Source organism: Candidatus Obscuribacterales bacterium (assembly GCA_019744775.1).
GTDB lineage: Bacteria > Cyanobacteriota > Vampirovibrionia > Obscuribacterales > Obscuribacteraceae > SBAT01.
In genome coordinates, this window is the sequence record JAIETZ010000003.1 from 402,656 (window position 1) to 517,998 (window position 115,343).

Below are 115,343 nucleotides of genomic sequence, written 5' to 3' on the forward strand. Positions count from 1 at the left end.
GGACTGCAACTAAGTGGGAATATGTAGATTGGAAGGTCACTGAATGAAGCAGTTCAGTTTATCGAGATCTATGAGAGCGCGCATGACCCTGGTCATGTCGGCTTCGGGCATCTTGCCGATTATTATTTGCCATCTGTTGGTTGCCGGCATGACAGGCTTTCGTTTCATTGAGCTTGCCTGGTATTTGCCCCTGCTGCCTGTTTTAGTGGCGGTAAATTGGTTTCTGGCAGGATTTGTACTTATCCCCATCAAGGAACTGTTGGATTCAACAACCAAACTGGCACATGCCGATATAAGGCAACGACTTGATATCAGTCCCAATGAGTTGAATGAAACATCTGAAGTTCGCAAAGCATTCAACAGATTGCTTAACAGACTGGAAGAATCGCTCAATATCCAGTGTCAATTCGTAGCTGATGCCAGCCACGAGTTGCGTACACCGCTAACCTCCATTCAGGGTTATACAAAACTTCTGCAGCGCAGAGGAACAGGAATTGATCCGCAATTGCTTTCAGAAGCCTTGCAGACTATTTCTGATGAGTCCGGACGTTTGATTCGTTTGGTCTCTGACTTATTGCAATTGGCTCGAGCTGACGCCGGACAGCAAGTATTGGCGCAAATTGAAGTCGTCGATATGCGTACTGTTGTAGCCTCTGTGGAGGACACAGTGTCGGTAATTGCCCCTGAGCAGATTGAAACAAGATTTGTGATACCGCAACAACCAATTTGGGTTTATGCCGATGCGGATAGATTGAAACAGGTGTTGTTGAATTTGACTAATAATGCTATTAAGGCGACGCAAGCCGGTGGCAAGGTAACCGTCACTTTGCGGTCTAGCAGCACAGACGCAATAATTCGTGTGATGGATACGGGCATTGGTATTGCGCCTGCGGATCAACAAAGAATATTTGATCGTTTCTTCCGTATTGAACGTTCGCGTACACGCAGTAGACTTTACGGCGGTGGTACCGGTCTGGGACTGGCTATCGCTCTTACGATTATTAAGGCTCACCGTGGTGGCATTGACCTCGAGAGCGAGTTAAACAAAGGCTCCACATTCACCGTGAAGATTCCGTTGGCGACATCTGATCAAATTGCGAAGAAGCTTGAGGCGATGCAACAGGCTGAGGAGATCAACAAGATTTCCATCGGCGCATTGAATGATATGAAAGAGGCAGACGGCAATATCCGCTCAAGAGAAGTTACGGCGAATAGCGAGAGCTAGTTTGTTGTTCTGCGCTACTTCGTAGGCGCTGCAGCTGAGGCGTTTAGAATGTCGCTGATGTCTCTTACACCCATGATGAATGGGTGCATGACAGAGAAGTTCTTCTGCATCTGTTCCAGCGTGCGCACAGTGACATTGTCGGGTACTATTGCGCCGATGATTGTGTACTTATTGTCCAAGTGTGGTGCCTCTCCAAGCATTATGGAGAACGATGTTACGGCAGTATTCGGATTATCGTAGTGTGCCATACTAAGCGAGCCTTTCTTGTGAATAGTGCCCGTTGGTGTTTCAAGCGGGAGTCTTCTGAGCATAGATTCAACAGAATGAGAGAGCTGTCCGCTACCATCGACTTTTTTTTGGGCTTCGCTTATTTGCAGTACGAAATTAGGTTCGTATCTATCTATTGGTGTACCGTCAAAAGCACCGGCTGTTAACAACTTGTAGATCTGTGTGACATTTTGAGGAGCCAATTGAGGATTGAGAGCGATATGTAATTTTCCGGCAGAAGTATAAAGTTCAAGCATCTTTAGTGAGTTGAGAACCGGTCCGTCAGTCTTAGGATCGAACAATGGATACGGTGGCATGACATCGTAGATGCTTTTTGTTTTACTGCAGATTTGCTCGCTGTCTGTATTGGCGGAATTCCTTACCCCGCAGAAAGGCGCTTCATTTTTTGAGTCGGATGCTGTGTGAATGCCAGCGGCAGCCGAGGCAATTTGTGAGTCTTTCCAGTCCGGCTTAGTGAATCCCTCGTCTCCCACATAAAGCCCGTGTGAGACCATAGAGTCTTGTTTTTCATTGGTTGAATTTTCGTAAGTCGCTTCCAATTGATAGTGTTCGTTGCCCTTAATTGGAATCCCTGTTTTGGAATAGATGTTGTCTATATTGAGAATTTCCAAGCCGCCTTTTGTCTTGGTGGTAACAGTTGATGTAAAAATCGGCTTTTTCGTATCGCCACTGCATTGAACGAGCGAAGCTTTGGTGCAGAGGGGATGAATGTGTGTCCACGCGGCATAAAGCAGCACATCCCTACTGCCAAACCCAGGATCTCTTTGATCGCTAATTGGTGTCGACCAAGTGCTGGTTCCCGGAGGAATAATCCAGTGTCCCGTAAGGTTTCTGCCGAAGCGGTCTTTGAATACAGCTGCTTTCACTGAATTGGGAGCATTGTCACCCGATGATGTGACCATGCAGTTTGGACCGCCTGAGTGTTCTGCTGCCATTGCTTCCGGCGAGGAGCCGTCGGTAACGACTGCAATGTAAGGAACATACCAAGCTAGTGCCTTCATCTGTCCTTGAGCTTGAGAGTCTTTGATGAACTCTAGTGTCATGCGATGCTTAACTCGACGATGTGTTTCACTCGTGCGATTGGCTGCTTGGAAAGTAAATCTCCACAACTCGTCGCTTGCGCAAGGTACGGCTGTTCCTTCTGGAAAATGAAAACTTGTTTGTCCCTGTGTGAGCGTCATTACGCGCGTGTTGCCACTTGTAAGTGCTCCGGGGAATAAGCTCTTGCGCATTGCCGGATCAACGTCCATGTTGAAGTGGCAGATGAATTCAGCAGTGGGCAAAACCTTTCCATTTTCGTCTATGACCTCCAACTTTACGCCTTTGAACCAGAGGAGTTCTCGCTTGGTTGAGCTGGCATCAACCAGACCGGTAACGTTTTTGGATGAGGAAATCGCGCCGCCTGCGCCATTCATGCTTGGTTCTTTTGACGAGTTCATGGCCGGAGCTTGGGTGTTGCCTTCGACAAATGTCACAGCAGATTCCGGAATGGTCACTTGTTCGGACGCCACAAGGTCGCCTAGGCGAAAATCTTGAGCCACCCAAGGACCTTCCATTGACCGATACTTTCTATGAAGATCGAATGGTCCCACCGTGACACTCATAATTTTGATGGTGCCTTCTGACGTTTTTACATCTTTAGCCGGCACCGGGTTTACGGCTGTTAGGCAGACCGTCAAAGTGAATGCGAGGATCAGGGGGAATCTCATTTAATACTTCTCTGGAAAAGTCTCTTCTTCTATTGTCCACTAAAAAGCCAATCTCGGCTGAATGGGAAGCAACCTTAAGCTTATTCTAGGGTTTTGTACTGAGGTGGTCCACGAAGGCTTTTATGGCGGCCAGGTATGTTTCACAGTCTTCTACCCCAACGTCATTGTGCCCGCAATCGGGTAATTTTATGAATCTCTTATCGGGGGTGTGGGCGCAGGCGAAGAGCAAATCGCCATTGGTTATCGGCACGAGCTTATCCTTGCTGCCGTGCAATAACAAAAGTGGTGTTTCTGACTGAGCCAACAAATCGCAGTTGTTCAAAAGCGGACGAGGCCAAATGAAATCCGGGTAGAGGAAAAAGAGCACAATGCCATTTCTGGCAACATTGGGCAATGATGCAATTCCTGATTGCAGAATAAGTCCTTGTGCTTTGCACTTGCTGTCCACATAGGTGGCTACTGCTGATCCAATTGATTCACCATAATTGATAACGATTGGACAGTCAATATGCGTCTTCGTAAAGTCAAAAGCTGTCAGCCCGTCTTCAAGAATACTGTTAAGGGATGCGGTACCAGTGCTTTTACCGTATCCTCTGTAGTCGTATAAAAGTACGGAAGCATGGGCGTTGATAAATGCTTTTGCAATTTCCAGGCGATTCAGTAAATTGCCTGCATTGCCGTGATGCACGATTGCCACTGCTTTGCTGTTAGGTACAAGAAACAGCCAAGCGTGCATTTTATCTCTGTGACTTTCAATTATCAATTCTTCCGGCTTGATACCAAGAATTGGTTCATGTGCATATGTCATTGTTGGTTGGTAGTCTGGACGGAGAACAACGCTCTGATAAACGGGTGTGTAGAGAAGGCACAGGAAAACCAGATAGACAAAAACGAGCACGCAAGCCAGTTTTATAAATTCCGACTTTACTGCTCGTTTTGTCATCTTGCCTGCTCTACTTGCTGAATATGAGACTGCCGCGTTTTATTTGTCCGTGAACATCTGCTCTGTAATTGTACTGGGTTGTACCATTAACTGCTGAGTTGTAACTGGAGTATGATTTTACTGGTGGTTTTATATAATCACCGCGGTTGGCTAATCGCGTTGGATATGAAGTCTCAGCTTTGGGTTGCCTCATGAGATTGGCATGAACGCCGGTGTTGTAGCCCGGCTGAAGATTCGGCATCGACATCCGTCGAGAAGGGATGTACGACTGACCAAATCCAGATTCGGGAAGACTTGTTTTCCATGCCGGCGGGGCCGAGGTGCCTGGGCCGTTGCCGATGCGTAATCCACCTGCAGGAATTGAGCTTTCACGGTCCAATCCAGCCGCACCTCTCGCAGCATATCCGGGAGCCGTATCGAGAGGAGCAAGTTGAATTTCAACGTACGGCGAAGAAGTGGGTCTTCGGCGAAGGTCATGTACTTCCATATCGTCATCAACTATTTGCGCTTGTCTTTTACCGTGAAACCAGTCTACTTGTTCAAGTGAATCTTTCCGTATTCTAAATCCTTCAGCATGTGCTGCCGGAAGTGCTAGTGGTATCACTTGGACGACAAGAATCAGAGCCAAAGAAACATTCTTCATGGGCATTTTCCTCGTGTAATATCGGGGCGCTTATGTGCGTCCTCGAATATGTTTTTGAACCGCGACAAAATATGGGCTTCCCGCTAACCACGCGAAAAACTAATTTGTCCACGTAAACGTGTTATGTCAACCGACCTTCCTCAATTGAACGGATGATGACTCTACCGGCAAAAACCCCGCTTGTCAAGCAGGATTAATGCTACCGACTATTGTCATGCTGAGCGACCGTAGGGAGAGAAGAATCTCACGTCTTTAACTAGTGAGATTCTTCGTCGCGCTGCTCCTCAGAATGACGCAATTAGACCAACGCTTCACGCACTTCCGGTTTGCGTAGTTTCCAGATGACATGATCGGTGAGCATGTGATGCATATTTATAGCTAGAAATACGGAAATGAAAGCTACTGACGCATCGATTCCTAAATTGGTAAGTAACTTGGGAATACAGAGGTAAATTAACAACGCAATAACGAGAAGTTGTCCGTAGTAATTACCTACCGTCGATATTAAAGACTTGCCGGGCTCTGACGGTGACTTCAACTGTTTTGATATGGTGACAACCAAGTACTGACTGCCATGAAAGAACGCCGGTACATAGAGCCAAAGTGCGCCGGCAATGTCTTTGCTGCAAATGAAAATGGCTAGGGTAGTCATCGCTAATAGGCAAGCAGGCAATGGCAGCAGTTTCTTCTCAGTTTGAAACTTGTGAATTAAAACGCAGAGAAAAGCAATGATTGAAACTACTAGTGCCGCTGTTGAAAGGTCAAAGAAGATACGTGGTAGGAATGGCCAACTAGGCAGGCTTATATTGAGAAAGCTCTCCGGTGCCCAATCACGAAAAGTCAGTTGTTGCAGAATGGCAAAGCACATTGTCGATTGCATAAGTGCTTTTATGACGAACTTTTGTTTGGAACCAAGGAAGTAGTTGTTTTTCAGACAATACAAGAGAAAAAGACCATAGCTTTGCCCCGTGAAGTGCTGTACTGCAAGAAGTAAATATAGTTTTGATAGAAGGGGGATGATATCCCGAATTAACAAACAAGTGAGTGCGAGCAATGAGAAGATGACTAATGCTTTGCGCATAAAAGAAGCAGGGCTTTTAGCTGACTTATCCGAATAAATCTGAACTAGTCCGGCTGCCGTGTGTGTTTCGCTAAGAAATATGCTGCCGATTACGCCAACCATCAGCACAGTGACCGCAGATGGTGCAATTGTTGTGCCATGTGTGAACATCTGAGCGGCAAAGAGAAGCCACATCAAACCTCCGCAAGCAAAGAGAATATCTAATAGAGGATGGAGAATGTATCTGCTGTTGTTCATGAGAAGAAGCTCTCATCGCGAGGGGATGCAACCAACCAATCGAAGAAACCAGGAATGCTTAGTCCAATTACTGTAACAAGTACAGAGACCACAAGGTTGATGATCGCTTTCTTTTTGCTTTCTCTGTAAATCCTAAAAGTTAGCACTAAGAATAAGATTCCCAACGCTACCCCAACTATTTCGGCACCATGCCCGACCGTCTTCAGTAATGCTTCCAGATGGGCAAGATTGTTAACACGTACCATGCCGGCAGGATTCGGTTCCATGTGAATGCTCCTTGAGAGTTAAGAAAAGAGATTGGCATCGCGAGCGGTCGCAACGAGATAGTTGACTGTGCCCGGTGTGGATAGTCCGCTTGCTATAAAGACGAGGGCTAGCTTAAGGCGAAAGATCGCCAAGGTTTTGTTTTTTGTATAGTGGCGACAGAATGAAATGATCAGAAGTATGCCGCCTGTGATGCCGATTAGTTCGGCGAAGTTGGCAACGATATTCAACAGGGCTTCTAGATTGGACAGATTCATAGTTCTGACGACAACAATGTTTGTGGTGGTATCCATATTTTTCCTTCGATATTTACGAAAAGAGGTTCGCATCGCGAGCGGCTGTAAGCAGATAGTCAACGGTCGATGGTGAACTGAGGGCGCTAATTGCAAAAAGCGCACCGGTGACTAGTCGTCCCTTTGATAGCTGCTTGTTAGTAACCCAGATTCTGGCTACTGTCGTGAAAATAGAGGCTGCTGTAATTAATCCCACGATTTCATATCCATTGACGAATATGTTAACGAGAGACACCAGGCAACCTAGACTATTTACTCGAACTGTTCCTGCGGTATTAATTCCAGTAACGACTGTAGCGGAATCGGTGGGGCCAATGACGGTAGCCGAATTAGTTGCCAATGCTGGAATGGCGAGAGTCAGCAACAGCCCGGCAAGTAATGAAAGTCTGAAAACGATTTTTTGTGACATGTAATACTCCTAACTGAATAGTCCGGCATCACGACAGCCGGCAACAAAGAAGTTGATACTCCCTGGCGTCAGAAGACCACTTGCGATAAACACAAACGCAGCAAGGATTGTAGATTTGGATACTCGCTTGGTGGCAAAAAAGACTTTGACGGACTTGTAGAGCAAAACTATGCCGACTGCAATGAGGACAATCTCGCAGCCATTGGCCAGTATGTTCAACAATGCTTCAAGATTTGCAAGCATGTTGACGCGCACAGTGCCCGCTGTGTTTACACCTTGTATAACGGTCGCATCTACATTGTCGGCATGTGCACAAGGCACAGCCAAGCCATATATGCCTGCCAGAGCAGGCACAATCGGACTCCCTGTATGTTTCATACAGAAAACCCCCTATTTAATTGTCTTTTGGTAAAAGCCGCTGAAATGGGCTAAAGTGCCCACGGCGAGAATACTGTAAGCGGGATGCGGCACGAAGTCAAGTGAAATTTTCTGGCGGGGTGAGTATTAGGGCGCATGCAATGCGCCCCTACAAGAACGCAGGCGACAGTTATTTGCGTCCAATCCGCGAGATATACTGGAGGGAATTGAGGTGACTGTTTGTCGGAAAAGTATCAGCTAAGACAAAATGATGGAGCTTGCTTTGCGGTTGCAGTAGGTAGTTCATTCATCGTGGCGACGTTTATGTGCTTGCCTGATGCGATTGCGCTAATTCCTTCGGTGCCGGATTTCATTCACTGGTTCGTGCGGGTGATTGGCTTGTGGCTTTCGGCAGCAATGCTTTGGACTATGGGTTTGTTCTTTGTACTCAAAGTAGCATTGTTGATTGCCGGACCAATTGTTGTTGACAGCACGGGTATTCGTCTGTCTCGATTCAGTAAGAAAATTCGTTGGAGTTGGATTGGCGCACTTGGTGTTGATAGTCTCGAGACTATTCGAGAAGTGTTTTTCATGAAAACGCCAGTTATGCGTCTGATGATTTACATGCCGAAGTATGAAGAGAAAGGTAAGTGGGTCAAAGGTGGTGCGCAAGTTGTTCCGTCTCTTTGGTTTACCAAAGAGCAATTCGAAGCACTTGTTTCATTCGCATCTAAGAAGGCATTTGGAATTGCTCCTAATGGATTGCCAGTTTTGCTTGGACATTCTCCGTTGCGAGAAGAAACCAGAGAGATAAACAAGCAGAAGAAGATTTTCAGAACTTTGTATTCAGCAGTTGTGGCAATAGGCATTGTCACTGTGCTGGGCAGAAATGCGATAGTCAACTATTCATATAATGCCGGTAATAAAGCCGTGAGAGATGGGCAGTTGGAAGAAGCGATACAAGACTATCGCACTGCTCTGACTTTTAAGCCTGCTTTTGCGATGGCATGGCATCAGTTAGGAACAATCTACTGGATTCAAAATAAGAAGAAGGACGCAGAAGATGCCTGGAATCATGCGCTTGCGATGAGACCGGATCTGGTTGAAGCGAAAGTTGGTTTGTCATATCTGTACAGTCAACGGAATGAGAATGATAAGGCGGAGAAACTTTTAGTCAATGCATTGCGTTTGTCGCCGACGTATGTGCCGGGACATATTGCATTAGCCGAACTGTATTTTCACAAGAAGGATTATGCCAAGGCGCGGCAATCAGCTGAGCTTGTTTTGCAAATGGAAGCCAAAAATGGGCAGGCGCTTAAGCTGCTGAGACAGATTGCAAATGAGGCGCACAAATGAATCGAACTATTACCGATATTTTTGCAAGTGTGATAACAGCGATCATCTACATCGCGATGTCGACATTGGTGATGGCGTGTATATGGACGGCAATTGAGGCAATGCGTCAATTCGGTGTCTACAATCAACAAGCAATGATTGATCAATTGCGTGCTGTAAAAATTGCAGAAGATGCTATGCGTACTTATGATCCAAGTTCATTGCTTGGACAAATTGAAAGCATGCTCAAGTGGTACAACCTGACTTTTATTGGTGCTGCTCGTTATGGTTCTGGATTGGGAATTTTCATAGGGGCTTACTTCGCGCTGGTCTCGTTAAGCAGTCGAGTACTGGCCGCTAGAGTTGCAGCTGCAATAGTTGCCGGTAGCTTGGTTGGCGCACGCTTGTTTTTGATGGTGACAAGCGAACCAAAGATGTTTATAGCTGGCGCATGTATTGGCGCAGGCTTGTTTGCCGGAGTGACAATTTGGCATAGTCGTCAGGAACACATACCGGATTTGTTGTCGGAATCCAAATAAGAAAGAGCGCTATCGCTTGTGGTCGATAGCGCTCTTTGGTTGTCTTTGAGAAGCTTGCCCAGATTACTTGGCTGCTGGTGCTGCTTCTTTCTCTTTGGCTGCTGCCGGTGCGGCTGCTGCTTCTGGAGCGGCTGCGCCACCTGCTGCGGCTGCTGCTTTGGCTTCTTCTTCCGGAGTCGGAACAGCACGTGGTGTTACAACTCTTACGACGATCTCATCGGCCGGGTTGAGGATCTTGATCTTGTTAGAGACCGACAACTCGGAGAAGTGAATACCATGATCGAGTTGTTCGATGAGCGACAAGTCGACTTCGATGAAGTCAGGAATGTCTGATGGGAAGCACTCGATTTCGGCTTCTTGGTAGTTCTCTTGCAAGAGACCACCAAGACCAACGGCTGGCGAAGTGCCAACAAACTTCAACGGTACTTGTACCGTCAACTTACGATCGTTGCTTACACGATAGAACTCGATGTTCAACACTTGGGCTGTGGTTGCCTTGCGCTGCACATTACGAATGATGGCGTTGACTGGTTTGTCTTGACCGGTCAATTCGATGATGTGCGAATAAGCTGCATGTGGCAAGCGCGAGAATTCTTTGCTGTCTATCTGCACAGATTCCGAATCTATACCTGGACCATAAATGGTGGCAGGAATCTTTCCATCGCGACGAGTGGCGATGGGATTCTTTGTGTGACGTGACTCAAGCTTGAGCTTGAATTTTTCCATGATGTAACGCTCCTGTTTCGTTCCGCTTCGCTTTACTGCACATTCGCTTGCCTTCCGGCAACCGGTGTCCGCTGCGCAGCGGATTGTTCATCACAACCCTTGCTTCGCTTCTTGCATTCTGATGCAAGAGGAAGCTCTTATTTTCTGGTCGGGTTGAAAACCAGAAAGGCGAACCTGGGGCGAAAGGATTCGAACCTCTGAGTGCCTGGACCAAAACCAGGTGCCTTACCACTTGGCGACGCCCCAATAAGGCGAAGAGAGATCTTAGCACAACCTTGGCATTCTCTGGAAGCTTAGCTGTAGCCTCGATTAGCTGGCTTTTAAAGATAGCAAGCAACAGCGAGAACGAAGCGTTGCGAGGAGCAATGCGGAGTGGAGCGTGGAAAGCCGGATGGCTAGCGAAGACGTAGGCGCAGCCGAAGTCGGAGCGTTATATAGGTCTAATTTGAGCGGCCTGGTCGATGAGACTTTGGGCAAAGGCTAAAGCCGTGGTCTCGTCCTCTTTTCCAGACGCCATTGCGGCTAGGGACTTGAGGCGTTTTTCGTCGTTAAGAATCTCAACATGTACGGAAGTCTTGTCTTTGGTCTGCTGCTTCGATACGAGGACATGGCTATTAGCCACCGAGGCGATAATCGGCTGGTGGGTTATACAAAGGATTTGGTGAGAAGCGGCTAGGGCAGCCAGTTTGTCGCGCATGGCTTGTAAGACTCTGCCCGACAGACCGGTGTCTATTTCGTCGAATATGACGCAGGAGACCTCGTCAGCGGCAGCCAGACGGGCTTTTATCGCTAGCATTACCCGGGAAAGCTCTCCACCGGAGGCTATTTTGGCGACCGGCATCAGTGGCTGACCTGGGTTGGGGGCGATTAAGAACTCCACTTTGTCGGTGCCGGATGGACCAAGATTAGCGGCAGTAAATGAAGCCTCGAATTGGCAGCGCTCCATGCCCATTTCCTGTAAGTCGGAAAGGATAGAAGCTGTAAATGACTTAGCGATAGCTTGGCGCTTTGTTGATAGCTCTGAACATGTCTTATTTAGCTCGCGGTCCAGTTTGGCAATTTCTGCATTCAATTGATCAAGTGTTGCATCCGAATTTTCCAGACGATCAATTTCTGTCTGCAATTCATCGCGTTTGGCAATTGCTTCTGTCAGCGATGGTCCGTATTTGCGTTTGATTGTTGTGAGAACACCAAGACGAGATTCTATTGATGCAAGATGCTCCGGATCAGTATCAAGTGTGTCTCTGTAGCGACGCAAATCGCGACCGGCTTCTTCAATAAGATCTAGAGATGAAGTAAGCGGTTCAATTACTGATGAAAGCTCAGGATCTAAATCCGCAGCTTGCTTAACTTCAGAAATGGCTTTCTGCAAGAGATCGATAATCGGGCTAGCATCTTCCGATTCCGATCCTTTTATATAGCCGTATGCGTTGCTGACAGCACCATCTAGGTCGGCGACATTGGCTAGGATGCGGCATTGACCTTCGAGCTTCTCGTCTTCGTCAGCAGTTGTAAGAGCCGCTTCGAGTAGTTCTGCAAGTTGAAAGCGAGCAAAATCAAGACGCTTCTCGCGTTCGGCATTACTTAGGTTTTGTTCTTCCAGACTTTCTTTTAAATCTTTCCAGCGAGTGTAGAGCGTCTTTACTTTGTCTTGCACTTGCTGATGTTTGGTGTCGCCTAAAGCATCCAACATGGCGAGTTGATATTGAGGCAACATGAGAGTTCTTGCTTCGTGCTGCGCGTGCAGAGTCAAAAGATATTGTTTGAGTTCTTGCAATATTGAAGAATTGACAGGTGTGCCATTAACGCGACTGCGCGATCCTGTTTTGTTTATTTCTCGATAGACGACAAGCTCCGAAACTTCTTCATCAACAAGCTCATTAGCTTTCAGCCAAGCAGATACTTGAGGGCTCGATTTAAATGTAGCCTCTATCGTTGCTTTTTCTGCGCCATTACGAATCAGGTTCGGACCAGCCTTGGCACCTAAGACGGCGCTTAGGGCATCAATGATGATCGACTTACCGGCACCGGTTTCGCCGGTTAAAACATTCAAGCCGGCGCTAAAGTCCACGCTGATGTGTTCGATCAGCGCAAAATCCCGAATATCAAGAGTCTGGAGCATGATGAGCGTCTCCGCCAAGCAATCCGCCCAATATCATAGCCTGATATATCGGGGTCTTGAAAGTTAATTAGATGAAGCGAACTAGCTGTTGCCAGCAGCTACCGGGGACTTGAGGCTGGCGATGCTGACTTGGGCAGCCATTTGCTTAGCTACGTTGAGAAATGCTTGCGAGACTGGGTGGTTGATGTCCAGCGATGTGATAGGCATTCCGTTGTCGCCGCCTTCTCTGACGGCTATATCGAGCGGTACTTCACCTAAAAATGGTACGCCAACTTCTTCAGCGAGTGCTTTTCCGCCGCCGTGGTTGAAGATGTCGGTGCGACCTTCGCAGTGCGGGCAGTGGAAGTAGCTCATGTTTTCGACAAAGCCCAATACTGGGATTTGCATTTGTTGGAACATGGCTAAGCCTTTGCGTCCATCAAGCAATGCAATGTCTTGCGGAGTTGTGACAATGACGCCACCTGTTAGGTTGGTTGCTTGGCTGATGCTCAATTGTGCGTCACCCGTGCCTGGTGGCAAGTCGACTAATAAGTAATCTAGTTCGCCCCATTCAACATCACGCAAGAATTGACGAATGGCTTTGTCGAGCATTGGACCACGCCAAATAATTGGTGTGTCTTTCGAGACGAAAAATGCCATTGAGATGCATTTGATGCCGTGCTTTTCGGCAGGCATAATTCTGTTGTTGCGACCTTGTGGCTCATAGCCATCGAGTCCCATCATCGCAGGAATATTTGGCGCGGTTATATCTGCATCGAGAATGCCGACTTTGGCGCCGAGGTGAGTAAGCGCAGCAGCTAAGTTCAACGTTACTGTCGATTTGCCGACGCCGCCTTTGCCTGATGTGATGGCGATGATTTGTTTGATGCCTTCAACCGGTTCGCGACCTTGGACTTTGCGTCCGGATGCAACTGATGCTGTGGATTCCATTTCCACTTCTTCAACGCCGTCTAGTTTGAGCAAAGCTTCACGGCAGTCGTGCTCGATTTTCTCTTTGAGCGGGCAAGCCGGTGTTGTCAGGGTTAGCTTGAAGAACACCTTTGGCAGATTGATTTTGATATCAGAGACCATATTGAGGGTGACGATATCTATGTGCAAATCCGGGTCTTCGACCTTGCGGAGTGCGTTGAGGATGTCCTCTTCTTTCAGTCCCTTATTTTTGTTGCCAAACATAGTGTTCCGCCTGCCTTTAAACGCGTTAATCTCATGAGTTCCTATGGAAAATCATATTACTGATTAACTCAATAGAGCCCGTTCATAACATAAACTTCTCAAACCGAAATTCCAGAAGCCTGACTCCATCTTCATGATAGCTCTTCAGTAGCAACTGTATGCACTTAGTCGTTATCAGTTTGCACTCTAATACTTATTACTAAATAGTTAAATTTGCCTCTTGGCGAGAAACAAACATTAGACGCGAGCATCTAACGTGCGAAGCGTCTATCAGATTCGTATGGAGAATCGCCATGAACATCGTGTCTTATAGGGGACCCGGGATGGCCGGCGGGTTATCCAATGCCATGACGAAGGTTTGGGAGAAGGACGAAAATAATGGAAACTGGTGGTTTGTTTCAGATAATGCTCTTTCCGTTTCTAGAGGGAAAGACAGCAAATCTGAAACACTTGCTGTGGTTGATCAGGACATAATCAATGGTCACTACAGATACTGCAACGACTTTTTGTGGCCGGTTATGCACGACCTGTCCGCCTATGCGACATATCGTATGGAAGATCGCAAACACTACAAAGCGTTCAATCGCTTGTTCGCACCGGCAATTATAAAAACATCGGCAAATGAATTGCAGCAAGGTTGCTTTATTCACGACTACCAATTGGCTGGAATGCCGATGCTCTTGAAACAAGATGGACACGCTGTCTCGGCGTTGTTCTGGCATATTCCTTGGCCGAAGAAAGTCGAGGAGCATCATGTATTGGCGATTGTCGACATTGTTCGCCCGATGCTTTATGCCGACATCATCGGCTTTCATACGCAAGAATACGTCGACAATTTCGTCGCCTTCGTTGAGCAAAACGTCCCCGACTATAAAGGTGATTTGCGCAAGAAGGTAGTTGCCGCACCACTAGGAATTAATTACAATCTCTGGTCCAGCCTTGCCGACAAACAAGAAAAAGAATTTCTTCAGGTTCTTATAGGGAAAACCCCTATGGTTTTATCAGTCGACCGATCTGATTTTACTAAGGGCGTCAGCAACCGCATGCAAGCTATAGATCTGTTTTTTAGAATGCACCCGCAATGGAAAGAAAAAGTTCGCTTCTTGCAAGTATGCGGAAGAACTCGAGCCGGCATTGACGTATTTGATAAGTATTGGGTGGAGTGTCGTCAGCTTTCGCGCTGTGTAAACAACGAGTGGCAAACAGAAGATTGGCGTCCAATCACCTGGTTGGATCAGCCATTGAACAGCGGTGAATTGTCGATGCTTTATAGAAATGCAAATGTAATGCTGGTAAATCCATTGCGCGATGGACTGAATCTCACTGCTAAAGAATACATTGCGTGTCAGAAAGATGAGCCTGGAGTATTGGCGCTATCATCTGGTGCCGGCGCATGGGCGGAATTAGCAGACGGTTGTGTGCCTGTTGATCCACGTCAACCAGGACAAATGGCAGATGCTATGAATACTGCTTTGAACATAAGCAAAGTTGAAAGAGACATGCGCATGCAATTGCTAACAAAAGCAATTCGCGGTAATACGCTGGACAACTGGTGGCAGAAATTTACGCTATTGCTTGCTGATAAAGCTACTGCGGCCCATAAATATAGTAGTGGCAAATCTTATTATGCAGAGCTAGCAGGATAGTCATTGTTGGTGCTACCACCATAAATCTTATAGGGTAACCCCAGTCAAAGTTAAGGGATATGGTTCAAATGCTTGCCACCACTTGGTAAAGTGGCAAACTTGAGTTTAGGGGCTACGTTGGGAGAACGAATATCTGCCCAACATCTTTATTCGAGAAACCATTTTCCAACAAGCGTGTTGGAAAGCAGATATAAAAAAGAGGATAGGGAAATGAGCCAGGTTACTAGAGACATTCTGCAAAAGAATTTGCGTGGCGGTGAAGTGTCCGCACTGAATTCTCTCTTGTGTGGAGAGATTTCTGCAGTGGAAACTTACAATCAAGCCATTCAAAAAGTAAAAGACATTAGTCTAATTCCTACATTGGAAGATTGCCGCAATTCGCACGCGATTAGAGTGGCAAGACTGAAAGAACGTATTGCTGAACTCGGTGCTATGAGCAGCGATGATTCAGGGCTATGGGGCACAATGACAGGGCTCGTGGAAGGGACCGCAGCTCTGTTTGGTGATCGAGCCGTCGTTGCTGTTCTCGCAGGAGGCGAGGAGTATGGGACGCAACAGTATAACGACAACATTGAACAACTAGATATGGATTCAAGAACAGTTGTGCGCAAAGAGTTATTGCCTGCACAAAAGGCAACACAACATCTTGCAAGCCGTTTGAATTCAACAGTCCACTAATTAAATTGAGTAAGTGTAGATGCAAGTTGATAGGGTGCTTGCAGCTTACGGGACCCGTACTAGACCCATGTATTTGGAGGCACACTATTATGAGTCTTCTCGCGACTAATTCAGAAACATATACAGTACCTGTTGTTACTACTAATAATCACAAGTTATATTCCGAAAAGGATAATTTCGAATTGATTATTGCTAGCCGTACTGGCGATGAACGAGCTTTTGAAGAACTCGTAAAGCGTCACGAAGGTCAAGTCTATGGACTTCTGTATCACCTTGCGCCGGATTGGCGGGATATTTCTGATCTAGTACAACAAGTGTTTATAAAAGTATGGTGTTCGATTGGCGATTTGAGAAATTTACAAGCGTTTGAATCTTGGCTGAGGCACATTGCTGTAAATGTCTTCTATGCGGAACTGCGCAAGCGTCCAAGAAGACTGCGCGAAGTTTCGCTTGATGAACCAATTGACAGCGAACGTCGTCGTGAAGGCACGCGTGACATCGCTGCCACTATGCCGGGACCAGAAGAAATTTGTGAAGGACAGGAATTGATGGGATTAGTCAAAGAAGCCGTTAATGACCTGCCGCAGCAATTCCGTGTTGCTATTGTTCTTCGTGAGTTTCAGGGATTGGCTTACGAAGAGATAGCAGCAATTACCGGCACAGAAATAGGTACCGTTAAATCACGCATTTCGCGCGCCAGAACCAGAATTCAAAAAGCAATTGCGCCCTACTTGGAAGTCACCAGACATTAAGCCGGAGGTGAGGGAGATGAAATTGAAGAGAATAGAGCATATTGAAAATGGGACACAAACACCAAGTGTTATCGATATCGAATTAAAACCGGATGATTTGTCGGTGGAGGCTTTTGCCAACCTGCGCCATTTGATTGACGAAACCAATCTTATGGAGCACGATCAAGTTGTGGAAGTTAGTCCCATAGGTGACTATGAGGTTGTGTTTATCATAGAAACCACGGATGGTACTACTCATAAAGCAGTTTTTCGTGACGCTGAGCTGCCGCCTGAGTATAAGGAACTTGCCGACTATATAAAGGAAATTGGCAAAACTGGTAGTGTGCCCATGACCAAGCATAGCTATATAGATATCACACCTAGATAAGGTAACGTCCTATGCGATACTTTGCGCTCGCATGCGATTACGATGGAACAATAGCTACACATGGAATCGTCGATGAAAAGACGGTCTCGGCTTTGCGCCGCTTCAAGAGTTCCGGAAGGAAATTGATTCTTGTTACTGGAAGAGTATTAGAGGATTTGTTTGTTGCTTTTCCGGAATTCAACGTGTTTGATTTGATCGTATGCGAGAACGGCGCTGTTTTGTATCGTCCATCGACTAGGGAAGAAGTGATTCTAAACGAGCCGACACCGGAAGTGTTTGTCAAAATGCTTGAGGAAAAGGGCGTGCAACCATTAGAAGTAGGCCGTTCAATCGTTTCTACTTGGACTCCGAATGAAACAACGATTTTAGAAAGCATTCGCGATCTTGGTTTAGAGTTGCACGTCGAGTTTAACAAGGGTTCAGTAATGGTTTTGCCTCCGGGCGTGACAAAAGCGACTGGTTTAAAGGAAGCGCTTGCTGAACTGGGATTGTCCAAGCACAACACAGTTGGTGTAGGGGATGCCGAAAACGACCACGCGCTCTTGAGCTATTGCGAATGTGGCGTTGCCGTGCAAAATGCTTTGCCGCTGCTCAAAGAGCGTGCTGATTTTGTCACAGAGGCTACTCATGGGGCTGGTGTCGCTGAGCTAATCGACAACATTATGACTAATGACCTAGCTCACGTAACAGGCAATGGAAACGGCAAAGTAGACCGTCATCAAATACTATTTGGTAAAAAGACTGACGGCAATAATGTCTGTCTTCCTGCTTATGGTTCGGTTGTATTGCTGGCAGGACCTTCGGGTAGCGGCAAATCAACTGTGACTTTGGGAGTGTTGGAACACTTGATGCAAGCCGGCTATCAATTTTGTTTGATTGATCCGGAAGGTGATTATTCACAGTTGCAGGGAGCCGTAGTGTTGGGCACACCAAAACGCGCTCCTAGTTTTGATGAAGTGATGCAAGTATTGCGCGAACCGACAGAAAGCGTTGTCGTGAATTTGCTCGGCATCCCTTTGGCAGATAGGCCAGGATATTTCCAGGGACTGTTGCCGTATATTCAAGAATTACGCGCCAGAATAGGTAGACCGCATTCGAAGATCGTTTTGGAGCGCTGCCCTAATTACCGGATTGCCAGCGTTTTCAACATCCATGGAATTTTGAATCGCCAAATGTGCGATCAGTTCAGGCGTCCAGTAGCCTAGACAAGTTCTAAGTTACTGGATTGATAATTGACATAGTGGATGCAGTAAGTTAGGATATATCTAAGTTACTGGACAAAATATGCCTAAAGTTGACCTAATTCAACTACGTAAGACTATCGGACGTGAAGAGTTTGATTACCCTCTTTTAGTGTCTGCCCTATCTCCTTATTTGGCTATTGACCAAAAGATCAATGAATTGCTGAAATCAGGTGCGATTGTTCGGGTTAAAAAAGGGCTGTACGTATTTGGTTCCAAGGCTCACCAAAAGGACATTTGTAAAGAAAGCTTGGCGAATTTGATTTACGGTCCTTCTTGCATCTCGATGGAATATGCCATGTCGTATCACGGCTTGATACCCGAACGGGTTGAAACAATCACAAGTGTTACTCCGAAGAGAAACAAGGAGTTCAATACTCCGGTTGGGCGTTTCACCTACAGGCATCTATCTATAGCAAAGTACCCGCATGGAATAGAACAAGTATGGATCGATCAGCAACATCCGATTCTTATGGCAACACCGGAAAAGGCACTATGTGATTATGTGGCGCTACATAACGTGACTGAGATTACGAACTCGAAGGAAGCGAAAGATTTCTTGATGTCTGATCTTCGTATTGATCCGGACGTTTGGAGCAGACTGGATGTCCGGAAACTTCTCCGGCTGAATAAGGCTTATAACAGCCGCAGCATCGCCAGTATTTTGGAGGTATTGTGAACCCTGCTATCTCATCCATGCTTGAAAAGTACAACTGCGAGAGTCGGCAGGACTACGAGAACGCGCTTAAGGAGATTGTGCAAGAAATTGCTCTGCTTGGACTTTGGCGGGCAAAGTTCTTCGAGCATGCTGCATTTTATGGCGGTACCTCGCTACGGATTCTTTACGGAATAGACCGCTTCTCCGAAGACATTGATTTTTCTTTGCTCGAACCACAAAAGGACTTTGCCTTAAAGCCATATCTTGATGCAGTCGGAAATGAACTTACTGCGATGGATTTCAATGTTGAAATCGCAGAAAAAAGGAAGAGCAATGACACCATTGATTCTGCGTTTATCAAAGCTGGTACGAAAGAGCATCTTCTTAAAATCGACGTCCCGGAAGAAATTTCGGAGCGGATTCATCGAAATGAACAGATTAAGATAAAGCTTGAGGTTGATACTGATCCGCCTGGCGGATTTGAAACAGAGGCGAAAACTCTTTTGCAACCGATTGCGTTTTCCGTGAGAAGCTATCAGCAACCAGATTTATTTGCTGGAAAAATACATGCGGTGCTTGCACGAAAATGGCAAAGTGGGCGGGTCAAAGGACGGGATTACTATGATTTTGTGTGGTATATCGGACGCAACGTACCTGTTCGTTTAAGTCATTTAGAGCAACGGCTGCGGCAGACTGGTGAATGGACATCATCAAAAAAGATGACGCGCAATGATCTGTTGGATTTGTTAAAGGACAAGTTTGCGCGTTTAGAGGTAAAACGTGCCAAGGAAGATGTTCTTCCGTTTATAAAAGATCCACAGGCGGTGGAGATTTGGTCTCATGATTTCTTTCAGTCCCTGCTAACGCGCCTAGAGATTGTTTGAAATCACTTCCAACGCGGGAAAACCAGCTACCGGATTGCCAGCGTCTTCAACAGCAGGTCTTCGAAAGCCTTGTTGTTGACCTTAATGGCTGCTTTTACTTTGCGTCCGCCAAACAGGTGAGTTGTTAGTCTGCCTTGGCTTGGCCCTTCGGTGACGATGTTCACGCGAATCTCTTTGAAGGAGAAGATGTTTGGATCCATGACTGCAGCGGCAGTGACCGTATCCCAGAAGTAATACTCGTATCCTTTTACAAGAGACCAGAGAGCCATCGCGAGTTTTGATGCGGTGTAAGTTTCAGCTTGTTTTTCCAGTCTGGCAAGAAAGTCTTTATTGAGCGGAAGCTGGTTGGTTATATCCAATGTGATTAGCTTCACTGGTGCGCCCAGTTCGAGAATCATTTTCAACGCTACCGGATCAGCAAACACATTCCACTCGGCAGTGCCGTCTTTGTCTTCGCGTTCGACATTGCCTGGTACTTTGATAGCACCGCCCATGATGACAAACTCTTCGACTTTGTCTTTTAGTTCCGGGCGATCTTCAAATACTTTGGCTACATTCGTGAGGGGACCGGTGGCGACGATTGTTACCGGCTGTTTTGAATTGCTCAGACAATCTTTGATTAGTGTTTCTGAACGGCGACCCTGTCCGTCCTGATAGAGTTTTTTCAAAGATATCTCGCCGAATATAGGCAAATCATTGATGATGCGACTTTCTTTGCGCCAGTTATCCGGAAATGGATAAGGCACAGAGTCTTCGCTCAAGGCAACTTCGGGGCCTTCCAAACCGAGATAGGTAGCCATTTTCAGAAGGGCGCGAAAAGACTCCGGCGCGTAGCAGTCACCGTTGGTGATTGTCACAGCTTGTAAATCCACAGATGGTGACAGCCAGAGCAAAACGCTGCTCAAGAGGTCGTCAACGTGACCGTCATTGTCGTGAATTACCGTTCTTGTTTGGTGATTAGTAGACATGGACACCTAATAAATCGCGGACTAAAGGATACCGAGTTCCATTTTAGCGTCCTCGGACGCCATAGTCCTTGGATCCCAGCGCGGACTCCACACTAATTCAACATGTGGTGTTTTAACCCAGGGGAGCTTGTGAAGGGCTTGGTGTACTTGTCCTTGAATTACAGCGCCTACAGGGCAAGCAGGGCTTGTCAGAGTCATCTGAACGGTGACAGCACCTTCGTCACCTATTTCGATTGCGTAGATGAGCCCCAGGTCGACGATGTTAATACCCAGTTCGGGATCAACAACGCTTTTCAAGTGTTCAACGACTACATCAGCCTGCAAAGAGGACATGATGTCGTCTGTTTGTCTGATTGGATTGAATTGGCCTTCCACTCTATTTCTCCACGTATTGATCTTGGGTGTCGGTTTTGCCTGAGCTCAAACGCTCTAGTCCTTGCTGCAATGTGTTCCATGGCAAAAGAGCGCATTTGATTCTGACTGGATATTTTTTGACGCCGCGAAGACATTCGAGATCTTCAAGCTCTTCTGATAATTCAGTATTGTCTTCTTTGGAAAGCATCATTGTCTTGAAAGTGTTTATCACTTCCTTGACGTTATCCAATGACTGTCCTTTGACGCATTCGGTCATGATTGAACCGGATGCCGTGTTGATCGAACAACCATGCGAATTGATTTTCACGTCAGACAATGTCTTGTCGTCAGCGTTGAAATAAAGCGTTATCTCGTCACCACAAAGCGGATTGACGCCTTCTATTTTAATGGTGGCGTCGTTTAATTCGCCCTGGTTTCTTGGATGGTGATAGTGATCGAGAATTGTTTCCCGGTATAGCTCATCTGTAAGCGACATGTCCCATGACCTTATTTGCTTCTTTGAGGGCTTCGATTAATAAGTCAATCTCCGCCTTAGTGTTGTACAAATAGAAACTTGCTCTAGCTGTGCCCCAGACTTTCAAGTCACGCATTAGTGGCTGGCAGCAGTGGTGTCCGGCGCGAATAGCTATTCCGGACTCGTTCAAGATTTGTCCAAGATCATGTGGATGGATGTGATCGAGAGCGAAGGAAATAACTCCACCGCGCAATTTGGCATCCATTGGTCCAAAGATTTTTACATCATCTAAAGTTTGAAATGCTTTGAGTGCGTAGTCTGTAAGTTCAACTTCGTGAGCGCGGACTTTATCCATGCCTAATGCCATCAAGTAATCGATAGCAGCACCGGCGCCTATGACATCGGCAATATTCGGTGTGCCGGCTTCGAATTTCCAAGGAAGCTCGTTGAAGGTGGCTCTGTCGCGCCAAACAGATGCGATCATATCGCCACCGCCCAAGAATGGCGGCATGGCTTCCAGCAATTCTGGACGTGCCCAGAGAATGCCTACGCCTGTCGGTCCAAGTAATTTGTGGAACGAGAAGACGAGGAAATCTGCGCCCATCTCTTCGACATTTGTTGGTAGGTGAGGCACACCTTGTGCTCCATCAACAAGCAACAAGGCTCCGTGAGCATGAGCAAGTTTGCCTAGTTCAGCAATTGGAGTGATTGTGCCCAAGACATTGGACATTTGCGTTACGGCAACAAGTTTTGTCTTGTCGTTGATGACGCTCTTGGCTGATTCCATATCTAGCTGACCATCGGGAGTCAATTCGATAAAACGAAGCTTGGCTTGACGCTCTTGAGCGAGCCACTGCCAAGGAATCAAATTGGAGTGATGCTCCATGGCGGAGATAACAATCTCATCGCCTGGAAGAATATTTGTCTTGCCCCAGGTTTGAGCAACTAGGTTAATCGCTTCTGTGGCGTTGCGGGTAAAGACGATACTCTTTGTTTCTTTAGCGCCAATGAAAGCAGCTACTTTATCGCGAACATCTTCGTAGGCAGTTGTCGCTTCTTCTGAGAGCGTGTGAATGCCGCGATGAATGTTGGCGTTGTTGTTCTTGTAGTAGTCGCTTATTGCATTGATAACGCTCAGGGGCTTTTGGGACGTCGCGGCGTTGTCCAAATAAACGAGTTGATGACCATTGATCTTACGATCAAGAATCGGAAAGTCTTTTCTGATTTGTTCTACATTGATCATTGTTTCGGCCCTACCCAGATTTCTTGTCCACGCTGTTCTACTTTGTACGTAGGAATTGGTAGAACGGCTGGCAAGCAGAGAGCTTGTCCTGTTCTGACATCGAAGCGTGCTCCGTGTCTTGGACATTCAATTTGGCAATCTTCAAGTGTGCCTTGATCAAGTGGTCCATTATCGTGGGAGCAATAGTCTGCTATGGCGTAGATTTTTCCTTCGGCATTGCAGATAGCAATTTGATCACCGTTTATCTCAAACACCTTTACTGTTCCTTCAGGAACATCGGAGACGTTTGCTACTTTGGTGAAATCATTGCCCATCGTTGAATCCTCGCATTAAGTGCAAGATTCAGCATTGACTGTAGTTTGTCCTGTTATCTGCTTGGAGATGATTTGCTCCAACAGTTCTTGAGCACCTTGGATTGTCAGTCTTTCCGAAACCTTGCGGAAGAAGCCAAAAACAACTAATTCTTCGGCTTCAATTCTAGTCAAGCCGCGGCTCATCAAATAGAAGATCTGCTCTTTGTCTACTGGTCCAACCGTTGCACCGTGACTGCACTTAACGTCATCAGTGAGAATTTCCAAGCGTGGAATGCTGTCGGCTTTGGCTTTCTTGCCCAGGAGCAAGTTCTTGTTTGATTGATAGGCGTTTGTACGCTGGGCTGACTTATCTACTTTGATTGTGCCTTGGTAGACAGACGCTGATTCTTCGGCAAGGGCTACGCGGAAATTGATATCCGACGTTGTGTCCGGAGCGTTGTGTTCTTGGATGGTGTCGAAGCTGAAGTGCTCCTTGCCTTTGCCAAATACGACGCCTAGAACTTCGCTGGCTGCACCAGGTGCTTGCAAGAGAGTGACAATGTCAACCTTCGTTTGCTTGCCGCCTGAAGCGACAGACATCGAGGTGAAGCGAGCATCTTTTTGCACTTCATTGTGAGTCTTGCTTATGTAGAAGACATTGGCGCCTGTTTGTTGGACTTCCAGGTAGGAAACGTCCGCACCGGCGTCGGCTTTGACTTCTACCAAACCGGCAACCAGTGAGGTGCTGGCATTTTCTTGCGAGCTAGCCTGTTTGGAATTGATGATATGAACCAAATTGACCTTGCTGTTAGCGCCGGCAATTACATTGATGCGTGGAAAAATTGCAGTGCCCAGTCCGTCTTGACTGTGCTGATCAAAATTGAGACCGCTGACAAAAGGTGTTTCCAGTTGAACGCCTGCCGGCACATACAACAACAGCCCGCAGTTGTAGAGCGATTTGTTCAACAAGGTAAATTTGTCATCGAAGCCTTCTGTAATTGGCATCGAGAGATATGGTTGAAGCAATTCAGCGTGTTCGTTGAGCGCTGTGCAGATGTCGCAGAAGATAACGCCTTTTGCTTTGGCTTCTTCCGACAAGTATAGGTAGCCAGGCTGGCTTGTTTGTTGATAGATAATACCGGCAGGCTTTTCAAAAGACTGAATGGTGGACTGGAAACAGTCCGGCATATTCTCTGTCTTTTGTGTGATTGCTTCAAACTCTACGGTTCTCAGATTGGAGAGATCTAGAGTTTCCACCAAAGTACGACGCCATGCTTCGCTGCGTACTGATGGCATAGGTGTCTTCAAGTAAGTTTCCCAGGCGGCAAGGCGGTTGTCCTTCACCCAGGATGTCTTGGCGTGTAAGGAACCAAGATTCTCAACGGTTTTTTGTTCGATAGAATTTGCCGTTTGCATTTTTCCTGCTACCTCTTAACCTACTGAGCCTTCCATTTCCATCTGGATCAGTCGGTTTAATTCGACTGCGTATTCCAGTGGTAATTCCTTCGTGAATGGCTCGAAGAAACCGTTAACAATCATTGTTGTTGCTTCTGCTGCTGTCAGTCCGCGGCTCATCAAGTAGAAGAGCTGTTCTTCACCGACTTTGGAAACAGTAGCTTCGTGCTCAATAGTCACTTGCTTTTCGTCTACTTCCATTGTCGGGTAAGTATCCGAACGTGATTTCTCATCCATCAGCAAGGCGTCGCAACGAATCGATGATTTGACATCGGTAGCGCCTGGATAAACTTTGACCAGTCCTCTGTAGGATGTGCGTCCACCATTCTTGGAAATGGATTTGGAGACAATTACTGAAGTTGTATCCGGTGCAGCGTGAACCATTTTGGCTCCGGCGTCTTGATGTTGCTCTTCGCCTGCAAAAGCAATTGATAGAACTTCACCGTGAGCACGTGGACCCATTAGATAAATTGCCGGATACTTCATGGTTAATTTCGAACCAAGATTACCGTCAACCCATTCAACTTTGGCGTCCTCATGAGCTACTGCTCGTTTGGTCACCAAGTTGTATACGTTTTTGGACCAGTTCTGAATTGTCGTGTAGCGAATATGAGCACCCTTCTTAGCGATCAATTCCACAACAGCGGAGTGCAATGAGTCGGAAGAATAAGTTGGTGCCGTGCATCCTTCGATGTAGTGCACAAAACTTCCAGGCTCAGCAATAATGAGGGTTCTCTCGAATTGCCCCATGTTTTCAGTGTTGATGCGGAAATACGCTTGGAGCGGAATCTCCACCCGGACACCTTCCGGTACCCAGATGAAGCTGCCACCGGACCAAACAGCTGAGTTAAGAGCTGAAAATTTATTGTCGGCAGCTGGAATGACTGTAGCGAAGTGCTTGCGGACAATTTCTTCGTGCTCGCGCAATCCTGAATCCATATCCAGGAAGAGAACACCTTGCTTTTCCAAATCTTCGCGTATTGAGTGATAGACAACTTCCGATTCGTATTGGGCGGTAACGCCGGCTAGAAACTTACGTTCAGCTTCCGGAATACCAAGGCGGTCAAATGTGTTTTTAATGCCTTCCGGAACATCATCCCAGTTTTTGCTTTGCTTTTCGGAGGGTTTGACGTAGTAGAAGATATTTTCAAAATCAATCTCGTTCAACATGCCGCAATTGCCCCAGGTAGGCATAGGCTTTTTGTTGAAGATGTCCAAGGCCTTCAGGCGGAATTCGAGCATCCACTCAGGTTCGTTCTTCATCTTGGAGATGCTTTCGACAATCTCTTTTGTTAGTCCACGTCCTGATTTGAAGGCGTAGTCGATTTTGTCGTGGAAGCCGTACTTCTGGTCGTAGTCGGATCCCACTTTGTCGAGCATCTTGTCTCTAGTTAAATCATCTCTGGTTAATTCAGTAGCCATTTTTGCCTCCCAGGCGATTACGAAACGCCTGTTGACGCTAGTTGCTTACCATTGGGCTCTTTGTTGGTCCAATCGTAACCCTCAGCTTCCAGCTTCTTAGCCAGTTCGCTGTCGCCCGACATAACAATTTGTCCGTCTTGCATGACGTGCACAAATTGTGGTGTGACGTAATCGAGAATACGTTGATAGTGGGTGATGAGCAGGATGGACATTTTGGTGTCCTTCATGGCGTTGATGCCTTGAGCCACTGTCTTCAATGCGTCGATATCGAGACCGGAGTCTGTTTCATCAAGCAATGCCATCGACGGCTTGAGCAAGGCCATCTGCAAAATTTCCAGACGCTTTTTCTCGCCGCCGGAAAAACCATCATTGACGTAGCGTGACAAAAAAGTCTCGCTCACACCAAGAGCCTTTAATTGCTCTTTCAATTCTTTGCGGAATTCTTTGACAGGAACATCTTGTCCGCGTCTTGCTTTCACAGAAGCGCGCAAGAAGTTGGAGACGGATACGCCAGGAATAGCGACCGGGTATTGGAACGCCAAATACATGCCGGCGCGTGAACGCTCGTCGGCAGTCATCTCTAACAAATCTTTGCCTTCGAACAAAATCGAACCGTTGGTCACGGTGTAGCGCGGGTGACCCATCAACGTGTAGGACAGCGTCGATTTGCCGGAGCCGTTGCGGCCCATAAGCGCATGCACTTCGCCTTTGTTGATAGTCAAATTGACCCCTTTGAGGATCTCTTTGTCTTCAACCTTCACGCAAAGGTCTTTGATTTGTAGGATTGGCGTGTCTGTCATTGGTTTTACCTATGATTTCCTGTGACTTTCGGCTTTCACCGATGGGTTTTGGCTGCCTTGGGGGCAGCTGTCCTGTAAAGAGGAGTTAATCGTACAGTCTTGCTTGTAATTCTCATAGATAGATCGTTGAAGATCTTCTTTAAAATTAGGCAACCCTACGACCCAGTGCCTTTTACAGACATTATAGTATCAAAAATATGTTTACATATTAATGTACTTAAGGATCACTTAGCGAATCCCGTTTAATCTGCCCTTAAGGTTTCAGAAAGCTCGGCCCATTTGGTGGACCTTTGGGTGCGATAATGAGGATCTAAGACACGGACGAGGCTCATGGTCACAAGACCCATCGAAGAAAAGCCGGAACGCACTCATGATGCGGTTCTTCTGTACATTAAGCGCCGCGGCGAAATGACCGTAGGCGACCTCTGTGATGTCCTGGAAATCACGTCCATGGCGGTTCGCAGGCATTTGGTCGGCTTGCAAAAAGAGGGTCTAATTACCTCGCGCATTGAGAAAAAACAGCGCGGCAGACCGACTTACCGCTATAGCCTGACGCCAAAGGCTCAAACTCTATTTCCTTCCGGTTATGAGAGTCTCGCAAACGATCTATTAGATGCAGTTTTCGAGAAAGACGGCGCTGCCGGTGTCATGGAATTGCTGGAATTCCGGAATAAGAAAGTAGTCCAAAGACTTCGTGTAGAACTCGAGGGAAAAGACGTCTCTGAAAAGATTTCCGCTGTTGCAAAATTCTTCTCCGAAAGCGGTTTTATGACCGAGTGGGAAGCGCTGCCGGACGGCAATTTCATCATCTATCAGAGACACTGCGCTGTGCATGATCTAGCAAAGCAGTACAGACAATTATGTGGGCTGGAGCCGAAGCTTATCGAGGATATCCTCGGGCTTAAGGTGACGCGCCAACAATATATGTTGAATAACGATCCCGTCTGCGGCTACATGGTCAACCCAGCGGAAGCTTAGCGACCGTCGAGGCGGCCGTAGACGTTGGTTTTTGTCTGACTTTGCGAGCTATCTTCGTAGATTTGGTTAGCCGGCAGTCTGCCTTCTCTTATTAGGCGATCGCGCTTAGCTTGCAGGATGGCGTTAACATCTTTCGTGCCGTCGTTGGACGGAATGTGTTGATATTGGCCTTGATAGACGGATGGACGCTGAACTGGTCCGGAGCATGGAATGTGCTGATACAAGCTGCCATCGTAGGTATTGCGCATACGGAGACCGTTGTTCAATCCGTTCATCAACATGTTGCCGATACCAGCGCCTCTGCGGACTTCGTTGTTCGTTGGGATTCTTTGATAGTTGCCCTGATAGCTGTAGCTTCCCGGAGCGCTTTGAATTGGCGTATTAATCGGCCTGGCGTTTTGATAGCCAGTCGGCATTTGAGCCGGAGCAAACTGTTGCGTCGGCCACGGTTTTGAATCTACTTGGTTGAGCATTTGCTCGAGATTCTGTTGACTCGTCTGAGGTGTGCCCACAGCGCCTAACTTGTTGTTTAGTTCGCCGAGTTTATACACCAAGAATTTGTGCTCCGGATTTGTTGCATCCGCAAGATTTTTCAAATCGGCGTTAAGAGCGGAATCGTCTCTGCTGCCGGCGATCATTTCACGGTCGTAGCCAGTTTGCTGTCCGGTTTGAGGATTGAAGTGAATGGAGTCTTCTATTCCTAGAAATTGTCCATTTCCATCTTTGTGCATGACCATTCTTACTTCTGAAGGGTCGCTGCCTGTAGTTTTGAAACTTATACCGATGATTTGGTTGCCTAGATTGTCGGTTCCGAGGTCATCTTTTCTGACGGAAAGAGGAATCCCATCGTCTTGTTTTAGAGTTGTGCCGTTGCCGCTTTCGTTAATTATCCAGTCGTGGGCAGTGTAGCCGGAATAATTGCTGCCGGTTTTGCCGTTGCCGCTTACATCTTTTTTGATGACATTGAGCTTTTCACCAGGGCCCCAGGCGTTGGCGGCTGCGTTGGAGAAATCGCCAGTGTTATTAGCTGGCTGGTTCAATTGAGAATCGAAAAAATTGTCTGACATTACCTGTTCCTCGTTGCCCCTCAGTTCCTGGGCACAGAATATCTGGAGCCAAATCCGTGGTCACTGGGGGAATTACGAACCATTTCATTAATTGCTATGGAAATAAGCATTAAATGCGAGAAGATATTGCAATGTTTATTTCTAGAGCAATATTAACTAGCCTTGTAGGTGTCTCCTTAATTGGCGGAGCTGCCTTGGCGGATGAAACCGTTAAACCTACGGCGGACAATAGTCCGATGGGTTTTGGCAGCATTCACGATCAAGTGCCTGTGGCAACTCGTCAATTTGAGTTTGACTTGAACAAGCATTTGACTCCACTTTTGTTGCCGAAGGAAGCTGCTCAGCGTGGAATAAGTCTTAGCTCGACGGCGCAGATTTATGAAATTGGAACGAACAAATACTGGATGACCAACGGTTGTGTGCTCATAACCAGTCAGACGGAAATGAAGGTGGAGACGCCTGTTACGACTGTGTATGCAAAACCGGGGACAGCATTTATCGTGCACAATCACGACAATGTTACGCGAGTGATGAACTTGCATGATCGCGTGAAGCATGGTGTGCAAGTTGTTATGGACAGAAAGGCGATTCCGTTGAATCCGGGCGAAGAGCTGGGAGTTGTGCGCAGTGATTTGATGAATGCGCAAGTTGCAGCATCTGGTCCAAATGTTGGTTATCGTCGGATGAGAGTAATTCCTATTGATGAAGGGTACCGGGTTTTTATCTTTGAGTTTTCGATTCCGGATGCGTTGAAGCATTGTGTTGTGTTTAAGCAATTGCGCGAGTCGGAGTCATCGACGGATCAGCAATTGTTGACGGAGATAGTGAAGACGGCGGCCGCTGTGGACACGATGTTTGATAAGTCCCGCGAGAAATACGCGCACTACGACAAAGACAAGAAAAAAGAGAAGAAGTCACGTTCCAAAGTTGCGCAGAAGGATTAGTCGTGCGGGCGCATGCAATGCGCCCCTACAAAGACCAGGGCAGGACCCATAACAAGGACGACAATTCGCAATGACCAGGACAGATCGATTTGCCATGACGAGGACGGAAGATTCACCATGACGATGGCAAATGCTGCTCATTCGAAATTGTGCGCCCAGTAGACTTGCGTAGGGGCGCATTGCATGCGCCCGGGTTCTAAATCCCCTTAAAGACCTGTGCCGGAATTTGCTTAGGCGGAATAAGTGAGAGTTTGACGAAGTTGGCGGGGCCGCGGGCGGCGATTGGGAGGCCGCCGGTGATGATCAGAGAATCGCCGGGCCATACGAAGCCTTTTTTGAGCAGTGTGTTTTCAACCATGGAGAGTGTTGATTCGGAGTCAGAGACTTCGGTCAACATCACTGGCGTTACACCCCAGTAAAGTGAGAGTTGGTTGTACACGTGTGTCTGTTGGGTCAACGCGATGATTGGACCTGGTGGACGGAATTGTGAGATGAGTCGGGCGGTGGCGCCGGACTTGGTGAATGCTGCTATGGCTTTGGCTTTCATGTCTACGGCCATGGCGCAGGCGGCGTGGGCAATGGCGTGCGCTGATGTCGGTAAATCGTGTTGGTGAAGCTTTTTGAAATCCATACTTGCTTCAGCAGCGATTGCAATGCGGTCCATGATTTGCACGGCTTCGATTGGATATTCGCCGGCGGCGGTTTCACCTGATAGCATGACAGCATCGGTGCCATCGAAGATTGCGTTGGCTACATCGGATGCCTCCGCGCGGGTGGGACGTGGATGTTCGATCATGGATTCCAGCATCTGCGTAGCGGTAATTACAGGCTTGCCTTTGGCATTTGCTTTGCGAGTGATGAGTTTTTGTACTGGCGGCACTTCTTCAGGCGGAAGCTCAACTCCGAGATCGCCACGAGCGATCATGACACCGTCGGCTAAATCAAGAATCTCATCGAGTTCTTCCAAGGCTTCCGGTTTTTCCAGTTTGGCTATGATGGAAACAGGCGGCCAGTGATCCGCCACTAATTCGCGTAACGCTTTGATGTCATCTGCGTCACGTACGAATGACAAGGCAACAAAATCTACTTCGTGCTCAAGCCCGAAGCGCAAGTCTTCCATGTCTTTCTCGGTCATGGATGGAATAGACAAACGTACTCCAGGTAAGTTGAGTCCCTTCTTCTCTTTGAGCAGACCGCCGGTGACGACCTGGCACTCCACTTCGGTGGCGTCCGTAGCTGTAACGCGCAATTCGATTAGCCCGTCATCCAGAAGAATGTGATCTCCTGCTTTTACTTCTTGTGGAAGTTTCTCATAGTTGACGCTGACGATATCTTTTGTGCCTTCGATCTTGCGATTGGTTAGGACAAATTTTTGTCCATCAACCAATTCAACAGGCTCGCTATTGACCAGTTTTCGTGTGCGAATTTTCGGACCTGCTAGGTCAAGCAAAATGCCGACTGCTCGATTGTGCTTGCTGCTTAACTCACGAAGATCGGCAATAATGCGCGCGGCTGATTCGTGCTCCATGTGCGAGCAATTAAGTCGGGCGACATTTACTCCGGCGCGAATTAACTCTTCCAGCTTTTCGCGAGTCAAGCATGAGGGGCCAATGGTGGCAATGATTTTAGTTCTGCGCATTAGTGACGAAATCTCTTAACTGACAGCCGTGCCAACCTGAGCACCTGGCGTTGTCGTCACTGGCAAAAAGCAGCGGTGGCAGACGTCTGGGAAACAGTTGTCGATGTCTTCCAGTTCTTTCAGGCGTTTTTCTACAATGAGACCACTGTCGAGCATGGCTGTTAGCTCGCGGAAACGATTGAGGTGTCCTTCAAATCGTTCGATAGCGTAGTCCTTAGCTTGTCCTGTTGTGACAAGGAATGGCCAATCGGATGATTCTAGAAGCAACAGTTCACGAGTCGCTTGCCTGAGCGCGCGACCATGAAGACCGCCATCAGCATCTTTGTGATCTTTAGCAAGTCGTTCCATGATCTCTTCACTTTCGTGAATGATAGGCCACATCCATTCGGTGTCTTTGTTGAGCCAGACTTGCCAATGTCCACCGGCACCCCAAGATGATTCAGGCAACTCGATGGCGTGTTTTGGTGGATTGTTTTCCAAATACTCGGAAGCAGTCTCCATCTTCACGGCCGTGTAGTGCTTCATCTTGCGAATGACTTCTTTTATCCAGGTAACACCTTCAAACCACCAGTGACCAAACAGCTCCGTGTCGAAGCTGACCATAAGCAATGATGGCTCGCCGGTTTCTTTCAAACGATCTGTCAAAATTTGTTGAACGAGCCCGACAAAGTGATCGGAATTTTCTGCTACGCGATTAGCTGCAGCTTCCGGATTGTAATACTCTTTGGCACCGAGATCGGTTGTCTTTGATGTAAGGCGCCAGTAGTGTAAACCGGATTGATCATCCTTCTTGTGGAATTCGCGATAGTTGGCATCGCCTGGATAGCCGTGTTCGGCAGACCAAACCTGATAACCGGCTTTTTCGTGACGGCCCATTACTGCAACCGGATATTCTTTCAACCAGTAAGCTTCGTGCGTTGTAAGTCCTGTGGCTGGTCTACCGGAGACAGGCAAATACTGAATGGAGCCATAAGGTCCAAAGTCTTTGCGCACTTCGACAGTCTTACCGCCTTCAATGACAAAGGACTCGGTGAAAAAGTATTTCAATCCAAACTCGTGCAGCCATTTCTCTAATCCCGCACGCTCTTCAGTAGCAGGACGGTACGCGCACTCAGGCAGCCAAATGCCTTTTGGTGCTTGACCAAAATGTCTCTTGTAAGAATCAACACCGACCTTAAACTGGCAGCGCAAGGATGAATCTGTGTAGAGCAATGGTGAGAAGCCGTGTGTGGCGGCAGATGTTGTGATTTCGATTGCGCCTAACTTTTGAAATTTTGCAAAAGCAGCAATAAGGTTTTTGCCGTATTTGTTTTGATAATCATCAAGAGTTTTTTGAAACCAATTGAGATTAAAGCGAGCCAACTGAAGAAGAGTTGGATTTGGCGATTCGCCGCGTGGGCTAAAGCGAGCTTCGTCTTTTTCCGCTGCTTTAATGCGAAGGTTTATGTATTTGATGAAGCCGTGGGCTAAATGCTCGTCAGCCATTTGCTCGGCAAGAATTGGTGTAATGCCTATAGTTAATTTCGCTGGAATGCCTTCTTGCCAAAGTTCGTCCACGATGTTGAGGATTGGAACGTAACATTCAGCAACGCATTCGTAAAAGTTTTCCTCGCCGAATGGCCACATGCCTGCCTTCCGGTAAAACGGTAGGTGGCTGTGCAACATTAAGACGAAAGAGCCGATGCTCACGATTAACCTCGGATGGCAAATTGGCTACCTGTTGTAAACAGATTTGCCAGAAGTATCCCGGATTCCCATTTCATTTCACTAACTTGGGATTTTATCAATTAGAATTTGTTGGCTGTCGAATATGCACTAAAACCGTAACTATTCTTGAGGACAAAAAATGTCTTTTGATGCCGAAGATGAAGAGATCAAAGTTGCCGACAAAAAGAAGGCAACGACCTCTGCTCCGGCTGAAAACAAGGTAGTCAAGCTGCTGGAGAAGAATCCACTAGGCATGACGCTGCCGGAAATGGCGGGCGGGACAAGACAACTTAAGAAGATCCGCACTTTGCGACCGATGTTGGCGCAGGCGATTAAAGAGGGACTCGTTATGCCGACCTCTCAGCGTGCAGGACACACTGTGTATAGGCTTGTTAAGCATTTGGGTCGTCGCTAGTTAGAAGCTCGTCAAGTTTTTTCATAATCGATTTGGTATTGCCTGCAATAAAAACGGTTTTGTCTTTGTTGGTTTGTCCACGCAGAATTGTTATAGAAGATTTAGGCTGATCGAGATATCTCGACAGGAAGGCAATCAGTGCATTATTCGCTGCGCCGTCGATTGCTTTCTCGGTAAGTTTGAGTTTGAGTCTATCGCCATAGAGCCCAGCCCAAGCTGTTTTGGATGAGCCCGGCAAAACATGCAGAGTGATGCTTATGCCATTTTCCTGAATCAAATATGGGCGAGAAATAACCAAAAACTCCAAAGATACTTATGTTAGCAGGCGAGTCCTTTGTAAAATGGTGGGACTGACGGAGGAATGTGCAGTGAACGTTAAAGTTGCCGATTTTGAATTGGGCGCAAACAAGCCGCTTTTGATAATTGCCGGACCATGCGTTATTGAATCTTGGGAGATTATCTATAACACCGCATCGGCTATGAAGGACTTGTCCAAAGAACTGAACTTTCCTCTCGTGTTCAAAGCTTCGTTCGATAAAGCAAACAGAACTGCCAACGATTCATTTAGAGGTCCAGGGCTTGAGGAAGGACTGAAGATGTTGGCAGAGATCAAGAATAAACTTGGTTTGCCAATCTTGAGTGATGTTCATGAAGTGGGGCAGTGTGAGCCGGCTGGAAAAGTACTTGATGTAATTCAAATTCCGGCGTTTCTTTGCCGTCAGACGGATTTAGTTGTTGCTGCTGCTAAGACTGGCAAAGCAGTAAACATCAAGAAAGGACAGTTTGTTGCACCGAAAGATATGTTGAAGAGTGTTGAGAAAGTAAATTCAGTTGGTAATCTCAATGCGTTTGTTACCGAGCGTGGTACCACATTTGGTTACAACAACTTGGTTGTCGACATGCGTGCTATCCCGATGATTCAAGAGGCAGGTTGTCCGGTTGTATTTGACGCGACACACAGTGTGCAGTTGCCATCGGCTGGTGGAGCTGTGTCAGGTGGATTGAGACAGTACATTCCGTATTTGACGAAAGCCGCCATTGCCGCCGGATGCCAGGGCTTGTTTATGGAAGTACACCCGAACCCGGACAAGGCAAAGTCCGACGGTGCGACGCAGATACCGCTCGCGCAAGTTAAGGACTTGATGTCGCAGTGGTTGAAGTTGCACGCGTTGATACAGACGCAGCCGGAAATTGTCTTGCCGCAGCAGGGGCATTGCGTTGAAGTCGCGTTGACGCGGTAATTTGGTTTTTCGTTGTTCTAACTTGTAGGGGCGCATTACGTGCGCCCTGTCTTTTGGGCGAAGAGCAGCGTTATGAACTGGATTGCCTTATACTTATTGGAAGATTCTTCGCGGAGCCTGCCCTGAGCGTAGTCGAGTGGGCTCAGAATGACAAATTCCGATGAGACGACCGATAATTGCAACTAGTTTAGTAATGGCGCTCGTGTCGTCAAGTTCGGGAACGGCTTGGGCTCAGACAACGGCGGTTCAGCAGCAGTCCACGCCGGATCAACAACAACAAAATGGAGGGGACCAACTTACCCCTGCGTTGCAGTTGAATTTGCCGACGGCGCAGGAAGTTATGCAGCAGGAGCCGGACTCCATTGATGTACTCGTGCCGAAGGTGTTGAAGGCATATGGTGGTATCGATCAGTTAAAGCAGTGGGATACGGGGTATGCGTTAGCAGGCAAGCAACACGTTAAGTCAGCGTCGGGTGCGAGTAACACGTTTGCGTTTAGGCAGTATTCAAAAGGTCGCAAGTTACGTATTGAGATGCGACTTGGCGAGGCAGATACGCTCACTGTTTACGACGGAAAGAAAGGCTGGCGTCAACAGGGTGGGCAAACGATTGAGTTGCCTGTGCGTGACTTGAAGTTGTTGCATGAGGAAGCGGATCATCAATTATCTTTGCTTTCTCATTGGATGGATCCTGATTATCATTTTCGCTTGGTAGGCAGGACTTATTTCCATCAAGTTCCTGTTATGGCAATTGAAATAGAAAAGCCTGGTTCAGCCGTAGTGACGTGCTTCGTGAATCCGGATAACAATCTTGTTATTGGTTTGGCTTACGATACTGTCGATCCTGAGTTGGGAACGATTGCGCGAGTAGAAGATGATCTACTAATGTACAAGCCGGTTGGCGAAACAATGGTGCCTTTTCAACACAGGCAGCAAATTAACAAGCAATTAGCTTTTGATTTGAACATTGATGAATTCGCATTCAATACACGGTTGGAAGACGAGTTGTTTACGGCACCGCAGCAGATGGAAGCGGTTCATTTGTCGCAGCCGGTTACGGTTCCATTTGATTACTACGGTGGAGAAATAATCACCAAGGTCCGAATAAATGGCGGCGAAGATTTGGATTTCCTCGTTGATACCGGTTGCGGACAGACAATTATCGATCGCAAAATTGGAGCCGAGTTTCTGCTGCAGAAAGTTGGACAGTTGACGGTGACCGGTGCATCCGGAAATTTGTCTGTGGCAACATCGCGAGTGAAGAAGTTGGATATTGGATCAGCTTCGCTTGCCGAGGTTCCTGTTTCCATTCTTGATTTGACTCCGCAATCGCGACGCATCGGCAGACGACTAGCCGGCGTGCTTGGGAGTAATGTTCTTTCGCGATTTGCGGTAAGTATTGATTATGGAAGTAAGGCGATGACGCTTTACGAAGCTGGTACTGTGCAGCCTGCTGCCGGCGCCATTGTTGTTCCGTTTGCGATGCGTCAGGGTCCGGTGGTGAAGGGTATTGTTGATGGCAAGTTTGAAGTGCAGTTTTTGATTGATACGGGATCCACTTTCAATCACCTGCCGCCAAATGTAGCGAAGCAACTTGCTAGCACGCGCGTTGAGCAGACGATTGATGCGGCTGGACTTGATGGCAATACGGTAAAACTAAATGCAATTACTGTAGAAAGTGTTGCGCTTGGAAATGAGATTGCGCGCAAGATTCGCTTTGCATATGCCGCTGATCCGGCATCGGCGACTGAAGCAAAAGCTTTAGTGCGTGTTGCTAACATGGGAATTCTCGGGAACCCATTTTTTGAGAATTACTTGCCGGTGATTGATTTCAAATCGCAATTGATATTTTTGAAGGGTGATGCGAAGCGCAAAAGCAGGCAAGAGATGGAAGCGTTAATCTCTGCCGGTGACGCTAATTTGATTATCGATAGAAATTACCGCCAGGCTGAAAATGATTACGTGCAGGTTGTGCGAATTGCGCAGCGCGATAAGGATCTAAAAGAACAGGCGATTGCATTAGGACGCTTGGGGAATATGCGACGTGTGATGTCCAAAGATCTGAAAAGACCGGAGCAGGGGCAAGCGGCGTATCAGTACTTTACGAAAGCAATTGGAATAGCCCGGCAAATCGGTGACAAGGCTGTTGAAGGGCGAATCATGGCTGATTGGTCATTGTTGTATAGCGATCTTGGTCAGCCAATGGAAGCGAAGAAAACAATCGAGGCGGGGCTTATGCTCGCTCCTAACGATGCGCAAGTTAATGTGGATGCGGCGGTGCATTATTATCGATCCGCGATGTATGCAGACATGCGCCGACATGTGGACAGAGCGCTTGTGTTGGAGCCGACCAACTGGCAGGCGTTGTGGTACAAGGTGCGGCTGTTGGAGTTGTATAACGATGTGGGACGCGAGCACGACACGTTGAAAGAGATACTGCGGTATTACCCGTCGTCTTTTTTAGCGAAAGAGAAGTTGGGTAAGTTGGGGGATTAGGTTACATCTTTTCGTACCAGACTTCTTCGTCGCTGCTGCTGCCTGCTGACGGGGTCTGGGACTGAGTGGCGTCCGATGGGTCATCGGCTAGCGTGTCTAGCACGCGCATATATAACTTGGACATCGAAGAGCGCTCAACATCAGTCCAGGCCAGCTTGCGGAATTCGTCGAGGATTTTGAAAATCTCTTGACGGGTGCGAGCGGCCTGGACCTTGTTAAGCCAGTCTTCTAACTTCAGTATCAATTTAAGCTCCGGTTCGCGTTGCTCACCTTCGCTGCCTCCGGCAACCGACGCTCCACTTCGCATTGCTCATCGCAACGCTCCGTTCTCGCTATTGCTTGAGGCTTAACAGATTACTCTTTGTAGCCTTCGGTAACGGAGAAGGAAGCTGGTGAGAATGGCTCGTTGAAGCCATGGTCAAAGCTGTTCTTGCCGCTGTAGTAAACGCCTTCTGCGCTACCTACGAGGATGGCTGCTGGAATTGTGAATACGCTCATGACTGCCATTACCGGACCGCAGTCCTTGCCACCAAGCTTGCCGCCGACTTTGTCAGCAGCGCCTTGGGTGAAGCTGACGTAACGGCTTGCGATACGACGTGTTGCAGCAACTGGAGTACCGAGAACCAAAGCTGTTCCGGTTCCGCCGACGCGGGTGATGATCAAAGAACCATCAACAACCTTTTGCAGGTTTTCATCGCCGTCAGCCATTGCTGGAGCAAAGCTAGTAAGTGCCATACAGAGTGCAAAGAGTGCGCTCAACTTTTTCATTACGAAGATCTCCTTAGAAGTCCTGGTTTACAAGGTGGTCTTTCCACGGTTTCAAAGTGTCCAAACCACTCATTTCGAAATGGATTCTTCTTGCCTACTATCGGACAGAGAAGAACCCACTAATAGAATTACAAGAATGAGCGATTCTTTCAAATCTTGGCATGCTTTAATATCAGCGCAAACTCGTCAGATAAACTCTAAATAAGGCTTGCTAAACGCTTGACTAGTCTTGCTTTTCAGGAAGCTGATAGTGCGATTTTCTGCCCAAAATAAATCAAAATCAGTTTCTTGTTCCGGTTCCTTTTGGAGAAAACCACCGTGACCGCCATGCTCGGTGGCAATCAAAGTAATGTATTCACTTTGTAAAGCCGGCGATTCAAAAGAACAAAACGGAATTAGCGGATCATCTTTTGCTTGAATGACTAAAGTCGGCACGCGAATTTGATGCATTACAGGAAGTGCTGATGCCTTTTCGTAATAAGTCTCGGCTGTTCCCCAACCGCCGTAATAGGCGGTGTAAGTTTGATCAAACTCTTTGAGTGAATTGATCTTGTCTAAATTGGAGACATCGAAGATACCTGGAAATATTGATGCCTTTTTGCGCAAGAGCGCTTTTAGCCCAGTGAGAAAATGTCTTTCGTAAATTCGATTGAATCCCTTTTGCAAAATGGTAATGCAAGTCGGCAAATCAATAGCCGGAGAAATTGCGCAAACTGCTGTCAATTTGTTTGGACCATCGTCGGCTAATTCCGCTGCTGCTTTCAGAACGATATTGCCTCCCATGGACCAACCGGCAAGACAAATTTCCTTCAATCCTTCTTTGCGTAACGCATCGATAATCCAAAGCACGTCATGACTCATCCCTGAATCGTAAAGCGTCGGAGTCATGTGGAATGTGCCGCCGCAATTACGCATGTTCATGCGCACTACATTGAAGCCGCGAGCTAATGCTTTGACTGTGACGCCAAGCACAGAATGAGAATCAGCAGAACCTTCCAATCCATGCACAAGAATGAGTGTCGGGTGCTTTAACTTTTCATGCTGCCAGTGACAGTGCGCCAATAACTTAACGCCAGGCGACACTTCAAAAATCCGTCTTCTCTCGCTGTCGGCCAGTTTTGGGAATTTGCGCGGAATTAGAGTCGGCACAATAGTCATCAAATGACCATTGCTTAAAAGCGGGAACGGTTCAAATGGGCGATTTTTGATGGTTGAATTCGACATATCAGTTATCTACCACTATTTACTCAGTATTGCGTCTAAGGCTTTCATTAATCTGTCTATCTCGCCTTCTGTTGTTGCCGTGTGGCAGGAAACCCTGAGCCCATGATTTGGAAGTCCATAATAAAAATCAGGTTGAATCCAGATTTTGTGTTCGCGCCATAGCGTTTCCCGTAAATCAGTAACCGGCACAACTTCCGGATCGAAAGTAAATGTGAGCATGGCTGTCGCTTCGGCATCAATATCAGGAGTGCGAATTGTTGCTCGGCGCTTGCCGGTGAATCTTTCATCTAATGCTTGGCGCAAGTATTTGACGAGCTGGCGTTGTCTGGCAAAAACGGCTTCCTCTCCCAGTGATTCATAAAGTAAGCAAGCTTCAGCCAGGCCATCAAGTCTTGAAACATCTGTTGTGCCTTGATATTCAAAGCGCAAGAGGTCGGTAGGCTCTCCAAGGTAAACTCTGTCTGACAACCAAAGTGGCTGTAGTTGTGATACCAAATGTGGTGCTACGTAAATAAATCCCGTCCCGTTGGGACCGCACAACCATTTATGACCGGAACCTGTCCATAACGGATACTTGCTTGGTCGCACTTGCCCATGCCCTGGAGCGTGCGCGCCGTCGACTAACAATGGAATGGACTGATGCTCCAATTCGCTGACTAGTTTATTGAGATTTGGCCGCCAACCTGACGCACAGTCAATTTCACTTACTTGCACAAGGCGAGTCTTGGGTCCAACAAGATCAAGCATGCCGTTGCAGAATATATCGCTTCCGGCAAGTGGATCAATCTCGTGTGTTTTAACTTTTACGCCGCGAGTTTCTTGAAGGAATCGCAAAATAGCCTTTGTGCTTCCGTGCTCATGATTTGTCGTTACTACTTCGTCGCCTTCTTTTAATAGAAAACTCTGCATGATCATCTGCATGCCTTGGGTAGTGCTGTGCGCAATTAGAAGCGAAGTTGGATCAACGGCAAAAAGTCTTGATGCCGCCATGCGAGCTTTCGTCCACGGCTCTTGATCCAAAAAGACCGAATAGGTGGGATTGATGTTTGTCTGCTCAAGCGCTTTTTTCAAGGACTCTATAACGACCTTGGGTTTACGCCCGCAGCTGCCTGTGTTGAGATAGGCGGAGCCATCTCTTGGTGGAGCCCATTCGGACCGGACCTTCTCAAGATTTAAATCAAGTTGCATCATCCTAGTAAAGTTAGCACTTAAGGGATGTGGACACCAGCCCGGAATGCAAGATAATGACAATGGAAGGTGGTTAGAAACATGCCCTGGAAAGAAGAGATGTTCTTTATTGCCCTGTTTTTATTCTTCGTTGCCTTAGTGGGTCTGGGAATTGCCGCCAGCAACGGGTGGTTGGGCTCAGCCTTCTAGGCAACTAATCGTTAAGACTTTTCATAATTGGACACCTATCCAAGGGACCATTAGAAGAACAACTATCAACTAAGGATTTCAGGGATTGCTGAATTCCATTGAGTGCAGCCAGCTGCTCGTTAGTATCGGCAATTTTTGACGAAATAGCGTCATGCAATTTGCCGCAATTTGCTTTATTGTTTTCGCAAAGATCGAGGAGGTGCTTGATCTCGTTGAGGCTGAAACCAAACTTTTGAGCGCGCTTGATCAGTTTGACCAACTGCACTGTCTCTGGGGTATATTCGCGGTAGCCGGACGATCCTCGCTCTGGAGCCTTTATTAATCCACGGCGTTCGTAATACCGTAGGGTTTGAATATTTACTCCCGCTCGAGCGGAGGCCTCGCCAATCCTTAACAATGGGGTCATTTGATTGAAAAGTACTCCCGTCACATAGCATTGACCATGTACCATGCCATAGGGTCAACTGTCCCTGCCTCTTTCCCCTACTACTATCTTTACTCATATCTGATAATCTGCCTATCCACTGATCACGATTTTGCATCAATTTGGCAGCAGTTTTTAGCTAAATCTGCCTAAATAAGCTCCTATGCAATAAGCTGTTATTGATGGAATCCAGGTATGGCTTTAGAGGTAATTCTCGAAAATGAGTAATCGAATTGCAATTGCTGCACGTGTTGGTTTGACTCTTTCGACCTTATTGTCAACGGCGTTTTCCCTTGGTGCAAGCGCATTACCGGCTGAAAAACCTCAGATGAGAGAAGGGGCGCCGACGACTATCGTTGGTGATGTTTATGACTCGGCTTGCTACTACACTCGCAAACTCGATAAGCCAGTCAGTCACGAGTGCGCTGTGCAATGCGCCGCCGGTGGTTCGCCATTGGTGATCGTTACGAAAGAAGGCGATGTCTATTTGCCCATCGATAATAAAATGCCGGCGCTGGGACAGAACAAGCGATTAGTGAAATTTGGCGGAATGAAAGTTAAGGTAACCGGACATGTTTTTGACCGCAATGGCTCAAAAGCTATAGTCATGGATAAGGTCGAACTTGTAAAGTGAGCTCGGGTTAACGTGGATCCACGGTATAATTTTGCACCGCTGGCATGGGTAGTAACTTCTTGTCAGCTTGGTTAGGCAAGTTCGCCCTGCGCTCGTAGCTCAGTGGATAGAGCCCCCGCCTTCTAAGCGGGTTGTCGTTGGTTCGAATCCAACCGGGCGCGTACTTTTCCTAAACCAGAAGCGTAGCAAGGGCGGCGATGAGCCGGTCGCTGCAAGGAGAGGACACTAAATGTGTCGTCGGGGCCACCGCCAGCCGGACGGCAAAGCGAAGGTGAAGCGATAGCGGAACCGGAGCTATATATGGGTCATTAGCTCAATGGTAGAGCAGTTGCCTCTTAAGCAATTGGTTGATGGTTCGAGTCCATCATGACCCAAAATTTTAGGAAAGAGGGAAGCAGAGGAAGCAAAGCAAGAGCTGCGAAGAGCAGGTCGCTGCGTAGCGAATATGGGTAGCCGGAGGCACGCGAAGGTGGAGCTTTAGCGAAACCGGAGCATAGAGACAAATGTCTCTTAAGCAATTGGTTGATGGTTCGAGTCCATCATGACCCAAAATTTTAGTAACTACGGGAACTTTGATTTTCCCAAAGCATCTCAGGCTAATGGCCCCCATCCGGGCTATTAGCCTTGGTATTTCCGACATTCGTGAAGCTCGTGGTGATCTAGAACATTCAAATGCTGAATTGCGTTCGGCGCTTGAACTGATGCCGACGAATACGGAAATTCACAATCGCGTATTACATGAAGTCTCAGAAAGAGATGACCGGTGGATTCTTTGTTGGCACAAATTCAATCCAACGAATCGGCAGCATTGATGAATACAGTTTGATTTCCAATTGCTCTGTTGGAACTGATTCAGGCAGAATCATGTTCGTAGGGGTTGCGCACATATTTATGGGTAATTAGGAATGCTAAAAGATGCGCTGAAGTCACATCCGCAATATATGGCGGTCATTAAGAAAGACAAAATAAATCAACCCTGGTTTTTGGAAGCCGAAAGGCTCTGCCAAGCGATGATTACCCACGGGACAACGCAAACAATTGCCGAGCCGGCAAACGCCGCCGAGCGGGTCGCAGTTGAGCGAGCAAAGTCCATACTAGGCATTAGATAACAGATTTCCCAGCCGCCGCACGAAAGTCAAAGGAGCACCCGAAAGGTGCTTTTTTGGCATTTATGATTGCCAGGGGACTGTGATATGCTGAATAACTCACGTCTACATCCGGGCGAGTGGCGGAATGGCAGACGCGCTAGACTTAGGATCTAGTGTAGCAATACGTAAGAGTTCAAGTCTCTTCTCGCCCAAATTTTTGTTGAAAGGAATACAACTATGCCTGAAGGGAACACTGTTCGCTTCCATCGCGTGCTGCGCGCACCGGCTGAGCGGATTTATCGAGCATTTATTGATCCTTCTGCGATGGAGAAGTGGTTGCCACCAAATGGCTTTACCGGTAAGGTGCATGAAATGGATGCACGCGTAGGCGGCGGCTACAAAATGTCGTTTACGAATTTCACCACAGGGCATTCACATTCTTTTGGCGGTAAGTATCTAGAATTGAAACCGTATGAGCGTATTCGTAAAACGGATAAGTTTGATGATCCAAACCTTCCTGGTGAAATGGAAGTGATAGTTGATCTTAGAAAGGTATCTGTCGGCACGGAAGTGAATATCGTGCAATCGGGTATCCCGGATATGATACCGACTGACGCATGTTATTTAGGCTGGCAAGATTCACTTACTCTTCTTGCCATGCTCGTCGAGCCAGAAATTTCCGGGTAACTCACCTGTTCTGGCTCATTGTCCTCCGTAGGGGCGCATTGCATGCGCCCGGTTCTATGTCCTTTTACAATCTCAATTACCACCCCACCCAGGTATCTTCGACGCCTGCTTTATCCAGCTGCAGTATTCATAGCTACTTGATGATGCTTGGTTTTATAATGTGCCATGAAACAATTTGGTTTGGATTACCATCTAATAGATTATGAATTATAAAATTGCACTACAAGCCTTTCTGGGCGTGCTTTCCACACCAATCATCTTTGGACTTCCGCTATTTCTTGCGGCAGGCACTTTCGATTATCGGCAAGGTTGGGTTTTTCTTGTCGTCTTTTGTGTAGTCAATGCAATACACGGAATTGATTTGCTTTTACATGATCCGGAGGTTTTGAAACGCAGGATGCAAGTTGGGCCCATGGCAGAAAAACGTCCGGCTCAACGAATTGTGATGGTTCTCGTGTTGGTTTCATTCTTTCTGGTGCCAGTAGTTGCCGGATTGGATCATCGGTACGGCTGGTCGAATGTTCCAACGTGGCTTGTGCTCTTCGCTAATTTTTTGATAGCGCTGGCATACGTGATGTTTTACTTCGTGCTCAAACAAAATCGATTTGCTGCTGCCACTATTGAAGTGGTGCCAGAACAAAAAATCTCATCAAGTGGTCTTTATGGTATTGTTCGCCACCCAATGTATTCTGGCGCACTCTGGTTAATAATTGGTATGCCACTAGCGCTTGGATCATATTGGGCGCTCTTGGTTGGTTTATTGATGCTTCCGGGATTGCATTGGCGTATCCTGGATGAGGAGAAGTGTTTGCTGGCGGAGCTCAAGGGATATCCGGAATATTGTGCCAACGTTAAATACCGGTTGGTTCCAGGGGTGTACTAGGCAGGCAGACTCTCAGAGGTGAGGACAATGGCGCAAATTGGATTGCCGGTCTAATTAACTGTCTACCTCGAAGACTGGTGCTGATAGCTGGAGTGTGCCAGGGGCACCCAAACAAGGACAGTTACGCCCAGGTATTAATATTGAAACTACCGTATTAGGCTTATTTTGAGGCGAAATGGGAATAATGGACTTAGCGTATCAGTGCGGTCGGCCGGGCGGGCGACTCTACAAGGGTGGTTCTGTAGTTGCGCTCGATTATCTGTTTAGTTTTAGCTCTGGGACTGGTTTTTCAATCTAGTTGGACTATGTCTGCCTATGGTCAGGATGCTTCGCCTCCGGTTGCCGATAATAGTGCCGCCGGTTTGAATCTAGATTTAGGGTCTACTGATCGCAATGTGGCTGCTTCTACGGTTCTGAGTCCGGCAGCTTCGGCGACGATTAACATTGGTGGTCTTAACCGAGTAGTGAGCGCTGCCGACATGTTGACGGCAGCTGAGTTCGTAGCTGTTAGACAGGTAATGCACACAGGGACCCAGTATTTGCAGCTTAATGACATGGGGGCTGCAATCGGCGGCGGAATGAGGCTTAACGCCAATTTGGCCAGCCAAATTAATAGCCTGGTCATTCCCACAAACGTGCATGCTTCGCAAAATGCAGCTGTTTTGCAAACTCTGAACTTAGCCGGTAATTTCACCAATTCCGGAGTCTACTCAATTCTGTCCACAAATTCTGCTGTTACTTCGGCGGCCATTAATGCCTCCAACATTTACAACAATGCCGGCGCTTTAATTTCGTCGACCTTAGCTAATTTGACCCTGCATGCAGTTAACAACATAGTCAACGCCGGTACCATTATGAGTGCCGGCAACCTCAATCTGACAGCCGGCGGATCTATAAGCAATATGGGTCAACTTGCGGTTATGCAGGCAATGAATACAATGAATTTACAGGCGGCAAGTGTAGTCAACCAGGGACAAATTGCGGCCCAGCTCGGAAACATCAATGCACTTACGGCTCATGTAACCAATTCAGGCATCATGCAGTCGTTGTCCGGCAGTGTTAATATCCGCAATCTAGTAGGCACACAGCTAGCTGTCGACGGTATTCTGGGCAGCATCTCGGCTGGGCACAATATCAATTTATCAACGCTGCCAACCGTCAAGGATCTTAATGGTGAGGTCTTATCGAAAGGACTAATTAGCGTCAGCGGCAATACTCTGTCCGGACAAGCAATTAACCTCACTAGTCCTGAAGGCATAGTAAATGTGCAAGCGGACAGACTAAATGGTCCGGTCTCTGTTTCGGCAGGAGTTGCTTACGTCGGTGCCAAACATGGCAACTTGAGCTTGAGCAAAATGGAGTTAACCGGCGACCCAATATACTACGCGCAAGGTGGAGACTTGGATTTAGGTGGATTGTTTTCTGGTGGTTCCACCTTCTCTACAAGTGGCGGCGATTTCATAGCGCTGGCTTCAGGTGACATCAAAGCAACGGGAGCACCCAGTAATGCGTTGATTGATACAACACCGAATTTGCAATTTGGTTCTATAAAAATGTACGCCGGCGTAGATTTCAGCGTAACAGGTGGAGCAAGCCCGATTACTTGCACTGATTGTGCACCGCTCTACACAATAACCGGAACAAGTACATCAGGCGGTGATATTAACTTGCCCACCGTTAGCTTGAAGACATCCCACGACTTGTTCTCACCTCAAGTAGGAATTCATCTGGAAGCTCGCGATAATGGCTCGCAGACAAAGGGCAATATTACCGTCGCTAATATAACCAACTTGGGTATTGCTCAACCAAGTTCCCCGTGGCCTGGTTATTTCAATATACACAACACTGTAACTGCCGATGGCAATGTATCACTCGGTTTCATAGACAGCAGTGGAGTGCAGGGGGGGGATTCCAGTGCTGTCGGTGGTGGCTATGGTGGCGGTGTCGTCATTACTTCCAGCTATGGCAATGTCACGGTAAACGGGGACATTAGTTTAATGGGTGGTGGCAGTAGCGAAGGTAGCAATAACAGCAACTCAGGTCCAGGAGGCAAAGGCGGCATACTCAGCATTGTCGCCATGCAGGGCAGTATTCTAGTCGATGGCAATATAAATACATTCGGTGGCGGTAGCGGCGGCGGCGGTGGTGCACGCCTGGCTGGCGACGGCGGCGGCGTTACACTTATGACTAACAATGATTCGATCACTGTTAATGGTGCCATCAATAGCTCCGGTGGTGGCGGTGGCGCCGGCGATGGTTCTTCCGGCGGCAGCTACGGCGGCTACGGCGGCAATATCTCTGTCTTTACGCGATCGGCAATTACAATCAACGGACCGGTTCTAGCAGCTGGTGGCGGCAATGGTGGGTCAGGTGGTGGAGGCGGCAGCTTAGGTGGTGGTGGCGGCGGCGGTGGCAATGCGAGTGTCTCCGGCAGCGGAGGGGGCGCCTTCGGAGTCGGCGGACAGCCGGGCGCCGGTGGTGGCGGTTACTTTGGAGGAGGCAGCAGCGGCATCGGCTCTGGCGCACATGGTGGTGGCGGCGGCGGTGCAACTGGTGGCAATGGCGGTTATACGGCTGGTTCCCAAACAGGAGAAGACGGCTCTTTGGGGTTTGGCGGCAATGCATCAGGTCCAGGTGCGGCAGGGCAAGACGCTGGGACAGCAAAAGGCGGCAGCATAAGCCTATCTGGTTCGCAAGTTCAAGTTACAGAAACAGTTGATTCAGCTTTTGGTTTTTCAACATCACCATTTGCTTCCTATTCTGTGTACGCAGGCGGTGGCGGTACAGTAAGTATTAGTACGCCTACTGCTGTATTACCAAATGGTGATTATGAAGCAGGATTAGCTACGACTCCTGCTTATTTGGGCTCCAGTTCCTTTACTGTTGGTGGTAGTGGTTCTTCCGGAGCCATAAATGCCGGCAATGGAATATTTATCAACAGAACAAATGTTGGCACTGATGTAAATTCCGGCACGACAGCAGCCGCTTCAAATTCAATAACCATCACGAAAAATGGCGGCTCGGCAGTCATTAGTGATGGAGACTTAGTTACCCCGGGAGACTGGATGGCAATAGTGCAAACCGTGCACGGCGGTCAACAAGTAACCGTAGACGGCACAGGAAATATTACAGCAGGGACTATTGACTTGGGAATTACCTACTATCCAGGGGCAGGCTTCACAAATCTCGTATTGCCGGCTGGAATTAGTGCTAGCACTGACGTGCCTACAGTAAAGGTGATGGGTTCTGCTGATTTGGGCAGCACTCTGGATCTCCTGTATACGGGTAATGAAGGTTATGACGGATGGGCTTCGGACTCTCTATCAATTGGCGTTGGTGCAACTCTGAATGCCGCAGCGGCTCTTTTCATACATCCCGGCTCTCTCTTAAATATTGATGGATCACTTCATGCACCCTACTACATACAACTGGGAGAACACAGAGATCTGACCTTTACCGGCAATGGCGACATCTCGGTTAATCCCGCAGGCACTGGTATTGCTGTTTTTGTATTTGCCAACAGCTCTGATTTAACAGCAACGATGAACGGATCGCTAACTCTCAATGGTGGACTGTCAGGCGAATTCTATATATATGCTCCAACATTCGAGATAGCTGCCAATCAAACCCTCACGATTGGACAAGGTCAGACACAATTTGGAATTCAAGCAAATAATGTCGTATTTGGAGCTAATTCCGCTATCACTATAGTGCCCAGCAATATGAATATGTTATTTAGTTATGTTCAAAGCGTAACCTTGCCTACAGGCTCTTCCGCGACCGTTACAACCAATGGCGGCACTATTACTTTTGACTATCCCTTTGGCACCTTGCACTTCGTTAAGTCGTTACCAGCCGGTAACGCAACCTTAAACTTAAACGGTGGCGACTCATTCATCAATGGAAATCCTGTTTCCGGACAAGGCGGCTGTTTAATTTGCACCGACCACACGCTAACAATTAACAGCAGTGGCTTTCTAACAACCTATAACAACGAGTGTTCTATTATTCCATATCAGCTACTTAGTCTGGATTTGGTCAATGACCCAGCAGCCGTTGCTGCCATCATTGAACTGCAAACTTATGGCATATTAGGTGGCACTCTCATCGAAAGCGGTGGTGTTGCCACGGGCGGCAATGTGATCATTGCTCCAAGCAATTTGTCGTCCACCTTGACGGCATACAACATTCCTTCCAATGTCACAGTTACGATGCAGGATTTTACTGCAGGCTATGGCGTTAATATACAAATCACTGGCTCCAGTACGACATCTCAGGCAATCCTTGCCGGGACTAACGAGTTTGTAAGTACAGGCGGTAATTCAAGCCCATCGCTGAATGTGTCTTCCAGTCAGGCTGGTCCTGTTTTTGTTGTAGCCCCATCCGGTCTAATTACTAGTGACGACACGATTACAATCAGTGCTAATGGCGACATGAGTTTTAGCGGACTGGTATCGGCCACGACGGTTAACCTGACTACTTTCAATGGTGGAAGTGTTTACTCGTCCAGTTACTGTGGCACATGTGTCATCCTTGCTACCACGCTTAATTTGCAGGTCACTGGCAGTGTTGGCACTCTTCTAAATCCTTTGACTACTCAGGTTAGTAATCTCACTGCTAACGTCAATAATGCAGCATACGTAAGCAATTATGGTGACCTCAGCCTGGGCCTTTCACAGGTGGGTGGAACCTTTCAGGTATTGAACAGCGGTAATTTATCGATTGACTCGTACGTGCAGGCGACAGATATTGACTTTAGGACAACGTCAGGATCAGGCACCATTACACTGAATAATTCGTTCCAAGCAAATAATTCTGTCAATTTGCAAGTAGATGGCACTGGGAACATAATCCAAGCATCCGGGTCGATTGCAGCCATATCGGCAACTCTTAGTTCGCGCGGCGATATTGGAGCCAGTGGACAGCCAATCAATGTACAGGTAGATGAAATAGCGGCTCACGGCTCCAATGTGTATATCAACAGCAGTAATTTTAATCTCTTACTGAACTCTTCTGCTGCTACTGACTATGCCGGCAACTATGGAACATTTGAATTGACTGCATCTGGACGATTGACTGTCAGTGGGTCAGCCAGTGTATATGGTGGTACCGTAACCTTGACAGATGGCTTCGAATCCTTAGTGGACGCTGGTGCGGTAGTTCAATCATTTGGGTCTGGCAATTCTGTTACATGGAATACCACGACTTTACACAATAATGGGTCGATCTTGGGACAACAGGTAAGTATAGTCAGCAATTCTAATCTTGCGGTTGATGGCAGCGGGCTAATTGGCATTAACAATATGCCTAATAGTGGTGTGACATTTAGTGGGGCACAGGCGATTGTAAGCTTGGTCAGCCTGTCCGGTGGTGATGTTACCGTCACTCAAGGCAGAATAGATGGACTGATTTCTAGTTCTCGTGTTACACAAGGCGCGTTTAGTTTTGCCTGCTTCTGCTTCGCTGCTAGCTTTACTGATGATGGTACGCCACCGACTAATTTCTCGGTGACTGTAAACCAAGGCGCGTTATATGGCAATCATATTAAAGCTACCGGTTCGCTTGATTTGATTAATACGGCAGGTGATATTCGTATATATGGTCAAACGGGTTGGTCGCCTGGCACGGTGTCCACATCGGGAGCAGGTAATATATCACTTCAAACTAGCGGCTCTTACACGATATTGCTTGATCGCGGCTCAATAATTGACTCAAGTAATGACTTGGATATTAGCACCAGTTACTTCTACAACAATACTTCTGCAACTTTTATGTCCGGCAACCCGTCTGTACATGCCGTAAACACTATTACTTTTGATAATCCAGCGGGTTTCGGTGTTTCCGGCACCGGCGGTATGTGGACTGGTACGGCGGGAGCCGAAGGTACCGGAGCTATTAATTTCAATGCAACGAATGGTTCGATAGTTGTAACCAGCGCTGTCTTAATGGGCACGGTGAATGTTGCTGCTTCTGCAACTAACGGGCTGTTTGTTTTAGATGTAGGTAATACAAGTAATTTTACGGCGGGATCTATGGCCGCTACTGCTCCGAGCGGTTTTCCAGCTCCGTTTTTCGCCACATATGGGACTACCGGTGTTACTTACTGGCAAGCACCCAGCTCAATGAATATGATTGATCCAAGCCCCACACAAGGCGGTGGACTTTTAGTTCTATCCACTGTTGTACCTGTTGATCCATCTAACCCGTCAGGTGACACAATAGATGTAGTAATTAATGGAACCCAGGTTACTGGGGGTCCAACAGGTGTAATTTTCCCTGTTAACTGTGGTGGTAGCTGCGTTAATTACACTGGTTCCGGTATGGAAATATTGTCCACCTTAGACATATCTGGATTGCAGACTGGGCTATTGGTTGTGCACTCGAATATGCCCGTGACTGTAGATGGTAATGCGACTATCTCCAATACAGGCAACACGGTTTTCAATACGAGTACACTTGGTGTACTCCAGACTTGTAATTTGTGTGCTGGTGGTATTCAGCCGGGAATTGCAATCAATACCAGCGGTGGAGCACTGGTGCTTGGTGGTGGGCGGGGTGGATTTGCATCTCAAGCGGATCTTGTAACACTGGGCGCCCTAAGTATGACCGTATCTGGTGGACCATTTATTGAATATGGCTTGGTGCAGGGTGGTAGTGTCGTTATAACTGGAAGCGCCACACGCTTATTCAGTGGTGATATTCAAAGTACTGCCGGTGATTTTATTATCAATAACGCTGGTCAAATTGATATTTTCAATATGGCTGCTACTGGCGGTGGTGCATCGGTGACGCATACTGGAGCCGGCTACATTGATATGAACTTTAGTTCAATCGTTGTTAGCGGTAATCTGTCAGGAGGCAATGTTTCAATCTCCATTACTGATAACACCATAAATGGTGGACTGTATATGAGGATGGGCAGCGATCTATTCTCTAATTCCGGTGGTGATGTCAATGTAGTTACCACTGGAACTATTCAGACTAATACCGGTACAAAGATCATTTCATCAGGCGAGCTTAACTTAACTTGTAACCTTTGCCAAGCTGCTCCTGTCTTCAACAATTCTACAATTGCCAGTTTTGGCGACTTAACTATAACGAATACCGCAGGTGATTTGACTTTTAATGCTACGAATGTCTATACATCAAATGCAGACGTATACATCAATAACCTGTCCGGCAATTTGGTATTTGATTTGCCAACCACAGTTATTCGTGGTGACCAATTAATATTTGTAGATACCGTATTCGGTACATTTCCGTACACTCCATATCAGGGCGGGAGCGTGTATGTAAGTAATTCTGGAGGGAATTTGACGGTTTCTAACGGAGCATTAATCGCTGGTTCTAACCTTATTGATGCAAATGTGTCCATTAGCAATACCGGTAATCTTAGTTTACTGAACTATGGACGAGTATCGGCAGAAAATGGTCGTGCAATTGTCCGAAATAGTGGCGGTGATCTGACAATCGGCGCCGGCTCCGGTATCAGTGTTGCAGGCAATGGTGTTTCTGTTGATAATTACATCCTGCTCTATAATAGTGGCGGAGCGATTAATATCGATACCCAGACCAGCGAAGTCTTATTTTCTAGCCCAAGCTTCGTGTTGGTAATGAATAACCAAGATATTTCATTGACTGGATTTGGTTATAGCTCGATCGATACTCCGCAAGTGACATTCATCAGCACAAATGGCAGCGTTCAGCTGTCGCAACACGATATGTCCGGCACGTCTATATCAGGACAGGCGGCGACGAATTTCTTGGCTGCGGTTACCGATGGTGCCATGAATGTTGACACGATTCTGGCAAATAATGGCAATATCGCCTTAACCTCTAGCAGTCGTTCCAATGTAGTTGATGGCTCAATTAATATAAATTCGGGGGCAACACTTGTTGCTAACAATGGGACGGTAACAGTTGAAACTTGTACTACGGGTACTATAAGCATTGGAGCAAATGTTGTTATTACAGCTCTCAATGGTGCTAGTGCATTCGGTGATGTTTACATTATTTCTGGTCCACTTCCCTCCGCTCCGGTGACCGGTGCAACCCCTGCTAATGTTGTTGCTTCTCAATCCGGTGGAGGACAAATATTCTTTGGTAGTCAAAGTATTTCTGCTTCTGCTCCGAATAATTTTGTTACTGCTATCGGCGGCAATGTTGTCTTTGATGCGGCAGCTGTCACGGATATCAGTTTGGGTGGTAATGTCAATATAAATGCGGCAGTTGCAGGTGTCTCACCGTTATTGACCAGCTTGGATTTGCAAGATTCGTCTACGGTCAGTCAAATTGTGGCATTGCAAAGTTCCGGACTGATTGGTGGGGTATTAAATGTAGGTGGTGGTATTGCTATTGGTGGTTCTGCTGATATTTCAGCATCCAGGCTCGCGCCCCTTTTGACCGCTCTGAACTTGCCGGCAAATGTCTCTATTCAGTTTCTTGATTTCGGAACCGTCATGAGACCAATTACGGTTAATTTGACTGCTGCCAGTACTACAACTCAAGCAACAGTATCCGGCTCCGTATTCTTTTCCGATGGCGCCAACTCGAATGTTTATGTGAATGTGCTCTCTAACCAGGCTGGACCGGCCGTATTGGTTGGTACTACTGGTGAGCTTGTAAGCGACAAATTACTTAGCGTTACTGCTAATGGAGATATTGCTGCCAATGGCATTGTGCAAGCTTTCGATCAATTGGTGATAGAGACTGTGGAGGCAGGAGGCAATATTGCTATTGCTGCCGATATCACTGGGCGCGACGTGCTCAGAGTGGAAACTGATACGGCAGGGAATATTTCGCAATCGGCCGGCACCTTGTTTGGTAATCAGATATATTTGCTCACCCACGGCGGCGATATTGGAGCACCTGGCAGTCGTGTTTCGTTAACGACATATGATAGCGGCAACAACCTGCTATTCGCTCAGACTTCTGGTAATGCATATTTGACTTATCAGGGAAATGTAAGTCTACAGCGTTCCTTTGTTGGTGATTCTAATGTATTGGATTTGACGACAACTTGTGACGGATCAATTATCATTGATGGTGACTATGTTCTAGGTGGCAGCACAATCAATCTAACCGCCGACGGAACGGGGGGTATTTTTGAAACATTCAATAATCAAGTCTTCCAAGCTGACACTATTAATTTGACATCCGGTATTGGTGATATAGGTGGTCCTAATGGCCCAAGCGGATCTGATCTGACTGTGGGTACGGAGACAGGCACCATCACCGCTAATACGGGTGGAAATGTCTATATACAGATGAATTTTCTGATTCTATGCTTGGGTTGTCCGTCCGGCACTTCGGATCTTAGACCGCAACCACCGTCCTCGCAAGCTACTACCTTGAATGTTGGATCTTCGCATGCCACCAACATCATGCATATCAGTGCCGGCAATCTAGGTGTCAATATTCTTGATGGCGCTGTCATTTCGGTAGCTGGTCAAGTAGATGTTCCTGGTGATTTATCAATTAGTGCAGGCAACGCAGTCGGATTTACGCCACCGGATTTGACAATTGGTACAGGAGCTATTCTACAGGTAGCGAATACGGGCGCCATTACGCTCAATGCCAATGGACTTGGAAATATTGTGAACAATGGCCAGCTGATAACACCTACTGCTGGTTCGGGCGTGCTTAATGTCAATGCTTCGTCTATGACCGGTACCGGAAGCATTAGTGGCAATGTCGTTTTTAATAGTGGTACTGTTAGTGTTTCCCAGACCTCAATTAGTGGCACTGTTAGTGGGTCATCATTCGGCAGCGACTTTTCGATTACTGTTGCTAATGGTCTGTTGCAAGTCGGTAGTATCAGCTCCGCCAACAACATATTTATAACCAACAACGGCGGTGATATTGCCGTTATCGGTGCAGCAATTGATGCTAACTTAGGCACGGGAGTTATTACTATGAGTACAGCCGGTTCATTCGGCGTTCTTATCGAAACGGCTGGACTCAGTGCGGCAGATATGGTGTTCAACACCGGTCATTTTGCTGGTGACTTTAATATTATTGCCTCCAACAGCATTGCCATATCCAACACTGGTTCGGTGGTGATGGGCTTGAATGGTAATTTACAAGCACCCACAATGACGATTTCTTCTGTCAATGGTTCAGTTACGGCTTGGATGGAAGAAGCACTTGGAACAACAATTAACGTATCTGCCCAGAATAATCTTTTGGTGGATATTCGTTATGTAGGTGGAGTTGGAGATGCGACAATGAATGCCGTATCGCCTTATGCTGTTAACACTATAACCAATATCGTAGGTGGCGCTGCCCAGTTCTCTGGTGGCACTGTAACGTATGCTGCCAATTCTGCTCAAGTCTTTTTTGATAGCAATTTGCCAGGGGCGGCTTTAATTGTCTTGAACTCTAGTGGGACACCGGCAAATGTCACTGTTAATGGCAGCACGGTAACCAGTGGTAGCAATATCGCCGCCGGATCTATACCTGTATGTTGCGCTCTACCAGTGTTTAATCACGGAGTGGGAACTATCGCTGGAGACTTTGGCATTGACAATACGGCCGGCGGAGATTTGACGATTCACCTAGGGGAAGCATTATACGTCACAGGCAACAGTACAGTGAGCAGTAACAATGGCAACATGGTATGGGATGGTGGTACAGGTTACAGTGGTAACGCTCTTATCGGTGATGGTACCGTGACGATTGCTAACGGCAACAGTGGATCAAGTGTCGCTGGCGGTAATTCGACTCTCAATTCATATGCAGCATTTTTCCCGAATTTAGCCACAAGTACATTCCAGCTATCTAACAATTCGGGCAACCTGAAGTTTATGGAAAATTCCTTTGTCTTCGCCAATGGGGCTGTCAACGTTAATAATAATGGCGGCAATATCCAATTGGATTATCAATCTTATATTTCCGGTGCCGGATATATTGGTACAGCTTGTTCTACCTGTGCGACTACCGTTACAAATAGTGGTGGTAGTATCATTGCCTATGGCTCGCAATTAGAGACCATTGGTGCTGGATTCTCAAGTAATATAGATGGTTATGGCGACATAACGAGTATCACCAATTCTGGTGGTGACATAATCCTAGGCGCAGGTGGTGCAATCCAAAGCTTTGGTACTACACTGACGGTTGGCAATACTGATGGCAATATAGTTGTTGACGGTGCTTGGAATAATACAGGTTGGAGTATCATCAATTCTGATACTGCAGCGACAATAGATGTGAGCCAAGATGGACTCACGGGAAATATTGTGGTATCGAACGGGGGCTCCATTCAATCAGTAGGTGGTGCTGTACACCTTGTTACTAATGCGGGACATAGCGGCAATATTTTAATTGACGGTCCGGGCAGCTATATCTCTGGTGCAGCTGGAGTTACGGTAGAGCATGATGGTACCGGAAATATTACAGTTACTAACACCGGCCATATCGGTTTGAATTTAGAAACTATCGAGATCTATACTACTATCGGGAATATAATTGTAAGTAACTTAGGCAGCCTTTTGGCTTCTAGTACTTTATCTGTGACAGCTGGCACCGGGAATGTGATATTAAATACCGGTGCTCAATTGATAGCTGATTCGACAATAACTATTACGGCAACCAATGGTAATGTGGTCATAGATACGACTCCATTTTCCAGTACCGGAGTCGCTGCTACACCTGTTAATCCATCAACAGCGGTTAGTGCTAATGGAAATGTTTCCATTTCTGCTGGTAATGGTATTGTCGTCACTGGTTACGGTGATAATTCGTTGTCCGCTGTAAACGGAACGATTAACTTCAGCAGTGCTGCCGGAAGCGTAAGTGTGACGCAGTTTGGACTTACCTCGGTAATTACTGGTACGGCAGCTACCACTTTTGCTGTTACTGCGACCAATTCCAGTTTGAATGTTGGCAATATATCAACTAATCCTGGTGGACTCAATCCCGACGGTTCTATTACTCTAATTGCCGGCTGTGTTTGCCCGCCGGCTGCTGCCACGACGTTGACTGTGACAGCCAATTCCATAATCACCGCAAGAAAAGGAAATGTAATTCTCCGCAATGCCGACGTTGCTCAAGGATCAATCTTCTTGGACACGAATTCCGAAGTCAATGCTCGACAGTTAGGCAGCGGTTTTGGCAACGTTTATATTGTAGTTGGCACAATTCCTGTCAATCCTGTGGCAGGCTTGACGCCGGCAAATGTTATCTCCAATCCCACTCTTGGCGGTCAGGTGTTTTACGGTGCTAGTGGACTAACTGCCAATGCACCGGACAATACTGTTAATGCCCCAGGAACAACGGTAGTCTTTGATGCTCCCGGTAGTGCTGCTATTACTATGAACGGCAATGTTCAAATCAATTCGGTGCCGGTCATAACTTTGACCAGCTTGGATTTGACGGATCCAACGGTGACCAGTGACATTTTAGCTCTCATTGCGCAGGGGGATATCGGCGGCAATTTGATTGTTAATGGCAGCGGTGTTGCCACTGGCGGCTCGATAGTCATTACGCCTGGAGTACTCTCTGTAACTATTACGGCTGAAAATATTCCGGACAATGTGACAATTCAATTCCAAGGCTATTCAGCTTCTGATGTTTTAGCAATTAACATTACAGCTGCCAGTACGACTAAGCAAGTAGTTATTTCAGGAACGCATGAGTACATTGCCGGCGTTGGTGCATCCGATGGAGTAATCAGTGTTACTTCTAATCAAGCAGGACCGGTGTTCCAAATTACTGGCACCGGTTTACTCATCAGTGACGGTAATCTGACAGTGACGACGACTGGTGGCGATTTTAGCTCTGCCGGCAATATCATAGCTGGAGGTACAACCACGATAACATCCGATGCAGGTGTGACGCTTAATAATTTGACTTCTGCAGGCACCGTTGCTGTGACGGCTCAAGCCGGCAGTATTACACAAACAGGTTTTACCGATGCTTCCTTTACTGGTGCCAACGGTAATGCTGCCAGTATCACCTACCAGGCAACAACTGGAATTAGTGGCGTTTCACTGAATGCGACAGGAGGAACGGTGAGCGGCGATGGTGGTTTGATTCTTGTTAATACTACCGGAGGTGCAATAGCATTTAGCAGCTTCGTAGATAGTTCGGCTCGAGGTGGTGGTCGTGCGGGTGATGTCACGTTAACGGCTGATACTGACATAACAATTCACTCAGTGAACGCTGTGGGCGGACAAACACCCAACGTTAATGCTCGTGGCGGTGACATTTTAATTCAGTCGAATAGCGGATCTTTAATTGCTACAGGTACTACACCGAGATTTGTAGATAGTTCCGGCAGCGTATTCTTTTCAGGAACCGGGCAAGCAAATGCCGGCACAATTACTGTTACCACTCCTGGCGGCATCGTTGGTACAGGCGGCGCTATAAGTTTCCGTGCTGAAGGTGGGCATGATGGAGGCAATGGTGCCAATATCATAATTACCACCAATGGCAGCGCCGAACTTGATTTTGTGAGCAGCTCAGGCTCCACAGTTTCACCGACACCAACGGCAGCTGGAGACGCTGGTGATATAACAATTATCGCTCCTGGTGGCATCACCTTGGTAGACGCTCGTGCTCAGGGCGGCACTGCCGGAGGGTCCGGTGGCGATGTGGTATTACAGGCGGCCAATGGCGGTATTAATGTCACCTTGTTTGTTTTCACCAATGCTGTGGGTTCAACAGGCACTGGCGGCTTGGTGGATATAAGCGGTGATGGGGATATAGTGATTGGTAATATAGGTGCACTGTCAATATTGGCTTATGGCGGGTCAACTATCGGTAATTCCAGCACGGTAACGGTTGGCTCGGTAAATGGGCTCATCAATATCTCCGGACTAATTAATACTAGTGTGACCACGGATGGTAATGCCGGCGCTATTAGTCTGGATGCAGAAACCGGCATTATCAGTGGTGGTCTATCAGCAGCCGGAGGAACGACTTCCGGAGACGGTGCCGATGTTACGGCAACGACGGCAACAGGTGATATTACTATTAGTTCGTTTGTCAGCGCGCGTGCTAAGGGGCAGGGCGATGGTGGAGATATTGCTCTGACGGCCACAGCCGGCAATGTTGCTGTACTAGGCACAATTGGCACTGGTGCTGCTATTGCTTCCAATGGTGGAGGAACGGGCAGCGCTGGACGCATTGATGTTCTCTATGGTTCGACAACTCCATTTGTAATCGACTCTGCAGGTGTTGGCATAACTAATGGAGCGCGAGGCAATATTACAGCGATAGCTACAGGATCTGGGGATGGCAATGTTGTAACAATTCAAAATACCATTGATGATACGGTAGTCACCTTGAATGGCACCATCGATGTGACGTCCGTCACTGGTACGGGTGGATTTATTTGGTTCGTCGGTTCGACCGGCTTTAATTCAACGATTACAGGTAATGCTTCCGGTTTAATAAGTGGTCTGCTGCTTGGTTCGGGCGATAACTTTACACTGACGCTTAATCGTCCGGATACTGCTTTACTAGTAGCTGCAATAAATTCGAATGGACTGATTTCCATAAATAATAGTGTTGGGACGTCTTCCATTAATGTGCCTGTTGGAGAAAATATAAGTGGTGCCGGCGGTGTAACGTTAACTTCCGCCTCGATTGTTAATGACGGATTACTGAGTTCCATTGCAGGGCAAGTGACACTGAATAATAGTGCTAGCCTATCTGTTACTGGAGCCGGTACAATTACTGGATTGACAGCTGCATTTAATAGTACGACAGGATCTGTAACTGCCTCTCAAGGCACTATTACCGGTACTCTATCAGGGACTGCTCAAACGAGTTTTTCAACTACAGCAACCGCTTCGGGTCTGACAGTAGATGCAATTAGTGCAACTGTAAACACCGTGACCTTAAATGCTGCCGGCGGTTTGTTATCCGTTGTTGATAGCGGCGATATTTCTGCCGGACAAAGTGTGTTCATGACCGGAGGTACGGGGGTCGCCATTGGCAATACGGTGCAAATTACCGGCGGCATTGTTGGTGGTGCCTTGAACGAGTTTAGTCTTAATATGCAGGACTACACTTATGCGCAGATAGCCAGCCCGGGTGGCATTCTAATTACCAGCACTACCGGAAATGTTGTGACCGGCAATGGCGTGGTGATGGATGCCTTTGGTGGCAGTATTGGTTTAACTAGCGCCGGCGATTTGACTTTTGGAAACTTGAACGATCTGTTTGCTCAAGGAGCAAATATTTGGATGCAAGCATCAGACAATCTGGATATTCCCGATGCCACAATTACATCTGTAGCGCGGTATGTAACCGGCAGCGTGACTGTGGACGGCGTGAACATGCAAAACTTCACAGGTGGCGGTATAGCCATATTTGCCGGCACTTCATTGTCGGACTATAACGCATACTTGAAATCAGTTGCTGTAAATGACAGAGTGCAAAGTGATACCGGCACCTATGTAAATAGTGGTGCCACTGTCACTGGCGGTGGAATTGTAATGCTCAATGGAGCTTGGATCGGCTTGGAAGCACCAGCCGGAGGTGTGCTTAACCTGAATAATGTCATTTTAGCTGCCGATGGTGGTGTGATTTCCATAGATCCGCCAGGAATCATAAATATCAATGGAGCCATTTTTGGAGCTGTCGGCCCGGCTATTGTGCCGTTGCCGCTTCCGCCTGCGCAACAAGCACAAGCACAGGCTCCGGCTGCCCAGAATCCATTTTTGGGAGCTGCTTTGCCTGGCAATGGTCCTGTAAATCTGCCACCTGATGGAACAGCCATTCAGACCGATGTATCCGATTTTGCTAGTCCTGTTGAGAAAAACGCTTCGCAAGTTATGTCCAGAACGGCACAGATAGAAACGGTCGTAACACAGTCTGCTGCCTGGGTATTTGTTTCCGGCAATTGCCAACCGTTTTTAGCGCAATCTGATGATTCACTGCTTTTTGGTTGTGGCGGCACAATGTTTGCCAACAATAAAGAAGATGGCGGTGTAACAATGCGAGAAGGACGTTTAGTGATGTTGACGGCCAACAAGTCGTTAAAGGTAAAAACTGAGATTGGTGATGTGGCTATTCCTGCAGATAGCGGTGGTATTGTAGAACAAAAACCAAATGGAGTATTTAGGCTTGTAAGTTTATCTGGACAGGATGCCGAAGTTACCTTAAGGCGCGGTGACGAAACTTCTCAGATTCTTGTGAGACCCGGTGAAGAATTGGTTGTCGCTGACTCGGATATGGCTGAAGAGGAACTGATTCCTGTCGATGGGGTAGATAGAGTGGCTGTGGCAGGTACTATTAAAGTGTCCGGCTTGCAAGTGAAAAAATCGCAGTACGACAAAAAACAAATGTTTGAGCGCGAGCAGCTTATTCATTGTGGTATGGGCAGCACTCTGATGTCTAATTACAAACGTCGTGTAGCTAAGCTCAAGGAAGAAATGACTGGAGAATCGAGCAAGACTATCTCCAGTGCGCCTCCGGCGCCGGCAGGCAATAATGTGATGCCGATGGGCGTAGTGCCGTTAAACAAGAAAGACAAGGAAAAGATCGGCAGTGCTGATGTGTATCGTAAGATTGGCTATGAGAAGTCTCAGTCAATGGAAATAAGTGCTCCTGGGATTCGTGGCGTTACCACTGACTACGGCACTTTTAAATACGTCGGCAGTGCTAATTTGACATTTGAACAACCAGGAGTTGTTAGTTTGGCGACTGGTGAGCTGCTAGTGGCTTCGCAAAAAGCCACCGTTGTGCGTTGCGGTGAGCACCTTGTTTCGGTTGACCCTGGTGCTGTAGCGCTTATATCTAACGATAATGGATTCATTAGAATAACCAATCTATATGAAAATTCGGTAAATGCTGTTCGTGCTTGTACTGCCGGTAAGATGATCAGCCTCAATGCAGGCAAACAAGTAATGTTTGGTCCAACATCCGAGCATGTTACCCGCGCGTTAGGCGCCGATCCCATTGCCCGCAGACGCAGTATGTATTTCGACTTGCCGGGCGGCAAAGGCGCGTCACGTTGCGAAATATCGCTTGTCTCGCTTCTGCAAAACACGCCAGTTCTAACACACCTGTTGAAGAGCACGGACCTTAATGATCAAGCATTAAGAGAACGAGTAATTAAGATGGCTGCTTGCTTGGCTCAGACAACCTCGACACATGGACCATATACAACTGTTAATGGACAGCACTAGGTGTGAGAGGGTTCAGTTTTCTACAGGGGGAAGTCGCCGGAAAGATAAACGCGAGCATTGGGGCAACACGTGGTGACATGCTTCAAATTTAGCGTTTTTTACTGTCAAGTGTTTAGAATTAGATCAAATCTTTGTTAGTCCCCCTAAGCGAACAGGATATTTCTATGATCACTAGCAAACCCGGAGAGAAAGACTTTCAGTGGAAGTTTCGACTTTTCTTTTGGTCGGTATTTGTTTTATTGCTTTTGATTTTGTTGTCGCTGCATTTCTTTATGGCGCTTGCCTATGAGCAGACAATTGAGATTTTGACGCGTGTGCAGTCGATGGAGTCGACGGTGGAAAAGATGAAGATGCGTCTTGAGGAAGAGGGCGGGACGGCGGGTAAGCCTGCTCCGAAGATGATCAAGCCGGTTAAGTAGATATATCGACTTTAAGTCGTGAGACCCTTCGTCGCGCTGCTCCTCAGGATGACGGGAGGCGAGCGGGCGCATGCAATGCGCCCCTACGACGAACCGGAACCGACGCATGCAATGCATGTACGGAGTACCGGATCGGGTACCGATTAGATTAGGCTAAATGGTTCGAGAGTGCGTTTGCGGAGCAGGCGGTTTAGTTCGCTTTGGATTTCGCCTTCGAAGTGGCGGGCTTGTTTGCGGGCGATGTCTTCCAAGTCATCCTTTTCTGCGTCGAATGCGAATCGGTGCGATTTAAGGACGCGCATTTGCCATTTGCCGGGAAATGACAGGCAATTTGCAGGGAATGGTAGCCATGGGAAAAATGGGGTGATGGGATATTCGGGTAAGCCGAGGAAGTTTGCCACTTTAGGCAAATTGTCGAAGACGGGTAAGGAGTCTTCGCAGCCTAAGGTGCACAGTGAATATATTGGGACTTTGGTTTCGGCAGCGGGCAGAAACTTTGTCCAATCGAAGTCCATTAATCGGTAACGATCGCTATAGGGTTTTGTCAGTCCGGCAAGTCCCTCGGGGAAGGTGGCGACTATTTCGCCGGCAGCCCAAAGACGTTTGGCGTTGTCGGCTGTCCAGTCGACAAAACCAATCTCGGTCAAAAATGTATAAAGTCTTTCGTCGTCAATGCCGTCCATGTCGGCCATGATGTTGAGACGACGCGGGAAAGGCTTTTCGTTCATCAAGGCGAACAAAAGCATGAATCCCGGCCACGGAAGAATGGAGCCGGAATTGCCGACTATAAATGCCGGGCCTTCTTTGGGCAAAAACTCCAATCCTGAAAATTCAACACGCCACCATTGCTTGTAGAGAAAACTCAAGAATGGCTCGAGTTTGGCGAGTGTTTCCAACTTGAAGTTGAATAGCGAGTCGCTTTTCTCGACAATGTCTTGGTATATGCGGTAGGTATGAGTAAAGCTCGGCATGTTTTTACTTCATCATTGACGCAGTTGGGTGATGTTCGTGATTATGGTTTGGATCTTCGTCCCATTCAGTGAATAGCGACTTGCGCTCTCTAAGCAATTGATTTAGCTGGCGTTGAACGTCATATTGCAGTTCGCGCGCAATTTTTAGTGCGAGCTTGCGGTCCGCTGCTTTCTCTACTGGATAGCCGAGATCAATTGGTTTGTTTACCTTAATTAGCCATCTGACAGGCAATGGCATTAGATTGAGAGGGAATGGCAGCCATGGAAAACCGAGTGTCACTGGGAAAAACGGCATCGCAGTTAGTTGGGCAAGCTGCTTGATGTTGACGAAGTTAGGGAATATCTCGTCTCCGCCTATTGTGGCAACTGGAATAATTGGTGTTTGCGTGGCGATCGCCAATTGCACAAAGCCTGGGTGGAAATCGATTAAGCGATAGCGTTCATCAAATCTTTTGCCGACGCCGCGTATACCTTCCGGATATATGCCGACGAGTTCTTCATTGTTGAGCAGCTTGGTGGCATTCTCTTTGCTTGCACGCACTTGTCCTGTGTGTTGGATCCATTTGCCGACGCCGGGCATGGTGAAAAACCAGTCGGTTGCTAGATAACGGATGCGTCTAGGGCTTGGGTGCTTGCTGCACATGGTCATGGTGAGCATGGCGCCATCTAATGGAATTAGCCCGGAGTGATTGCCGAACAAAAGAGCGCGCCCTTCGCCGGGGATGTTTTCAATTCCGTGCACGCGGACTTTGAAGTAGTCCTCGTAGCAAAAGCGGAAGAAGGGCTCCCACTTGGCAAACGTGTCCATATTGAAGCCAAACTCGTCATCCATTCCGGCATAACGACTATAAAAAGCAGGGTTGCGCTTAGCGAAAGCAGCCAGCGGGTCTTGCTTTAGCGTCTGAAAATTTTCCCAATTACCCACAAAACACCTAAAATGCCTGGACCGAACGACACGAAAAGAACAAAGCGCCTAAGCGCGTAGGTAACCAGATCCCAGATGTGCTGTTTAATGGCTTCGCGATCGTCGGAAGCCAAGCTGCCATCGTCCATGATTGCTTCGATATCTTGCATGATTCAAAGACCTCGGTTTTTCCAGAGGCTCCATAGAATTCGACGTATACAGCGTACATCTATTTAAAGAGATTGCAACCAATGAAATCCTATCTTCTTAAGAAAGTTTTACCGGGGGCGCAGGACAGGGCGCATGCAATGCGCCCCTACAAAGGACATTGTTGCCAGTAGATAGAGGTGCACTAGAGATCAATGGCGGGGATTTGGGATAATCTAGAGCATCACAAGTTTTGGAGATTGAAATGCAACAAGATTTCGGCAAAATGATGCGTGACGCGCAAGCCTCGCTCAAGAAGATGCAAGATGATATGGGCAAGATGCAGAAAGAACTTGCCGATACCAATGTTGAAGGAACAGCAGGCGGTGGTGCGGTCACCATTACTTGCAATGGTATGTGTGAGTTTAAGGGTGTGAAGATTAAGGCTGAAGCTGTTGATCCGACTGATGTTGAAACTTTGGAAGATCTCGTGCTGGCGGCGATAACCGATGCATCCAACAAAGCTCAGGAATTGATGCGCACACGCACCGGCAGTATCACCAAGGGCATGAACTTGCCACCAGGCATGGGCTTCTAGAGTAGTCCATGTATTTCACGCGGCCGTTAGCCAAGTTAATTGAGCAGTTTCAGAAATTCCCAGGCGTTGGGCCAAAGTCGGCCCAGCGCATGGCGTTTTACGTGCTTGATTTGGATATGTCGGCGGTGAAAGAAATTGCTGATACGATAGTTGAGGCAAAGGAAAAGGTGAAGCACTGTACGCAGTGTTTTCATTTGACCGCGCAAGACCCTTGCGAGATTTGTCAGAATCCCAAGCGTGATCCGCAGGTGATTTGTGTAGTCGCAGAACCGCGCGATGTGATTGCGTTGGAAAGAAGTGCTGAGTTTCGTGGGTTGTATCACGTGCTGACGGGTTTGATCTCGCCGCTCGAGGGGAAAGGTCCCGATGAGTTGACGATACGTGAATTGATTCGTCGTATCGGTGAAGGGGAAGTGCGCGAGGTTATTCTGGCTATCAACCCGACTATCGAGGGGGATGCGACGGTGTTGTATTTGAATCAGTTGCTTCGTCCATTGGGGACACGTGTCACGCGGATTGCGTTCGGGTTACCCGTAGGCGGCGATTTGGAATACGCGGACGACGTCACATTAGCGAAAGCGCTCGAGGGACGGCGGGACATTTAGTCCTTAGTTCTGTGCGGGGGCGTTTCCAGCCGGGGCGTCGTGGACTTTGTATTCGAAGGTGAATTGGATGTCTACGTTTTCCGGGGAACCTTCAGGGAGTGGTGGAAGCGATGGCATGGAGGCGATGATGGCTTTCATGACGGCGGCATCGTTTTCGGGGGAGCGTGACATGCGATCGAAGGCTAGGTCGGAGATTTCGCCGTTCTTATGGACTTTGAATTTCACTCGGACGACGTGATCACCTGCGCCGGATGGATGCCAGTTTTTCTTGATGGATGTTTGTAGGGCATCCATGTAGGGTTTGAAATCAATATCTTGAGTGACTTGCTGCGGTGGCGGAGCAACGTACTGTTGGATGGGTGGAGTTTGTGTTGGATGTAAGGTTGGAATGAATAATGCAAAGCCGGCAAGGACAATGATTATCGCGAAAAAGACTAAGAGGAATTTGTCTGTGAAGGCGTCGTGCTTTTTCAGCTCTTTGTCGGTGGTGTTTTTCTGACGCTCTTCCTTCTTGTTTAATTCCTCAGCGGCGGCAACCCACTCGTGTTCGGGTGCGTTTGGATCACCGAGTGTTTCAGATGGATCACGTTCTACAGGAGATGAAGAAGAAGAGGGCAGCGAGGGTAAGCCCGCTGCCTCTCTTTCGGCGTTTTGTTTTTCTACGCGCAACTTGATTGAGTCGATTTTTTGATCTTCGTTTGGACTATTTGCCATTGTCTCCACCAGGTTTGCGTTAGGAAAATGGGCGCATGCAATGCGCCCCTACATAGGGCAAGGCACGTTTATCTCTACTTTTTAGCGCAGGCCATTTCTTTGACCCACATCTCTTGCGCTTTCTTCATTTCTTCTTCAGTCATGTCCTTAACATGCTGAGCCAAGCCCCACTTGTGTCCGAATGGATCAACAACTTGACCGAATCTGTCGCCCCAGAACATGTCTGTTAACGGCATGGTGGCTTTAGCGCCGGCTTTGATTGCGCGTGAGTGTAATGCATCGACGTTGTCTACGTAGATGTACATTGATACTGGTGAGCCATTCAAGCTTGTTGGTGACAAGCAAGCCATGTCTTTGAATTCATCGTTCACCATGAAGATGGAAGTGCCGAACTTCATTTCAGCGTGCATAACGGTTTTGCCGTCCGGACCATAGCAACGCGGCATGGTTTCTTCAGCGCCGAAAGCCTCTTTGTAGAATTCAATGGCTTTAGCGGCGTCTTTGACCGTCAGGCTAACAGTGATTGTTTGATAGCCCTGTGGAATTGGATTTGTCATTATGTCCTCACTTTGGAAGTACTGGTTAACGGGTCCCCAAAACTTTCAAGGCAAAGTCTGCCACTTTGGCTGGGCTCAATCCATTGATATCAAGGAGGATTTGGCGAGAACCATGTTCGACAAATTTATCCGGTATGCCAAGGGTAACTATTGGAGCTTGCGCAATTTGTGGATTTTGCATCTTGAATTTAGCTGCCCATTCTAGAACAGCCGATCCAAATCCGCCAGGCAAACAACCTTCTTCTAACGTAACAATCTTATTGTTTGGATTGGAAACTATCTCTGACAACATCGACTCATCAAGAGGTTTGGCTGAACGCGCATTGACTATCGTGGCGTTTTTGCCTTGCTCTTGCAGGATGGAAAGAGCTTGTTTAGCTGTCTCAACCATCGAACCATATGCCAAGAAAATCAAATTGCCCCCGTCGTGGAGTTTCTCCCAGGCGCGGAAATTGATTTCGTGGAATGGAATTGTTTCTGCGTAGTTAATTGCTTTATCACGCGGGAAGCGAATGGCGACTGGTCCTTTGCGCTCGCGTACAGCGGTGTAGACCATATTACGCAATTCTTCCGTATCGCGCGGAGCCAACACGGTCAAGTTGGGAATACTGCGCAAGAAAGCGATGTCGAAAACACCTTGGTGAGTCTCACCATCTTCAACAAGACCGCCGCGATCGATTCCGAAGATTACAGGCAGATTCAAAATTGCCACATCGTGTACGAGTTGGTCTAATGCTCTCTGCAAGAATGTCGAATAGATGGAGACAACAGGAGTAAGTCCTGCCTTAGCCATGCCGGCTGCCATTGTTACTGCGTGTTGTTCGCAGATGGCCACATCGAAGAAACGCTCAGGATAAATCTTGCCGAATTTCACAAGACCGGAGCCTTCAGCAGTAGCTGGTGTAATTGCTACCACATTCGGTTCGATTTCTGCAATTTCTATAAGAGCTTCGGTGAAAGCTTCGGAATAAGACTTGGCTTTTGGTTTTTCCGGACTTACCGGTTCAATTTTTTCAGGACTAAAAGCACCAACGCCGTGATACTTAATTGAGTCAGCTTCGGCAGGCGCGTAGCCTTTGCCCTTCTGTGTAATTAAGTGCACCAATTGCGGAGCAGTGCGATCTTTGATGCGTTCAAGAACATTCACTACTTGTTCGACATCATGACCATCGACAGGTCCTGTGTAATTGACGCCCAATTTTTCGAAGACAATTCCTGGTGTGTCGAAGCGCTGTTTGGCTTGCTTCTTCACAGCTTCTATTAGTTCGGCAATGCCAGGACGCAAATTGCTTTCATCTAGTTGAATTTCAATCTGGCTAATTTTTTCTTTGATGTCTTTGTAGAAGAAGGTCTCTTTGATGCGCTTCATGTACTGCGAAAATCCGCCGAGGTTTTCGCTTATCGACATCTCGTTGTCGTTGAGGATGATGATCACATTTTTCTGAATGTGTCCCAAGTGATTCAATGCTTCCAGCGCCATGCCGCCGGTGAGACCGCCGTCTCCTATGACCGCAATAACTTTGTGGTCTTGTCCAAAGTGATCACGTGCCAGCGCGTAGCCGACGCCTAATGAAATTGAAGTTGAGCTGTGCCCGGCAAGAAATGGATCATGTTCGCTTTCAAACGGATTGATAAATCCGCTCAGACCTTTGTATTGACGCAAAGTATTGAACTGATGGCGTCTGCCGGTCAGCATTTTGTGAATGTATGCCTGGTGACCGACGTCCCAGAGGATTTTGTCTTCCGGGCTGTTGAACACACGGTGCAAAGCCAGCGTAATTTCCACGATGCCCAAGTTTGACGCCAGGTGTCCGCCAGTCTTCGATAGCGACTGGACTAATTCCTCGCGAATTTCTCCGGCAAGCGACTGCAATTCGGTATTGCTCAGGCGCTTCAAATCAGCCGGGCTGGCCACTGCCTCAAGAAACGATGTTGCGGGCAAGACTTGGGTGGACATGCACGTGGCACCTGAAAAATTGGGAATGATGATCATAGCAACCCTCAAATTCTCTTGGGTTAATATATGATTCATTGCTTAAATATTTTTACTGGTTCCGTTAGTCATTTGAAGTCGAGGAAGGGCTTGAAACTGGCTACAGTGCTAGTTTTTGCCGGTTTGGTGTTGTGCCCGTCCATGCCTGCGTCAATGTCTCAAAATGCAGGGTCTGCCGCGGCTGCCGAAGATACAAAAGTTACGTCTGCCAAGGTAGGCAAGAAGCCGAAAAAAGCCGGCTCCTCAGAGCGAATTTCCGACAATGCCAACTCCACAAGCGTGCAATTGCGGCTCTCCGGCTCACTTTGCGTCGGCTGCTTGGTCGAATTGGAGCGCAAATTGAAACTTATGCCCGGAATGGTGCGGGTAAAGGTGGATATCCCAGGCACGAGCAGCTTCGACAGCTATAGCGGTCCGGGCGCCTCGGGCATTATCACGGCGACCATGTCCTATGACTCAAGCAAAATATCGATGGAGCAGCTGGAAGATTTTATTCGGACACAGGGATATACGGTAAGGCGTGTGATTGAACGGTAATTTCGATAAATTCAGGGTTTTCCCTGAATTTGGGTGGCGCCTAGCCGCCTTGAAGGCGTCAAAAGGTTAGACTAGTCTTGGGAATGGGTTGCACTGGAGAACTTGAACATGCTCCCTCTGGCTAAGGTCAGAAATCTATTAAATGGAGGTTCGAGTCAGGAAAAGCTTGTTGTCCAGCGCCTCTTTTGGGGAATGCTGGCCGGTTGTATTGTGGCCATCGTTTTGGCTGAATCATCCTGGCTGAAAATGATGGAGTTATCTTCTCTGGAATGGCGCTACAAAGTAGCTTCCCGTGTGGGGGCGGCAGGCACGTCTTTTTGTCGTGACATTGCCGTTGTCGCTTTTGACGATACCTCGCAATTTGACCTGGGCATTGCGCGATTTTCCGATGTGAAGGCGCAGGATATTTTGGCGCGTGTGGTGGACTCAGCGGAGAAAGGGCAACCGGCTTTGGTGGCACTTGATCTGGATTTGCGCGGAGCAAGTTCGCCTAATTTGGTATCCAGTTTTAAAAAATTCGGCAATATTGTGGTGGCACTATTCGGCAGTCTTGATGGCGGGCAGGCATTGCCATCAGGTGAACTTTTAGGACATTCGGCAGCGTATGGTTATAGCGAACTTGTAAAAGAAGACAACGGCATGGTTTGCCGTTTGCCTATAAATTACCAGGCGAAAACGCAGAAAATAGGCAACAAAGAATTCATGCCGGTGAAGTCATTGACAGAAGCGGTGATTGATATGTTTCGTCGTTTTCAGGGCGTTGGCCCGGCGAGCGAATTTTTGCCTTTGCAGTCTGATCAACCTTTGTATATCAACTTCAAGAGTCCGACTTATTCTGTAATCTCAATGAGGGATTTATTGCAGCCGGGTTATGACGCTAGCCAATTGAAAAACAAGATTGTGCTTATTGGCTCGACCTTGACGCCACGTGTTGGTGATCCGCAGAATTTCCGGACGCCAATTAAAGACAATGTGCCGGCGGTGATGATTCAGGGTGATGCGCTTGCCTGTCTATTGAACAATCAAGTCGTATGCAGTCTGCCGCGCTGGCTGAATCATTTGCTTCTTGTGTTAATGGGAGTGGGGTTTGGCGCGCTGTTTTCGCTTACATCTACCGGCAAGCGTTTGTTTTATTATCTGGTTGCTGCCGTGGGTGTGGTTTTGTTGGCGCAGGTAGCATTTCAATTGTTCAATATATCTTTGTTGATGGCGGCGCCTTTAGCTGTGTTGACGGCTGTATTCATTATTTCGACGTTTATTTACCTGGATACCGATTTGCGCATGCGCAATTTTGAGTTGGCTGTTGCGCGTAAGTCGATGCAGGTGCGTGCCGAGGAAGAAAGACGCCGCATTGCCGAAGACTTGCACGATGAGACTTTGCCCACGTTGTCTACGGTTGCCCGCATGGCGGACAAGCTGTCGAAGGAAATCCCGGAGAATACTGTTCCTTATATGATGCGCGAAAAGTTGGATGCTGCGGTTTCGGAAATGCGACGCGTGATTAATGACTTGCATCCGTCTGTGATTGAGACGATGGGGTTTGTGCCTGCGTTGGAAAATCTCCTGACGATGCTGGAGCGCGATACGGGAATTGAATGTACGTTTAATGACAAAGTCTCTCAGGGTGAATTTGAGCTTTCTGATTTTGCCAAATTGCAGCTTTATAGAATTGTTCAAGAGGCAGTCAACAATATTGAGAAGCATTCTAATGCTACGAAAGCGGAAGTATCCATTGAGAAAAACGATCAGCAATTGTCTATCTCGGTAATCGACAATGGGCGAGGGTTTGATCCAGGTACGAAAAGGAAACAATCTTATGGATTAGTGAACATCAGGCAGCGCGCGCAGTTAATCGGTGCGCACGTTGACTGGGCAACGCCAAGTAAATTTTCCAGCGGAACTGAGCTGATTATTCAACTGCCGCAGGCTAGCCCTGTAATATGAAAATAGGAGAGGACAATGAGCGTATTAATCGTAGACGATGAAGAAAGAGACCGCCTTTGGCTGAAGGGGCTTTTGACTTCGCGTCTGGAAGGTCCGCTGACTATTTATGAAGCCCATGACGGGCAAGAGGCGGTGGACGCGGCGATGAAGTACAAGCCGCAACTTGTCTTTCTCGACATTAAAATGCCGAAGTTGTCCGGGATTAAGGCTGCCGAGCAAATCTTAAGTAAATTGCCGGAAACAGGAGTCGTTATTCTGTCCAACTTCTCCGATGAAGTTTATGTGCGTCAGCTTTGGAAAGTTGTGCCGGCAAACGGCGTGTTCGGTTATGTTTTGAAAAATGCTTCTGATGATCAAGTTGCCGAAGCGGCGAAGGCCGTGCTTTCCGGCGATTGTTGGATTCATCCAGGCATTGCTCGTGTTATTCAGCGCACGCAAAATAGAGCGACGAATTTAACGGCGGCTGAATATGAGGCGCTTGTTTGCATCGCGTTGGGTCTGACGGATCACGAAATTGCAACGCGTTTGTATTTGACGGAGAAAGCGGTGCAGTCGCGCCTGAAGGCGCTTTATGCCAAGCTGGGGATACCGGGGCGTGGTGAATCGCCGGATGTTGATTTCAATCAGCGCTGTCGTGCCGTTTATTTGGCTAATCGCCGGGGGTTGATTAATCAGAGTGAACTTGATGAGTGGGAGTCAAAGTTGCTCGCTTCGCGAACGACAGCAGGCTCTTGAGGAAATAGATGATGAAGTTGATGGATAAGTTGATCAATAGAATTAGTTTGTCATTTAGCGCCAAGGGCGCATGCAATGCGCCCCTACGAGGCAGAATGACAAAGGGGCGATTGGTTCTGGCATTGATTACGCTCATGAGCATCGGTGGTATTGTGCCAGACGCATTTGCGGCGGATAACCACGGAAGGTTGAGCGGGCAGATTGAATACAATCGCGTGTCGCCGCCGGCTTCGGGAGTGAAGTTAATAACGCAGATACTGGATCGCGTGCGTAGCACTCCGGCGTTTGCCATGATCAACAAGGATAAGATGCTGAAGAAAGTCGAGCAGCCGAATTACGCGCAATTGGGAATTAGCAATTATCAATTGGCGATTAAACCAAAGGAAATGCCGCGAAATTCGTCGGTGGCCGCTCTTGTTCCTCCGCCACCTCCATCATCCAATCACGGTGCAAGATTTTCCTTCGCCCCCGCGAACTACTATCCACCAGCTACGCTTACCACAGCTAGTCTTGGTGGTGGTGGCTCAGCACAGATGTATAGAGCTCGTCAGCAAATGACGATTGTTAATGAGTCGGCACCGGTTGTTATGGCGGACTCAGTTCAAGAAATGAAGGCAGAGTCAGTGCAGGATCTCCGAGCAAAGCGCAAGGAAACCATTGCTTTGCTGCCGCCCAATGTGGCGACTGGTATTCCAATGATCAAGCTTGGTATCACTCAAGCAGAAGCCGGGCAGTCGTTGAAGGCATGGGGCAGCATGCGCGAGGAAGTGCTAGGCAACTGGACTGTTTGGACATTCCAGAGACCGAATTCCGACGCGCCTGTTTTGCAAGTGTTTATGCGCCACGGATTTGTCGAAGGGTTGCGGATATTTGATCCGGGATTGGTCGGACATGATTTAGGCGTTGGACTGGGTGATGAGGTTCGCGTGTTGAAAGAACAGTTTGGTGAACCTTCGTTTATTTTGTCGGAGCCTGCGCCAGGTGCCGGACAGAATTATGTTTATCCCTTGAGTCAGGTTGCCTTTCTGCTTTCCAGACCTGAGCCGAAGTCCGAGCCCGAGGTTGTCAGTTTGCTGATATTCAACGTTAAATAAGCGTTAGCGAAGGATCAATTGCACGGAAGCGTCTACAATCTATAGCGACGCGAGGATTCTGTTGAAGAATCCGTTAAGCGGAGCGTCGAAAGCCGGCTGGCAGCGAAGTCAGCGAGGCACGAGCTGACGGAGCATAGAATGAGTATTTCTACTTATAAGCCGTTGTATTTGAAATATCGTCCGCAGGCGTTGGACCAATTGGTTGGTCAGGCAAGCGCGACGCGTACGTTGACCAACGCGATTGAGAACAATCGCTTGAGTCACGCTTATTTGTTTACTGGACCGCGTGGTACTGGTAAGACATCGAGCGCAAGAATTTTGGCAAAGTCCTTGAACTGCGAGAAGGGACCAACCGCCACACCGTGTCAAACTTGCACGCAGTGTATTGAGATTAAAGAAGGCGTTAGCCCGGCAGTATTTGAATTGGATGCTGCCTCGAACAACAGCGTGGATGATGCGCGTACGCTTATTGAACGCGCGCCTTTGGTTGCCGTCGGTGGACGCTTCAAGTTGTATATCATCGACGAGTGCCACATGCTCACTAAAGAAGCGTTCAACGCGCTTCTGAAAACTTTGGAAGAGCCGCCGAGCAATGTTGTGTTTGTGCTGGCCACAACTGAAGAGCACAAAGTACCGCAGACAATTGTTAGTCGTTGCCAGAAATTGATGTTTAGGCTCGTAAGCCAGGTTGAGCTTGCTGCTTACTTGCGACAGATTGCTGAGAAAGAAGGAATCTCCATTGAGGACGAAGCGCTTGAGTTAATTGCTCGTCGCTCTGGTGGTGGATTGCGTGATGCGCTTGGTCTTTTGGATCAAGCAAGTCTTTTGTCTTCGCCGGAGAAGCCTGTTGGCGTAAATGATTTGCTCAGCTTGTTGGGTGCAATGCATGAAGATGCACTGGTCTCTATGAGTGCGCATATCATGAATCGTGATGGACAAAAGGTTTTGTCTGAACTCAATGCTTTGTTGATTGAAGGACGTGAGCCGGCTGTTTTATGTCAGGAAATGGCTTTGCATTTCTTGAATTTGACCAAGGCGTCTTACGTAGTTGAGGCTGGTTCTGTTGAGCCGGCGAAACTTGGTGAAGTCGTCATTGGATCGCCGAAGTATTTGGCGGCAATTGCTGAATTGGCACCGAAGTTTGATCGCATTGAACTTGCGCAGATGATTGAACAACTTGATCGGCTCGAGATGACTATTCGCCGCAGCACGCAACCGGCTTTGCATTTGGAAATGGGTCTACTTGCGTTGTGCCATCGACACGAATTTTTGATGGTGCGTGAACTTGCTTCGCGTGTGGCGAAGTTGGAGTCCGCCTTGCAAGGATTTGAAGGTGGAGTGCCGATGCTTGCGGCCGCGCCGGTTGCTAAACCTGTCGTGCCGACCGCAGAACCAGTGAAAGCTGAGCCGGTACAGCAAGTTGAGAAGCCGATAGTTGCGGCAGCTGCTCCGGTTGTGGCTGCATCTGAGCCTGCGCCGATGCAAGTAACCGGCAACGACGCCATCATGGAGTTGGAAGTATTCTGGGAACAGCTCATGGAATATTTGAGCACGCACAGTATGCCAACTCACAGTGTTCTTTCTGTTCACGCAGCGCCATTGCAGTTGAGTGATTCGGAATTAGTCGTCGGCATAAGCGCAGGCTTGCAGAAGACTGTCGAAGCAAAAATCCCGCATATCAAAAATGCGTGCGAAGCTTTACGCGGCAAACCGATGTCGGTGCGCGTGAAGCCGATGGCCAAAGACGCTCCGCGTCCGGCAGCACCGAAACCAGCGGCTAGAGAAGCTGTAACCGCGCCATCGCCCGCGCGTCAGGAAATGTCGTCTGATGACGACGAATCTGGCGCTGCCGGCTCCACAAGCGCCGCGTTAAGACCGAAGATGCCGGTCAGTAAAAACGAAGCCCAACCTTCACCCGCGCCGCCACCACCGAGTGCGTCGCGCAACGCTATGCCTGAGCCGGACGAAGACGACAAATACGGCACGTTGTATCAGGAAGCGTACAAGCTTTTTGATGGACCGGGTTCGAGACGGATCGGTTAAATCGCCTGCCCCGGATTTGCCTTGGGTTGCTTCGGTGTCGTAGCCCGCGGCGCACCTTGGTAGCCGCCTTTGCCGTGTGTCACTGTTTCAATCGCAGCCGCTGTTTGTATAAGCTTCTCCAACGCCGAACGTTCTTGTGACCAGAATGGTTTCTTAATCGGCTTCAAGTAATCCGCCGATACAATCAACGACAAAATATTGAAGTCCGTCACCGTAACACTTAGCTTGTCTTCCAGCGGCTTCGTCGTCGGATTCCGTCTTGCTACGCCATCTTTTGGATTCGTGTCGTCCTTGGTCGGCACGTGATCGCTTATCATCACCTCTTCACCCGGGGGCACGGGAAGTTTGTGTTTACCGACAATTACGGTCAAATCGCCGGGCCCGGTCAACGCGCGGGCGCGGAGATTGCCATCCGATGTGTCGACGGCGAAGAGAGAGCCACGGTTACCGTGGACTTCGCCAAGCGTTGTTTCTACAATCGCATAATCCGTCGTGAAGATGAAGATTTCACCGGAGCGTAAGTGAATTACGCCGGAGTTTATTGGCAGGATAGTGAATTCAGATCCACCTGCTGCGAGCACGTGCCAGGGATCATTTGCTTGATGGTCGATAACGCCTGCGGCATTTGGCGAGGGTGACAACTTGTCCAGAAATGCCTTTTCGTCACCACCAACTTTTTCTTTGCCGACAATTTCAGCCACGTGCCAAGCCAAGCACTTACGCGCATTGAATGTACGTCGGATCAATTCCAAACCTTTAATTTCTGATTCTTTGCCACAATCTTCTCGAGGCACAGGATCATTTGTTTGATATTTTTCAGCTGGCAAAACTGCGTCCGAAACATACAACTCATCGCCCACTTTCAATATTATTGGTGTTCTGCGCCCGCGGATTTTTAAATGAACGGGACTCGTGCCTGCCAGTACAGCAATATGCAATGGCGTGTGCGGGTGTATATCCAGTACGACGGTGGTATCAGCACCAAGTCGAATATTCGCCAGGCGCGTGCCCACAGTCAGCGCGTTTTTGCCTGAATTCAAAAATAGATGACCTGTATGTAGCACCGGTCTGTTGTTGTCGATGCTGACGACTGTGCCGCCTGATCCTGCCATGAAGACGTCGGGATTCATCGTCGACAATGCTTCAAAAAAGACTTCTTTCCCTGTAGGAAATACCAACAAATCAGTGCGAGTCGGATTGACGCGGATGACCTCACGCTTGGGCAAGGTGGGCAAAGGTTGTTCACTCGACGTCTCAGCAAAACCTACGCCGAATGTCAGGCTGTAAGCCAAAAAAAGTGCAACTGCTGGACGGAAAGGCGGCATTGATTTAGGGGTTTGTCATAGATTTAGGGTGACCTGAACAAATTACCATATATCTCTTAATAGAATGAGCAATTGTCAAGCGATATTGTGGGGACTACTGGCTGCCGGTTTTTGGTCATTTTTACCTCGCCGAATCAAACCGATTTGATCGCTTGGAAACCGCTGAAAATGTGATGGCTGTGCTTGTTTAAATAGTTCGATTATGAGACTATTTGTCGCAGAGTTTCCCGGCTCCAAAGGGTGGGTTTCAGCGTGGATACAAGTAAGCAAACTGTTCGCGTCGGTGTTGTTGGGTGCGGTTATTGGGGACCCAACTTAATTCGTAACTTCTACGAGCACAATCAAGTTGAAGTCCGCTATGTGTGCGACCTCGACCTCGACAAACTTGTGCGCATGCACAAGCGTTATCCGAGTGTGAAGCCGACGACTCAATTTGAGAAGATGCTTGAGGATCCGGAAATTGATGCAATCGTTATTGCAACACCGGTGCATACTCACTACCCGTTAGCACGCAAAGCTTTAGAAGCGAATAAGCATGTGTTGGTTGAAAAACCGATGTGCATGACGTCACAACAATGTCGTGAACTCATCGCCATGGCTGAAGAGCGCAACCTAGTATTGATGGTTGATCATACATTTGTTTATCACGGTGCAGTGCGTCGCATCAAACAAGAGATCGACAGTGGCAAACTTGGCGAATTGCTCTACTTCGATTCAGTACGTATTAACCTCGGACTTTTCCAAAGCGATATCAACGTCATTTGGGATTTGGCTCCGCATGATTTGTCCGTCATGGACTATCTTCTCGATCGCACTCCGTTGACTGTGCACGCTACAGGCACGAGTCACACGGCAAGCGGCATCGAAGACATTGCTTACATTACATTGACCTTCGACAACAACCTCATCGCTCACTTCCATGTAAGCTGGTTGTCGCCGGTGAAGATAAGACAAGTGCTTATTGGCGGTACCAACCAGATGATTGTTTACGACGACATGACGCCGATGGAAAAAGTGCGCGTTTATGACAAGGGTATTACAGTCAACAACCCAGAGACTGAAGAGCAGAGATATCAAAACCTCATTCAATATCGTGTGGGCGATATGTTTGCGCCAAACTTGGATCTGAGCGAAGCGCTCAAGATAGAAGTTGCACACTTTGTTGATTGCGTTCTCAACGGCACCAAGCCTCTGACAGATGGTTATGCAGGCTTGAGAGTTGTACAAATTTTGGAATCCGCCAATGCATCTTTGGCTACGAAGCAACCACAGGAACTTCCGAAGGTTGGTGTGCAATAGGGATGTATAAAGCCGGCCCGCTACAGAAGATTAGCCCCGATGTAAAAGTTGGCGAAGGCACGAAGATATACGACTTCGTCAATTTGTATGGATGCGAAATTGGCGCGGACAGCAAAATCGGAACTTTTGTCGAGATACAAAAGAATTCGAAAATTGGCGACCGCTGCAAAATCTCCAGCCATACTTTTATTTGTGAAGGCGTGACAATTGAAGACGAAGTCTTCGTTGGTCACGGTGTTGTATTTATCAATGATCACTTCCCGCGTGCAACAGCCGAAGGCGGCGCGTTGCAAACGGAAGCGGATTGGACTGTCAGCCCGACGATGATTAAGCGTGGCGCGTCCATCGGCTCAGGCGCAGTGATTATGTGTAATGTGACAATCGGCGAAAAGGCAATGATAGGTGCCGGCGCTGTAGTCACCAAAGATGTCCCGGCAGGCGCTGTAGTTGCGGGTAACCCGGCTAAAGCGTTAATGAAGTCAGTACGTTAAAAAAGGAACTATAAATGACCACTAGTATCGCAAATTCAGTAATTCCCTTTGTGGATCTCAAAACCCAGATGGAAAGCGTCGCAGCCGATGTTGATGCTGCCATCAAGCCCATCTTAGCTAGTGGTGGTTTTATCATGGGACCGGCTGTTGGTGAGTTCGAGAAAGCATTTGCTGAATTCTGCAGAGCTAAGTACTGCGTTTCGCTTCATTCCGGAACCGCCGCTCTTCACTTGGCTTTGTTAGCCGCTGGAGTTGGCCCTGGTGATGAAGTTATCACCCAACCAAATTCTTTCATCGCTACTGCTGAAGCCATTTCATTTGTAGGCGCAACACCAAGATTTGTTGATGTTGATTTTGAAACATACAACATTGATGTAGCCAAACTGGAAGCAGCGATTACTCGCCGCACCAAGGCAATTATTCCTGTTCACCTTTATGGTCAGCCGGCTGACATGGCGCCAATTATGGAAATCGCCAAGAAGTACGGCATCAAAGTTATTGAAGATGCATGCCAAGCTCACGGTGCTACATACGGCGGCAAGCCGGTTGGCACATATGGCGATGTAGCTGCATTCAGCTTCTACCCAGGCAAAAACCTGGGAGCCGCCGGAGACGGTGGTGCTATCGTCACCAACAATCCTGAGATTGCTGAGAAGGTTCGTTTGTTGCGTGATCATGGATCCAGCAAGAAGTACGAGCACAGAATCATTGGTCACAACTTCCGTCTCGATACAATTCAAGCTGCAATTCTCAATGTTAAGTTGAAACACTTACCTGCTTGGAACGATGCTAGAAGAAGAAATGCTGCGTATTACACAGATAAGCTGCAAGAAGCTGCTGTTGTTACTCCGGAAATTTCAGGCAATTGCCGCTCGGTGTTTCACTTGTATGTTATCCAAGTAGACAATCGCGCTGCTGTTCAGAAAGCGCTGTCCGAAGCAAATATTCAAAGTGGAATTCACTACCCAATTCCAATTCACTTGCAAGAAGCATACAGATTCATGGGTCACAGAGCAGGCGATTTCCCGGTAACGGAAAGACTTGCCGGCAAGATCTTGAGTCTGCCGATGTATGCGGAATTGACCCCTGCACAGCAAGACCGCGTTATAGAAATCGTTCAGAAGCACGCTGATTAGAAAGGACGCTGGAGCCCCTATGGACTTAAAAGATAAGCGAATACTGGTAACCGGCGGAGCCGGATTCATTGGCAGTAACTTGGTTGATGAATTGGTCGCCAGAGGAGCAGAAGTCATCGTAGTCGATGATTTCTCCACTGGCAAAGAAGCCAATCTGGCTGGTGTTAAACAAAGCGGCAAAGTCCACATCGTCAAAGGATCGATCTTAGACGCGTTGTTGGTTCGCAAGCTGGTTAAAGAATCAGACATGATTTTCCACATGGCGGTTCAATGCTTGCGTGTTTGCTTCGACCGTCCTCACTTGGTTCATGAAGTGAATGCGACGGGGACCCTGAATCTATTAGAAGCTACGCGCATGGTTAATCAGGGTACCAGCAGTCGTCGTATTTCGAGATTTGTGTACTGCTCCTCGTCGGAAGTCTATGGAACAGCTAAAACTGCTCCAATGAACGAAGATCATCCTCTGGAGCCGACTACAACCTACGGCGCAAGCAAACTAGCCGGTGAGTTGTACACGCAGGCATTCCACACTACTTGGGGATTGCCGACTGTAATTGTGCGTCCGTTCAATACTTACGGCTATCGCGAGCATCATGAAGGTTCAAGCGGGGAAGTAATTCCACGTTTTGCTATTCGCATAATGAATAATTTGCCGCCAATTATCTTTGGTGATGGTTCACAAACGCGAGACTTTACTTTTGTCACTGATACCGTCAAGGGAATTATTACCGCGGGCTCTGCCGATAATTTGATTGGTCAAACAGTCAACATTGCGCGTGGGCAAGAAGTAACCATTAAGGATATTGCTGAGCGCTTATTGAAACTGCTGGGCAAGGAAAACCTTGAAATTCAGTATCAACCGACAAGACCAGGCGATGTGCTCAGACACTTCGCAGATCCGGCAAAAGCAGCGAAATTGACCGGGTATAAAGCTGAGATCGATATCGACAAGGGTCTTCAGTTGTACATTGACTGGTTGAAGAAACAGAATTTGGATGCTGCCAAACTGTTGAACGAAATGACTACAAAAAATTGGAATGTGGATAATGCCGAGATATTTGCCGCAACCAGACATTGATGGTTTGCCGGAGAATCCATACAATCGCCATTGTTGGATAACCGGTGAACCGGAAATTGGCGAAGGCACTTGGATTGGTGCTTTTACTCTAATTGACGGTCAGGGCGGATTGACAATCGGCAAAGGCGTAAATGTCTCAACCGGCGCGGCTATTTTGACGCACAACACGGTCAAGCGTTGTGTCACTGAGCGTGCTTACAACGTAGTTGATCGGGCGCCGACTGTTGTAGAAGATTACGTATTTGTCGGCGAGAACGCGACAATATTGATGGGATGCCATATCGGGCACCACAGCATTATCGGAGCCGGAGCCGTTGTTTTAGAAGGAACCAAAGTACCGCCGTATTCATTGGTGGTCGGAGTCCCGGGAAAAGTAATTCGGAATATAGAACAGGATATAGATAAATGGAAGCAAGAAGCTCTTACAACATCCCCATAGCTAAGCCTTACTTCACAGGCGAAGAACCGGCGCTCATTGCGCAGGCTCTCGAGTCCGGCTGGGTGTCACAAGGACCGCTTGTTGAGAAGTTTGAGAACACGGTCGCCAAATATGCAGGCGCGAAGTTCGCAGTAGCGACGACGTCGTGTACAACGGCGCTACATCTTTCGATGTTGATTCATGGAATAGGCGCCGGTGACGAGGTAATTTGCCCGTCGTATAGCTTCGTGGCTAGTGCCAATGGTGTCCGCCATGCAGGCGCTGAACCGCAATTTGTGGACATTGATGCGAAGACCTTGAATATTTGTCCGGTGGCGACAGAGGAATTCATTGCTGCGAATTACACGTCGGACATGGTCAATAAGAAGACCGGCAAGAAGCTGAAGGGCATTCTTATTGTTCACCAGATTGGTATTCCGGCAGATATTGATGCGTTCAAGAAAATAGCTGAGTCTCGTGGGCTTACGTTGCTTGAAGATTCGGCATGTGCTTTGGGTTCTTTCTATAAGAAACAGCCGATTGGTAGTTCCGGATTTACAAATTCATTGAGCTTTCACCCACGCAAAGTAATTAGCTGTGGTGAAGGTGGAATGATTCTCACGGGTAATGAGAAGCTAGCCGAGATGGCTAAAGTGTTGCGCGCACATGGTGCGTCGATATCGGATTATGCGCGTCATAAGTCTGGAAGCACCGCCTATGAGTCTTACGATGTCGTCGGTTACAACTATCGCATGACGGATATTCAAGCTGCGCTTGGTGTGAAGCAGATGGATATTATCGAAAAGCTGATTGCTCGCCGCCTGGAAATTGGCGATAGATACAACAAGGCATTCAGTCAAATTGAAGGCTTGGAGATAATTACTCCGCCGTCGTATGTGACGCGTTGGAACTACCAGTCGTACCCAATTCGCTTGGCGAAGGGCACGACTGAGGACAGAAACAAGGTGATGGCGTACATGCAAGAGCAAGGTATCGCCACCCGCCGTGGAATACCGCCGATTCACAAAGAGCCGGTGTACTCAAATGGCGCGACTCTGCCAAACACTGAGAGTGTTTCGGATAGATCACTTTTCCTCCCAATATTTATGACACTGACAGATGATGAAGTCGAGCACATCATCAAGTCAGTGAAGTCAGCCGTCGGTACGGCGGTTGCGGTATCCCGCTAATTGTAGGGGCGCATTGCATGCGCCCGTTCCATATCACTTACCAACTGAAAGGAACGTTATGAAACTAGATCGTGCTGTTGCTGGTTTATTAGTCGTCGGTTCTTTGAGCTCGTTGTCGGCCTTTGCTGCAGACAGCAAAATGAATGCCGCTGACTGGGAGAAATCCAGTCTGAAAGGAATCAAATCCATCAAGTACGGTATTGGTTACGATCCAACCAAGGCTTTTACCAAGACGATGGCAGCAACGCTCGCGGACACTAAACTCCCAATGAAGAGCGTTAATTTGGACGTAGAGCAACCGTTAGAGTCTGGCGAAGCTCTCGTTAAGACATATATTGATGATCGTAAAGGCGGACAAGCTTGGGTAGGTTTGTCTGTTGATCAGAAGTCGCAATTGGAGCGTAATCCTTCGATTACTTATTCGGCAGAGACTTACGCAGTAGGCAAGTTGGTCGCGAAGAAGGATGCAGGCGCCGCCATCAAAGAGATGTGCGTGCAGTTTGTGAAGGACTTCAACGCAGCCAAATAAATGACGAGTGAGGGCGCATGCAATGCGCCCCTAGGCGATGTGGACGTGCGTCACGTGAGTCAACATGATCGGGGTAGCTTACTTCAGAGACAACTGCTTGTTGTCTTCGATTTGGGTTAAGAACTGCTCGTCCTTGCTCAACTTCGCAGTCAGCACGTTGAACACTTTCAACCCGCCGTCGCCGTTGAGGTGGACGGAGTCGCGGAAGTCGGATTCGGTGAAGTTGGGATCGGCGTTTAAGTCGTAGAAGGGGCAGCCGTATTCAGCGGATGCGTCAGTAAGGGCTTTCATGTAGTCCTGTTGGAACCACTCAGGAAGTATCGCCTGATTGCGCTTTGTCCTGGGCATGTTGACGACGATGGGGAGAATGTCGTGTTGGCGGCAGAAGGCAAGCGTCTTGAAGAGATACTCGCGTTCACGCCCGAAGCGTTTGGTGTCTACTGGGTTGTAAGACGTGTCGTAGACTTTTAGGTCTTTCTTCTTCTTCTCTTCGTCACCTGTTATGTCGGCAAGCTTAGGCGGACCCCATGCCGCCAGGCGAACTTGCGTGAATTCTGTTTGTAGCGGATCGCGGTGGGTTGCGGAGTACAAGTCTGTTGAGCGGTGAAGCGCGCCGGAGACGCCGAGGCAAAATAGGTTGTGGTAGTCCGGCTTCAGCTTGTAGTAGTACCAAACATCGGCAAGAGTCTTGTTGAAAGTCTCTTCAGCGTTGAAGTTGGTAAGGTTGAATTTTGCCCTGTTCTTCTCGAGCTTTTCAAAGAAGTCGTAATAAGAAGTTTTCTCGGTGGCACAGGCTAGATTGTCGATGAAGTCGCGTGGGGCCAATGCGAGGACGACGACCTTGGGTTTCATGCCGTGCTTGTAGGCTTGCTCGATGACGATATACGAATCAGACACCATGCAACCGTTGCCGCTGTAATTGAATACTGGCAAGTCTTTACCCACCATGTCTTTCAAGACGCTTTCGAAATACTTGGCTTTGGGATAAGTAAATAGATCATAGCCAACGGTTGGCAGTGATATGTTGCCGTTTCTGTAGTCGGCACAGGCGGCAGCGCACATTGGCAGTGATGAGCCAACGAGTAATACTCGAGTGTTTTTGGCTTCGGACTTAAGCGCATCGAATTTGTCAGCCAACGGATTTTGGTCGGCCGGAATATAGCCGCCCATTTCCATGTAGCGCAGAGGCTTGCCGTATTTGATCGCACAGTCGACTAAAAACAAGCCGACTATCAACCAGAGAAATGTGCTTTTCGTCAAACGACCGAACAACTTCATCTCCTCGCTGCAGCACGGACTTTGAGGACCATCGAGACTAAATCGCCTGATTGTTCGAGGCGTTCAAAGCCAAGCTTCTCGTACATGCGGTAAGCATTTTCGTTGTCGGCTTTTACTTCCAAATGGAAAGTGTCTATCTGGAAGTTTTTGCGGAAATGCTCAATCAACATTCTGGATGCTTCAGCAGCAATACCAAGTCCGAGAGCATCTTCTTCGCCAATCATGACGCGGCCGTATTCAGCGGACTTGTTGTCGGGTTCGATGTTGTAGATGCTTATCTGACCCACCGGCTTTTTTAGTGTCTGCAATTCTTCAATGACGTAGAGATAGTCATTGCTTCTCTTGCGATACTCGGCGAACCACTTCTGGTGTGCTTCCGGCTCGAGTTTGTCGGTGAAGATAAAGCGAGTGCGGACTCTGTCCTTGTTGCGCCATTCGCGGGTCATGGGGAGGTCGGACTCCTCAATTAAGCGGAGTCGCAGGCGTTCACTCGTGATTGGAGTTGGCGCGAACTTTGCCATGATGAAGTACCTGGCTTACTGGCTTAGCAAAGCCTAAGACTACGTAGTTTGTCTAAGGATGTCCTTAATTGCGGATCAGTTGAGCCGGCCGGGGCCTGTTCGGCAAGCGTGATTGGAAATTTTTAAGCTGAGTATGGGTAGTTGGTCATTGAATCCGCTTTATTGGGATGGGTTAGCAAATATATATCCGGGATGGGTCTTGGATTGCACTAAAATATACTCTCCGTATTATTGGCAGTTTTGTGCCGATAGCAAATAGGTCATGATGCAACCGGCAAATGGCGTTGGCGAAAATATTGAACAGGGCTTGAGCGGTACACCCCAAGCCGTGCCATGTTTTTGGTGCGGCGATCCAGGTAGGCGACAAATCGCCATTAGGAATGATAGGGTCCGGATCATGGAATGCCGGTCTTGCGGTCATTGCGCTGTCGAACAAGTGATGATTGACCTCAATGAGATCTATCAAAATCAGGACTATTTTCGTAAGCAGAAACAACCAGAATTAGACGCTGATAATCAAGATAACGTTGGTTATTCAAATTATGAGCAAATTTCTTTTGCTGACTGGAATGCTGAATTTTTCAGCGCTCTTTTTTTGATGGATGATCTGGGTTCTCGCTCAAGTTCGCTCAGTGTGCTGGATATTGGTTGTGCCACTGGCAAGTTTTTAGACATGGCGAAAGCTTTCGGGTATAAAACACTCGGCATTGAACCATCGTTGTGGGCTCAGGAAAAGTGCATTGAGCAGGGACATCAAATTGTTGCCGACAGTGTCGAAGAGTTGAATGTCGCCGGCGCAAGAGTTGATCTGATTACCGCATTTCATGTTGTTGAGCACCTTGTAGATCTTTCCACCTTCTTTGATAGTATCGCTCAGTGTATAGAAGGCGGCAGCAGGCTGCTGGCAGTTTTTCCTAACGTCAACTTCCAGCAAGAAAACTGGAGTGGCAAGCACGACAGCTTTGAGCATATATCATATTTCAATGACAATTTTGTCGATAGAGAATTCCGCAAACGCTTACCTTATCCAGTGGCAGTTCTACATGGCCCAGACTTAGTTTTTTGCTTTGCCGGTAATCTCACTGCCGAACAACAAGATGCAATCGACTCGATAAAAGAGACGAGTCTCAAGTTTGCTGATCCTCGGATTTTAGACAATGGCAATAGTGTCGAACAACAAGAACAGCTTTGCTGGTTGCAGAAGCGATTGCAATCTTTGAGTTTGCCCGGACTTGTTTTTGTTGTGAATTTCCTGGCTCGCAATCATTCATCCAGCCTGGCAAAAAGAATCCTGGAAGCGACTAGGAATTTCCCTCAGTGGGATGAACAGCCAGCCTGGTTTGCCTTCTGTTATGGACTTGTGTGTCGGCAAAATGGCAATGTCTATGGTGCCACCAGCTACCTGGAAGAAGTAGTTTCAAACCTAGCCGGGCATAAGGATAACTCGGCTAATGGAATTTGCTATCTGGCGAATTTGGTGCGAAACGAGTTGCCGGGACTACTGTTGAAAACGAAAAGCAGCGAGTTCCCGATAATTAGCATTTGGATCAATGATGCGGATGGCAGTGCCGACATTAATAACCTTTTGCAGTCAATTGGACAACAGACCTATCCGCATATACAGGTGCTGTTAATGGATTGCAAAGACGTGCGGAAAAAGGCGACTATACCCGAAGCATATCAAAGGCTTGTACCTGAGGTAGAGACAGCCGGTAGATCGATCTTAGATATCTGGCAGGATGTATCCAAGAAATCGTTGGGTGAAATTGTGCTATTAACCAACGGGCAATACACATTAAGTGAACATTGTTTGTTTGCTATGTATTACCAGCTTGTTAATAGTCCAGATTCTATTGTTGTTGCCGGTGTTCGCGATTCGTTGGCTGAGCCGGTCAATCTTTTTCCCGGACAGCGGTTGATTGAACGACTAATTGGAAAGAGGCTTAACCCTCCGAGAGATTCGAGTCAGGCGCCACCGTTTGTTATGTTTAACAGGAATAAGGTATCATGGGCGGATGTTGATTTGTCTATTGTCGGTGATCCGGCTCGCTTCAAGAATTACTTGCAGTTGCAACCTGTAGTAGTCTGTTCGGATGTGCTTGGTTGGCTCAGTTGTTGAGGTGTGATCGTGCAGATGAACAACCAGCCAACAGTTTCTGTATGTTTGCCCGTCTTTAATGGCAAAGACTATTTGGCTCATGCCATTGAGAGCGTGTTAGCGCAGACATTGGTTGATTTTGAATTGCTTATAGCCGACGATCAGTCAGACGATGGCTCTAGCAAGATCATTGAGGATTATGCTTGCAGGGACAAACGAATCAAAGCTTGGCGCAACACTGAGCGAAAAGGGCTATTCGCTAACTATAACGAGTGCATAATGCATGCTGCCGGACGTTATATCAAACCATTTGCTCAGGATGATCTTTTGGAGCCAAACGCATTGGCGGATATGTCCAGACTGCTCGACGAAAATCCTGATGTCAACCTGGTCTCTTGTGCCAAGCGGTGGATAGATGATAAAGGGCGCTTTTTGAAAGAGTGCCGGACCTTTCCGGAGGACAGAATCATCGTTGGAGATGAGGTTGTTCTGTTCAATTTGATCGGTTGTACAAATTGGGTCGGCGAGCCGGTTACTGCTATGTTTCGCAGGGAGGTTGCCGGTGACGGCTTCAATACAGACTTTTATCATTTTGGTGATATTGAGTACTGGTTTCGCATAGTTAAAGATGGCAACTATGCTTATGTTAGTACGGTGCTATGCAGTTTTCGCCGTCACTCACAAAGTGCTACCTCCAAGAATTTGAGGGGATTGTTTTTTGTCTTGGACATCTTGAGACTTTGGCGATTGTATCGGTCCGTATTGATTGAATTAGGCGAATCGCAAGAAATGACCCGGCGACGAATTGTTGAAATTCTGGCAATGCAGCTTGATCACTTGCATAGGGCTGAGGGACTGACGGTCTTGGAGGTGCTGGCGATTCCTTTGCCTTCTATGCCAGGGCGGCAGCCTTTAAGTGAACAAGCTCATAAAGATCCTCGTGAACAACTCTATTGGCTTTTGCGTGAAGTGACTCGAATTTTGGCTGAGCTGGATGATTTGCGATGCCGCAGCGCTGCGGAACGCGAGCACCTTAATAACCAGATTGCCAACGTAAGAAACAGTACTTCCTGGCGGATTACAGGACCGTTTCGGTATATGGTTCGGTTGGCAAAGTCGCCTCAAAGAGTTCATTCTGTGCAGGAGGAAGTGCCTATTTTGCCGGCTGCCTGGACGACTGAATGTAGTGAACTCAAATATGAGAACAACACCACAGACTATAGTGTTTTTCTGGAAGCAATTGACTATAGCCTGCGTTACTTAAGTGAAAAGCGCGCTGAACTGGCCGGCAACAAAACTGCGTGGTCGAAGGAGCGTCGAATACTTGAATTTGAATTGGACTGTTTACATAACAGTACTTCGTGGAAGATAAGCACACCGCTGCGCCAAGTATCGAGACTTGTGGGAGGGAAACGATGGAAGTAATAGAGGAAACTAATGCTAGCGGTCCAAGCGCCACTCGCTATCATACGGATATCGGGCAGCTGGATGAATCGAGTCACTACGGTCGTCTTGCCCTAATGGTTGGGCAGGGCAAACAAGTATTAGAGCTCGGTTGCAGCACAGGTTTTTTTTCCAGTGCTCTTAGCAAACAGTTTAATTGCACGGTCACCGGCATTGAATTAGATCCTCTAGCTGCGCAGGAGGCTAAGCAGTATTGTCAGCGAGTAATAGTTGCCGATCTTGATGATACGAACGTATTGCAAACGTTCCATGATGCTAGCTTTGATGTCGTTGTCTGTTCGGATGTTCTAGAGCATTTGCGCAATCCCGGGCAATTGTTGTTGGAAATCAGACGTTTGTTGAAGCCGGATGGTTATATAGTCGCTTCTATTCCGCATGTTGGGCACGGAAGTATTCGCTTGTCTCTTCTTGGCGGGCAGTTTCCTTACAGAAGCATGGGTCTTCTGGATGAAACGCATTTGCGCTTTTTTGATCGTATGGAATTGGAGCAATTGTTTGTCAAATCAGGTTATGAACTGTATGAGGTGCACCGCAATCGATGGTCAATCATGGACAACGAAATTGGCAGCCGAGTAGGTTCATTTCCTAACGAAATTATCTCAGCAATTGAGTCTGATAGCGAAGCAGAGACATATCAGTTTATTGTGAAGGCTCGCTTGCAGCCAAGAAGCGAAGCAGGCAATGGCGTACTTTCTGAAAAGGAGGGGAACAACAAAGCCACGGTCGATTGTGTGATATTTGAAACACCAAGTCAACCGTTGAATGACAAGGTAATTTCTTATCTTGCCGGGCTCAATGTCGCGAAGCTTTCGGTCAGATACTATCTTGTGCGCCTCAATTCAGTGATACCAGCACCGGTTGACACTCTGCCTGTCGAACATTTCGAGTTTGGAAATCATGATTTCAGTACGTTTCGCTTTGTTTCATGCGGGGATTTCGATAAGACTGCAGAAGTAACCACTGATGTGATAGCGGAGGGTTTAAACAAGGGAGTGGTGCTCAATAAACTAATTCCCGAGTGCCGAGCATCCTTTGTCTTTGTCACTGATTCGCAAAATCTGCCCACCACTGATTGCATAGCTCTTCTGGTTAACCATGCTTATGGTGATGAGGCTTGTGGAATTGCCGCTGCTTCGCCTGAAATTTACCGTACAGGACAACCTTATCGTGCTGAAGGCGGCATTATCTCCTGGACGCCTTTTACCTCGGTGCTTTTGCGTAAGAGTGCTTTCGAAAAAATTTCTGGTGTGAATACTTGTTTGTCCGGTCAGGAGCAGGAAGTTGATTTTTGCTGGCGCTTATGGCAGTCAGGTAATAGCATTGTGCAAGTGAAGAAAGCTCGTTTCTTTAGTTTTGGCATTTCGTCGTCGAGTAGCCACCTTCAAGAGTATAAACGACTCAAAGATGCTGCGCAGTTAAGACTAGCCTGGGGTTCGTGGCGCGTAGTGGCAGGATTTTTAAAAAACTCAATTTTGGCTGCCAAAGGCGTCAGCCTTGTTGAAAAGGCATCGCTCTTGCTTGCATCGCCAGTGATGCTATTAAATTCTCTAAGTAGGCGCTCTATGAATCGAAAAGGCGCGAATGCTACTGACTCTCAGGGAATGATTGGATTTTATGGAGAAGGTCGCCGCTTTTACGGTATTAGTCCCGACTAGCTGCTAAATTCAGCGCTTGTTACCGGCAGTAATGCTTTGACGCAGTTCTAAAAACCAGCTTACAGGTGGCGTGGAAGAGATTTTGCTCCAGCGAGCTTTGAACAAGTCTCGCTCGTTTTCGACGTGCTTAATGTGGCTTTGTAGATCTCTTACTAGATTTTCGAGGTCGTCAATTCTGGATATGGGCGTGTTAGCTGAGTCTGACCACTTTTCTTTCCAGTCTTTAAGTCGTAACTTGAGCTTGTCAAAGACTTGTGGCGGCTGCGGGGATTTGAACGCTACGGCAACAATTGAGTGTGGAAAAGTATCGGCTCCAGCAAATTCAACGTAAGAAGAGGCAAAGGGTTTGAGAAGACTCTTGAATGCTTCCGGTGTAAAACGCCAGTAATCTGATGGATAATCGTGAATCGGAAAATTCATCACAGATGAAACGATTAAAACGCCATTTGAATTTAGAATTCTGTGAATCTCATCAATTGCCTTCCAGGGATACTCAACGTGTTCCAGGGTGTCCATACAAATAACCGTCCCAGCCGATGAAGGTGCGAGCTTTATGTCATGCAGGTCAAGTACGATATCTACACCTGGACCTTCGCGCATATCTGCGCCGATAAAAGCCTTACCAGGGAAGAATTTCCTAAGATCTCCTATGTCTTCCTGCCCTTCAACTATGAAAGCTCCAAACTCATATATGGGCTCAGAAATCGGTAGACTTAAAGCACAGGATTCCACAAACTCGCTAACCAAAGGACGCATTGCTCCCCCTTCGTGAGGCTATTGGACGTAATTATCGTAACGACAGTTGTTTCTCGTCTTTAATGGCAGTCATGAATCTGTCGTCTTTGCTTAACTTTGCAGCAAGCAGGTTAAACACTTTCAAGCTGCCGTCACCGTTGAGGTGGACGGAATCTCGAAAGTCGGATTCGACAAATATCGGTTCGGAATTCAAGTCGAAAAATGGACAGCCATATTTTTTTGTGGACTTAGTCAGTGCATCCGTATATTGTGTCTGAAACCAATCAGGCAATATTGCCTGATTGCGAGCAATGCGAGGCATGTTGACGACGATGGGTAGTATCGCGTGCTTACGACAGAGCTCGAGTGACTTCTCCAAATAACCTAATTCATCATTGAATCGAGACTGATTGATTGGATAGTATGATTTCTTATAACTGTTTAGATCCTTCAGCCTTTTGTCTTCGTCACCAGGAATGTCGGCCATCTCAGGAGGATCCCAAGCCGCTAGTCTAATGTGGTTTTTGGTGATGCCGGGATCGTAATGGAGCGCGGAATATAATGTGGGAGCTCGATGGAAAGCATCCGTTGTTGCCAGCAAAAAGAAGGTACGGTAGTCAGGTTTTAGTTTGTAATAAACCCATATGCTGCCGATGAAATTGTTGAACGACTCTTCATGGTTGAACGTTTTCCAATTGAAAGCATTATGATTGTCCTTCTTGAAAAATTTGAAGAAGCCGGTTTCCTTTGTCGGACGTGCAAAATTGTCCAGAAAATCCCTAGGAGCCAAAGCAAATATAGCAACCTTGGGGTGCATGCCATTTGCAATTGATTGTTCGAGGGCTATGTACGAATCGGAAACCATACAACCGCTGGCAGAAAAGTTGAAAACGGGCAAATCCTCGTGTGTGAGTTTTCTTAGCAAGCTTTGTAGATATTTGGCTTTTGTATAGGTGTATGTTTCGTAGCCTGTGGTCGCTGCAGATAATTCACCCACCCTGTAATCAGCACATATGGCAGCAAACATTGGCAGTGAAGAACCGAGCAGCAATATTCGGCTTTTTTGAGATTCGGCTTTGAGTGATTCATATTTATCACCAATGGGGTCTTGATCGGATGGAATATAACCGCCCATGGTGACATAACGCAAAGGCTTGCCGTACTTAATTCCGCAGTCTATTAAGAGTAGGAAGAGAATAATTATGAGAAATGAGCTTTGAAATATGCGGTGTAACATGGCTAACCTTTGGGCGCCGGCGTTTCTTGCATTTGCCCCAAAGATGCCGAATCCGTAACATTGTAGGCACGCTCAATCTGGAATGAAGTCACGTTTTTCAGCCCGATGAAAAGCAAAGGTCTGAGCGGCTTAAATGAATAAATGAGCGTCTGCGCTACCAGGCGAAGTTTTTTCTTCAATGTCCACCCTGACTTACCGCCAGCACGTGGAGCTTTTTTGTAAAAGATAACCGATGAGCGTAATCCGGACTCAGCAATAAGCAAGAAGATTGGTGTCTGTATATTCCATCTTTGGACTACGAAGTTGATTACGTCGCGATCCATCAGCGCAAAATCTACGCCGCCCTGGGGTAAATGTACGCCGGACAAATAGTGGACAATTAGCCAGTAAAGAGACGAAAACATCTTATCTCGACCGGCTTGCCCTTCAACAACAGTACGGGCAGCCCAGACAATTTTGTCGCCATTCTGCCAGCGGTGTATCATCTCTGTTATTAATTCCGGCGGGTCTTGCATATCGCCGGCCATAAAAATGGCACAATGACCTGATGCAGCCGACAGCCCCGCACAAATTGCTGCGTGACTGCCGGAATTTCGCGCCAAGCGAATAAGCTTTATATTGTCGTGTCGCTTGCATAGCCCTTGAGCTACATCAAAAGTGCCGTCCACAGAGTGATCGTCAACAAAGACAAATTCAACTTCAGTAGGACTTAATTGTTCGGAAATTTTCGTCAAACGCAGAAATAGTTGCTCAAGAGTTGACTGCTCATTGAACAGCGGAATGACTATCGAGAGTAGCGGTTTGTTCTTCATTCTAAAAATACTGGCGGTAGAGGTAGCAAATACTATGATCTGGCAGCGAACGCATTCCCATTAGTTTGAATTTGCCGCTTGTGCGGATAAAGTCGGTGAGTCTATCGAAGGCAATTTGTGATTCTCGATTGGCAAATATGTTGCCTTGATCTCCCGTCTTAAGTAAGTACCAATGATAATACAATGCCTTCTGCGGAGAGAATTCAAGTGTGTCCCCCTTGACCGACCATTGACGCATTGTGGTGGCAACCACGGGGCTCTTGACCAGTTTGGCGGCATATTCCATGGTGTGTACGTTGAATGACATGGAATTAGGCATTAGTTGAAGATAGACAGGCGTGATATTGTCGACTTTCCGAATCTGTTCCAATGCCCAAATCTGACCCCAGTCGGATTTTTCCGGAGTGGCCGGAATATTGAAATCATGGAAAGTACGCAATGCAATGCCCATATGCGGCAATGCTTTGGCTAGTACCGCCGGTGCCGGCAAAGGATAGGGTGCGTAATTGAAGAGCAAGAATTGCAGAATGGCGATACCAGATAGTGCAGCATAAGCAATTCGCAGAACCAGGCTCTTGCTTTTAAGCCAGGCGTAAGCAAAGCCGGCGGCGGTGTAAATAGCCGGTGCAAGCAGAGCAGGAGCGGCATAACGATCGAGAGGATAAGCCCAGCTCAATGTACTGATAAGCAGCAATCCGCCGATCGCTGAAGCGGCGATCAGTCTGAGTTCGCGATGTGTTTTGCCGCCAATAATTAATAGTGATGCAATGAATCCGCAGAGAAGTATTGGAGTCATCATTGCCGGAAGCCCCCCCAGATAATTGCTGAATACCCAGCTAAAACTCAATTTTTCAGTCAGTTGACCAATCGAATTGGTATTGTATTGAGCAAGTTTTTGCAATGATGGATAGGTGACAATGAGCCACGGCAGAGCCATCGCCGTGGGTATGATTCCGGCTCCGATTAGTTTGCCGCAATCGGCAAAGCGCTTGCCAAACAACATTTGCAGAAAAGCCATTCCTACCGGTAAAAGAATAAATGCACCGGCTAACTGCTTTGTCATGCAAGCTGAGCCAATAGCGAGACCAAGCAAGAGCGTATTTTTGATGCTTGGATTAAACTGCCAAATAATTAGTGCCCAAAGGCTGAGTGCAACCATTGCCACCATTGGAAAATCCAACATAATCTGATTGCTCAGGAATGAAATCTGTGGATAGCAATTGATAATTACCATTGCCACTACTGCAGCAACGGTATCTTTCAATAGACTTTTTGTTATGCCGTAGATGGAAATGCTTAAGAGTGCGACGTAGAAAGCTTTGATTGCAGCATCGACCCATGGTGCGATTCCCAGTATGGATTTGACGCTTCCATTGAGAATGTATACCGCGGGCGGATACAAATAATTGACCGAGAGGAATTTGTACATCCAGTCGCTCGTCAATTGTGGATGCTTCAACAAGTCTCTGTAAGTAAAGCCGTTGAGCACATGTCCTGCTGCATCCCAATCCGGCATGCCGTGATTGAAATACGACCAAGTAATGTTTGCCACCACAAAAATTGCGGTGACAATTACGACCGGCGATATGAAACCGCGCTCTTGCGTTTCATTTGCATGAGCAATCGGTTTCTTACTGGCTGGCTTGGTGACGACTTTGGAAGACATCTGGTTAGCTTTAATAATAAGTATTAGGATTTATGCTCTGGCAAGCTTACTGGCAACTGAGGTTTATGCCAAGGCTATTGGCTTAACGTCCTCGTGACAAACATTTAAACTTGAGACATGCCTAAGCAAATTCCCTTACTACATATATTGATTCTCAAGAATGACAAGAGGGGTCATGCTACCATCTGCCAGTTCAAATATATATGTCCCCCAAGTAAGCGAGTGACAGCATGCTCTTTACAAGCTTTCAATATCTGATTTTCTTGCCGGCGGTTGTTCTTTTGTACTGGCTCCTGCCGGGCAAATGGCGCCTGCCGATGCTGCTAATTGCCAGCTGGGGCTTTTACATGACCTGGATGCCCATCTTCATTTTACTCATAGCGCCGATGACGCTCTTCAACTGGCTGTGGGGCAAGCTGCTGTTCAACGCGACAGACAAGAAGAAGCTAATTTTTGGCGTGGGCGTGGCAGCCAACCTGCTCTGCTTAGGAGTATTTAAGTACGCCAACTTTGCTGTGCAGAGCATGGACTGGTTTATGAAGCTGGTCACACACCACAACCCTGAGTGGGTAGTGAATATCATTTTGCCGTTGGGCATCTCTTTCTTCACCTTTGAATTCATCCATTACCTGTTTGAAATTTATCGTGGCAACAAACCAATTGACTCTTTTGTCTTGTTTGCATTGTTTGCAGCATTTTTTCCAACACAGATTGCCGGACCAATCAAACGCTATCCTGATTTCCAAGCTCAAATGGAAACAGTCAAGAAAATTGAGCTCAGCTATTTTGACGATGGTGTGCCGCTGATTATTATTGGTTTTGCCAAAAAACTTTTGCTTGCCGACAACTTGTCGGTATTGGTGCAAATGGGATTGTCCGACCCGTCAGTATATGGCGCGCCGGAATTGTGGGTGTTTGCCTACGCATTTGCTTTTCAAATCTACTTCGATTTCTCGGGCTATACCGACATCGCTCGTGGTTCGGCAATGCTCTTTGGCTATCACATTCCAATCAACTTCAACTTGCCGTACATCGCTGCTAACGCCTCTGACTTCTGGCGCCGTTGGCACATTTCGTTGTCTACCTGGTTGAGAGACTATCTCTTCATTCCTTTGGGTGGATCGCGTGGTGGACGTTGGATGACCAACCGCAACTTGTTTATCACGATGGCGCTTGGTGGCTTGTGGCACGGCGCATCCTGGAACTTCGTTGTCTGGGGTGTCTACCACGGACTTCTGCTAATTGTGCATCGCGAGTATGCGGCGTTTGCTGAAGGCGTTGAGTGGTTGAAGAAGTTTTCGCAGACGAAGATATACAACACGTTGTCTATCGTGTTGACATTCCAAGCCGTTGTTATCGGCTGGGTCTTTTTCCGCATGACTGACATCGGCGCTGCTTTCAGTATGGTGAAGCGCATGGTGTTCTTGTCGCCGATGTATACGTCGGTTGAGAATCATCACTTCATCATCATGAAGCAGGAATTGCCTGTTATCGTGCCGGTGGTGTTGATTATGGTTGCACTGTTGTTGTTGACAAACTTCCCGGTTAGCTTCTGTAATGAGAATGGCATCTTCAAGAAAATGCCGGCTCCGCTGAAGGCAGCGTTTTGCTCGGTGCTTATCTTGGCGATGGTGACATTCTTGCCGGATAACTCTAAGCCATTTATCTACTTCCAATTCTAGGTATCAGTCGATGCCGGTTTTGACGAGCTTGGCAAAGAAACTAGCAAGCAGCACATTCGTGTGGATCTTGCTGATACTTGCCGTGCTTGATGTGGGAATTGTTGTCGTGAAGCCGTTGCGTCTGATGAACGCTTCCAACTTGACCGGTATCAACCAGAATCCAGTTGTGGCGAAGTTGCGAGAATTCTTGGATTCGTCGCGTAATCCGGATGTAGTAGTTGTCGGGTCTTCGTTGACCCTTGTGCCGGCTGTAAGGCTAGACGACCAATTTCATGGCGTGCGCACGCGCTATGACCACTGGTATGCGCGTAATCACGTGCTCGAGTATGACAAGGCTGATTTCCTTGCACACTTGCTGAGTGAGAAAGCTGGACGCGCCGTCGAAGTCGCAAACTTGGGCGTGGTGGGCAGCTTGATGTCGGACCACTTCCTTGTCGTGGACAAAGTGCTTGCTGCAGGCAAGAAGCCTCGTCTTATCGTGTGCATGGTGGCGCCACGTGACTTTATGGACAACACACGCAGCGAAATAGACAAGACACCGGTGTACAGCATCTTGGCTGACTTCACCGCTTTCAATGACTTGCTGGCGAAGAATCCAGCGCCGGATCGGATATTCGACTTTGTGGTCGGTAATTCGTGGAAGTTTTACAAGATGCGCGTTGATGTCAAAACAATTTTGACTACATGGGCATGCCACACATTCGACAGACAAGCCTCGCTTTTCCTTGCTAACAAGTTTGCAGGGCAGAAGGCTAATCCGAATGACGTGTATTTGGCGGGGCCCATCGCCGGTGTGTTGGACGAGGTGAAGGCGGTGTACGACGTCAAGCCGAACACGTTGATCGACTTGGGTGAGTATAAGAGCGTCTACTTGCCCGTCAACAAGAAAATGATTTCAGAACAGACACCGTATTTGGAGAGATTGTTGAAGCGAGCTGGTGAGGAGCAAGTGCCGGTGGTGCTTGTGGAGTCGCCGTTGACTCGTGAGAATTTAGCACTGCTACCGGCGGGTGAAATCGCGGAGTACCGTCTGCGTCTTCGTCGCGCAGCCGCGACTTACGGCGCTCTACTCATCAATCCGGTGGGAGATTACACGCTGGCGGATTTCGAAGATTCGTGTCACATGAATGCGCGTGGTGGTGGGAAATTCTACGATGCGCTGGTGAAGTCCATCGTAAGTGACCCCGCGTTGGCGCAGAATTTAACGAGTGGGCGGTTGTTGGGGCAGCGATAACTTCTCTGAAAACAGCCTTTGATGTTCGTTATTTAAAAGAGGACGACTCCTTTCGAGAACCGTCCGCTTTCTAGCCGTTGAGCCAACTCACTAAGTCGACTTAAATAGTCGAGTTAAAATCATAGTGATTGCGAGTGTGATTGTCATTGTAATCAATTACGATCTTCTCCATTCGTGCTTTCTCGGAACTCGAGCAGCAGGGTTCTTATTGTTCTTTCGGAACCTTTGTAACCGTGCTTTTCTACAAGTAGAGTAAAGACACATTTCGCGGTGATTGGCTCGCCTGCGGATTGTGTGGAATGATACGACCAGATTTGTCTGGCCTTTTCACGCCACTCGTCGCGTACAGGTTGTGGTCGTCGATTACGTTGACCATCTGAGTTTACGTACTTCCTAATTGTGTTACGTGCAATGTTGAACTCTTTGGCAATCGATCTAAAGCTTTTGTTTTCTTTGACCGCGAGTGCTTTTAGAAGTTCCCAGTCCGCGTTGTAATAGGGTACGCCGGAGTATTTGTGATTCCATTCAGCGAGGGTTTCAGGTTCGCTGGTGGTGATACCGGATTCTCCAAATGTGATGTGAGTATTGTCGTTGTGCATTATTTTCGCTGCCTCGGTTTTTTGCTTTCCTGAGATCGAATATATGCATCGAGCGTGGAGGATATATGGAAAAGAAATTGATTCCGTTTAACGTGGTGTCGTATATGGTGGCACTTTCCAACGGGCGTGTTGGAACACTTTCCAACGAAGGTGTTGGAAGGTGTTATTTGACACACGTCTCTGTCATTCTGAGGAGTAGCATTGCTGCGACGAAGAATCTCACGAGTTAAAGGTGTGAGATTCTTCGCGAAGCCTGCCCTGAGCGAAGTCGAATGGGCTCAGAATGACAAAGGGCGCATGCAATGCGCCCCTACAATTCAGGAGTACAATTTCCAACACTCGTGTTGGAAATTGTACTCCCTAGCATGACGGACTTTTCGGACCGCAATCTACGGTATATGAAAGCTTTGCCGAGTCTTACGCTGACGAGCAATTTTTGCAGCAGGTTGCTGCAAAAATACCTTGGTTTCACAACTGTGTTTTACTTGACCAGGACCAAAGTAAACTAGTCGTCCGAAGGCTCTTTGGGCAATTGTGCCAGTCGTGCAACAAAGCGATCAAGATTGAATTCCTTGCCGCTTTTTGTAATATCGAATATTTCGTGGGTTACTACTTGACCTATTAAGATCCGCGCATCCTCACCCGAGTATCCGCTGGCGATCAATCGTTCGTACGCTACCTTTGTCTCCGGAGGGTTATTGTCTCGTAGTTGATTTTCTACCACGTCGAGTATCGCTGCTTTGACTATTTCGTTTGACATTGGTTCGTTGTTCTATTTCTTTACTTGGAGGGTTGTGGGTTTGTTAACTGGTAGGCGGCTATGCGGAGATACGCGAGGGACATGAGTCCGGTGTACGCGATGCCGTCGAGGTACCAGCGATTCTCGCGGTAGTGTTTGTGCCAGAAGCGGTATAAGCCACGATGTGAAGACAAGATCATGGGGACTTTTACTTGTTTAATAGATTGGCCGTAGTGGTGCATAACCTTAGCTTTTGGTGTAAACCAAATTTGCCATCCGGCTTTTTTGATGCGGTAGCACCAATCCACTTCTTCGAAGAGCATGAAGAAGCCCTCGTCTAGAGTGCCTACTTCTTCTATGACTTTGCGACGCAACAGCAAACACGCGCCTTCGGGTTGGTCTACTTGGCGCTCATCGTCGTGATTCCAGTCGAGCATTTTGTAGGCGCGGAATGTCGAGACATTAGGGAAGAACTTGCTGAGTCCGACTAGCTCGTAGAGCATATTCAAGAAAGTTGGGAATGCGCGGCATGAGCGTTGGATGCTGCCGTCGGAATTCAATAGTTGTGGTGCGACGACGCCGGCTTGTCTGTGCTCGGGGAGGAATTTGAGCAGCGTGTTAATCGAGCCGGGTTGCACTTCGGTGTCAGGGTTTAGTAAAAGAATGTAACTGCCTGTGGCTACTTTCATTGCTTGATTGTTTGCTTTGGCAAAGCCGAGATTGGCATCGTTTGCAGTGAGTTTCACCCATGGGTGTTCTGCGGCGACCATGGCGGCGGAGCCGTCGGCGGAATTGTTGTCCACGACGAATACTTCGACGTCTATGCCGGCTATCTCTTGCTTCAAGGCAACGAGACAGCGGCGAAGGAGTTCGCGGGTATTCCAGCTAACGATGATTACGGATAATTCGGTCATATAAATAGGTTCAAGAATTTTTAACCGCGGTTAAGAAAATCAACCGGGTCTTAATGGCAACCGTCCAATATGATATTGCCTGTTGGACACAACTCCAAGTGTTTTCTGTTAAGTTCTAAGCGAAACCCAATGAGCCGTTCGGTAAATCTAGAGTCCACCAAGCAGCTTTCGAGCATTCCTGAGATGGATCTCAGATTGAAGCGTTTGACTGATTTTGTCCTGTCCCTGGCGGCTTTGATTGCTTTGGCGCCTGCGATGCTTGTCTGCGCGCTGGCTATTAAGTTGGATTCGCCGGGACCTGTCATTTTCAAGCAGCGTCGTATTGGGCGCTTCGGCAAGCACTTTGAAATCTACAAATTCCGCACCATGCGTATAGGTACGCCGGACTTGTCGACCGAAGAAATGATGAAGTTGCCGTCGCCCGTGACAAGTGTTGGTCAAGTGCTGAGAAAGACCAGCCTGGATGAACTTCCGCAGTTGTTGAATGTTCTTAAGGGGGAGATGAGCATCGTTGGTCCCAGACCAGCCTTGTATAATCAAACCGAACTGACTGAAATGCGTCAGAGCCGTGGAGTCTTGAGAATGCCGCCGGGAGTTACCGGATGGGCGCAAGTCAACGGGCGTGATGAATTGGCGGACAGTGTAAAAGTTGATTTGGATACCTGGTATTGCGACAACTATCACTACATGCTCGACTGGCAAATTATTTTTGCGACGTTCACAGCCATAGTAAGTAGACGCGGTGCAATTTGAAAAAGGAAAGAATTCGATGAGCTCGATGAAGGGATTGATTCTCAGTGGTGGTAAGGGTACGCGTATGCGTCCGATTACGCACACGGCGGCGAAGCAACTTTTGCCGGTGGCGAACAAGCCGATTCTTTTTTATGGCATTGAGGCTTTGATTTCTGCTGGTATCAAGGAAATTGGTATCATCATCAGCCCTGAGACTGGGGAAGATGTTAAAAAGACAGTTGGCGATGGTAGTCGCTGGGGAGTTAAGATCAGTTACATTTTGCAAGCTGAGCCCAAAGGACTTGCTCACGCTGTTAAGACCGGGCGCGACTTCTTGGGTGATTCGCCGTTTGTTATGTACTTGGGCGATAACTTGATCAAAGACGGCGTTGCTCCGTTGGTTGAGAAGTTCAACGCTGGTAAGGCTGACGCGTTTATTCTTCTGAAGGAAGTGGCCAACCCGAGTTCGTTTGGTGTGGCGCAACTGAATGGCAATGGACGCATTCTTTGCTTGGAGGAAAAACCAAAAGAGCCGAAATCGAATTTGGCGTTGGTTGGTGTTTATCTCTTCAACAAAAATATTCACAAGGCTATTGATGAGATTCAACCTTCGAAGCGTGGTGAGTTGGAAATCACAGATGCGATTCAGCGTTTGATTGATACAAAATACCAAGTCGAGAGTCATATTCTTACTTCGTGGTGGTTGGATACCGGGAAGAAAGACGACATGCTCGAAGCAAATCGCGTTGTGTTGGATGAGATGACTGATGTTTCTAACAATGGAAATATTGATCCGTCATCGAGAATTTCCGGACGTGTGCTGGTTGGAAAAAACACTGTGTTGAAAGATTGCACGGTGCGCGGACCAGCTGTAATTGGTAGCGATTGTATTCTCGAGAATAGCTACGTTGGACCATTCACTTCTATTGGTGATGGCGCACGCGTTTCACAAGCGGAAATCGAGCACTCGATTCTGCGTGAGAATTGCAAAATCACCGACTTCAACGGACGTATCGTGGACAGTCTCATCGGCGTGAATGTCGAATTGACACGTAGCCAGACGAAGCCGGTCGCCTATCGATTGATGCTGGGTGATGATAGTAAGGTGGAAGTGGTTTAACACCACGAACGCTTCGTCTTTCTGATTTGTAGGGGCGCATTGCATGCGCCCTGTTCTGCGCCGCCATTTTTAATCTGCAAAATTGAACTTTTTTGACCTCTTGACCGTATAGGAAGGAGAGGCAAAACTACGCCTTGACAGCCTGTGGGTTATAAACTACAATGTTTGGTGTAGAGTCAAAAACAGTAAGACTTTATCAATTGCCCGATGGGCGAGTTCCATATCGGATATGGATTGAAGGCTTGCGTGATCATCGTGCCAAGCAGAAAATCTATGCACGACTTTATCGAATACGCTCGGGGAATTTAGGAGATATACGCTCTGTCGGGGTAGGCGTTTGTGAAGTGAAAATAGACTACGGTCCCGGCTATCGAATTTATTTTGGGCAAGACGGCGACAAGATCATCATTTTTCTTTGTGGTGGAGACAAGAGTACGCAAGATGAAGACATCAAAAAAGCAAAAGAATACTGGCAAAACTACCAAAGGGATCGAACGTGGGTCGACAGTTGATTACATGGATTATTTACTGAAAGATCTTCAAGATCCCGAATTTGCTGCAGGTTATTTGACTGCGTGCTTTGAAGAGGATGAAGGGGCTTTTCTTCTTGCGTTGCGTGATGTTGTACAAGCGCAAGGAGGAATGACTTCCGTATCTGTTGCTACAAAGTTAAATCGCGAAAACCTTTATGACATGCTTTCTAAATCTGGCAATCCACGTTTTTCAAGCATGACTGCACTGATTAGACATTTGGGCTTTTCGATACAATTTGTACCTCGTGGTAATTAGCGGCGCACGGAAGTGCGCCGAACTGGAGAGATCGCCCGTCGTTCAACTTGGACTAGGTCTTATGACTCGACCTTCTATTATTCGCGGCAGATTCCTCCATGCGCTGCGCTTGCAGCGCGCAGCTTGGTCGGAATGACAAAGTCGGGGTACGGCGTTCGCTGTGCTTTTGATGGCGGGAGCGCATGACAACGTTGATTTGGAGCGGATTTTGACGTTCTGAATTATTTTTAAGCGCTCTCAGGCAAATATCGGCGGGAAATTATATAGTCAGTGTTGATAGATGATCCTCGAATTGAGGACAATCTATTTGTTGAGCGGCCGGTCTCCGGCAGCGATTATTGTCAAGCGAGAGGTTTCCAATGCAACTTCTAGTCACTGGTGGTTTGGGATTTATTGGCAGCAATTTGGTGCGCCACTTACTCAAGAATCATCCTGATTACAAAATCGTCAATTTAGACGCAGTCACATACGCCGGACATCCGGAAAACTTGCAAGACTTGAGCAACGAGTCGCGCTACAACTTCGTCAAAGGCAGAATCGAAGATAGAAATCTCGTTGGTGAGATTGTCTCCGGTAAGCGCTTTGGCAAGATTGATGGCATCATCAACGTCGCTGCTGAAACACACGTTGACCGCTCGATTGAAGATCCAGGCATCTTCGTTAGCAGCAACATCTTCGGCACACAAGTATTGCTCGAAGCAGCTTTGAAGTACGGCAGCAAGGAAAAGCCTATTCGCTACCTGCAAGTTTCCACCGATGAAGTTTACGGTTCGCTTGGACCAACCGGTAAATTCACTGAAGAGACATCGCTTGCAGCAAATAGTCCTTATTCGGCAAGTAAAGCCGGCGCTGACATGCTCTGCCGCGCTTACTTCCATACATTCGGATTGCCGACATTGATCACACGTTGTTCCAACAACTATGGTCCTTATCAGCACCCAGAGAAATTGATTCCGTTGTTCATCACCAATTTGATGAACGGCAAGCAAGTGCCGGTTTATGGTGACGGCAAAAACGTTCGTGACTGGTTACACGTTGAAGATCACTGCGCGGCTATCGACACCGTATTCCACAAGGGTGTACCGGGCGAAGTTTACAACGTCGGCGGCAACAATGAGTGGAAGAACATCGACATCACCAAGCTCATCATCAAAGAATTGGGCAAGGGCGAAGAGATGATCAAGTACGTCGAAGACAGACTTGGTCACGACCGTCGTTATGCAATCGACAACACTAAGATAACCACTCAGTTGGGATGGGCTCCGGCTCATACCTTCGAGAAGGGCATCAAGGAAACAATTGAGTGGTACAAGAAAAACGGCAGCTGGTTGACGGCAATTAGTGGTACCGCTGAGTTTGCCACCTGCGGCAAGTAAAGGAATAAAGGCATGGTCCGTGATAAGATTTCTGCCATGAAGATATTGGTCACTGGAGCTGGTGGCATGTTGGGGCAAGCGCTTTTGCCCTGCCTCGACTCGAGGGGACATCTCGTAAAGGGTGTCGACAAGCAAGAAATTGATGTCACCAACTTCGACCAGTGCATGGAAATCATGGACCATGCCAGACCTGACCTTGTCATTCACTCTGCTGCGTATACCAATGTCGATCAAGCCGAATCCGAGCCGGATTTGGCTTATTTGATTAATGGCTATGGTGCAGAAAATGTTGCTATCGCTTGTGAGAAGTTTGATGTGCCGATGATGTACATCAGCACGGATTATGTGTTTGACGGTGAGCAAAACCGCCCTTACACGACCTGGGATCGCACAAGACCATTGTCTATCTACGGCAAGAGCAAACTTGCCGGTGAGAAAGCAGTACAGCGTATTCTCAAGCATTTCTACATTCTGCGCACGAGCTGGTTGTATGGACCGCATGGACGCAACTTTGTGGACACCATTTTGAGACTTGCTGATGAGCACAAGCCATTGCGTGTGGTAGCTGATCAATACGGTTCACCGACATGCACATTGACTCTATCAGAGACCATTGCTGATTTGATTGAAACAGAACGCTGGGGTGTTTATCACGCAACTGATGGTGGCGTAACCAGCTGGTATGAATTTGCAAAAGCTATTGTTGCTAACCGCCCAGATGTTCGGGTAGAAGCAATCGAAACAAAGGACATGCCTCGTCCTGCTACTCGTCCGAAGTACTCGGTGCTCGATAAGACGACACTGGTACACACAATTGGCAGGGAGTTGGTTCCCTGGCAAGAAGCGCTTGCGGGCTATCTGCAATTGCGCGGGCAAAAAACAGAGGCATTAAGGTAGAAGTTAAAGGAGTCGTATGAGTTCCGTCATGATTAAGCGTTTGTCCCAAGAAGAGATTGGTTCTGAATATTCCAAGGAACTTTCCATTCAGGACTACAGTAAGAAGACCACCATTGAAGGTGTTCAACTAATTAATCTGAACATGTTCTACGACGACGGCGGAATGCTCGCTGAAATCGCGCGCTTCAACGATAACGGTTTTTGCAAGGTGCTGCCGGAATTCCAAATCAAGCAGGCGACCTTCTCGCAGATAATGCCTGGTGTCATCAAGGCGTATCACTTGCACTACAACCAAGAAGATTTGTGGTTCGTGTTACCGACAGACCGCATCCTCGTTGGTCTATTCGATGCACGTAAGGGCTCACCCACCTACCAAAAGACAATGCGCTTCGTATTAGGCGCCGGTCGCGCACAAGCGTTGTACATTCCACGCGGAGTAGCACATGGTATGGCGAATCTCTGGCAGAAGCCGTCCAACTTGATCTACTTCGTAAACCAAGCCTTCGACCCCGAAAACCCAGACGAGCACCGCCTCCCCTGGGACATCATCGGCGCCGACTTCTGGGAAATTAAGAAGGGTTAGGACAAGTTACTAACTAGTGTTCTTCGTTCCATGCACGCTCAACGGCATTGGCTACTTCTTGGTGGACGGTGCGGTCGAGGATACTCGGCACGATGTCTTTCGCGCGGGTTTGGTCGGCGATGGCGTGGGCGGCGGCTGTCTTCATTTTGTGGGTGAAGTGTTTGGCGCCGGCGGTTAGTGCGCCGCGGAAGAGGCCGGGGAAGGCGAGGGCATTATTTATAGTCCGGCCGTCGGCGGCGAAACTCGCGCCGTTTTCGAGCGCGACTTCGGGGATGATTTCGGGGTCGGGGTTGGATAACGCCAAAATTACTTGGCCTTTACGGACCATTTGTGGAGTGATAAGACCGGGGCAGCCGGTGGTGGCGATTACTATGTCGGCTTTGGACATCAGGTCGGGGATTGTTGTCGGGGTGCCACCGTCGGCTTTTAGTCTATCTAGTGCGTCTTGTCGGAGATCGGCGCCGAGTATTTCTTTGACGCCGAAAGGCATGAGCAATCTGGCAATGCCTGTGCCTGCTGCTCCGAGTCCGATTAGTCCGATACGAGAAGTGTTGAGATTGAGATCTACTCGACGAGCAATTGTGATTAGTGCCGCTAAAACAGCTATAGCTGTACCGTGTTGGTCGTCATGCAAAACAGGGATGTCCAGCGCTTTTTGCAACTTATCTTCAATGTCAAAACATTCCGGCGCAGCAATATCTTCCAGTTGAATCGCTCCGAAAGTGGTGGCAATTGATTTTATGGTGTCAATTACTTCGTTGGTTTTGGTGCTGTCGATTAAGATGGGAACGCCACTTATGCCTACAAGTTGTTCAAATAAAACAGACTTGCCTTCCATAACAGGCATGCCGGCGACAGGTCCGATTTGACCGAGTCCTAAAATTGCTGTTCCGTTGGTAATGATTCCAACTGTGTTGGAAATGCCTGTAAATCGTTTGCTTAATTCGGGTTCTTTCTGTATCAGTTTGCAGATTTGCGCAACTCCCGGTGTGTATATCTTACGCATTTCGTTGATGTTGTTGAGCGGGACGCGGCTTTTCATGCCTATTTTGCCGCCTTCGTGCAATAGCTCAACTGGATCAATTACGTCATCAATAGTGACACCATCGAGTTTTTCGATACTGCAGACGATCTTCTTTAAGTGGTCTTCGTCTTTTAGTTGCAGACTAATTTCACGGACGATGTAGTCCGGTCCTTGCGAGAAGATTGATATTTCGCCGATGTTTGCATCGAGTTCGCCAAGAATGGTGGCAATCTTTGCCAGGTATCCTGGCTTGTCGGTAACTTGTAGGCGCAAAATGCGCAGAATTTTTTGTTCGTTGCTGACAGGCATGTCTGTGTTGTTTCCGCTGTTTTTTTGATTCCGAATCAACAGTGTAACCGACGCAGTATTAACTGCAATAAAGCTAAAAACGGCTTAACAAGCCCGTTTCAGTGTTATTTCTAGATCTAGCAGGGGCACATATCAATTGGATTAGTGGAGCCCATGCACATGTTTACTTTCATCAGACTGGCCGCCATACAGGCCTTGGGTGGCACCCCACGCCACATTCAGAACGAAGAACCGGAGGAAGTGCTAGAAGAACTAGAAGAGAGCGAATTGCACCCGTGGCAACGAGAACTTGATCGACTTGCACATGACGGTCAAGGATCGACCCCTACGAGACGAAGACCGACTGGTTCTTATCTACCAAAGCCCGGACCTCAACGTAAAGCTCTGCCAAAAGCGGGCACGATTGCAGATCTGAAAGTATGGTGGGGAAAAGCGACAACGACATACAGACCGCCGTCAGTCGACGTGAAGCATTTCACGCCGCAGGTGGAAAGAAAGCGGAATCGCTGGTATCCATAATCAAAGTTTTGCCTCGAACCCTCCCATGCCAGAAGCACAAGGGCCTCCATAAAAAGAGGCTCTTGCGTTCATTAAACGGAGTAAATGCTACAATGCGGGATGAGGAGGATTTAAGGTCCCTTGAGAACAAAAAGTAATATTGCTCTTCTAGTTCTGATTCTGTTGGCGACGGCGATTAGTCTAGACCTTCAATTTTCCGGCGAGGCGCTTGCGAAGCCTCGGACTGTGAAGAAGCGTTCGCGTAATTATTTAGTGCCACCACCGCCACCGGTTGTTCTGCCTGCGGCGTATTCGATGGGGCATGGAATTTATCAGGCACCGGTGAAGAAGAATCCGTATAAGAAGTACGTGTATTGTCGGGAGGGCTACGAAGACCCGACGCCGACGAAGGTCAATAAGCACGTTACTTATTGGAATTAGATTTTTTCCAGCACCATAGCGATGCCCATGCCGGAGCCGACGCACAAGCTGACGAGACCGTAGCGCAAGTTGCGGGCTTGGAGTTCCTTACCGAGTGTAAGTATCAAGCGTGTGCCGGACGCGCCGAATGGATGGCCGACGGCAATCGCGCCACCATTTACGTTTACCTTGTTGCGGTCGAGACCTAGCTCTTTCTCACAGGCGAGGTATTGGACGGCGAAGGCTTCGTTTATCTCGATCAAGTCGATATCGTCGAGAGTTAGCTTGGCGCGACGGAGTGCGAGTGGTATCGCGTACACAGGTCCGATACCCATAATTTCTGGTGGCACACCAGTAACTGCCCACGATACGACGCGGCACATCGGCTTCAAGTTCAACTTCTCGGCGTAGTCCATCGATGTGACCATAACAGCGGCAGCACCATCGACGATACCGCAGGCATTGCCGGCTGTTACTGAGCCGTCTTTCTTGAAGACGGGGCGCAACTTGCCGAGCGCTTCCATATTTGTTTCGCGTGCATGTTCGTCTTTGTCGATGATTGTCGTTTTGCCTTTTTTGTCGGTCAAAGTAATCGGCACAATTTCCTGCGCCCAACGACCAGCATCAACTGCTTTTTTAAATCGTGATTGACTCAAACAAGCAAATTCATCTTGCGCTTCTCTGCTGATGTTGAATTTGGTTTGCAAATTCTCAGCTGTTTCGCCCATTGATGCATTCGGCAACGTGTCGCGAATATCCAAGCCGTCGAACAACTCCGCATGACCCATGCGCTGTCCCCAACGCGTGCTCCAGCTCAAGTAGGGCGTCATCGACAAAGCGTCCGTGCCGACGGCGACCGACATCGTTGCCTGGTCCGAGTTGATTAACATGCCCGACTGCGCGACGGCATAAACTCCTGATCCACATAGCAAGTTGAGCGACAAACCTGGTGTTTCCATCTCTAAGCCCGAGCGCAATGCCACGTGGCGTCCAATGTAAATCGTGTCTTTCCCGCTGTGAATGACGTTGCCGACCACTACCTGGTCGACCAGCTGCGGGTCGACGCCCGAGCGCTCAATGGCGCCGCGTGTGGCGTAGACAGCAAGGTCCGTTGCGCTCTGGTTGGCGAGACTGCCGCCGAAAGCCCCAAAGGCTGTGCGTGCGCCGTCAATAATCACAATTTCTTTCTGATTCATTTTTAACATCCGGGTGGTAAAAGATTTAGACAATTCTAAAACAAGTATCAATGGACATCTTGTATCCATAATTGTCACGCTAAAATGAGCGATCTGCTTAGTATTGCAGAATTATGTAGCAATTGGAGGGTCTAGCCTTGGCTAAAGTTGGTGTTCCGAAAGAAATATTGGACAACGAGTACAGAGTCGCTCTAACCACCGCAGGCACAGCCGCCCTGGTTGCTAATAACCACACCGTCTACATTCAAAGTGGAGCCGGTCTTGGCAGTGGCATCACAGACGACGAGTTCAAGAAAGCCGGCGCCAAGATATTGCCGGATGCTCAGTCCGTGTTTGGTGAGTCCGACCTCATCTTGAAGGTCAAAGAGCCGCAAGCCTCCGAAGTAGCCATGCTCCGCAAGGGACAGCTTCTCTTCACGTACCTCCACCTGGCTGCTCACCCGAAACTAACCAACGACCTCTGCAAGACAGGCGCAACCTGTATTGCTTACGAAACAGTTCAAACAGCAAATGGCGCATTGCCATTGCTCACACCAATGAGTGAGATTGCTGGAAGACTAGCTACACAAATCGGTGCCAGCTATTTGGAAAAACCAATGGGTGGTCGCGGTGTTCTTCTCGGCGGCGTTCCTGGTGTTGACCCAGGCGAAGTGATCATCATCGGTGCTGGTATCGTCGGAACCAACGCAGCGAAGATCGCTCTTGGTCTTGGCGCTCGCGTAACAATGTTTGATCTCTCACTCGATCGTCTGCGCTACTTGGATGATATTTTCCACGGTCAAGTAAAAACAGTATTCTCGACAGGTCACTACCTCGATAACTTGCTGCCATCTGCAGATCTCGTTATCGGTGCAGTACTTATCCCAGGCAAACAAGCTCCACGCATCGTCACAGCCGACATGGTTAAGAAGATGAAGCCGGGCGCTGTCATCGTCGACGTATCTGTCGACCAAGGCGGTTGCATCGAGACAATCAAGTCCACCACACACTCCGCACCAACCTATGTTTGGGAAGGCGTCGTACACTACGGCGTCGCCAACATTCCAGGTGCAGTACCGTGGACATCGACTCGTGCATTGACCAACGCTACATTGCCATACGCAATCAAGTTGGCTAACTTTGGCTACCAAGCTACATTGGATGATCCGGCACTCGCTAAGGGCGTCAACATCCACGAAGGCAAGATTACCCACCCAGCTGTTGCTGAAGCAGTTGGTGCCTCGATGGCAACAGCCTAAGACCTGATGGCAAAACTAAAACTCTCTTGCTGGAACGTTAACGGCATCCGTGCGGTAGCCAAAAAAGGCTTCTTCGAATGGATGGAAAAAGACAAAGCCGATATCGTTTGCCTGCAGGAAAACAAAATCTCGGAAGATCAACTCACGCCTGAGTTGTTGAAGCCGAAGGGTTATGCCTCGTATTGGAATCACGCATCAAAGCGTGGCTACAGTGGTACGACTATCTACACGAAGGAAGAACCACTCTCAGTCGCCTACGGCATGGGCAAGCCACGCTTTGACAGTGAAGGTCGCATGCTCGTTGCGGAGTACGCGGACTTCTATCTGCTCAACGTCTACTTCCCCAACGGCAAGAAAAACGAAGAGCGTCTGCAATTCAAACTCGACTTCTATGACGAGTTTTTGAAATTCTGCGGCAAGTTGAAGAAGAAGGGCAAAGGAATTATCGTGTGCGGCGACTTCAACACCGCGCACAAAGAAATTGATCTTGCTCGTCCTAAGGACAATGTAGATGTCTCCGGCTTCTTACCGAGCGAGCGCGCCTGGATGGATGAATTCGTCGAAGCCGGATTCATCGACACATTCCGCGCGTATGACAAAGAACCACACAAGTATTCTTGGTGGCATATGCGTACCGCTGCTCGTGAAAGAAATGTCGGTTGGCGCATTGACTACTTCTTTGCTGAAGACAAGTTGGAGAAGATGCTAAACAATGCGACAATAGAGCATCAAATCCTCGGCTCAGATCACTGCCCTGTAACCCTAACGCTGAAAATCTAGAAATGACACATTCACAATACTGGAGTCTCTTAGAAAGCGAGCAAGTCGCCGACTGTCGAGTCTTCACCGTCAAGCGCAATCTTTCACGCAACGAAGGCAGAAAGAAAGGCACCGAATTCAGCTTCTACGTCATCAAGCCGCACAACTGGATCAACATAATCCCTGTGACGCCGGAAGGCAACGTGATCATGGTGAAGCAATTCCGCCACGGCATTCGTGAGTTAACACTCGAAGTCCCCGGCGGCATGGTAGATCCAGGTGAAGAATCAATGGTGGCTGCGACTCGCGAGCTACTAGAAGAAACCGGATATGTTGCTGAAGAAGTCATTCACCTGGGCACCAATCACCCGAATCCTGCATTGCAAGATAATGTCTGCGATTCTTATGTAGCTCTCAATGTTCGCAAAGTGCAAGATCCTGTGTTTGATACGACCGAAGATATTGAAATCGTGCAAATTCCTTTGAAAGACATTCCAGAGATGATTCGCAAAGGCGAAATCATGCATGCCTTGGTTATCACCGCATTTCACATGCTGGATTTGCACAAGAAATGAAGCTTCCGGTAGGTGTTGTCAGTCTGACCCGTAGGGGCGCATTGCATGCGCCCTTTTCATTAATCGAAGCTGGGGTTTACTCAGGAACCTAACCCGTTCATAATACGTTTTGATTAACGGGGATTCGTCGATGCTAATAAGCCAAGAAGAGATTAAAGCAGCTGCCGCCCGTTTAGCTCCGTACCTGGAGCCCACGCCGGTAATTCGCTCTCGCCGTCTCAGTAAGGCTCTTGATGCCGAAGTATTTCTAAAACTCGAAATCTTTCAACCTACGCACTCATTTAAAGTACGTGGCGCCTTCAATGCAATTCTCGCTCTTCCTGAAGACGTTCGCAAGAAAGGTGTTGTCACCGCATCTGGTGGCAATCATGGACTGGGTGTCGCGCTTGCCTGTTCAACTCTCAATATTCCCTGCAAGGTTTACTTGCCCACTGGCACTCCCAACGTAAAAGTAAACGCCATCAACCAGTTGCAAGCGCAAGTAACTCTACACGGTCAAGTGTGGGATGACGCCAACAAGTTAGCTCAGGATGTCGCGCGCAAAGATGGCAAAGCTTACATCCACCCATTCAACGATCCCAAAGTAATGGCTGGTCAAGCAACTATTGCCACAGAGTTATTTGATCAAGTGAAAAACATTGATGTAATCATCGCCTCCATCGGTGGTGGTGGACTCATCTCCGGCATCATCTCCGCGGTCAAACACTTTAGCCCCAAGACTCGTGTCTACGGCGTAGAAACACAAGGTGCCGACTCCATGTCCTGCAGCTGGAAAGCCGGCAAAATTGTCGAACTCCCCGCTATAACATCCGTAGCCGAAAGCATCGGCGCTAAGCGTACCGAACAACCTCAATTTGACATTATCTACAACAACATCGAAGACATCGCCGTCGTATCCGATCAATCCGCAATCGCTTCACTACTCGAACTTCTCGCCGAAGACAAAATACTTGTCGAGCCCGCAACATCATGCTCCGTCGCCGCGCTTACAGGTGTCCTCATTCCAATTAAGGAAGGTGAACGAGTAGCCGTAATTATGTGTGGTGGCAACGTCAATCCGGATAAAGTATTTGCCTGGGCTAGTGAATATTCAAAAGATAGAAATTCACTGATGTAGGAGTCGTGATGAAAAAATCCAACTTAATCGTCCTTGGTGTAACGTTGCTATTGGCGACTCCCGTTACTGCACAGGATCAAATGCAGCTAGGCAATATGGCGGCCAAAGATTCACGCAGCGCGGATAAAGCTTTAAACAAGACGTATCAGCTAGTCTTGCTGAAATATTCAGACAATAGTCAATTCATCTCAAAGCTCAAACAAGCGGAGCTTGCCTGGATCAAATTTCGAGACGCATACACGGACTCCGTCTTCCCAGAAGCAAAAACCAACCCCGATTACTACGGCTCTGCATTTGATATGTGTTGGTCCGCTACGGTCGCTCAGCAAACGACACAACGTACTAGCGATCTGAAAAAGCTTCTTGGCGGTCCTCCGGCAATTGTTACTGACACAAAGAACAAGCTAGCCGCGGCAAGCGCTGAAGTCGGTAGGTTGTATCAATCAGCCGTGAAAGTAAAACACGACGATGAACCTTCATTCGCCGCCAAATTCAAGAAAGCCCAAGACGCCTGGTCCGCATTCGCCAATGCTGATGCCGACGCATGGTCTGCCCTCGCTTCTGCTACAGGTAAGGACGCAACGAAGTTGTCCCGCTTGTGCGAGTTAAATCAGCTCCGTGCCAAATCTTTGAATGAATGGATAAAAGGCATACCCGAAGGCGACGTCTGCACCGGCAGCCGCAAAGTACAAGAATAGAACTCAAGTCGCCCGCTTTGATTCAAAGAGATAAAGTCCGAAAATATAATCTCGTCGCATTGAACTTTTTGAACGTTTTTCCGTAATTAAAGTAACGGGGGAGCGTAAGTTTTGGCGGAGGTTGACAGTATGCCAAAACTGGCATAATATTGAAATGAGAAAGCCTGCAAAATGGGTCAATGATTCGGTTAAGTCGGAGGTTAGAAGCTGGACTTCTTCTGCGAGAAAAAAGGTTGGAAGACAACTAGCCACGGTTCAAAAAGGTGAACAGCCTGATCACTATCGCGAAATGCCAAGCATTGGTCTTGGTGTCAGAGAGATCAAAGTAATTGATGATGGCGATCAATACAGGCTTATTTATGTAGCTAAGTTTGTAGAGGCAGTCTACGTTCTCCATGCAATTACACGAAAGAAAACTCAAAAAACTTCCAAGAACGACATTGATCTAGCTAGAGTTCGATATATAGCGCTAATTGAACTAAGAAAAGGACTATTGCCATGAAAAAAGAAGAATTGCAGATTAGCGGAAGTGGAGATGTATTTATCGATTTGGGTTTTTCAGAGGAAGAAGCTGCTGAATTAAACATCCATACCTATTTGACTTGGGCAATTCGAGATGCGGTAAAGACAAATGGCAGCAGGCAAGCTGTCATAGCTAAAAAGCTGGGAATTGATCAACCAAAGGTATCCAAAATACGCAATGGCAACACTGATGAATTTTCTATTGGACGCTTGGCTGGGTTTTTGCTTAACATGGGATATGACATACATATCGGCATAACACCACCGAACGTAGATACTGATTCGCGCGGAAAAATTCGGCTGATTGATCCGAAGAAGCGCCGGAAGCCAACAAAAAAGCACCACGCAACAGCCTAAGACTTTATTTCTTCGGCAACGCCTTCACCAATGACACGAAATCCGGAAAGTCGTCTTCAGCGCTTTTGTTACTAGTAGCCTCGATTTGCCGCACGGCGACCAGCTGGTCAGCCGGGAAAACAACTAGAGATTGTCCCAAGTATCCGTTGGCGCTATAGCCGACTGCTGGTCCTTGAATGGTGTTGGCTGGCGGCATCTGTTTGGATGCGCGTGCTTGTTTCCATTTTTGGTAGTCGGATTCGCCTAAAGTATCTTTGACGATAGTTTGGTATTCGTCAGAAGTCCAACTGCCACCACGCAATGTGCCTAGTCGCGCCACGAGATCCGGCAAAACTCTTGTGCTCTGCCATCTCTGAATTGTCGCATCGTCGATTGTTACTTTGGTCCAATCCGGTATTAGCCACCAGAGAAGTCCGCATGATTTATCCATGGCTTGCCCAGGTTGGGTCGAGTCATTTACCCAGCGCTCGCTAATTATCTGAACACCATTCCACTTACCCTTATTGAGCATAAGTTGTCCAAGCTTGGCTAAGTCCATTGCCTTAATCTGCAGTCCGGACATCGCATGAGGATTGCCGCCCTTGTCGTGATCCCAGGCAAAATTGGCAATGCCGAGTGGCGCAAAAATTTCCTGAGCGAAGTATTGATCCATTCTTAAACCGGAAGATCTTTTGATGACGCCGGCAAGCAAGTTAACAGCTTTGTTGTTGTATCGAAAAACCGTGCCCGGCTCTTCGACAACTTCTGCTGCTATTGCTAGTTGCAAGAAATTTGGACTACGATAAATCTCCTCTGTTGTCGGTTCGGACTGCAGTCCGGATGTGTGGTTGAGCAAATGTCTAACTGTTATGCGCTCTTTGCGTCCTTGCCACCACTCGGGATAAAACCTATAAACCCGCTCATCGAGCGATTGGATTTTGCCTTGATCAATTAGTCTGCCGATGCCCATACTAACAATGGATTTAGTAATGGACATTGATTCAATTGGTTTGGCTTGTTTGCCGAAATACCATTCTCCAACCACTTTGCCATTTTTCAAAACTACCATTGCATCCGTGTGAGTTTCTCTGGCGCGCGTTACTAAAGTATTTAGAGCATCAGCATCTATGCCCTCCTGGGCTGGATCTCCGACTGGCAGCGTGATGGCACTCAGCGCTGTTGCCGGTGAAGAAAATGCAACCAGAGCTGCGAGGACGCTAAGTATTCTTTTCATTTTGCCTTTCCTAGTAAGTGCCGTAAGGATTGTTCGAGAGTCGGATACTGAAATTGGAAGCCATTTTCTTCAAGCTTAGCCGGCTGGAGACGTTGGCTGGATAGTAGCAATTCATCGGCCATTTCTCCCATCATCAACCGTGCTGCCGGCGCTGGTAGTGGCAACAAAGTTGGTCGCATAAGCACCTTGCCGAGCACTTTCGTGAATTCTGCATTGGTTACCGGATGCGGTGCCGCCGTGTTGATTGGGCCTTCTAGGTTCGAAGACATAATTGCGCGATGAAACGCCCGCGCTACATCTTCCAAGTCGATCCAAGACATGTACTGCTTGCCCGAGCCAAGAATGCCGCCACCGCCCATTTGAAATATCGGCAGCAAACGTGACATTGCTCCGCCTTTAGGACTCAATACAACCCCGATACGCATCAGCGCAACACGAATGCCCTTAGAAGATGCGGGCTCAGTTGCCGCCTCCCATTCCTGCACTACATTAGCCAAAAATCCAGTACCAATAGTAGATGACTCTGTAAGTACTTCGTCGCCACGATTGCCGTAATATCCGAGTGCCGATGCGTTTACTAAAACTGAAGGTGGTGAGGAAAGCGTCGCAAGCGTTGATGATAAAAGACGCGTGCTATTAACTCGACTATCACGAATCAGCTTTTTCTTTGCATCAGTCCATCTGTCTGACGCGATATTTTCACCAGCTAAATTGACGACAGCATCAAATCCTTCAAGCTGGGCCGAATCAAGCACATTTTCCTCAGGACTCCAAAAGAGTTCGCCGGCTTTCTTAACACGAAGAAGCCGTGACACCTGGTGACCGCCGGCAGTCAGTATATCTGTCAGCGCAGTCCCGACGAGTCCCGTCGCACCTGCTATAGCGATTTTCATAGTCTGTCCCCGGTTATTGCCCTGCCAATTACATCATCGCCCAAGTGAAAGCGGCAAATCCCGGTCCCGTGATGAAAGTTTAAAAAGATTCATGATTGCCAAATTGCCAAGCGGCAAATTATGCCCGTAAAACTTGACGGGCTTAAGGCTGGCAAGGGCTTCAAACGGTAAAATTTGGGGATGCTTTTCAACAGCTTTTCCTATCTGTTGTTTTTGCCGATTGTGGTCGCGCTCTTTTGGCTGTGCCCACAGCGCTTTCGGCCGTTCTTGCTGTTGATTGCGAGCTATGTCTTCTACATGACTTGGAAGCCAATTTACGGTCTGCTCATTTTGGGGCTGACTGTAATGAACTTCGCTTTCGGGTTCTTCATCAATAAA

The 115,343-nt window shown here is 47.8% G+C and carries 107 protein-coding genes and 4 tRNA genes (1 of these 111 cut by a window edge); 62 read left to right on the forward strand and 49 right to left on the reverse strand.

Features of this window, described 5'->3' with window-relative positions:
* Window positions 1–43: 43 nt before the first annotated feature.
* Entirely contained in the window at window positions 44–1,225 is a 1,182-nt protein-coding gene (locus tag K2Y22_08535; GenBank protein MBX9878492.1) for a HAMP domain-containing histidine kinase, read from the forward strand.
* A 14-nt stretch (window positions 1,226–1,239) separates the two neighbouring features.
* Here K2Y22_08535 and K2Y22_08540 read toward each other — a convergent pair whose 3' ends face one another.
* The 8 genes from K2Y22_08540 to K2Y22_08575 form a co-directional block, all read right to left on the reverse strand.
* Window positions 1,240–3,222, reverse strand: a complete 1,983-nt coding sequence (locus K2Y22_08540) for a peptidylprolyl isomerase (protein MBX9878493.1) — start codon at window positions 3,220–3,222, stop codon at window positions 1,240–1,242.
* Between the two features lie 85 nt (window positions 3,223–3,307).
* On the reverse strand, window positions 3,308–4,165 hold the full coding sequence (locus tag K2Y22_08545; GenBank protein ID MBX9878494.1) for an alpha/beta hydrolase: 858 nt from the start codon (window positions 4,163–4,165) through the stop codon (window positions 3,308–3,310).
* A 10-nt stretch (window positions 4,166–4,175) separates the two neighbouring features.
* Entirely contained in the window at window positions 4,176–4,808 is a 633-nt protein-coding gene (locus K2Y22_08550) for a hypothetical protein (protein ID MBX9878495.1), read from the reverse strand.
* 298 nt (window positions 4,809–5,106) lie between these two features.
* On the reverse strand, window positions 5,107–6,126 hold the full coding sequence (locus K2Y22_08555; GenBank protein ID MBX9878496.1) for a hypothetical protein: 1,020 nt from the start codon (window positions 6,124–6,126) through the stop codon (window positions 5,107–5,109).
* Window positions 6,123–6,392 (reverse strand): hypothetical protein, encoded by a 270-nt coding sequence (locus K2Y22_08560; protein ID MBX9878497.1) that lies wholly within the window; start codon window positions 6,390–6,392, stop codon window positions 6,123–6,125. The genes K2Y22_08555 and K2Y22_08560 overlap by 4 nt, the downstream gene beginning before the upstream one ends.
* Before the next feature lie 18 nt (window positions 6,393–6,410).
* Complete coding sequence (locus tag K2Y22_08565) at window positions 6,411–6,683, reverse strand: hypothetical protein (protein ID MBX9878498.1); 273 nt, start codon at window positions 6,681–6,683, stop codon at window positions 6,411–6,413.
* Between the two features lie 16 nt (window positions 6,684–6,699).
* A complete protein-coding gene (locus K2Y22_08570) occupies window positions 6,700–7,092 on the reverse strand; it encodes a hypothetical protein (protein MBX9878499.1) in 393 nt (130 codons plus the stop codon).
* Window positions 7,093–7,101: 9 nt separating this feature from the next.
* Complete coding sequence (locus K2Y22_08575) at window positions 7,102–7,470, reverse strand: hypothetical protein (protein MBX9878500.1); 369 nt, start codon at window positions 7,468–7,470, stop codon at window positions 7,102–7,104.
* Window positions 7,471–7,689: 219 nt separating this feature from the next.
* Between K2Y22_08575 and K2Y22_08580 the strand changes: the two genes are divergently transcribed.
* Together K2Y22_08580 and K2Y22_08585 are read left to right on the forward strand one after the other, a co-directional pair.
* Window positions 7,690–8,805 carry a tetratricopeptide repeat protein gene (locus tag K2Y22_08580; protein ID MBX9878501.1) on the forward strand — a complete coding sequence of 372 codons (1,116 nt, stop codon included), beginning with the start codon at window positions 7,690–7,692 and terminating at the stop codon, window positions 8,803–8,805.
* Window positions 8,802–9,323, forward strand: a complete 522-nt coding sequence (locus K2Y22_08585) for a hypothetical protein (GenBank protein ID MBX9878502.1) — start codon at window positions 8,802–8,804, stop codon at window positions 9,321–9,323. Before K2Y22_08580 ends, K2Y22_08585 begins: the two co-directional genes overlap by 4 nt.
* A 63-nt stretch (window positions 9,324–9,386) precedes the next feature.
* Here K2Y22_08585 and K2Y22_08590 read toward each other — a convergent pair whose 3' ends face one another.
* The 4 genes from K2Y22_08590 to K2Y22_08605 all read right to left on the reverse strand — a co-directional run bounded on the left by K2Y22_08590 (window position 9,387) and on the right by K2Y22_08605 (window position 13,344).
* Window positions 9,387–10,049 (reverse strand): 50S ribosomal protein L25, encoded by a 663-nt coding sequence (locus tag K2Y22_08590; protein ID MBX9878503.1) that lies wholly within the window; start codon window positions 10,047–10,049, stop codon window positions 9,387–9,389.
* A 174-nt stretch (window positions 10,050–10,223) separates the two neighbouring features.
* Window positions 10,224–10,295, reverse strand: a tRNA-Gln gene (locus tag K2Y22_08595).
* A 184-nt stretch (window positions 10,296–10,479) separates the two neighbouring features.
* Window positions 10,480–12,171, reverse strand: coding sequence for a DNA repair protein RecN (gene recN, locus K2Y22_08600; protein MBX9878504.1), 1,692 nt, complete (start codon window positions 12,169–12,171; stop codon window positions 10,480–10,482).
* Window positions 12,172–12,252: 81 nt separating this feature from the next.
* A complete protein-coding gene (locus K2Y22_08605) occupies window positions 12,253–13,344 on the reverse strand; it encodes an Mrp/NBP35 family ATP-binding protein (GenBank protein ID MBX9878505.1) in 1,092 nt (363 codons plus the stop codon).
* Between the two features lie 293 nt (window positions 13,345–13,637).
* Between K2Y22_08605 and K2Y22_08610 the strand changes: the two genes are divergently transcribed.
* From K2Y22_08610 to K2Y22_08640, 7 genes are all read left to right on the forward strand, one after another.
* Window positions 13,638–14,990, forward strand: coding sequence for a trehalose-6-phosphate synthase (locus K2Y22_08610; GenBank protein MBX9878506.1), 1,353 nt, complete (start codon window positions 13,638–13,640; stop codon window positions 14,988–14,990).
* Window positions 14,991–15,200: 210 nt separating this feature from the next.
* Window positions 15,201–15,668 (forward strand): PA2169 family four-helix-bundle protein, encoded by a 468-nt coding sequence (locus K2Y22_08615; protein MBX9878507.1) that lies wholly within the window; start codon window positions 15,201–15,203, stop codon window positions 15,666–15,668.
* A gap of 89 nt (window positions 15,669–15,757) precedes the next feature.
* Window positions 15,758–16,420, forward strand: a complete 663-nt coding sequence (locus K2Y22_08620) for a sigma-70 family RNA polymerase sigma factor (protein ID MBX9878508.1) — start codon at window positions 15,758–15,760, stop codon at window positions 16,418–16,420.
* Window positions 16,421–16,436: 16 nt separating this feature from the next.
* Entirely contained in the window at window positions 16,437–16,787 is a 351-nt protein-coding gene (locus tag K2Y22_08625) for a hypothetical protein (GenBank protein MBX9878509.1), read from the forward strand.
* An 11-nt stretch (window positions 16,788–16,798) separates the two neighbouring features.
* Complete coding sequence (locus K2Y22_08630) at window positions 16,799–17,992, forward strand: HAD family hydrolase (GenBank protein MBX9878510.1); 1,194 nt, start codon at window positions 16,799–16,801, stop codon at window positions 17,990–17,992.
* 79 nt (window positions 17,993–18,071) lie between these two features.
* Entirely contained in the window at window positions 18,072–18,707 is a 636-nt protein-coding gene (locus tag K2Y22_08635) for a hypothetical protein (GenBank protein ID MBX9878511.1), read from the forward strand.
* Complete coding sequence (locus tag K2Y22_08640; protein MBX9878512.1) at window positions 18,704–19,570, forward strand: nucleotidyl transferase AbiEii/AbiGii toxin family protein; 867 nt, start codon at window positions 18,704–18,706, stop codon at window positions 19,568–19,570. Before K2Y22_08635 ends, K2Y22_08640 begins: the two co-directional genes overlap by 4 nt.
* Window positions 19,571–19,596: 26 nt before the next feature.
* Here K2Y22_08640 and K2Y22_08645 read toward each other — a convergent pair whose 3' ends face one another.
* The 8 genes from K2Y22_08645 to sufC are packed head-to-tail and all read right to left on the reverse strand — an operon-like array spanning window position 19,597 to window position 26,580.
* Window positions 19,597–20,538: a nucleoside hydrolase gene (locus K2Y22_08645; protein MBX9878513.1), complete on the reverse strand. Its 942-nt coding sequence runs from the start codon at window positions 20,536–20,538 to the stop codon at window positions 19,597–19,599.
* 21 nt (window positions 20,539–20,559) lie between these two features.
* Complete coding sequence (locus K2Y22_08650; protein MBX9878514.1) at window positions 20,560–20,913, reverse strand: iron-sulfur cluster assembly protein; 354 nt, start codon at window positions 20,911–20,913, stop codon at window positions 20,560–20,562.
* A 1-nt stretch (window position 20,914) separates the two neighbouring features.
* Window positions 20,915–21,388, reverse strand: coding sequence for an SUF system NifU family Fe-S cluster assembly protein (locus tag K2Y22_08655; protein ID MBX9878515.1), 474 nt, complete (start codon window positions 21,386–21,388; stop codon window positions 20,915–20,917).
* The gene (locus tag K2Y22_08660; GenBank protein ID MBX9878516.1) at window positions 21,372–22,610 is read right to left on the reverse strand and encodes a cysteine desulfurase; all 1,239 of its coding nucleotides are present in this window, start codon (window positions 22,608–22,610) and stop codon (window positions 21,372–21,374) included. The genes K2Y22_08655 and K2Y22_08660 overlap by 17 nt, the downstream gene beginning before the upstream one ends.
* Window positions 22,607–22,924 (reverse strand): non-heme iron oxygenase ferredoxin subunit, encoded by a 318-nt coding sequence (locus tag K2Y22_08665; protein MBX9878517.1) that lies wholly within the window; start codon window positions 22,922–22,924, stop codon window positions 22,607–22,609. The genes K2Y22_08660 and K2Y22_08665 overlap by 4 nt, the downstream gene beginning before the upstream one ends.
* A gap of 15 nt (window positions 22,925–22,939) precedes the next feature.
* Window positions 22,940–24,319 carry a Fe-S cluster assembly protein SufD gene (sufD, locus tag K2Y22_08670; GenBank protein MBX9878518.1) on the reverse strand — a complete coding sequence of 460 codons (1,380 nt, stop codon included), beginning with the start codon at window positions 24,317–24,319 and terminating at the stop codon, window positions 22,940–22,942.
* A 15-nt stretch (window positions 24,320–24,334) separates the two neighbouring features.
* Window positions 24,335–25,738, reverse strand: a complete 1,404-nt coding sequence (gene sufB, locus K2Y22_08675) for a Fe-S cluster assembly protein SufB (protein ID MBX9878519.1) — start codon at window positions 25,736–25,738, stop codon at window positions 24,335–24,337.
* Between the two features lie 59 nt (window positions 25,739–25,797).
* Complete coding sequence (gene sufC / locus K2Y22_08680; protein MBX9878520.1) at window positions 25,798–26,580, reverse strand: Fe-S cluster assembly ATPase SufC; 783 nt, start codon at window positions 26,578–26,580, stop codon at window positions 25,798–25,800.
* A 330-nt stretch (window positions 26,581–26,910) separates the two neighbouring features.
* On the opposite strand from sufC, the gene K2Y22_08685 reads away from it, so the two are divergent.
* The gene (locus K2Y22_08685; GenBank protein ID MBX9878521.1) at window positions 26,911–27,558 is read left to right on the forward strand and encodes a MarR family transcriptional regulator; all 648 of its coding nucleotides are present in this window, start codon (window positions 26,911–26,913) and stop codon (window positions 27,556–27,558) included.
* Here K2Y22_08685 and K2Y22_08690 read toward each other — a convergent pair.
* Window positions 27,555–28,625, reverse strand: a complete 1,071-nt coding sequence (locus tag K2Y22_08690; protein MBX9878522.1) for a hypothetical protein — start codon at window positions 28,623–28,625, stop codon at window positions 27,555–27,557. The genes K2Y22_08685 and K2Y22_08690 overlap by 4 nt on opposite strands.
* 113 nt (window positions 28,626–28,738) lie before the next feature.
* Between K2Y22_08690 and K2Y22_08695 the strand changes: the two genes are divergently transcribed.
* Window positions 28,739–29,569: a hypothetical protein gene (locus K2Y22_08695; protein MBX9878523.1), complete on the forward strand. Its 831-nt coding sequence runs from the start codon at window positions 28,739–28,741 to the stop codon at window positions 29,567–29,569.
* A gap of 196 nt (window positions 29,570–29,765) precedes the next feature.
* Here K2Y22_08695 and pyk read toward each other — a convergent pair whose 3' ends face one another.
* Together pyk and K2Y22_08705 are read right to left on the reverse strand one after the other, a co-directional pair.
* Window positions 29,766–31,208, reverse strand: coding sequence for a pyruvate kinase (gene pyk, locus K2Y22_08700; protein MBX9878524.1), 1,443 nt, complete (start codon window positions 31,206–31,208; stop codon window positions 29,766–29,768).
* 15 nt (window positions 31,209–31,223) lie between these two features.
* The gene (locus K2Y22_08705) at window positions 31,224–32,897 is read right to left on the reverse strand and encodes a DUF1957 domain-containing protein (protein ID MBX9878525.1); all 1,674 of its coding nucleotides are present in this window, start codon (window positions 32,895–32,897) and stop codon (window positions 31,224–31,226) included.
* A 157-nt stretch (window positions 32,898–33,054) separates the two neighbouring features.
* On the opposite strand from K2Y22_08705, the gene K2Y22_08710 reads away from it, so the two are divergent.
* Window positions 33,055–33,330 (forward strand): hypothetical protein, encoded by a 276-nt coding sequence (locus K2Y22_08710; protein MBX9878526.1) that lies wholly within the window; start codon window positions 33,055–33,057, stop codon window positions 33,328–33,330.
* On the opposite strand, the gene K2Y22_08715 is transcribed toward K2Y22_08710, so the two are convergent.
* Entirely contained in the window at window positions 33,308–33,628 is a 321-nt protein-coding gene (locus tag K2Y22_08715; protein ID MBX9878527.1) for a DUF167 domain-containing protein, read from the reverse strand. The genes K2Y22_08710 and K2Y22_08715 overlap by 23 nt on opposite strands.
* A gap of 70 nt (window positions 33,629–33,698) precedes the next feature.
* On the opposite strand from K2Y22_08715, the gene kdsA reads away from it, so the two are divergent.
* Together kdsA and K2Y22_08725 are read left to right on the forward strand one after the other, a co-directional pair.
* On the forward strand, window positions 33,699–34,571 hold the full coding sequence (kdsA, locus tag K2Y22_08720; GenBank protein MBX9878528.1) for a 3-deoxy-8-phosphooctulonate synthase: 873 nt from the start codon (window positions 33,699–33,701) through the stop codon (window positions 34,569–34,571).
* Window positions 34,572–34,731: 160 nt separating this feature from the next.
* Complete coding sequence (locus K2Y22_08725) at window positions 34,732–37,065, forward strand: aspartyl protease family protein (protein ID MBX9878529.1); 2,334 nt, start codon at window positions 34,732–34,734, stop codon at window positions 37,063–37,065.
* A gap of 1 nt (window position 37,066) precedes the next feature.
* Here K2Y22_08725 and K2Y22_08730 read toward each other — a convergent pair whose 3' ends face one another.
* From K2Y22_08730 to K2Y22_08750, 5 genes are all read right to left on the reverse strand, one after another.
* The gene (locus K2Y22_08730) at window positions 37,067–37,372 is read right to left on the reverse strand and encodes a hypothetical protein (GenBank protein ID MBX9878530.1); all 306 of its coding nucleotides are present in this window, start codon (window positions 37,370–37,372) and stop codon (window positions 37,067–37,069) included.
* Between the two features lie 47 nt (window positions 37,373–37,419).
* The gene (locus K2Y22_08735) at window positions 37,420–37,833 is read right to left on the reverse strand and encodes a hypothetical protein (GenBank protein MBX9878531.1); all 414 of its coding nucleotides are present in this window, start codon (window positions 37,831–37,833) and stop codon (window positions 37,420–37,422) included.
* Between the two features lie 186 nt (window positions 37,834–38,019).
* Window positions 38,020–39,057: an alpha/beta fold hydrolase gene (locus tag K2Y22_08740; GenBank protein MBX9878532.1), complete on the reverse strand. Its 1,038-nt coding sequence runs from the start codon at window positions 39,055–39,057 to the stop codon at window positions 38,020–38,022.
* 15 nt (window positions 39,058–39,072) lie between these two features.
* On the reverse strand, window positions 39,073–40,248 hold the full coding sequence (locus tag K2Y22_08745) for an aminotransferase class V-fold PLP-dependent enzyme (protein MBX9878533.1): 1,176 nt from the start codon (window positions 40,246–40,248) through the stop codon (window positions 39,073–39,075).
* A 190-nt stretch (window positions 40,249–40,438) separates the two neighbouring features.
* Complete coding sequence (locus K2Y22_08750) at window positions 40,439–40,840, reverse strand: heavy metal-responsive transcriptional regulator (protein MBX9878534.1); 402 nt, start codon at window positions 40,838–40,840, stop codon at window positions 40,439–40,441.
* Window positions 40,841–41,078: 238 nt separating this feature from the next.
* On the opposite strand from K2Y22_08750, the gene K2Y22_08755 reads away from it, so the two are divergent.
* From K2Y22_08755 to K2Y22_08800, 10 genes are all read left to right on the forward strand, one after another.
* Window positions 41,079–41,492, forward strand: coding sequence for a hypothetical protein (locus K2Y22_08755; protein ID MBX9878535.1), 414 nt, complete (start codon window positions 41,079–41,081; stop codon window positions 41,490–41,492).
* Between the two features lie 88 nt (window positions 41,493–41,580).
* A tRNA-Arg gene (locus tag K2Y22_08760) sits at window positions 41,581–41,653 on the forward strand.
* 141 nt (window positions 41,654–41,794) lie between these two features.
* A tRNA-Lys gene (locus tag K2Y22_08765) sits at window positions 41,795–41,866 on the forward strand.
* Window positions 41,867–42,091: 225 nt separating this feature from the next.
* On the forward strand, window positions 42,092–42,304 hold the full coding sequence (locus K2Y22_08770; protein ID MBX9878536.1) for a hypothetical protein: 213 nt from the start codon (window positions 42,092–42,094) through the stop codon (window positions 42,302–42,304).
* 93 nt (window positions 42,305–42,397) lie between these two features.
* Entirely contained in the window at window positions 42,398–42,601 is a 204-nt protein-coding gene (locus K2Y22_08775) for a hypothetical protein (protein MBX9878537.1), read from the forward strand.
* Between the two features lie 110 nt (window positions 42,602–42,711).
* Window positions 42,712–42,792, forward strand: a tRNA-Leu gene (locus tag K2Y22_08780).
* 25 nt (window positions 42,793–42,817) lie between these two features.
* Window positions 42,818–43,267, forward strand: coding sequence for an SRPBCC family protein (locus tag K2Y22_08785; GenBank protein MBX9878538.1), 450 nt, complete (start codon window positions 42,818–42,820; stop codon window positions 43,265–43,267).
* Window positions 43,268–43,679: 412 nt separating this feature from the next.
* Entirely contained in the window at window positions 43,680–44,150 is a 471-nt protein-coding gene (locus tag K2Y22_08790; GenBank protein ID MBX9878539.1) for an isoprenylcysteine carboxylmethyltransferase family protein, read from the forward strand.
* Between the two features lie 245 nt (window positions 44,151–44,395).
* On the forward strand, window positions 44,396–61,288 hold the full coding sequence (locus K2Y22_08795) for a hypothetical protein (protein ID MBX9878540.1): 16,893 nt from the start codon (window positions 44,396–44,398) through the stop codon (window positions 61,286–61,288).
* 164 nt (window positions 61,289–61,452) lie between these two features.
* Entirely contained in the window at window positions 61,453–61,707 is a 255-nt protein-coding gene (locus K2Y22_08800) for a hypothetical protein (protein ID MBX9878541.1), read from the forward strand.
* 143 nt (window positions 61,708–61,850) lie between these two features.
* Here K2Y22_08800 and K2Y22_08805 read toward each other — a convergent pair whose 3' ends face one another.
* From K2Y22_08805 to K2Y22_08815, 3 genes are read right to left on the reverse strand one after another with little or no spacing between them, the layout of a single operon-like run.
* Window positions 61,851–62,678, reverse strand: coding sequence for a hypothetical protein (locus tag K2Y22_08805; protein ID MBX9878542.1), 828 nt, complete (start codon window positions 62,676–62,678; stop codon window positions 61,851–61,853).
* Window positions 62,679–62,682: 4 nt separating this feature from the next.
* Window positions 62,683–63,603: an acyltransferase family protein gene (locus tag K2Y22_08810; GenBank protein ID MBX9878543.1), complete on the reverse strand. Its 921-nt coding sequence runs from the start codon at window positions 63,601–63,603 to the stop codon at window positions 62,683–62,685.
* Window positions 63,573–63,752, reverse strand: coding sequence for a hypothetical protein (locus K2Y22_08815; GenBank protein MBX9878544.1), 180 nt, complete (start codon window positions 63,750–63,752; stop codon window positions 63,573–63,575). Before K2Y22_08815 ends, K2Y22_08810 begins: the two co-directional genes overlap by 31 nt.
* A 263-nt stretch (window positions 63,753–64,015) precedes the next feature.
* On the opposite strand from K2Y22_08815, the gene K2Y22_08820 reads away from it, so the two are divergent.
* Both K2Y22_08820 and recR read left to right on the forward strand, forming a co-directional pair.
* Window positions 64,016–64,327, forward strand: a complete 312-nt coding sequence (locus K2Y22_08820) for a YbaB/EbfC family nucleoid-associated protein (GenBank protein MBX9878545.1) — start codon at window positions 64,016–64,018, stop codon at window positions 64,325–64,327.
* 8 nt (window positions 64,328–64,335) lie between these two features.
* Window positions 64,336–64,932, forward strand: coding sequence for a recombination mediator RecR (gene recR / locus K2Y22_08825; protein ID MBX9878546.1), 597 nt, complete (start codon window positions 64,336–64,338; stop codon window positions 64,930–64,932).
* A 3-nt stretch (window positions 64,933–64,935) separates the two neighbouring features.
* On the opposite strand, the gene K2Y22_08830 is transcribed toward recR, so the two are convergent.
* The 3 genes from K2Y22_08830 to dxs all read right to left on the reverse strand — a co-directional run bounded on the left by K2Y22_08830 (window position 64,936) and on the right by dxs (window position 68,160).
* Window positions 64,936–65,646, reverse strand: a complete 711-nt coding sequence (locus K2Y22_08830; GenBank protein MBX9878547.1) for a TonB C-terminal domain-containing protein — start codon at window positions 65,644–65,646, stop codon at window positions 64,936–64,938.
* Between the two features lie 74 nt (window positions 65,647–65,720).
* Window positions 65,721–66,203, reverse strand: coding sequence for a VOC family protein (locus K2Y22_08835; GenBank protein ID MBX9878548.1), 483 nt, complete (start codon window positions 66,201–66,203; stop codon window positions 65,721–65,723).
* Window positions 66,204–66,228: 25 nt separating this feature from the next.
* Window positions 66,229–68,160 (reverse strand): 1-deoxy-D-xylulose-5-phosphate synthase, encoded by a 1,932-nt coding sequence (gene dxs, locus K2Y22_08840; GenBank protein ID MBX9878549.1) that lies wholly within the window; start codon window positions 68,158–68,160, stop codon window positions 66,229–66,231.
* Window positions 68,161–68,286: 126 nt separating this feature from the next.
* On the opposite strand from dxs, the gene K2Y22_08845 reads away from it, so the two are divergent.
* From K2Y22_08845 to dnaX, 5 genes are all read left to right on the forward strand, one after another.
* Window positions 68,287–68,733, forward strand: a complete 447-nt coding sequence (locus K2Y22_08845) for a hypothetical protein (protein MBX9878550.1) — start codon at window positions 68,287–68,289, stop codon at window positions 68,731–68,733.
* Between the two features lie 108 nt (window positions 68,734–68,841).
* The gene (locus K2Y22_08850) at window positions 68,842–70,677 is read left to right on the forward strand and encodes a CHASE2 domain-containing protein (protein ID MBX9878551.1); all 1,836 of its coding nucleotides are present in this window, start codon (window positions 68,842–68,844) and stop codon (window positions 70,675–70,677) included.
* A 15-nt stretch (window positions 70,678–70,692) separates the two neighbouring features.
* Window positions 70,693–71,412 carry a response regulator transcription factor gene (locus K2Y22_08855; GenBank protein MBX9878552.1) on the forward strand — a complete coding sequence of 240 codons (720 nt, stop codon included), beginning with the start codon at window positions 70,693–70,695 and terminating at the stop codon, window positions 71,410–71,412.
* A gap of 95 nt (window positions 71,413–71,507) precedes the next feature.
* Window positions 71,508–72,506, forward strand: a complete 999-nt coding sequence (locus tag K2Y22_08860) for a hypothetical protein (GenBank protein MBX9878553.1) — start codon at window positions 71,508–71,510, stop codon at window positions 72,504–72,506.
* A 138-nt stretch (window positions 72,507–72,644) separates the two neighbouring features.
* Window positions 72,645–74,549: a DNA polymerase III subunit gamma/tau gene (gene dnaX / locus K2Y22_08865; GenBank protein MBX9878554.1), complete on the forward strand. Its 1,905-nt coding sequence runs from the start codon at window positions 72,645–72,647 to the stop codon at window positions 74,547–74,549.
* Here the strand turns inward: dnaX and K2Y22_08870 are convergent.
* Window positions 74,546–75,874 carry a hypothetical protein gene (locus K2Y22_08870; GenBank protein MBX9878555.1) on the reverse strand — a complete coding sequence of 443 codons (1,329 nt, stop codon included), beginning with the start codon at window positions 75,872–75,874 and terminating at the stop codon, window positions 74,546–74,548. The two genes, dnaX and K2Y22_08870, sit on opposite strands and share 4 nt — an antisense overlap.
* Window positions 75,875–76,126: 252 nt before the next feature.
* Here K2Y22_08870 and K2Y22_08875 point away from each other — a divergent pair, with 252 nt between their 5' ends.
* The 7 genes from K2Y22_08875 to K2Y22_08905 are packed head-to-tail and all read left to right on the forward strand — an operon-like array spanning window position 76,127 to window position 82,015.
* Window positions 76,127–77,173 (forward strand): Gfo/Idh/MocA family oxidoreductase, encoded by a 1,047-nt coding sequence (locus K2Y22_08875; GenBank protein ID MBX9878556.1) that lies wholly within the window; start codon window positions 76,127–76,129, stop codon window positions 77,171–77,173.
* A gap of 2 nt (window positions 77,174–77,175) precedes the next feature.
* Window positions 77,176–77,664: an N-acetyltransferase gene (locus tag K2Y22_08880; protein ID MBX9878557.1), complete on the forward strand. Its 489-nt coding sequence runs from the start codon at window positions 77,176–77,178 to the stop codon at window positions 77,662–77,664.
* Between the two features lie 14 nt (window positions 77,665–77,678).
* Window positions 77,679–78,800, forward strand: coding sequence for a DegT/DnrJ/EryC1/StrS family aminotransferase (locus K2Y22_08885; protein MBX9878558.1), 1,122 nt, complete (start codon window positions 77,679–77,681; stop codon window positions 78,798–78,800).
* Window positions 78,801–78,819: 19 nt separating this feature from the next.
* On the forward strand, window positions 78,820–79,878 hold the full coding sequence (locus K2Y22_08890) for a GDP-mannose 4,6-dehydratase (protein MBX9878559.1): 1,059 nt from the start codon (window positions 78,820–78,822) through the stop codon (window positions 79,876–79,878).
* A complete protein-coding gene (locus K2Y22_08895; GenBank protein MBX9878560.1) occupies window positions 79,847–80,317 on the forward strand; it encodes an acyltransferase in 471 nt (156 codons plus the stop codon). Before K2Y22_08890 ends, K2Y22_08895 begins: the two co-directional genes overlap by 32 nt.
* Complete coding sequence (locus tag K2Y22_08900; GenBank protein MBX9878561.1) at window positions 80,284–81,486, forward strand: DegT/DnrJ/EryC1/StrS family aminotransferase; 1,203 nt, start codon at window positions 80,284–80,286, stop codon at window positions 81,484–81,486. The genes K2Y22_08895 and K2Y22_08900 overlap by 34 nt, the downstream gene beginning before the upstream one ends.
* A 58-nt stretch (window positions 81,487–81,544) precedes the next feature.
* Window positions 81,545–82,015: a hypothetical protein gene (locus K2Y22_08905; GenBank protein MBX9878562.1), complete on the forward strand. Its 471-nt coding sequence runs from the start codon at window positions 81,545–81,547 to the stop codon at window positions 82,013–82,015.
* A gap of 78 nt (window positions 82,016–82,093) precedes the next feature.
* Here the strand turns inward: K2Y22_08905 and K2Y22_08910 are convergent, their stop codons facing one another.
* Together K2Y22_08910 and K2Y22_08915 are read right to left on the reverse strand one after the other, a co-directional pair.
* Complete coding sequence (locus K2Y22_08910; GenBank protein MBX9878563.1) at window positions 82,094–83,287, reverse strand: DUF1574 family protein; 1,194 nt, start codon at window positions 83,285–83,287, stop codon at window positions 82,094–82,096.
* Between the two features lie 2 nt (window positions 83,288–83,289).
* A complete protein-coding gene (locus tag K2Y22_08915; GenBank protein MBX9878564.1) occupies window positions 83,290–83,739 on the reverse strand; it encodes a GNAT family N-acetyltransferase in 450 nt (149 codons plus the stop codon).
* A 337-nt stretch (window positions 83,740–84,076) separates the two neighbouring features.
* On the opposite strand from K2Y22_08915, the gene K2Y22_08920 reads away from it, so the two are divergent.
* Genes K2Y22_08920 through K2Y22_08930 form a run of 3 tightly spaced genes read left to right on the forward strand, consistent with a single transcriptional unit; the run spans window position 84,077 to window position 89,031 of the window.
* Complete coding sequence (locus tag K2Y22_08920; protein MBX9878565.1) at window positions 84,077–85,933, forward strand: class I SAM-dependent methyltransferase; 1,857 nt, start codon at window positions 84,077–84,079, stop codon at window positions 85,931–85,933.
* 15 nt (window positions 85,934–85,948) lie between these two features.
* Complete coding sequence (locus K2Y22_08925) at window positions 85,949–87,337, forward strand: glycosyltransferase family 2 protein (GenBank protein MBX9878566.1); 1,389 nt, start codon at window positions 85,949–85,951, stop codon at window positions 87,335–87,337.
* Window positions 87,328–89,031: a class I SAM-dependent methyltransferase gene (locus K2Y22_08930; GenBank protein ID MBX9878567.1), complete on the forward strand. Its 1,704-nt coding sequence runs from the start codon at window positions 87,328–87,330 to the stop codon at window positions 89,029–89,031. Before K2Y22_08925 ends, K2Y22_08930 begins: the two co-directional genes overlap by 10 nt.
* 9 nt (window positions 89,032–89,040) lie before the next feature.
* Here the strand turns inward: K2Y22_08930 and K2Y22_08935 are convergent, their stop codons facing one another.
* From K2Y22_08935 to K2Y22_08950, 4 genes are read right to left on the reverse strand one after another with little or no spacing between them, the layout of a single operon-like run.
* The gene (locus tag K2Y22_08935; protein MBX9878568.1) at window positions 89,041–89,787 is read right to left on the reverse strand and encodes a class I SAM-dependent methyltransferase; all 747 of its coding nucleotides are present in this window, start codon (window positions 89,785–89,787) and stop codon (window positions 89,041–89,043) included.
* 31 nt (window positions 89,788–89,818) lie between these two features.
* Window positions 89,819–91,003 carry a DUF1574 domain-containing protein gene (locus K2Y22_08940; GenBank protein ID MBX9878569.1) on the reverse strand — a complete coding sequence of 395 codons (1,185 nt, stop codon included), beginning with the start codon at window positions 91,001–91,003 and terminating at the stop codon, window positions 89,819–89,821.
* A gap of 2 nt (window positions 91,004–91,005) precedes the next feature.
* Entirely contained in the window at window positions 91,006–91,815 is an 810-nt protein-coding gene (locus K2Y22_08945) for a glycosyltransferase family 2 protein (GenBank protein MBX9878570.1), read from the reverse strand.
* A gap of 1 nt (window position 91,816) precedes the next feature.
* Complete coding sequence (locus K2Y22_08950; GenBank protein MBX9878571.1) at window positions 91,817–93,481, reverse strand: glycosyltransferase family 39 protein; 1,665 nt, start codon at window positions 93,479–93,481, stop codon at window positions 91,817–91,819.
* 230 nt (window positions 93,482–93,711) lie between these two features.
* Here K2Y22_08950 and K2Y22_08955 point away from each other — a divergent pair, with 230 nt between their 5' ends.
* Together K2Y22_08955 and K2Y22_08960 are read left to right on the forward strand one after the other, a co-directional pair.
* On the forward strand, window positions 93,712–95,163 hold the full coding sequence (locus tag K2Y22_08955) for a hypothetical protein (GenBank protein ID MBX9878572.1): 1,452 nt from the start codon (window positions 93,712–93,714) through the stop codon (window positions 95,161–95,163).
* 10 nt (window positions 95,164–95,173) lie between these two features.
* Entirely contained in the window at window positions 95,174–96,397 is a 1,224-nt protein-coding gene (locus tag K2Y22_08960) for a hypothetical protein (protein ID MBX9878573.1), read from the forward strand.
* 152 nt (window positions 96,398–96,549) lie between these two features.
* Here K2Y22_08960 and K2Y22_08965 read toward each other — a convergent pair whose 3' ends face one another.
* Window positions 96,550–96,996 carry a hypothetical protein gene (locus tag K2Y22_08965; protein ID MBX9878574.1) on the reverse strand — a complete coding sequence of 149 codons (447 nt, stop codon included), beginning with the start codon at window positions 96,994–96,996 and terminating at the stop codon, window positions 96,550–96,552.
* Window positions 96,997–97,061: 65 nt separating this feature from the next.
* Here K2Y22_08965 and K2Y22_08970 point away from each other — a divergent pair, with 65 nt between their 5' ends.
* Window positions 97,062–97,226: a hypothetical protein gene (locus K2Y22_08970; protein ID MBX9878575.1), complete on the forward strand. Its 165-nt coding sequence runs from the start codon at window positions 97,062–97,064 to the stop codon at window positions 97,224–97,226.
* A gap of 275 nt (window positions 97,227–97,501) precedes the next feature.
* Here K2Y22_08970 and K2Y22_08975 read toward each other — a convergent pair whose 3' ends face one another.
* Both K2Y22_08975 and K2Y22_08980 read right to left on the reverse strand, forming a co-directional pair.
* The gene (locus K2Y22_08975) at window positions 97,502–97,756 is read right to left on the reverse strand and encodes a hypothetical protein (protein MBX9878576.1); all 255 of its coding nucleotides are present in this window, start codon (window positions 97,754–97,756) and stop codon (window positions 97,502–97,504) included.
* Between the two features lie 20 nt (window positions 97,757–97,776).
* A complete protein-coding gene (locus tag K2Y22_08980; protein ID MBX9878577.1) occupies window positions 97,777–98,649 on the reverse strand; it encodes a glycosyltransferase family 2 protein in 873 nt (290 codons plus the stop codon).
* A 195-nt stretch (window positions 98,650–98,844) separates the two neighbouring features.
* Between K2Y22_08980 and K2Y22_08985 the strand changes: the two genes are divergently transcribed.
* The 7 genes from K2Y22_08985 (at window position 98,845) to K2Y22_09015 (ending at window position 104,146) form a co-directional block, all read left to right on the forward strand.
* Window positions 98,845–99,402: a sugar transferase gene (locus K2Y22_08985; protein ID MBX9878578.1), complete on the forward strand. Its 558-nt coding sequence runs from the start codon at window positions 98,845–98,847 to the stop codon at window positions 99,400–99,402.
* 16 nt (window positions 99,403–99,418) lie between these two features.
* The gene (locus tag K2Y22_08990; protein ID MBX9878579.1) at window positions 99,419–100,501 is read left to right on the forward strand and encodes a glucose-1-phosphate thymidylyltransferase; all 1,083 of its coding nucleotides are present in this window, start codon (window positions 99,419–99,421) and stop codon (window positions 100,499–100,501) included.
* Window positions 100,502–100,662: 161 nt separating this feature from the next.
* Entirely contained in the window at window positions 100,663–101,013 is a 351-nt protein-coding gene (locus tag K2Y22_08995) for a type II toxin-antitoxin system RelE/ParE family toxin (GenBank protein MBX9878580.1), read from the forward strand.
* Window positions 100,943–101,290 (forward strand): hypothetical protein, encoded by a 348-nt coding sequence (locus K2Y22_09000; protein MBX9878581.1) that lies wholly within the window; start codon window positions 100,943–100,945, stop codon window positions 101,288–101,290. The genes K2Y22_08995 and K2Y22_09000 overlap by 71 nt, the downstream gene beginning before the upstream one ends.
* A 359-nt stretch (window positions 101,291–101,649) precedes the next feature.
* Window positions 101,650–102,666, forward strand: a complete 1,017-nt coding sequence (gene rfbB / locus K2Y22_09005) for a dTDP-glucose 4,6-dehydratase (protein MBX9878582.1) — start codon at window positions 101,650–101,652, stop codon at window positions 102,664–102,666.
* 12 nt (window positions 102,667–102,678) lie between these two features.
* Window positions 102,679–103,563: a dTDP-4-dehydrorhamnose reductase gene (gene rfbD, locus K2Y22_09010; GenBank protein ID MBX9878583.1), complete on the forward strand. Its 885-nt coding sequence runs from the start codon at window positions 102,679–102,681 to the stop codon at window positions 103,561–103,563.
* Between the two features lie 16 nt (window positions 103,564–103,579).
* Entirely contained in the window at window positions 103,580–104,146 is a 567-nt protein-coding gene (locus tag K2Y22_09015) for a dTDP-4-dehydrorhamnose 3,5-epimerase family protein (protein ID MBX9878584.1), read from the forward strand.
* Window positions 104,147–104,159: 13 nt separating this feature from the next.
* On the opposite strand, the gene K2Y22_09020 is transcribed toward K2Y22_09015, so the two are convergent.
* Entirely contained in the window at window positions 104,160–105,518 is a 1,359-nt protein-coding gene (locus K2Y22_09020; protein ID MBX9878585.1) for an ACT domain-containing protein, read from the reverse strand.
* 120 nt (window positions 105,519–105,638) lie between these two features.
* Here K2Y22_09020 and K2Y22_09025 point away from each other — a divergent pair, with 120 nt between their 5' ends.
* Complete coding sequence (locus K2Y22_09025) at window positions 105,639–105,998, forward strand: hypothetical protein (protein ID MBX9878586.1); 360 nt, start codon at window positions 105,639–105,641, stop codon at window positions 105,996–105,998.
* Window positions 105,999–106,118: 120 nt separating this feature from the next.
* Window positions 106,119–106,418 (forward strand): hypothetical protein, encoded by a 300-nt coding sequence (locus K2Y22_09030; GenBank protein MBX9878587.1) that lies wholly within the window; start codon window positions 106,119–106,121, stop codon window positions 106,416–106,418.
* Here the strand turns inward: K2Y22_09030 and K2Y22_09035 are convergent.
* A complete protein-coding gene (locus K2Y22_09035) occupies window positions 106,415–107,593 on the reverse strand; it encodes an acetyl-CoA C-acetyltransferase (GenBank protein MBX9878588.1) in 1,179 nt (392 codons plus the stop codon). The two genes, K2Y22_09030 and K2Y22_09035, sit on opposite strands and share 4 nt — an antisense overlap.
* Window positions 107,594–107,730: 137 nt before the next feature.
* Between K2Y22_09035 and ald the strand changes: the two genes are divergently transcribed.
* The 7 genes from ald (at window position 107,731) to K2Y22_09070 (ending at window position 112,859) form a co-directional block, all read left to right on the forward strand.
* Window positions 107,731–108,831, forward strand: coding sequence for an alanine dehydrogenase (gene ald / locus K2Y22_09040; GenBank protein ID MBX9878589.1), 1,101 nt, complete (start codon window positions 107,731–107,733; stop codon window positions 108,829–108,831).
* A 6-nt stretch (window positions 108,832–108,837) separates the two neighbouring features.
* Window positions 108,838–109,611 carry an exodeoxyribonuclease III gene (gene xth / locus K2Y22_09045; GenBank protein ID MBX9878590.1) on the forward strand — a complete coding sequence of 258 codons (774 nt, stop codon included), beginning with the start codon at window positions 108,838–108,840 and terminating at the stop codon, window positions 109,609–109,611.
* A gap of 2 nt (window positions 109,612–109,613) precedes the next feature.
* Window positions 109,614–110,165 (forward strand): NUDIX hydrolase, encoded by a 552-nt coding sequence (locus K2Y22_09050; protein ID MBX9878591.1) that lies wholly within the window; start codon window positions 109,614–109,616, stop codon window positions 110,163–110,165.
* A gap of 130 nt (window positions 110,166–110,295) precedes the next feature.
* On the forward strand, window positions 110,296–111,282 hold the full coding sequence (locus tag K2Y22_09055) for a threonine/serine dehydratase (GenBank protein ID MBX9878592.1): 987 nt from the start codon (window positions 110,296–110,298) through the stop codon (window positions 111,280–111,282).
* Between the two features lie 8 nt (window positions 111,283–111,290).
* Window positions 111,291–111,980: an LprI family protein gene (locus tag K2Y22_09060; protein MBX9878593.1), complete on the forward strand. Its 690-nt coding sequence runs from the start codon at window positions 111,291–111,293 to the stop codon at window positions 111,978–111,980.
* A 154-nt stretch (window positions 111,981–112,134) separates the two neighbouring features.
* Complete coding sequence (locus tag K2Y22_09065) at window positions 112,135–112,482, forward strand: type II toxin-antitoxin system RelE/ParE family toxin (GenBank protein ID MBX9878594.1); 348 nt, start codon at window positions 112,135–112,137, stop codon at window positions 112,480–112,482.
* The gene (locus K2Y22_09070; GenBank protein MBX9878595.1) at window positions 112,479–112,859 is read left to right on the forward strand and encodes a helix-turn-helix domain-containing protein; all 381 of its coding nucleotides are present in this window, start codon (window positions 112,479–112,481) and stop codon (window positions 112,857–112,859) included. The genes K2Y22_09065 and K2Y22_09070 overlap by 4 nt, the downstream gene beginning before the upstream one ends.
* Before the next feature lie 4 nt (window positions 112,860–112,863).
* Here K2Y22_09070 and K2Y22_09075 read toward each other — a convergent pair whose 3' ends face one another.
* On the reverse strand, window positions 112,864–114,072 hold the full coding sequence (locus K2Y22_09075) for a beta-lactamase family protein (protein MBX9878596.1): 1,209 nt from the start codon (window positions 114,070–114,072) through the stop codon (window positions 112,864–112,866).
* Window positions 114,069–114,965: a TIGR01777 family oxidoreductase gene (locus K2Y22_09080; GenBank protein ID MBX9878597.1), complete on the reverse strand. Its 897-nt coding sequence runs from the start codon at window positions 114,963–114,965 to the stop codon at window positions 114,069–114,071. Before K2Y22_09080 ends, K2Y22_09075 begins: the two co-directional genes overlap by 4 nt.
* Window positions 114,966–115,310: 345 nt before the next feature.
* Between K2Y22_09080 and K2Y22_09085 the strand changes: the two genes are divergently transcribed.
* Window positions 115,311–115,343, forward strand: partial view of a hypothetical protein gene (locus tag K2Y22_09085; GenBank protein MBX9878598.1) — the 5' end (the start) only. It continues 1,269 nt past the right edge of the window; 33 of the gene's 1,302 nt are visible here — the first part of the coding sequence; it begins with the start codon at window positions 115,311–115,313; its stop codon lies off the right edge, out of view.

Excerpts from the sequence above, each read along its gene's own strand:
- K2Y22_08535 (MBX9878492.1), top strand. The coding sequence starts at position 44 with ATGAAGCAGTTCAGTTTATCGAGATCTATGAGAGCGCGCATGACCCTG.
- K2Y22_08540 (MBX9878493.1), bottom strand. The coding sequence starts at position 3,222 with ATGAGATTCCCCCTGATCCTCGCATTCACTTTGACGGTCTGCCTAACA.
- K2Y22_08545 (MBX9878494.1), bottom strand. The coding sequence starts at position 4,165 with ATGACAAAACGAGCAGTAAAGTCGGAATTTATAAAACTGGCTTGCGTG.
- K2Y22_08550 (MBX9878495.1), bottom strand. The coding sequence starts at position 4,808 with ATGAAGAATGTTTCTTTGGCTCTGATTCTTGTCGTCCAAGTGATACCA.
- K2Y22_08555 (MBX9878496.1), bottom strand. The coding sequence starts at position 6,126 with ATGAACAACAGCAGATACATTCTCCATCCTCTATTAGATATTCTCTTT.
- K2Y22_08560 (MBX9878497.1), bottom strand. The coding sequence starts at position 6,392 with ATGGAACCGAATCCTGCCGGCATGGTACGTGTTAACAATCTTGCCCAT.
- K2Y22_08565 (MBX9878498.1), bottom strand. The coding sequence starts at position 6,683 with ATGGATACCACCACAAACATTGTTGTCGTCAGAACTATGAATCTGTCC.
- K2Y22_08570 (MBX9878499.1), bottom strand. The coding sequence starts at position 7,092 with ATGTCACAAAAAATCGTTTTCAGACTTTCATTACTTGCCGGGCTGTTG.
- K2Y22_08575 (MBX9878500.1), bottom strand. The coding sequence starts at position 7,470 with ATGAAACATACAGGGAGTCCGATTGTGCCTGCTCTGGCAGGCATATAT.
- K2Y22_08585 (MBX9878502.1), top strand. The coding sequence starts at position 8,802 with ATGAATCGAACTATTACCGATATTTTTGCAAGTGTGATAACAGCGATC.
- K2Y22_08590 (MBX9878503.1), bottom strand. The coding sequence starts at position 10,049 with ATGGAAAAATTCAAGCTCAAGCTTGAGTCACGTCACACAAAGAATCCC.
- recN (MBX9878504.1), bottom strand. The coding sequence starts at position 12,171 with ATGCTCCAGACTCTTGATATTCGGGATTTTGCGCTGATCGAACACATC.
- K2Y22_08605 (MBX9878505.1), bottom strand. The coding sequence starts at position 13,344 with ATGTTTGGCAACAAAAATAAGGGACTGAAAGAAGAGGACATCCTCAAC.
- K2Y22_08610 (MBX9878506.1), top strand. The coding sequence starts at position 13,638 with ATGAACATCGTGTCTTATAGGGGACCCGGGATGGCCGGCGGGTTATCC.
- K2Y22_08615 (MBX9878507.1), top strand. The coding sequence starts at position 15,201 with ATGAGCCAGGTTACTAGAGACATTCTGCAAAAGAATTTGCGTGGCGGT.
- K2Y22_08620 (MBX9878508.1), top strand. The coding sequence starts at position 15,758 with ATGAGTCTTCTCGCGACTAATTCAGAAACATATACAGTACCTGTTGTT.
- K2Y22_08625 (MBX9878509.1), top strand. The coding sequence starts at position 16,437 with ATGAAATTGAAGAGAATAGAGCATATTGAAAATGGGACACAAACACCA.
- K2Y22_08630 (MBX9878510.1), top strand. The coding sequence starts at position 16,799 with ATGCGATACTTTGCGCTCGCATGCGATTACGATGGAACAATAGCTACA.
- K2Y22_08635 (MBX9878511.1), top strand. The coding sequence starts at position 18,072 with ATGCCTAAAGTTGACCTAATTCAACTACGTAAGACTATCGGACGTGAA.
- K2Y22_08645 (MBX9878513.1), bottom strand. The coding sequence starts at position 20,538 with ATGTCTACTAATCACCAAACAAGAACGGTAATTCACGACAATGACGGT.
- K2Y22_08655 (MBX9878515.1), bottom strand. The coding sequence starts at position 21,388 with ATGTCGCTTACAGATGAGCTATACCGGGAAACAATTCTCGATCACTAT.
- K2Y22_08660 (MBX9878516.1), bottom strand. The coding sequence starts at position 22,610 with ATGATCAATGTAGAACAAATCAGAAAAGACTTTCCGATTCTTGATCGT.
- K2Y22_08665 (MBX9878517.1), bottom strand. The coding sequence starts at position 22,924 with ATGGGCAATGATTTCACCAAAGTAGCAAACGTCTCCGATGTTCCTGAA.
- sufD (MBX9878518.1), bottom strand. The coding sequence starts at position 24,319 with ATGCAAACGGCAAATTCTATCGAACAAAAAACCGTTGAGAATCTTGGT.
- sufB (MBX9878519.1), bottom strand. The coding sequence starts at position 25,738 with ATGCTCGACAAAGTGGGATCCGACTACGACCAGAAGTACGGCTTCCAC.
- sufC (MBX9878520.1), bottom strand. The coding sequence starts at position 26,580 with ATGACAGACACGCCAATCCTACAAATCAAAGACCTTTGCGTGAAGGTT.
- K2Y22_08685 (MBX9878521.1), top strand. The coding sequence starts at position 26,911 with ATGGTCACAAGACCCATCGAAGAAAAGCCGGAACGCACTCATGATGCG.
- K2Y22_08690 (MBX9878522.1), bottom strand. The coding sequence starts at position 28,625 with ATGTCAGACAATTTTTTCGATTCTCAATTGAACCAGCCAGCTAATAAC.
- K2Y22_08695 (MBX9878523.1), top strand. The coding sequence starts at position 28,739 with ATGCGAGAAGATATTGCAATGTTTATTTCTAGAGCAATATTAACTAGC.
- pyk (MBX9878524.1), bottom strand. The coding sequence starts at position 31,208 with ATGCGCAGAACTAAAATCATTGCCACCATTGGCCCCTCATGCTTGACT.
- K2Y22_08710 (MBX9878526.1), top strand. The coding sequence starts at position 33,055 with ATGTCTTTTGATGCCGAAGATGAAGAGATCAAAGTTGCCGACAAAAAG.
- K2Y22_08725 (MBX9878529.1), top strand. The coding sequence starts at position 34,732 with ATGAGACGACCGATAATTGCAACTAGTTTAGTAATGGCGCTCGTGTCG.
- K2Y22_08730 (MBX9878530.1), bottom strand. The coding sequence starts at position 37,372 with ATGCGAAGTGGAGCGTCGGTTGCCGGAGGCAGCGAAGGTGAGCAACGC.
- K2Y22_08735 (MBX9878531.1), bottom strand. The coding sequence starts at position 37,833 with ATGAAAAAGTTGAGCGCACTCTTTGCACTCTGTATGGCACTTACTAGC.
- K2Y22_08740 (MBX9878532.1), bottom strand. The coding sequence starts at position 39,057 with ATGTCGAATTCAACCATCAAAAATCGCCCATTTGAACCGTTCCCGCTT.
- K2Y22_08745 (MBX9878533.1), bottom strand. The coding sequence starts at position 40,248 with ATGATGCAACTTGATTTAAATCTTGAGAAGGTCCGGTCCGAATGGGCT.
- K2Y22_08750 (MBX9878534.1), bottom strand. The coding sequence starts at position 40,840 with ATGACCCCATTGTTAAGGATTGGCGAGGCCTCCGCTCGAGCGGGAGTA.
- K2Y22_08755 (MBX9878535.1), top strand. The coding sequence starts at position 41,079 with ATGAGTAATCGAATTGCAATTGCTGCACGTGTTGGTTTGACTCTTTCG.
- K2Y22_08770 (MBX9878536.1), top strand. The coding sequence starts at position 42,092 with ATGGCCCCCATCCGGGCTATTAGCCTTGGTATTTCCGACATTCGTGAA.
- K2Y22_08775 (MBX9878537.1), top strand. The coding sequence starts at position 42,398 with ATGCTAAAAGATGCGCTGAAGTCACATCCGCAATATATGGCGGTCATT.
- K2Y22_08785 (MBX9878538.1), top strand. The coding sequence starts at position 42,818 with ATGCCTGAAGGGAACACTGTTCGCTTCCATCGCGTGCTGCGCGCACCG.
- K2Y22_08790 (MBX9878539.1), top strand. The coding sequence starts at position 43,680 with ATGGCAGAAAAACGTCCGGCTCAACGAATTGTGATGGTTCTCGTGTTG.
- K2Y22_08800 (MBX9878541.1), top strand. The coding sequence starts at position 61,453 with ATGATCACTAGCAAACCCGGAGAGAAAGACTTTCAGTGGAAGTTTCGA.
- K2Y22_08805 (MBX9878542.1), bottom strand. The coding sequence starts at position 62,678 with ATGCCGAGCTTTACTCATACCTACCGCATATACCAAGACATTGTCGAG.
- K2Y22_08815 (MBX9878544.1), bottom strand. The coding sequence starts at position 63,752 with ATGCAAGATATCGAAGCAATCATGGACGATGGCAGCTTGGCTTCCGAC.
- K2Y22_08820 (MBX9878545.1), top strand. The coding sequence starts at position 64,016 with ATGATGCGTGACGCGCAAGCCTCGCTCAAGAAGATGCAAGATGATATG.
- recR (MBX9878546.1), top strand. The coding sequence starts at position 64,336 with ATGTATTTCACGCGGCCGTTAGCCAAGTTAATTGAGCAGTTTCAGAAA.
- K2Y22_08830 (MBX9878547.1), bottom strand. The coding sequence starts at position 65,646 with ATGGCAAATAGTCCAAACGAAGATCAAAAAATCGACTCAATCAAGTTG.
- K2Y22_08835 (MBX9878548.1), bottom strand. The coding sequence starts at position 66,203 with ATGACAAATCCAATTCCACAGGGCTATCAAACAATCACTGTTAGCCTG.
- dxs (MBX9878549.1), bottom strand. The coding sequence starts at position 68,160 with ATGTCCACCCAAGTCTTGCCCGCAACATCGTTTCTTGAGGCAGTGGCC.
- K2Y22_08850 (MBX9878551.1), top strand. The coding sequence starts at position 68,842 with ATGCTCCCTCTGGCTAAGGTCAGAAATCTATTAAATGGAGGTTCGAGT.
- K2Y22_08855 (MBX9878552.1), top strand. The coding sequence starts at position 70,693 with ATGAGCGTATTAATCGTAGACGATGAAGAAAGAGACCGCCTTTGGCTG.
- K2Y22_08860 (MBX9878553.1), top strand. The coding sequence starts at position 71,508 with ATGACAAAGGGGCGATTGGTTCTGGCATTGATTACGCTCATGAGCATC.
- dnaX (MBX9878554.1), top strand. The coding sequence starts at position 72,645 with ATGAGTATTTCTACTTATAAGCCGTTGTATTTGAAATATCGTCCGCAG.
- K2Y22_08870 (MBX9878555.1), bottom strand. The coding sequence starts at position 75,874 with ATGCCGCCTTTCCGTCCAGCAGTTGCACTTTTTTTGGCTTACAGCCTG.
- K2Y22_08880 (MBX9878557.1), top strand. The coding sequence starts at position 77,176 with ATGTATAAAGCCGGCCCGCTACAGAAGATTAGCCCCGATGTAAAAGTT.
- K2Y22_08885 (MBX9878558.1), top strand. The coding sequence starts at position 77,679 with ATGACCACTAGTATCGCAAATTCAGTAATTCCCTTTGTGGATCTCAAA.
- K2Y22_08890 (MBX9878559.1), top strand. The coding sequence starts at position 78,820 with ATGGACTTAAAAGATAAGCGAATACTGGTAACCGGCGGAGCCGGATTC.
- K2Y22_08895 (MBX9878560.1), top strand. The coding sequence starts at position 79,847 with ATGCCGAGATATTTGCCGCAACCAGACATTGATGGTTTGCCGGAGAAT.
- K2Y22_08900 (MBX9878561.1), top strand. The coding sequence starts at position 80,284 with ATGGAAGCAAGAAGCTCTTACAACATCCCCATAGCTAAGCCTTACTTC.
- K2Y22_08905 (MBX9878562.1), top strand. The coding sequence starts at position 81,545 with ATGAAACTAGATCGTGCTGTTGCTGGTTTATTAGTCGTCGGTTCTTTG.
- K2Y22_08915 (MBX9878564.1), bottom strand. The coding sequence starts at position 83,739 with ATGACCCGCGAATGGCGCAACAAGGACAGAGTCCGCACTCGCTTTATC.
- K2Y22_08920 (MBX9878565.1), top strand. The coding sequence starts at position 84,077 with ATGATGCAACCGGCAAATGGCGTTGGCGAAAATATTGAACAGGGCTTG.
- K2Y22_08925 (MBX9878566.1), top strand. The coding sequence starts at position 85,949 with ATGAACAACCAGCCAACAGTTTCTGTATGTTTGCCCGTCTTTAATGGC.
- K2Y22_08930 (MBX9878567.1), top strand. The coding sequence starts at position 87,328 with ATGGAAGTAATAGAGGAAACTAATGCTAGCGGTCCAAGCGCCACTCGC.
- K2Y22_08935 (MBX9878568.1), bottom strand. The coding sequence starts at position 89,787 with ATGCGTCCTTTGGTTAGCGAGTTTGTGGAATCCTGTGCTTTAAGTCTA.
- K2Y22_08940 (MBX9878569.1), bottom strand. The coding sequence starts at position 91,003 with ATGTTACACCGCATATTTCAAAGCTCATTTCTCATAATTATTCTCTTC.
- K2Y22_08945 (MBX9878570.1), bottom strand. The coding sequence starts at position 91,815 with ATGAAGAACAAACCGCTACTCTCGATAGTCATTCCGCTGTTCAATGAG.
- K2Y22_08950 (MBX9878571.1), bottom strand. The coding sequence starts at position 93,481 with ATGTCTTCCAAAGTCGTCACCAAGCCAGCCAGTAAGAAACCGATTGCT.
- K2Y22_08955 (MBX9878572.1), top strand. The coding sequence starts at position 93,712 with ATGCTCTTTACAAGCTTTCAATATCTGATTTTCTTGCCGGCGGTTGTT.
- K2Y22_08960 (MBX9878573.1), top strand. The coding sequence starts at position 95,174 with ATGCCGGTTTTGACGAGCTTGGCAAAGAAACTAGCAAGCAGCACATTC.
- K2Y22_08965 (MBX9878574.1), bottom strand. The coding sequence starts at position 96,996 with ATGCACAACGACAATACTCACATCACATTTGGAGAATCCGGTATCACC.
- K2Y22_08970 (MBX9878575.1), top strand. The coding sequence starts at position 97,062 with ATGGAAAAGAAATTGATTCCGTTTAACGTGGTGTCGTATATGGTGGCA.
- K2Y22_08975 (MBX9878576.1), bottom strand. The coding sequence starts at position 97,756 with ATGTCAAACGAAATAGTCAAAGCAGCGATACTCGACGTGGTAGAAAAT.
- K2Y22_08980 (MBX9878577.1), bottom strand. The coding sequence starts at position 98,649 with ATGACCGAATTATCCGTAATCATCGTTAGCTGGAATACCCGCGAACTC.
- K2Y22_08990 (MBX9878579.1), top strand. The coding sequence starts at position 99,419 with ATGAGCTCGATGAAGGGATTGATTCTCAGTGGTGGTAAGGGTACGCGT.
- K2Y22_08995 (MBX9878580.1), top strand. The coding sequence starts at position 100,663 with ATGTTTGGTGTAGAGTCAAAAACAGTAAGACTTTATCAATTGCCCGAT.
- K2Y22_09000 (MBX9878581.1), top strand. The coding sequence starts at position 100,943 with ATGAAGACATCAAAAAAGCAAAAGAATACTGGCAAAACTACCAAAGGG.
- rfbB (MBX9878582.1), top strand. The coding sequence starts at position 101,650 with ATGCAACTTCTAGTCACTGGTGGTTTGGGATTTATTGGCAGCAATTTG.
- rfbD (MBX9878583.1), top strand. The coding sequence starts at position 102,679 with ATGGTCCGTGATAAGATTTCTGCCATGAAGATATTGGTCACTGGAGCT.
- K2Y22_09015 (MBX9878584.1), top strand. The coding sequence starts at position 103,580 with ATGAGTTCCGTCATGATTAAGCGTTTGTCCCAAGAAGAGATTGGTTCT.
- K2Y22_09025 (MBX9878586.1), top strand. The coding sequence starts at position 105,639 with ATGTTTACTTTCATCAGACTGGCCGCCATACAGGCCTTGGGTGGCACC.
- K2Y22_09035 (MBX9878588.1), bottom strand. The coding sequence starts at position 107,593 with ATGAATCAGAAAGAAATTGTGATTATTGACGGCGCACGCACAGCCTTT.
- xth (MBX9878590.1), top strand. The coding sequence starts at position 108,838 with ATGGCAAAACTAAAACTCTCTTGCTGGAACGTTAACGGCATCCGTGCG.
- K2Y22_09050 (MBX9878591.1), top strand. The coding sequence starts at position 109,614 with ATGACACATTCACAATACTGGAGTCTCTTAGAAAGCGAGCAAGTCGCC.
- K2Y22_09055 (MBX9878592.1), top strand. The coding sequence starts at position 110,296 with ATGCTAATAAGCCAAGAAGAGATTAAAGCAGCTGCCGCCCGTTTAGCT.
- K2Y22_09060 (MBX9878593.1), top strand. The coding sequence starts at position 111,291 with ATGAAAAAATCCAACTTAATCGTCCTTGGTGTAACGTTGCTATTGGCG.
- K2Y22_09065 (MBX9878594.1), top strand. The coding sequence starts at position 112,135 with ATGAGAAAGCCTGCAAAATGGGTCAATGATTCGGTTAAGTCGGAGGTT.
- K2Y22_09070 (MBX9878595.1), top strand. The coding sequence starts at position 112,479 with ATGAAAAAAGAAGAATTGCAGATTAGCGGAAGTGGAGATGTATTTATC.
- K2Y22_09075 (MBX9878596.1), bottom strand. The coding sequence starts at position 114,072 with ATGAAAAGAATACTTAGCGTCCTCGCAGCTCTGGTTGCATTTTCTTCA.
- K2Y22_09080 (MBX9878597.1), bottom strand. The coding sequence starts at position 114,965 with ATGAAAATCGCTATAGCAGGTGCGACGGGACTCGTCGGGACTGCGCTG.